Genomic DNA, 115,343 nt, shown 5'->3' with positions numbered 1-115,343 from the left:
ACGTCCTGCTCCAGCTCGGCTGGATCGGTCTGCTCCTGTTCACGGCGATGGCCGGTGTCGCGCTCGTGCGGTCGTGGCTGGACGCGAGCGAGCGTCGGTCGGTCATCTATGCGTGGACGCCGCTCGTGCTCGTGACGCTCCTGGTCGACTCCATGTTCGAGAGCTTCACGCTCACCGGCTTCGGATGGATGCTGCTCGTGCTGTGCGCCGTGCGCGCCGGGCAGTCGCGGTCGTGGCGTGAGCGGATCGGAGTCGGCGAAGACGACCCGGTGCTGCCCCACGTCCAGGAAGGCCCGAGTGGCTCACGGTAGGATGCTCAGGCCATGCCGAACACAGCCGACAGCCCCCAAATGACGTCGACGACCTCCTTCGACCCCGCCTCCGCAACGATCGCGATCGTGACCTACAACCGGTCAGGACTGCTGACGCGGCTTCTGGAGAGCATCACGCGGATGGACCCGAAGCCCGGGCACGTCGTCGTGATCGACAACGCGTCGGTCGATGACACGACCGAGCTCGTGGCGTCGTTCCGCGAGCGCCTGGGCACCGAGCTGGTCTACCGCCGACTCGAGACCAACACCGGCGGCTCGGGTGGATTCAGCGAAGGCATGCGCGTCGCGTACGAGCTGGGGTCAACGTGGATGTGGCTCATGGATGACGACGTCGAAGTGCTCCCGGACGGACTCGCCCGGATGGGTGCGTGGGCGCCGCGGTTCAAGAGCATTCAGGGCCGGCGCTACGACTACGACGGCAGCGAGTTCTACTGGCAGTACCGGGTCGCCGAGCCCCTCGGCATCCCGATCCCGTTCGCACCCGCCGGCTTCGACGAGTCCGGCTTCAAGCCGATGAACTCGGGATGCTTCGAGGGCATGTTCATCCACCGCGACATCGTCGAGCAGATCGGCCTGCCCGACCCCCGCTTCTTCATCTACTGGGACGACCAGATGTACGGCTGGCTGGCATCCCGGATCACAACGTCGGTCATCGTGAACGAGTTCGTGCTCCGACGCACGCGCGAGATCAAGCAGTGGGACATGGGCATCCGCCACATGAACGCCTCGAGCAACGCATACCGGTACTACATCATGCGCAACCGGGGCCATATGAAGAACTACTACCGCTCGTTGGGCGTGTACAACCCCCTGCTGTTCGGGGTGGGGACGGCGCTGACGTTCGTCAAGGAGCTCGTGCGGCTGCTGGCGGTCGAGCACACCGTGCGCGGCACGTCGAATCTGTTCCGAGGCGTGCGGGACGGCCGGAAGATCGCGCGCGATCGCGCCTGGAAGCCGATGCCCCCGCTGGTGGCCACGGCTCCGGGAGATCAGCCCGCGTTGTAGTCCGCGTTGTAGCGGTCGAGCACGGCTGCGATCGGCGCATCCATCGCGAGCGCGCCCTTGTCGAGGTAGAGGCCTCGCGTGCAGAAGCGGCGCAGATCCTTCTCGTTGTGGCTGACGAAGAACAGCGTGCGTCCGTCGGCCAGCAGTTCATCGATGCGGGTGTAGCACTTCTCGCGGAAGGCCTTGTCCCCCACCGCGAGCACTTCGTCCACCAGGAGGATGGGCTCCTCGAGCTGCGAGACCACGGAGAACGCGAGCCGTACCTTCATGCCGTTGGAGAGGTGCTTGTAGGGCGTGTCCACCGAGTCCTGGAGTTCGGCGAAGTCGATGATGCCGTCGAAGCGTCGGGAGACCTCGGCGCGGGACATGCCGTGCAGGCCCGCAGTGAGGCGGACGTTCTCGCGCACCGTCAGATCCCCCACGAAGCCGCCGGTGATCTCGATGAGCGGCGCGACCCCGCCCTGCACCGTCACCCTGCCCTCATCGGGGAGGAGCACGCCCGCGACGAGCTTGAGCAGCGTCGACTTGCCCTGTCCGTTGCGGCCGACCACACCGATCGACTCGCCGGGCTGAACATCGAACGAGACGTCTCGGAGCGCCCAGAACTCGCCCGGCTTGGACCGCCGTGACGAGTCCGAGAACAGGTCCTTGAAGCTGCGCCGCCCGCGCCGGTTGCGGCGGAAGCGGACGCCGAGGTCGCGAACCTCGATCGCGGGACCGGCCATCACAGTTCCTTCAGCACGGGTCGCTCGAGACGGCGGAAGACCAGGATGCCGAGACCCAGGAAGAGGAGGCTCATCACGGCGCCGACCACGACGCTCAGGGTGTCCCACTGATCCGGGAAGAACCCCACTCGGAAGAGTGTGAAGATCCCCGCGAGCGGATTGAACGCCGCGATCTCGTCGAACGGCGCCGGAAGATCGGAGACACCGTAGATGATCGGCGACGCGTAGAAGAGCGCGCGCAGGATGAGCTTCGTGGTCCGTTCGAGGTCCGAGTACAGCACGCACAGCGGAGCGACGAGCAGGCCCAACCCCACAAGGAGCGCCGTCTGCAGAAGCACCGCCACGGGAAACCACAGGATGCCCCATCCGACCGTTGCGCCGGAGAACACGGCGAACAGCACGAGCACCGGGATCGAGCAGAGGAATTCGACGCCTTTGCTCAGAACGATGCGGTTGACCCAGATCGAGCGCGGAATGCTCGTGGAGCGCACCAACCGCGCGTCCTTGTTGAATGCCCTCGTGAAATCCGACACGGCGGCGTTGAACCAGACCCAGGGCAGCAGTGCCGTGATGAGGAAGACGATGTACGGCTCTTCGCCGACCCCGCGGCCGAAGACCTGCGTGAAGACGAACCAGTAGATCAGGCTCATCACGAGGGGATCGAGGACCGACCACAGGTAGCCGAGCGCGCTGGTGGCGTAACGAACCCGCAGGTCACGTGCGGAGAGGAGCCACAGCGAGTGCAGGTAGCGCCGGGGCGATCCGGGGGCGCCGACGGCGGTCGTCACGCTGATGAGCCTATGCGCGCGGCGCGCGGCCGCTGGCGAGGTAGTGCTCGATGACGTATTCGGCGATCGCGATAGAGGAAGTCGCCGCCGGCGACGGGGCATTGCGGAGCAGCGTGACGGGTCCGACCTGGTCGACGGCGAAGTCGTCGAGGAGTTCGCCGCCCTTGCCCCAAGCCTGCGCGCGAACACCGGCAGCGCTCTTGTATTCCAGATCCGACATGCTCAGCTCGGGAACGAACCGGCGGGCCTTCTGAAAGTAGAGCGGTTTGATCAGCGACCCACTGATCTCATCAACCCCCATCCGCCAGTGCTGCTTCGCGAGCGGCCACGCACCCGGCCACCGCAACGACTCCCACGTGTCCTTCAGCGAGATCTGAAGCCAGGTGTACCCCTCGCGGGAAAGGGCGGGGACCGCATTAGGACCGACGTGAACGTTGTCGTACACGCCGCGCGTGAAATGCACACCCAGGAACGGGAAGCGCGGATCCGGCACTGGGTAGATCATCCCTTTCACCAGACCGGTGCGCTCGGCCTTGAGCTCCCAGTACTCGCCGCGGAACGGAAGGATCTTCGGCGACGGGTCGGCCCCGATGAGCTTCGCCACGCCATCGGACTGCAGCCCGGCGCACGCGATCACCTTGTCGAACAGGTGCTCACCCAGGGGCGTGATAACCCGGACCTTCCCGTTTTCGAGCCGCATCCCGGTCACTTCGCTGTGCAGCAGTATCCGGCCTCCCGCGGCACGCACGTCCTGCGCCATGGCATCGGTGATCGCGGCATAATCGACAGCCGCGGTGTGCGGCGAATGAACCGCAGCGACTCCCGCGACGTGCGGTTCGATCTCACGAAGCCGCGCGACATCGTCGATTCGCGCCAGATCCGGGACGCCGTTCTCGATCGAACGGCGCTCGATCTCGGCGAGGGCACCGAGCTCGGTCTCATCGACGGCGACGACCAGCTTCCCGACCTCGCGATACGGCAGACACTTCTCCTCGCAGAACTCGCGGATCGAGATCCGGCCCGCAGCGCACAGCGTCGCCTTCAGTGAGCCCGGCTTGTAATACAGGCCGGCGTGAACGACACCGGAGTTGTTCCCGGTCTGGTGCTGCGCGAGCCGCGCCTCCTTCTCCAGGACCGTCACCTCACCCGCGCCGGACCGCGCGAGGGATCGCGCCAAGGCGATTCCCACGATCCCGCCGCCGATGATTCCGATCCGCACGGTCGACGCCGCCATGGTCATGCCCTCCCTGTCATGCGAGCCGGCTGTTCCACTACTAGGTCGCGCGGCCGGAAAGACCCCGCCGCTTTCACTGAGGGACCGGCGCGAATGCTCGCGCTACAGCCTCAGGGAGCGTCCAGCGTCCAGCGTGGAAGGGTTCACCGCTCACGTACGAACTGTCACATGCCTCGACAGCGGAATCGGGGACACCGGCGCGCTGCAATCCGACGCGGTTGGCTCCACGAACCCGCGCCGGCGAGCCGAAGACGAGCGAGAACGGTGGGATGTCATGAGTCACGACCGAACTCATTCCGACCATCGCGCCTGCCCCCACCGTTCTGAATTGGTGCACCGTCGCGCCCATGCCGAGGTTCGCGCCGTCCCCCACGGTCACGTGGCCTGCGAGAAGGACGCTCGATGCGAGGGTCACTCGGTCGCCGAGTCTGCCATCGTGCGCCACGTAGACCTGGTTCATGATGAAGCCGTCGTCACCGAGGGTGGTCGTCGCGATGTGGCCCTGATGGATCTGTGCATATTCGCGGATGACATTCCTCGACCCGATCGCTACGCCTGCCGGAGCATCGGCGACGCTCGCGGATCGCGGATGCGCGAACGACCGGATCTCCGGTGGTGCGCCGATCACGACCCCCGCGCCGATCCAGTTGCCGTCGCCGATGGATGTCGGACCGGTGATGACGGCGAACGGTCCGATGTAGTTCCCATCACCGAGGAGGACATCGCCTGCGATGACAGCAGTGGGATGAATCTCATTCACCGTCGGTCCTCTGGTAGTCGTTGGCCACATTGGCCGGCAGTTCTGAGTCCTCAGGAAGCGCTTCCACGTTCACGGAACCCTCGGAAGCGAGGCGCTTTCGCATGATGATGACCGCCAGCACTGCTGCCCCCGCCGCCAAGATGTCGGCGAGGGTGAACATCATGCGCGACACGACGCTCATCGCAGCCGCCTGCGGGATCGTGAGAAGCATGCCCATGGCGCCGATGAGCACGGCTTCGCGAGCACCGAGGCCTGACGGCAGCAGGAACGCAACGAGTCCGACGGTGAATCCGATCGACATCGCGCCGGTCAGAAGAATAAGGGTCCCGATGTCGGGGTCGACGAGTGAGTTCACGAGAACGAAGAGATGGATGCCATAGCAGATGTAGGAAGCCAGCGCGGCGCCCAACGAGCGAAGCACGACCGAGAACGAGACCTCATGATCCAGCGGAGGACGTCGGAAGAGCTTCAGCGTCAACGATGCGAGCCAGGTCATCACCTTCGGATGCAGGCAGATCAGTCCGACCGGCAGCAGGGCGAAGAGCCACAGCAGCTGCGGGTAGTCGTCGATCAGCACGGGTAACGCCAGGGAGCCCAGGATCAGCGAGGCGACAACGCCCACTCCAGCGGCGTAGAGAGCGGTGATGAGAATCCGAGGGCGGGCGACTCCATACTGCCGACCGAGTTCCATCTGCATCACGTAGGACCAGACCGACCCGGGGACGTACTTTCCCAGCTGCCCGACGAGAAGGATCTGCGCTGACCTGAGGATCGGAATCCGATGTCCCAGCCCGTTGAGGATGGCGATCCAGCTGACGGTGCCGAAGCCGAGTCCAAGAGCCACGAAGAAGAAGGACACGATGATCGAAGCCGGAGCGATGAGCTTGATCGCCTGCGAAACCTCATTCCACTGGGAGATCAGATAGTAAGCCGCGAACCCCAGAACCACCGCGAGAAGGACGTAGCGAAGCGTCAGCAATGCCCAGTTTCGCGCGCTTCGAGTAGCAGTGATGACGGGCGCCTTTCAGGGGTGCGGAACGTGGATGAACTCAGACGGGCTGTGGCGGCGTCGCCAGTATGATTGTGAGGTTCACCTTCGGAAGTCAGGTTTGAGTAGGTTTCATGATACCCATCACGGTTGTGGAGTTCGGAAGCGAAGAAGAGGACCTGGTCCTGGAGGTGCTCCGGTCGGGGCGAATCGCTCAGGGGCCGCTCGTCGCTCGTTTCGAGGAACTCTTCGCCGAGCTGACCGGCGTGTCGCACGCGATCGCAGTGAACAACGGCACCACCTCGCTGGTCGCATGTCTGCAGGTGTTGGACCTCAAGCCTGGTGACGAGGTCATCACCACCCCGTTCACCTTCGCTGCGACGCTGAACGCGATCCTCGAAGCGGGCGCGGTCGCGCGCTTCGCCGACGTCTCCGAGGACGACTTCAACATCGACCCCGACTCCATCCGCGACCGGATCACGGACCGAACCCGTGTGCTGATGCCGGTGCACCTGTTCGGGCAGATCGCCGACATGGACCAGATCGCCTCCATCGCCGACGAGCATCATCTGCACCTGGTCGAAGACTCCGCGCAGGCTCATGGGAGCAGGCAAGGTGATAACGCGGCCGGAAGCTTCGGGCTCGGTTCGTTCTCGTTCTACGCGACGAAGAACATCACGACTGGTGAGGGCGGTATCATCACGACGAACGATGACGCGACCGCCGATCGCCTGCGCATCCTTCGCAATCAAGGCATGCGTGCGCGGTACGAGTACGTCATGCAGGGGCACAACTACCGTCTCACCGACCTGCAGGCGGCGCTGGCCATCCCGCAGATCCAGCGGTACCCCGCGACGATAACGCAGCGCGGGATCCATGCGGCGAAGCTCAACGACGGCCTCGCGGGCATTACCGGCCTGATCACCCCGACGGAGATGACCGGACGCACCCACGTCTGGCACCAGTACACGATCCGGATAACCGAGTCAGCACCGGTCACCCGCGAGGAGTTCGTGGAGAAGATGACCGCCGCCGGTGTCGGTGCGGGCGTCTATTACCCTCATCTGGTCTTCGACTACGACGCCTACCGCGATCGGGAGGATGTGATCATCGAGCCGACGCCCGTCGCCGAACGGATGGCCGCGCAGGTGGTCTCCCTTCCGGTGCACACCCATCTGACGGAGGCGGACATCGACCACATCGTGTCCTCCGCACGAACGATCCTCGGAGCGTCCACGTGATTCAGGTGGCGCTGGTGGGCGCCGGGACGATGGGGTCGTACCACGCGCGGGTCGTGGCGTCGTCCGGACGGGCCTCCCTCGCCCGGGTCATCGATGGCTATGAGCCGGTCGGTCGGGGGGTGGCCGAACGTTACGGGTCCGCCTGGCAGCCCTCGCTCGGCGACCTCGACGGCATCGACGCGGTCATCGTCGCAGCCTCTACGGAGGCCCACTACGACCTCGCGAAGCAGGTTCTGGAGGCGGGCGTTCCCCTGCTGGTGGAGAAGCCCGTCGTCAATGATTTCGAGAAGACGAACGAGATCATCGCACTGTCCGCTTCCGCCGGGGTTCCGGTGCTGTGCGGCCTGCTCGAGCGCTTCAACCCTGCGGTGATCATGGCGCGTCAGCTCGTCGCCGACCCCATTCACATCACGGCGACACGCCACTCGCCCTACGCGCCCCGCATCAAGACGGGCGTCGCCTGGGATCTGCTGATCCACGACGTCGACCTCGCGATCGGCCTCTTCGGCGCAGAGCCCTGCTCGACGAGCGGAGCGCTCGGACACTTCCACCCGCAGTCGGCTGCCGGTGCAGAGGATGTCGCATCGGCGACGATGACGTTCGCAGGCGGTCAAGTCGCCCAGCTCTCCGCCAGTCGCATCGGTCAGAAGAAGGAGCGAACGATGACCGTGCATGAGCTCGATCGGCTCATCGAGATCGATCTTCTCCGGCGCGACGTCACACTGTATCGTCACGTCTTCGCCGACGCCGTCGAAATCGACGGGCGCGGCTACCGTCAGCAGACCACGATCGAGATCCCTGAGATCACGAACGCCCGCGAGCCGCTCGCCGCCCAGTTCGACCACTTCGTGGACCTGGTCGAGGGCTCGGCGGACGCCGATGCGGAACGCCGTTCCATTCTGCCCCCGCACGCGGCCATTGCCACTCTGATCGACCCCGCGCACTGATCCGTCGGGATCGCCGGCGGCCCGATCCGCCCCGTCGAGCGTCGACGCCGATCCACCCGGTCGCCGGTCAGGAGAACCGTGGTGCCCTCGGATCCGTGAGATCCACTTCCCCGATGCGACGCGCCGGGACGCCACCGACGATGGTCCTGGGCAGCACGTCACGTGTGACGACCGCTCCCGCACCCACGATGGATTCGTCACCGATCGTCACTCCCATGTTGATGACCGCGTTGGCCCCGATGAAGACCCGATCCCCGATCTTCACCGGCTGGCGCTCGACCTCTGTGAACCGCCGTCCCGAAACGCAACGACGAGCACTCGAGTGTGTGTAGATGTGCACGCCGGAGGAGATGTCGCAGCCTGACCCGATCTCCAGACCCCCAGACCCGTCGATGAGCGTGAACGCGCCGATCCAGGTGCCCTCGCCGATCACGGGCTCGCCGATGATCCACGCGTTCGGGTTGTAGGGGTTCTCCGGAAGGCTGGTCATCGCACGCGAGCGCCCCGTCTCAGGAGTTCAGGACCAAGCGCGTCATGCCGTCGTTGACATCGACCAGGGCCTCGAATCCGAGCACTTCCTTCGCACGAGTGATGTCCGCGGCGCGGCGCGATACAAGAACATCGCGAGGATTGAACTCCGGCTCGACATCCGCGCCGACGGCGGCGATGAGGATGCGGGCGAGTTCCTCCACCGTGGTGTCGATCCCGGTGCCGACGTTGATGGGCACATTGCCCTCTTCGGCCGTCAGAGCGAGGACGACAGCGCGGGCGATGTCGGTCACATGGATGAAGTCCATCGACTGCTTCCCCTCGCCGTCGATGACGGGCGGTTCGCCGTTCTTGAGTCGGTTGACGAAGTGGTTGATCACCGACGTGTAGTACGCCGTGGTCTTCTGACCTTCGCCGTACACGTTGAAGAATCGAAGGGCGATCCAGGAGAGTCCGGCGCGGCGCTCGTAATAGGCCAGGATGTCTTCGCCAGTGCGCTTGCCGATGCAGTACGGGGTGAGCGGGTTGAGCCGGTCGTCCTCATGCATGGGCAGCTTCTCAGGGTCGCCGTACACGGACGCGCTCGACGCGTAGACGATCCGCGTGACGCCCAGTGCGGCCGCGGCGGCAACGACGTTGTGAGTTCCCACCACGTTGATGTCGAACGACGAGAAGGGGTCTGCGACGCTCTTGTTGATCGAGTCCGCGGCCAGGTTGATGACGTAGTCGTAACCACGCATGGCGCTCATGACAGCCGCGCCGTTGCGGATGTCCTGATCCACCACGTCGACTCTGCCCGTGGCCACGAGCGCGTTTGCGCGGTCGCGGTCGCCCCGCACCATGTTGTCGAAGATGCGAACCGTCCACCCCTCGTCCAGGAGGCGATCCACCACGTGCAGGCCGATGAAGCCCGCTCCACCGATCACAAAGGCTTTCTTTTCAGACATCTTGATGGTCTCTCCTTGGTTCGTGAATGTCGGTTCGCGAGTCGCTCAGCGAGCGCTCGCCACAGCATCCGTCAGCACATCGACAACTCGGTCGACGTCGTGCTCCGACAGATTGGCATGCATGGGGATCGCCAGATGCCGCCAGAAAAGGTCCGCCGACACGGGCAGAGACCCCGAGAAGTTGTATACCGGCTGCAGGTGCGACGCGTATGTCCCGAAATTGCACTGGATTCCATTGGCGCGCAGGTGGTGCGCCACCTTGCCGCGGTCCACTGAGGCGTCGAGCGTCACAACGTACGACTGCCAGGGGTGCACCCGATCATCGAGGGCAATCGGAGCGGCGACGCCGTCGATGTCCAGCAGCCGCTCCTGATACAGCCCCGCGAGCTCCCCGCGCCGCCCGACCAGCCCAGGCAGGCGATCCAGCTGGGCGAGCATGATGCCGGCGGCGACGTCCGAAAGCCGGTAGTTGTATCCGGCTTCGTCGAACGACGGTACCGGCAGGTCGGTGCTGTCCTCACGGCTCAGCGCGGGTGCGATGCCGTACGTGTGCAGCTTTCGAGCGTGGTCGGCGAGCGCGCCGTTGTTCGTCGTGAGCGCTCCGCCCTCGCCGGCGGTGATGCCTTTCCGTCCGTGGAAGCTGAACGTCGCGATGTCGGCGAGGCTACCCGCGGCACGGCCCTTGTACGAGGCGCCCGCGGAGCACGCAGCATCCTCGATGATCCACAGACCGTGGCGGTCCGCGATCGCGCGAAGCTCGTCGTAGTCGGCCGGCTGTCCGAAGACGTCGACGGCCAGGATGCCGACCGTCCGGGGCGTGATCGCCGCCTCGACCGCCCGCGGATCTACGGTCCAGATGTCGGGACGGATATCGGCGAACACCGGTGTCCCTCCAGCCCAGACGACGGAGTGGCCGGTCGCCGGGAACGTGTAATCCCCGACGATGACTTCGTCGCCGGGCTCCACACCGAGAACCTCGAGGGCGAGGTGGAGCGCGGAACCGCAGTTGCTCGTCGCGAGCGCGTGCTCCGTTCCGGCGGTGACTGCGAACCTGGATTCGAACTCTCGGCAGGTGGGGCCGGCGCCCGAAAGCCATCCGGACTCGAAAACGCGGCTTACAGCGGCGAGTTCCGCTTCACCGACCGTCGGCTCGCCCAGCGCGACCGTATGCGCCATCGAACGCCTTTCATCAGAGGGGAGTGTCGACCCGCAAACACTGCCGGTGCGACCTGGATATTGTATCCGACCGTCTTCGCTACCCACCGCGATGAGTGATTCGCGCCCGGTCTGAGGAACCCGGACGGGTCGACGGGTCGTCAGTTCGCTGTTGTCACCTCGTAGATCCGCATCGTCGTGGGGCCTTGGGGGACTGTCGAGACGAGCGTGACGCATGACTGATCGACGGGTACTTCGGACAGGATCCACTGGACGTTCTCCTGAGCGAATTCATTGCACGAGTCGAACGTCATCTGGATCTGATCCGGTGCGGGATTGCGCGGCGCGGGGTCGCCGCTTCCGATCACCCAGGACACATTCGCGAGGCGGTTCCAGTTCGACTCGAACTTCGACTGGGGGTCGATCTCACCCCACATGTCCTCGGACGGCGCGCTCTGAAAGCCGTTGAAGGAGGAGACTCCGGATTCCACCAGCATCATGGTGGGCAGGACACTGGTGTTGATTCCGACCCACTCCCCGGGCCGCTCGTCGTTGAGCCGCTCGATCTCGGCCACGGTCTGGGTCATCCGCAGGTCCAGGACACCGCGGTAGAGCGGATTCACGCCGACGGATGAGACGACGGAGACGACGAGGAGCACCGCCGCCCCCCACGCGATGCTTCCCCGGCCGAACAGCCAGACGCTGAGCACGAAGAGAACCACGAGAAGGGCACCGGCGGCGATCGCGATCGCGGGCACGTGAGCGACGATGACCGCCGGGTCGTAATCGCGGGCGACCACCCAGACGATCCTCGCCACCATGAGCGCCGCGAGCACCGTCCCCACGAGCGGTACCCACGATGGAATGCGGTCCAGGCCCGCCTCGGAGCGCTCTTTCACCCGCACCGCGACCAGAAGGATCATCACGATGCTCAGCAGACCGAAGCCCAGCCGCATTCGTCCGTAGGTCGTCCGGTCCAACAGCAACAGGTGGGCGATCGCGTCCCATCCCGGTATGAACAGGAATGCGAGCATGAGCGCGCCCGACGCCAGGACGGTGATCGACAGCCAGTCGATGCCGCGCCTCGTTCGGAATCGGTCGACGATGAGCCAGATCAACACCACGAACATGAACAATCCGGGCAGGAGGAACGTGGAGGCTTCGGAGCTGTTGGGCCCGAACGGGCGTCCTCCGGTCCGCTCCAGACCGACCGAGAAGATGCCGCTGAACAGAGCATTCACCTCGGCGAGCCCAGCGGAGCCCACCGGCTGCAGTCGCTCCCCCGGGTAGACCGTGCTGGTGAAGCCGACGATCGTCTGCCATCGTGTGACAGCCCAGATGCCGAGCACCAGCGCGCCGGCGGCGCCCGCGATGAAGATGGGCGCGACGCGGCGCAGCCGCTGTCCAACCGAACCGTCGTCCCCGGTTCGAGTCAGCACCGCGCCGACACTGAAGCCCAGCGCGACCACGACGGCGGGGACGATGAAAGGCACGTAGATGCCGGTCCCGAGTGCCACCGTCAGGTAGGCCAGGAGGCCGGCGAGCAACCATTGCCCCACGCGGCCCCTGGTCTTCAGACACCACACGACGGCCGCCATTACCAGGAAGGCCCATGCCGGCGGGTAGAACGTGATCGAGAGGAACCACCACTGCAGGAACGGTGAGAAGAAAAAGCCTGCGGCGATCAGCAATCCGGAGATCGGCCGCCGAGGCAGAAGTGTGACAGTGAGAAGGAAGAGCGACGCCATCATCGCGAACGCCGGAAGCCACCACTTGACGGCCATGGCTTGATCAAGCGGCAGGAAGAGGAATCCGATCAGGTGCGGGCGCAGCGCGGTGGACCAGTCCGTGGTGGGGAGGTCGTGCTGGACGGTGGCGTCCATGCCGCCCGGAAAGGTCTCGTTGCGCAGGGGCAGGCCCTGCTCGACCTGCGAGATGGTCCAGCTCGTCTGCACGAACCATTCGTCGCTTCGAATCGCTTGAGGGTCTCCGGCGATGAGGTCGGCGTCTTCCCCCGTACTGATCAACGAATGCACGAAACCGGTCGACGTGCCGGTGATGCCCAGCGCGACGAGGCCGACGAAGAGCATCGCGAGCAGAAGCAGCGGAAGAGCGAGGACGCGGCGATTCGGAAGCCCGTCTTCTCGCGGCTCGACGAACGTCCCCCAGCGACTGCGAACTCGTGCTGCGCGCGACGGGCCGGCCGTCGTCGAGTCAGCCGGGGCGGTCATGGTCACGATGCGACCGAGGCGACGTGAGCGTGCATCTCCTCCAGCACCGCCAGGTGCTTGTCGCCAACCGCCTCGATCGTGAAGTGATCGTCGATCAGCGCCATGGCATTCGCCGAGACGTGCTCCCTCGCCGCTGCCGGGTCATCCAATACCCGGCAGATCGTCGCCGCGAGCCCCGCGATGTCTGCCCGTTCGTCAGCGGGTCCCCGAGGCGGAACCAGGAACAGCTCGACGCCGTCTGTCAGCGCCACCTCGATGAAGTTGTCGGACCGCACACCCGCGACGACCGGAACCCCCGCCCCGAGCGCTTCCAGACTCGCGGTGCCGAACCCCTGACCTTCCAGCTCGTGGACCTCGAGGGCCGCCGCGGCTAGGGTGTCGGGGATCTCGCTTTGCGGGCGCGCGCCGATCGCGAGAATCGAGTCGCGGACTCCGAGCTCGTCGGCAAGCTTGAGGAATTCGTCGTGATAGACGCCCCCCACCACGACCACGAGCGCCCGAGGGTGCTTTTCCAGCACGGCCGGCAACGCCTGAACGAGAGCGATGCGATTCCGTTGCGGGATGACGTGGCCGAGCGAGACGATGATCGGACGGTCCCCGGTCTCCAGCCACGCCGGCAGCACGCGCGGATCGCCGCCGCGCATGCGCTCCGGATCGATCCCGACCGGGATGACGACCTTGCCGGAGATGGCGCGACGGTAGCGTCGGTCGATGTATCGGTCCATCAGGCGATCCATGACGACGAGGCGGGGGCGGTGTAGGCGCATGAGAGGTGTCACCAAGATGGTGTCGGCAACGGCATAGACGAACGAATTGAACCGACTGAGGGGGCTCTCCAGCCGGGTGTGGATGCTCAGCAAAGTCGGCTTGCGTCGGCTGCGTGCCCACCAGCCGGAGAGCCAGGTCAGGTCGAAAAACTGTCCGTGCTGATGCACCGCATCAGGTGCGAAGGCATCGAGGGCGTCGAAGACACGACGCTTCGCGCGAGGTGAGATCGTGAAAGCGATGTCGAAGTTCGCCGCGAACCTGGTCTTCGGCAGCGTCCACGCGGGGATCCGGACGATGTCGAACCCATCGCGCGACTCGCGACCAGGTGCATCGCCGTAGCTCGCTGTGACGACCAGCACCTCGTGGCCTCGCGCAGCGTAGTGCTTGGCGAGGTGATCCGCGAGATGCGACGAACCGCCGGGGCGAGGGGGGAAGAAGTTGTTGACGACGGCGATTCTCATAGCTCAACAGACGGTGAAGGGGCAGAAGGCGTCGGCCGGGGGCCGCCTCATGATATCCAAGGCGACCTGAGCCGAACCTGTACCACGCGCGGGCGCGCCGGATCGATGTCCGCGCCGTGGCATGGTTGCCCACGAGGCGGCGCCCGTGCGTCTCATCGCAGGTCGCCGCACCGATCGATGCGATACAGGCGCGTATCGCCGTCCGTCTCGACGAGGGTGAGCAGCCCGGCCTCGACCGCTGCGTGCGGTCCGGGGAAATGGTTTCCCGCCGGGTCTCCCCCCCCGAAAGCGTGCGGACTGAAGGTCACGTATCGCACCCGAAGCCGATCGAGCGCCGCGCACACTTCGGGATCGGTCTCGATTTCTGCGAGGTGCCAGGCCAGAGTCACACGATCAGCGTCCCACTGCCCGTTCACGTGAGGAAAGACGGGCTCGCGATCGCCGAAGACAAGGGTCCACGCGGATCCGTCCCAAGGATCACCCAGGACCAGCTGACCGGCCGGAACGGTGTCGCCGAGACGCGCGAAGAAGTCGATCTGACTCAGCGAGACGACTTCGCTCTCAGCCGCCGTGTCCGGCATGCGAAAGACCGAAGCGACCGCTCCGCTCATGCCGCTGAGGACGAGCGTCGTTGCCGCACCGGCGACGACCAGCCAGGTCGAGAGAACCGCGAGCAGGCGACGCGGTCGGGCGCGAACGCGAACGCTCGCCCACTCGGACGCGGCGACGATGCCGAGTGTCGCCAACGGGATGCCGAGGATCGGGAGCGCGGAACTCAGCCGGTACTTGTCCTTATACCACAGGGCGGTCAGGAGCTTCGTGACGACGTCGTCCGTTCCTGCCGCAAGCGCGAAGAGCACTGCGATCAGCACGTAAGAAGCGACGACCCAGCGCAGTCGGCGTCGACGCCACGCGACCATCGCGCCGAGCAACACGGCGGCGGCCAGGAGAAGAGAGGGCCAGGTCGACGCCGTCCCGACGCCTGTCAGCCAGGACTGGATGCAAACCTGCACCAGGCCGAGCCAGACCGGCTGGATCGCCTGCGCCTGGGGCCCTCCCAGCCGATCCTCCAGTGGTCGCTCGAACAGCCCGAGGCGGAACACCACATACCACAGCCCGACGGCGCTGACCAGGAGCAGAGCCACCGCCCCCAGGACGAGTGCCGCGCCGACGCGCCGACGCGCCCTGCCGCCGGCCGCCCATCCCCGGCGTAGCGCGGCGATCACGACTCCGACGACCGGCACGGCCAGGATCAGCGCCCAGGTTGCGAGCACGCGCGGCTGCGCCGCCGCGACGGCGGCCGTCGTCAGCACCGTTCCCGCGAGAGCGGTTCCCACCACCCTTGCGCGCACCGTCGGTCGCGCGGCCCGCCAGCCTCGCCACGCCAGCACGGGAACGGCGACGGCCGCAGGCAGAACCGCGGTGGCAAGGAAGGTGGGGTAGAGCGTGCCCCAGGAAAGGAGCGCGTACGGCATCGCCCCGAAGGACGCAGCGAGGGGGAGCGAGACGAGAAGGACGGTCGTCGGGACGATGCGAGGCAGGCATACCTGCGCGAGCCACGCCGCGCCCGGAAGCCAGACGACGCCGCTCGCAGCGAGCCACGCCGCGTTCACCGCCACAGGGATCGCCGCACCGCTCACCTGCACGACGAGCACGACCAGCGAATGCCAGCCGGACGGGTAGAACGCGAAGGTGCGGTCCGGCTCGATCAGAGTGCGAAGGCTCAGCGACGACGCATCGCCGTGTTCGAGGATCGAGGCGATCGCCGACATGTGAAAAACGTTGTCATACGTCTGGCTGACCAGCTCCGGAGACACGGAGATGAACGCGATCAGGCCGATCACGAGAGCGGATGCGAGCCAGGTGAGGACCGTCGGCCACAGCGCCACGGCGACCGCCGGAGGCGCTGCCAGCCGGCGCCTCATCAGCAGCACGAGAAGGGCGCCCGCCAGCGACAGGACCACCGGCTGCCAGACGGCGAAGGCCAGTCCCAACGGCGCGAACACTATTCCCGCGGCTCCGATCACAACAATCGAGAACGGCCCGGCGAGCGCCATGCGCGCGATGATCCCCATTCGCATGGGGGCGAGGACAACGAGCCCAGGTCCCAGGAGCAGCACGAGCGCGACCAGGATCGCGGGTGCGGCCGAGCTCCATCCGACCACGGCCACGGCTAGGCGAGCTGGTTCTTCCACATGGTCAGCGCGGAGCCGATCGCCATGTGCATGTCGAGGTACTGGTACGTGCCGAGGCGGCCGCCGAATAACACGCCCTGCTCGCCTTTCGCCAAGTCGCGGTACGCGAGGAGACGGGCACGATCCTCAGCCGTGTTGACGGGATAGTACGGCTCGTCGTCCCGCTCGGCGAAGCGCGAGAACTCTCGCATGATGACGGTCTTATCGGTCGCATACCGGTCGGCGCGCTCCGGGTGGAAGTGCCTGAACTCGTGGATGCGCGTATAGGCGACTTCGGCATCCGCGTAGTTCATGACAGGGGTGCCCTGGAAGTCACCGACGTTCAGGACCTCCTTTTCGAAGTCCAGGGTCCGCCAGGACAGAGCGCCTTCCGCATCGTCGAAGTAGCGATCGATCGGTCCGGTATAGACGATCGGAACCTGGCCCACCGTGGCCGACTTGTTCAGCGGCTGCGACATGTCGAAGAAATCGACATTCAGATTCACGTCGATGTTCGGGTGGTCTGCCATTCGCTCGATCCACGCGGTGTACCCCTCGGAGGGGAGCCCCTCCCACGTGTCGTTGAAATACCGGTTGTCATACGTGTACCGCACCGGGAGCCGATTGATGACCTCGGCGGGCAGGTTCGTCGGATCGGTCTGCCACTGCTTGGCCGTGTAGTCCCGGATGAACGCCTCGTAGAGCGGCCGCCCGATCAGGGCGATGGCCTTCTCCTCGAGGTTTGCGGCATTCTTCACGTCGAACTCGCCCGCCTGCGCGTGGATGAGCGCCTTCGCTTCGTCGGGCGTGTACGCGGCGCTGAAGAACTGGTTGATCGTGCCGAGGTTGATCGGCATCGGAAAGACGACGCCCTGGTGGTTCGTGTACACCCGATGCACGTAGGGCGTGAACGTCGTGAAGCGGTTGACGTACTCCCACACGGGCTTATTCGACGTGTGGAACAGGTGTGCGCCGTACCGGTGCACCTCAATGCCCGTCTCCGGCTCGTCCTCGCTGTACGCATTCCCACCGATGTGGTGACGCCGGTCGATGACCGTGACCCTGCGACCGGCTGCCGCAGCCCGCTCGGCGATCGTGAGGCCGAAGAAGCCGGAGCCGACGACGAGCAGATCCATGGAGTTCCGTGCCTTTCCTGACATCGCGTCTCTGAAGTCCTCGGGTGCTCCGCCGGCGGACTGGGCGGGCTAGCCAGTGGGGAGGACACGTGATCCTTCACGCGGTCGACGCACGATCCTACCTGCTGGAATCCGCGCATCACGTATCCGCTCCGCCCCGACCCTGCGGGTGAACAGACGATGCTTCGGCGGTCACGGTGCGGCGGCGCCTAGGACGGCGGCGCCTCGCTGGACGAGAATCGCCTGCCCCACGCGGACACCGAGGCCACCTCCCGGACCGAACGTCGGTACTCTTCGGCGAGACGCGGCCAGGCGAGCCACATCCGACACCGCAGGCCGATCGCGGACGCTGTGAGGCTGAGAGCCTGCCGACGGTCGCGCCGGACGACGAAGGCACCGGCCCCTGACGCACTGTCGACCATCGCGGTATCCAGCACCCCCAAGCGCCACCACTTGCCGTCGGAGCGTGGCAGCCGAGCCTGCACTGAGGACGGCGTCCAGCGGGGGGAACGCATCTGGTGCGCAAGAACTCGCGCTGCTCGCATCAGCGTGGAGGCCAGTCCCAGCGGTCGCTCGAGCGGGCGATCGGCGTGGGCCTGCACACTCGGGAGGTCCTCCCGCGGAACGACCACCTGCGCGTAACGTCGGAGCACTTCCGCTGCGCGTCCAGGTCCAGCGCGAAGCACGGGCTCGAAGTGCGCGGGGCCGGCGAGGATGTCGCGGAAGGCCACGATGCGCAGTGCCACCGAGCCATACTGACCGCAGAGGATGTGATTCACATCCTGCGCCAGGGTCGACAGCAGGACCCGGAACCCGCGGCGCAGCCTCCCGTGCGCGAGAGCCGTGACCATGCGTCCACGCAGTTGGAAATACGCCTGCCAGTCGAGCCCGTCATCCTTCGCCGTCCACGGCATGTGCCACAGCGCAGCGCCCGGAAGCGTCACCGTGCGCACGCCGTGACCACCGGCGCGCAGACCGTACTCGGCGTCGTCCCATTTGATGAAGAGAGGCAGCGACGCCCCCTCACGGCGAATGAAATCGGTGGGGATCGCGCAGAGCCACCAGCCGTTGAAGTCGACCCGGTGCGTCCGGTGCAACGCCGGCGTGTCTGCGAGCGGATGCTGCGCAAGGTCCACCGGTGCGAGGCTGTCGTCGACGGGTGTCCACCAGAATCCCCGGCGATCGATGCGCTCTCCGACCGTGTGGAGCAGAGACCGGTCGACGATGCTGAGCATCTGACCGCCCACGATCACATCGCCGCGCGCGCGCTCTGCGAAAGACAGCATCCGCAGAATGCTGTCGGTCTCGATGTCGACGTCGTCATCGAGAAGTATCGCGTGGGTGGCGACGTCGAGAACCTCGAGCATGCCGCGGCTGAAGCCGCCCGACCCGCCGAGATTGGGCTGCACGATGACCCGCAGTCTGTCTCCGAGCCGGTCCGCCACGGTCGAGAATCCGTCGGCATCGCGGAGCCGTCGCCGCCCCTGATCGACCACGACGATCGAACTGAGTCGATTCAGCAGCTCCGCATCGCCGGAGAGCTTGCGCAGGACTCCGATGCAGTCGGCTTCGCGGTCGAGGGTGGTGACGCAGATCCCGCCGGTCGCAGGCAGGTCGGGCGCCGGGGCGAGCCAGCGCGCGTCCGTGAGAACGCACTCGCCGACGTCCGTGCGCAGCTCGAACCATGCCCATCCCGCGTCAGCGGGGGCGACGACATCGATGGACGCCGTTCCAGCCATGAGCGGCACTCTGGCGGTCTCCCGGGAGATTCCCGAACTGTCGGAGACGTACACCAGCACCGTTGCATCGCCCGTGGCCAGCACCGCCAGCCGGAATGTGCGCTCGCCGGTCTGCGCGACCCAGGTCCCAAGCGGCAGCGCGCCGAAATACGAGGCGAAGGACGCCCTCCCGCCGGGATCGATCACCAGCGTCCGTCCGGAGGGGACTGCACCCGCGCTGCGGGTGAGATCGAGGTAGAGCGACAGCATCGAGGTGTCGCCCGCGTCCGGCCACCGAACGCGCTGCACGGTCGCCCACGGCCTCGGCGATGCTGCGATCATGCTGTGCGACGGCTCCGGCGCCAGTCGCGCACTCTAGTCGTCACCCGCTGCCCGATCGTGCGGCGTTCGTCGAGCTGGCGAGACAGCTCCTCCTGGATGAATCGCGTGAGGTAGAGAGCCAGGCCCGGCCCGTTCTCCGCGACATAAGCTCGCAGTGCCTCGTCGCGCACCAGACTGTCGTAGTGGTCGTGCTCTGCGGCCAGCGCAAACATGCTATTGCCGAGTTCACCCTCCACCCCGTGTCGCTGCATCCAGAAGGCGAGCGGGGAACCCCCGATGAAGCCGATGTGGTGGCGCGCGGCCGCGCGGAGATTGAACTCCCAGTCCTCCACCGCATGCAGGTCCTCGCGGTAGAAGCCGACGCTGTCGTGAAGTGAGCGGCGATACAGATAGGAGATCGGCACGGCTCGATTGACTTGAAGTAGATCCGCGTAAGTGATCTCGGTCAGCCCCGGCCAAAACGGGGTGCGGCCGGTCTCCACGAACCCGTCGCCTTCCTGGCGCTCGTAGATGATCTCCGTCACGGTCATCACACCGATATCTGCTGCATTCGCGTCGAGATGAGCCACCGTGCGGGACAGGAACGCAGCATGCCAGAGGTCATCGTCGTCGTGAAGCACGACGAACTCGGTTTCCAAGGCCCGGACGCCTTGATTGGCGGCCGCGGAACGACCGGTCGCCTGCGCATTGTGTCGAACCGTGATCCGCGCACGCACGTCGGCCGGCAATGCCGCGACCCGCGAATCCACCGCAACGGGATCGCCCCCGTCGTTGACGACACAGACGACCCAATCGCCGAAGTCCTGCGCGATGACATCCTGCAACGCGCGGCTGAGGAACCACGGGCGACTCTTCGTCCGGATGACGACACCTACGCGTGCCGGCTGTGTCTCGTCGGACACGCGTTCACCTCCGTCCGTCATCACCGCCCGACACTACCATCGGGTCGCAGGACAGCTCCGCTCGTATACTCAGGAGGATGGTCGGTCGAGCTCGGGCACTGTGGCGCGCAGCCCGAGGCCTCCCGCTCCTGAGATTCCTTTTCGAAGCCATCGATCGAGCGTGGTGGGCCCACATCATCCGCAGGGCTGATGTCGTGGACCGGGAAATCGTCGGCTGGCAAGTCGGTCGGCCGATCTCCTCGCGCACGGCGATTCGGCGCTATGTGCGGGGCGGATTCCGCCGAGGATTCGTCCTCAATCTGCTCTTCATGGAGGGCACGGTCTCCCGCCAGCTATCCGATTCCGACCGCGTGCCGGCCCTGTACGCCTACCTCGTCAACGACCGCTCGCGGATTCGCACGAGTCCGAGCTGGGACGCGGCGGCTCTCGCCGCGGCCGAGCCTGCCGCGCTCGCGGACCGGGCGGGCCCGCTCGGATTCGCCTGGCGCCGCGCGCAGAGAAACGGGTGGGTGGAGCTCGGGCCCGAAGAGGCGATCCGCACGCCCTGGAGGACCGTCGTCGAATCGGTCACCCGCCCGCTCGCGGGTGAGCCGCTGCCAGCCGACGGCACGGTCTTCGTCTGCGTTCTCGGTCCGGCTGAGCCGCAGCCCGATGAGGCGTTGATGCTCGCGGCGCGGGCAGCATCCGAGCTGGAAGCCGACGTCGACGTCGTGCTCACCGGATCAGCGTTCGATGAGATGGCTCAAGCCGCCGTCATCTCCCTGTTGTCGCCGCGGCTGCGGGTTCGCCGCGCACCCCGGGACTCGGAGAGCGAGCCTCCGACGACCACCCGTTCCGGGCTGACGGTCTACCGTGGTCCCGGCGCGGGGCTCTCGTTCGACGCGCTGCGTGCTCTCGTCCACGCCGCTTCGGACGGGCCGACGGCAGCCCTATGGCTCGGCCTCGACGGGACGGTCGCCTCAGCCGGGACGGTGTTCCACTCCGGTCGGGCCGTCGCGCTGCTCGCGGGGCATCCCCCGGAGGATGCCCGACGTGTCGGGGAGTTCATCGACGTTCCGCAGCTTGCCGGTCCTGCCCGGGCGTGGCCCGCCGGCGCGGAGCCCTCCGGCGCAGGCCGCACCATCACCTCCGCGGAAGTGTGGGCACCGGCGCCGAACAGCGTCGTGCGGATGACGGGCGAGCGGCCGGACACGGACATGGATGCCGTCCTCGCACCCGCGGGCCTGGCGGTCACACGATGGCAGGGATCTATTCCGGTTCTGCGGCGCGCTGCCTCCGAGCGGCCCAGCGGGCTCCGCTGGTCGATCAAGACCGCCGCTCCGGCCGGTGCCGCAGGCGCCACCTGGGGCGATACCCACTTCGCCCGGGGGATCGCAGACGCCCTCTCGAGGGTCGGTCAGGAAGTGACCGTCGACGCGTTCGACGCGCGCGCGCGCCCGACGGCCTATCTCGACGACGTGTCGCTGGTGCTGCGCGGTCCGCAACGCATCGACCCTCCCCCCACGGGGCGACGGATCCTGTGGATCATCAGCCACCCCGACGAGATCACCGCGGACGAGCTCGACGGTTTCGACGCGATCTTCGCCGCATCGATTCCGTGGGCGAACGAGGCCAGCATCCGCTTTGGGCGTCCCATCGAGCCTCTCCTGCAGTGCACGGATGCCACGCGGTTCCGGCCGAGCGGGCAGGCACGCACCCCCGAGATCGTCTTCGTCGGAACGGCACGGGGCATCGCGCGTCCCGCGGTCGTGGGTCCCATCGCCGCCGGGATCCCCGTCGACGTGTATGGACCCGACTGGCGAGGCTACATTCCCGGGTCGCGGATCGCCGGCACCGGCCTCCCGAACGAAAGACTCCCCGCTCTGTACGAGCGGGCATCCGTCGTCCTCAACGATCACTGGCCGGCGATGCAGACCGCGGGCTTCATCTCCAACCGGCCGTATGATGTCGTCGCTGCGGGCGGTCGGATGCTGAGCGACCGCGTGGCCGGGATCGACGACTATTTCGCTGGAGCCGTCCGCACCTACACCGAGGTCGACGAACTCGTCGGCATGCTGCAGGGCGACCTCGACGCGCTCTTCCCCTCGGACGAACGGCTCCTCGAGATCAGTGCGCGCGTCCGGCGCGACGACTCGTTCGATTCGCGCGCCCGCCGGCTGCTCGAAGATGCAGTGGATGCGCCGCCGAGTTCGGCTGCCCGCGAGCCGGGGCTCGGCGACTAATGGTCGCCCGCGGCATTACTCAGGCTCACCGTGGCCGCGACCGGGCCGATGGTGCCCTCGCCGCCTTCGACGAAGAACGCAGCGCCGTGCGTCAGCGAGTGCGATGATGGGACGGTCCTGCCGACCGCATTGGCGTTGACGAAGTACTCGCCCGGTCCGAGGCCGACATCGGCCAGCATGAACTCGACGACGGTGTCGTCGCTGATGGGCGCCAGCGTAGTCCCGACGACGTCCGAATTGGACGCGAGGGCCAGCTGGCCATGCGGCGTGTTGATGCTGAATCCGACGGCCCACCGCTCGACCGGAGAGATCGCCCGAACGTGGATCCGCAGCGCGATCGTCTCCCCGACTGCAAACCGGTTCGCGGCCGTTCCGTCCCGGCGGCAAAGCTCGACGCGCGCAATCTCCAGACTGTGCGTAGCTGCGTGGGATTGATCGCCTCGGGTGCCCTCACCGCTGCTCAGCAGCTCGCGGAATCGGTCGATCGCGGCTTTCGGAGCGCCATCCAGTGCGACCTGTCCGCGGTTGAGGAGGATGACGCGATCGCACATCGCCTCGATCTGGTCCAGGGCGTGGCTGACGATGATGATCGTGCGCCCCTCTTCCTGGAATTCGCGGATCTTGTCGAGGCACTTCTTCTGGAACTGCTCGTCACCGACGGCGAGCACCTCGTCGACGAGGAGGATGTCCGGATCGGTGTGAACGGCGACCGCGAAGGCAAGGCGGACGTACATTCCCGAGGAGTAGAACTTCACTTGAGTGTCGATGAAGTCGCCGACGCCGGAGAAGTCCAGGATCGCGTCGAACCGCTCCTCGGTCTCGGCTCGGCTGAGTCCGAGCACCGCTGCGTTCAGGAACACGTTCTCCCGCCCGGTCAGGTCCGGGTGGAAACCAGCGCCGAGTTCGAGCAGCGCCGCCACCCGACCGCGGTGCCGCACCGCGCCCGTCGTGGGGAGGATGATGCCGCCGACGACCTTCAACAGGGTGCTCTTGCCCGATCCGTTGTGCCCGATGAGGCCGATCGTCGTGCCAGCGTGGACTTGCATACTGACGTCGCTGAGCGCCCAGTAGTCCTGACGATGACGGCGGCCGGCGCGGCCGAGTGTGACGATCCGTTCCTTGAGCGACGTGTCCTTGCGAACCGAGAAGCGCTTGGAGACCGCGGCGGCGTCGATCACGACGGGGGCGGACACAGGGGCGGCTGTATCGGTCATGAGGCTCTCAGAGCTCCTGTGCGAAGTTGCCCTGCAGTCGCAGGAAGACGCGGTGACTGCCCAGTAGGAGCACGAGGCCGACGAGGAGGGCGATCACCATTCGCAACAGGAGATCGTCGGGCTGCGCCATGTCGGCGCCTGCCACCCAGAACGCTTCCTGGAAGCCGAGGACCGCCAGGGTCAGGGGGTTGTTCGTGTACAACTCCAGGACGACGGGGTTCTGAACGAGATCACTCACCATCTGCCACGAGTAGACGACCGGAGATGCCCAGAACAGCAGCGTGGTGAACACCTCGACCAAGTACTGCATGTCGCGCAGATAGACGTTCAGCGCTCCGAAGAAAAGGGCGAAGGCCAGCCCGTATACGACGATCAGCGCCAACGACGGGATCGCATACAGGATCTGAGGGTGCAGAGGCGGATGCCCCGCCGCGAACGTCGCGACGATCAGGACCCCCAGCTGGACGACGAAATTGAAGAGCGCAGATCCCAGGCTCGCAAGCGGGAACACCTCTCGCGGAACGTAGACCTTCTTCACCAGACCGGCGTTGGCCAGAATCGAGCCGGTGCCACCCACGGCGATCTCGGTGAACAGCCCCATCGCCGTCAGCCCGGTGAAGATGTAGATTCCGAAGTCGGGTATGCCCCGCGCTGCTCCGAGGAACTGGCCCAGCACGATGAAGTAGATCGCCAGCTGCACGAGCGGCCGAGCCAGGGACCAGAGGAACCCGAGTGCAGAGTCCTTGTACTTCGATTTGAGGTCGCGTTTGACCAGCAATCCCAGCATCTCACGCTGATCAGTGACATCCTTGATCGACTGAGCGATGCCTGTGAACGTGAACCGGTAGGAGCCTCCGACCGCTTCCAGGGGAAGCGAGGCGAGTCGCCGGAATCGCGCCTCGACGGCCGACTCGTTGTGCGCAGACATATGCACGATCCTATCGTGGCGTTCACCCACGCTTGGACGGCGTTCGGCGGCCGATGCGCACCCAGGAACGCGGATGGCGAAGACGCCAGAGGACGCCCCGCACCGTCTGAGTCCGCTCGAACCACTCATTGACGGCGTCGTAGTCGTCCGGGCGGTGCCGGCGCACGTACATGCGTGCGAAGTCGCGGAGCGTGCCCTTGTCCATATAGCCGAGCGTGCGCAGCAGGCCGATCTGGTCCATGGTCGCGCCGGGGATCGTCTCCGACATCTGGTCGAGGTTGTAATCCAGCGCGGTGTAGCTCATCGCCATGTAATTCGCGTTGGCGATCGTCCGAGTGTGAAAGCCGAGCTCACCGGCGGCGTACGAAGGCATGCGCTCCAGAATGTGCGCAAGGCCACCGTCCTGGTACGCCTCCGCGCCTCCGAAGTCCTCGTAGGTCCAGTCATGGCCGACGAGCAGCCGCAGCGCCTCTGGACGGGCGAAGTACATCGACCCGAACGGGGCGAGAGGGGAGACCTCGTCGAGGGGCACGGCGATGCCGAGTTTCCGGCACAGTCTTTTGAAACCCGGCTTGTTCGACCACCACCCTCGGCCGACGGTGGGGTGTCCGAGGTGGATCATGGGCGGGTAGGCCAGACCGAGTCCCTTTTCGCGCTGGAAGAGCGCGACGACGTTCGCGGTGTATCCGGGGCTGTTGAGCAGGTTGGTGAACTGCTGGCCGCGGAAATGCCTCCCCACGTGGAAGAGGTCCTGGGGTGTCTTCTTGGAGTGCAGCTTGACGACGAGGTCATACCCCCCGTCGAGCAGCACGTCGCGGCAGTCGATCAGGAATGCCCCCTGGTCTCGCCCGTTGTTGGACGCGACCACTCGCACCTCGCTGCTGCCTCGCCGGGGACGCGCATCGACGATCGTGCGGATCGCTTCGGCTTTCTCCGCGTCTGACGTCGTAACCACGAGGTCGTATTCCCCGGGAAGCGTATCGGCCCGTTCCAGCATCTCTTCGGCCATGTCCGCGTAGAAGATGTGCGCGAGCACAACGGTTCGCAGGGGGCGTGACGGATCGTAGCTCACGTCCTGCTCGGGCAGCACCGACAGCATGGCCGCGTCCGCATTCAGCACGCGCGGCGGGACGTTGCGGGCGAGATCCTCGTAGATGAGGTCGAGGGGATAGCCCGACTCCTCTGCGACCTCCAGTGTCCACCTCCCGATGACGGCCAGTCGATCGAGGTGAGCGGGCCACTGGAAGAACGGCCGTCGCTTCAGCGTAGGGCAGCCGGCATCGAGAAGCTGCCGCGCGTACAGGACCGGATAGTTCTCCGCCTCCTCGGTGATGATCGGGAAGGCGACTTCGCCGATGAACCCCTCCTGCGTGAAATGCTCGGTGAAGACCCCCTCGTGCTTGACGACGGCATCCTCGTACGAGCTCATCTCGGGAAGATCGCGCCAATAGTCCTGCCATGTCGCGCTGGAGAACATGTCGCGGCGCACCGAGACCCAGTAGGACTGAAGGTGGTACGGGAGATAGCCGGTCCGCGTGAACGGGTGCGGTTCAACTCGTGCGTGATCGGTCATGCCCCAGAAGTGCAGCGCCTGCCGATCCAACCGCTCGAAGACCGGACCGAAAGGACGTATCGGGCCGTACCAGGTGTCGTTGGCGAGGATCACCTCGTCGTAGGCGGAGATGGAGTCCCCAACGGAGTCCAGCCCGTCCTTATAGCCCCAGATGTCGAATCCGCGATTCTCTCGCACCAGAATCTCGTCAGAGCACGTCTCGAGCGCTCGGCGTCCCTCAGCCGTCAGGTCACCGTTGACGACGACCAGGATGTGGCTGACGTGTTCGCGCAAGGCGCGCAGGGCGTACGGGATATAGGTCTCGACTTCGCCCCGCACGTCGTAGACCACGTAGATCAGCAGACGTCTGCCGTCTGCGGGAAAGGCCGTGGCCGCTCGGGACGGGTAGACGACGAGGTCGCTGGTCTTGCTCACAGTTCCGGCCCTTCGTCGCCGCGAACAGCGCGGCGCAGTCCCCGTCGAATCCGCTGCGCGATCGTGAACGCACGGAAGAGCGCGCGATACACGGGCTGCATCGCGCGCGAGATCGCCGGATAGTTCAGACGCAGGTACATGCGCGCCAGCGCCACCACCCCGCCGTGCCCGGTGAAGCCGAGAGTGTGCATGAAGCGGATCTGCTCCACCGGGTAGCCGCGAGTGGTCGAGAACATCTGGTCGGCTTTGTACTCGAGTGCCGTGTGGCTGATGGACGCGTGTTCGCCGTTGAGGACCGTCCGGCAGTGGTAGCCCAGTTCACCGGCCACGAGCGGGATGAGTCTCTCCTGCACCCGCCCCAGTTCGATATAGCGTCGACGCCCGGATTTTCCATAGTCGTTGTCGCTCCACCGCTCGCGGGCGAGCGGGCGAAGGGCCTCCGGGCGACCGAACCACATTCCCCCGAAGGGCGCCAAGGGGGTGACACGGTCGAGAGGAACCCGCACGCCGAGTCGCTTGCAGAGGGACACTGCGACATCCCGATACGGTCCCCACCCGCGTCCCATGATCGCGTTGCCGATGTGGATCATCGGCGGAAAGACCAGGCCCAATCCCGATTCACGCTGGAACAGCCCCAGCACGTTCTCCACATAGCCGGGGCTGCTGAGGAGGTTGTCGAGCTGGTAGCGCCGCGAATAGTCACGCATGTTGTCGGTCTTGCGCAAGGACACACGTCCGTGGACGGCCAGCAGCAGATCGTATTCGTCGCCGAGGATGATGTCTCGGCAGGCGATCAGGAGCGCCGCCTTGTCGACGCCGCGGCGAATCCACGACACTCGCGTCTCGAAGTGCGCGAACGGCGGATCCGGATGCTTTGCGACTCGGGTCTCGATCGCTCGAGCTCGACCGCCGTCTCCCGTGGTGACGACGAGGTCGAAGCCGCGCGGCAGGCTGGACAGCCGCGTCAGCAGTTCATCGACGAAGCCCACGTCCGGCACATAGGCGACGACCGCGATCCGAAACGGTCGATCAGGGTCGTAGGCGACGCGCGATTCCGGCAGGACCTCGAGCATCCCCGCGATCGAGTACAGGGCCTTCGACGGCACCGTGCGCGCGAGATCGCGCCAGACCTCGTCGAGCGCGAACCCCTCCTCGGCGACGACGCCCAGCAGTTCGCGGCCGAACACCCCATGCCTGTCGAGGAACGGCGGATACTGGGCGAAGATCGCTCGGCTCAGGAACGGATACCCGTCATCGATCAGGAGGTCCGGCGCGAACAAGGCGGGGTCGCCGCGCGGATAGTCCGTCGCAGGGAACGCCGACCCCGTCGTGAAACCGGCCGCAGCAAGAGCAGTTGCGAACTCCTGCTCCCGGCGCGCGGCGCCCGACCACAGACGGGACCACTCCGGTGAGAAGAAGACCTGCCGGCGCACCGCGAGCCAATGCCACACGAGGTCACGGCTCGGAAAGCCCTCCTCGGCGAACGACTCGGGCGGGCCGTCGATGTTGCCCGTCATCTGCCACGCGTGAAGCTCCCTCGTTGCCATCTTCTCGAAGATCGGCTGCAGTGAGCGCACCGGCCCGTACCAACTGTTCCCGGTGAAGACGATCTCGTCCGCATCGATGACCCGCGACCGCAGGGCACGCAACGCGACGGCATATGCCGTCGAGTCGGAGGTCGGTCCGTCGGTCACGAAGATCTCGTCGACATACGCCGCGAGCTGATCGCTGTCGGCCTCTTCCATTCCGCTGCGGACGATCGCCACGAGGAGATCGCCCCACGGCCGCAGTGCACGCAAAGCCGTCAGCGCATAGTCGCCGACCTGGCCTCGCGTGTCGTCGATCAGGTACAGGATGACGCGTCGTCCACCCTCCGGAAACGTCGCAGGCGGGAGCGGAGCGATCGCAGGCTGGGTCTTCATGCGTGCTGCGTGAGAAGCTTCAGCAGATACGCGCCGTATCCGCTCTTGACGAGCGGCTCGGCGCGCTCGCGCAGCTCATCGTCGCTGAGGAATCCCAGGCGCCAAGCGATCTCCTCCGGGCATCCGATGGAGAGGCCCTGACGCTTTTCGACCGTGCGGATGAACTCCGTCGCCTCGCTGAGCGAGTCGAATGTGCCGGTGTCGAGCCACGCCGTGCCGCGTGGGAGAAGCTCGACCTTGAGGCTGCCGCGCTGCAGGTACTCCTTGTTGACGTCGGTGATCTCCAGCTCGCCGCGGGGCGACGGCGCCAGTGCTTTTGCGATATCGACCACCTCGTTGTCATAGAAGTAAAGGCCGGGCACCGCGTAGTGGCTTCTCGGGACGGGAGGCTTCTCCTCGAGCGAGACGACGCGTCCGGAATCGTCGAACTCGACGACGCCATACGCGGAGGGATCGTCCACCCAGTAGCCGAACACGACGCCACCGCTGAGGTTGCGGTACTGACGCAGGCGCGTGCCCATCCCCTGACCGTAGAAGATGTTGTCACCCAGCACGAGGGCCACGGAGTCGTCGCCGATGTGCTGCTCGCCCAGGATGAACGCCTGTGCGAGGCCGTCGGGCGACGGCTGCGTCTTGTAGGTGAGCGAGATACCGAAGCGGCTGCCGTCGCCGAGCAGCCGCTGGAACTGATCTGCATCCTGTGGAGTCGTGATGATCAGAATGTCTCGGATTCCCGCGAGCATGAGTGTGGAAAGCGGGTAGTAGATCATCGGCTTGTCGTACACCGGGACCAACTGCTTCGAAATGCCGAGGGTGATCGGGTGAAGCCGCGAGCCGGTACCGCCGGCCAGGATGATGCCACGCATGCCTCTAGTCTCCGGCATCGGGGGAGGAGCGACAAACGTGGCGGGCGCGGGCCGACGGTATTCTGGAGGGATGCAGAGAATCCTCGTGACCGGTGGTGCCGGGTTCATCGGTTCGAATTTCGTGCACCATGTGGTGGAGCACACGGATCATCACGTCACTGTTCTGGACGCGTTGACGTATGCGGGGCACCGGGAGTCGTTGGCGGGTCTGCCGGAGGATCGGGTGCAGCTGGTGGTGGGGAACATCACCGACGCGCCGCTGGTCGATGAGTTGTTCGGTGGGGTGGATGCGGTGGTGCACTACGCGGCGGAGTCGCACAACGACAACTCGCTGCATGACCCGCGGCCGTTCCTGGACACCAATATCGTCGGCACCTACACGCTGCTGGAAGCGGCCCGCAAACATGACCGGCGGTTGCATCACATCTCCACCGACGAGGTGTACGGGGATCTGGAGCTGGACGACCCGTCCCGGTTCACCGAGAACACCCCATACAACCCGTCCAGCCCGTACAGCTCGACCAAGGCGGGGTCGGATCTGCTGGTGCGGGCGTGGGTGCGGTCCTTCGGGGTGCGGGCGACGATCAGCAACTGCTCGAACAACTACGGCCCATACCAGCATGTGGAGAAGTTCATTCCGCGGCAGATCACGAACGTGATCCGTGGCATCCGGCCGAAGCTGTACGGTGCCGGGGAGAACGTGAGGGACTGGATCCACGCCGATGACCACTCCTCCGCGGTGCTGACCATCCTGCAGACGGGTGTGATCGGCGAGACCTACCTGATCGGCGCCGACGGGGAACGCAACAACAAGGACGTCATCGAACTCATCCTCGACCGGATGGGTCAGCCCCGCGACGCCTACGACCATGTCGCCGACCGGGCCGGGCACGACCTGCGCTACGCGATCGACTCGACCAAGCTGCGCAGGGACCTCGGCTGGACGCCGTCCTACGGTGACTTCGAGTCCGGCCTCGCGGCCACGATCGACTGGTACCGGGACAACGAATCTTGGTGGGCCGACTCCAAGGACGGCGTCGAAGCGTTCTACGCCACGAAAGGCCAGTGACCGGTGACCGACTTCGGTAAGTCTTTGGCGCGCACCGGAACACCGATCCCGGGCCTGGTGGTGTTCGATCTGCCGGTGCACGGCGACAACCGCGGCTGGTTCAAAGAGAACTGGCAGCGGGAGAAGATGCTCGCGCTCGGGCTGGAGGATTTCGGCCCGGTGCAGAACAACATCTCCTTCAACGACGCCGCGGGCACGACCCGCGGTATCCACGCCGAACCCTGGGACAAGTGGGTTTCGGTCGCCACCGGCCGGATCTTCGGCGCCTGGGTGGACCTGCGCGAGGGCCCCACCTTCGGTGCGGTGTTCACCACCGAATTGGATCCGTCGCGGGCGATCTTCGTTCCGCGTGGCGTCGGCAACTCCTATCAGACCCTCGAGCCGGACACCGCGTACACCTACCTGGTTAACGATCACTGGTCCGCGGACGCGGAGTACTCGTTCCTGAACCTCGCCGACGAGACCGCCGCCATCCAATGGCCGATCCCCCTGGCCGAGGTGGAGATCTCGCCGAAAGACCTCGCTCACCCTCGCCTGGCCGAGGTCACCGCGATCCCCCCGCGAACGACTCTTATCCTCGGTGCGAACGGCCAGCTGGGCCTAGCGCTGCGCGCCGAGTACGGGGACACCGCCAACGTCGAATACGCGACCCGGGCCGACCTCGACATCACCGCCGGGAACCTGGACACCGCCCGCCATTGGCGCAATTTCGACACCATCATCAACGCGTCCGCATACACCTCCGTCGACGCCGCAGAAACCCCCGTCGGCCGCGGCGACGCGTGGGCCGCGAACGTCACCGGCGTCGCCGCCCTGGCCCGCGTCGCCACCGCCAACGGCATCACCCTCGTGCACGTCTCCAGCGACTACGTCTACGACGGATCACTCCAGCGTCCCTACCGCGAAGATGACCCGGTCTCCCCACTCGGCGTGTACGGGCAGACCAAAGCCGCCGGCGACGCCCTCGCCGCCACCGTGCCCCGCCACTACATCGTCCGCACCTCCTGGGTGATCGGCGAGGGGCACAACTTCGTCCGCACCATGGCCTCACTGGCCGAACGCGGCATCGATCCGAAAGTGGTCGACGATCAAGTCGGACGCCTCACCTTCACCAGCGACATTGCCGCCGGCATCCGCCACCTGCTCGATGCGCGACCTGCATACGGCACCTACAACCTCACCGGCGCAGGCGAACCCCTGTCCTGGGCGGACGCCGCGCGCGCCGTGTTCGCCCAGACCGGCCACGATCCGTCGCGCGTGAGCGGCGTCACCACCGACGAGTACTTCGCATCGGCGAAGGGCCCGGTCGCACCGCGGCCACGCAACAGTGCCCTCGACCTCACCAAGCTCGAGGCGGCCGGGTTCGCCCCCGCCGACCAGCGCGCCTCACTGGCTGCGTACCTCGACCGACCCCTGCCGACGGCGTGACTCGGTAGTGAGTCACCCCGCCGCGGAGATCGGACCGCCTTCGAACTGCTGGGTGCACACCCCCGCCGCACACGACTCATCCGACGTCGGCCAGCCGAACGTGCCGGCCGCCCCGCCCGCGCCGAAGTAGACATCGCGGACGGCGCCGAGCACCGCATGGGCGCCCGCCGCCGGCTTGTAGAAGATCGGACCGTTGGCGAACACCTCGGCGAAACCGCCCCCGTTGAACGAGTAGTAGACCAACCCGCCGGCCCGCGCGCCGAGAGCGCCGCCCGGCCCGCCCAGCGCCGCATATGTGGCATCGATCGCCGGAGCGCCCACCCGGGCACCATCCGCGCTCGTCCACAGAATCCAGCCGAACTGGAACTCCTGCTGACATGCGGTCGCACTCGCGCACTGCTGCGCTCCCACCGGAAAGCCCAGCTCCCCGGCCGCGCCCCCGAGCGCGAAGTAGTGGGCGCGGATCGCACCGGACACGAACCACGCCGAACCGCCCGCACGATAGTAGGCCGACCCGTTCGCGAACGCCTGCCCGAACCCGCCGCCGTGATACGACAGCGACATCAGCGCCGACACCGGCACCCCCCACGCCCCAGACACGCCACCCGCAGCATCGAACCCCGCACGCACCGGATCAAACAACGCGAACGCACCACTGGCCGACGACACCACACGCCCGCCTTCGAACTGCTGGGTGCACACCCCCGCCGCACACGACTCATCCGACGTCGGCCAGCCGAACGTGCCGGCCGCCCCGCCCGCGCCGAAGTAGACATCGCGGACGGCGCCGAGCACCGCATGGGCGCCCGCCGCCGGCTTGTAGAAGATCGGACCGTTGGCGAACACCTCGGCGAAACCGCCCCCGTTGAACGAGTAGTAGACCAACCCGCCGGCCCGCGCGCCGAGAGCGCCGCCCGGCCCGCCCAGCGCCGCATATGTGGCATCGATCGCCGGAGCGCCCACCCGGGCACCATCCGCGCTCGTCCACAGAATCCAGCCGAACTGGAACTCCTGCTGACATGCGGTCGCACTCGCGCACTGCTGCGCTCCCACCGGAAAGCCCAGCTCCCCGGCCGCGCCCCCGAGCGCGAAGTAGTGGGCGCGGATCGCACCGGACACGAACCACGCCGAACCGCCCGCACGATAGTAGGCCGACCCGTTCGCGAACGCCTGCCCGAACCCGCCGCCGTGATACGACAGCGACATCAGCGCCGACACCGGCACCCCCCACGCCCCAGACACGCCACCCGCAGCATCGAACCCCGCACGCACCGGATCAAACAACGCGAACGCACCACTGGCCGACGACACCACACGCCCGCCTTCGAACTGCTGGGTGCACACCCCCGCCGCACACGACTCATCCGACATCGGCCAGCCGAGTTGTCCCAGCGCGCCGTTGTGAGCGAAATACCCGGCGCGCAGCGGCTCCCGGACGATGAATGTCCCCGGCGGGCCCGCGTAGAGGGATCCACCCGTGAACAGCTGCGCGGCACCGGCACCCGTCGGTGCGCTCACCACCTGCTGATTCAGAGCCGGCCACCCCATGTCGCCCGCCGCACCATTGCGGCTGAAGTAGTAGTCGCGAAGCGGTCCGACCCGTACGGTCTTGGCCCCCGTCGCTGCCGACCAGTAGATCGACCCTCCCTCAAAGGCACGCGCGAAACCGCCCGCGTTCTGGGCGATACTCAGCACGCCGGACTGAGGCACTCCCAGCCCCGCCACGCCACCTTGAGCCTGGTACTCCCACTCGATGTCCGCGGCGGGATCCCGCTGGGTCGTGAGCCCGAACCAGTCCGTGAAGTACTGGTAGAAGTTGCGATTGCCGTAGGCGGAGCATCCGTCGCCCTCGCCATAGCCGGCGCGGATTGCCGCCGCGTTCGGCTGATAGGGCGTGTAGTAGTACAGGTTCGCGGTCGCCTGGTTCTGAATGTAGACAGGCGCGCTTCCGCACCCCTCGTTGGGGTGCCAGCGCACGTTCCAGGTCTTGCCCGGCGCAAACCAGGTGAAATAGGCGCTTGTTCCCGCGGGATTCGCGTACCGCTTCAACTGCCAGGCAGCGCCGTACATCTGGTTGAAGAAGCCGTAATATCGGCTGTCGCAGGCGGCGGTGTCGGGGCAGCCTTGACCCATCGCGGCCCGGTAGCGGAAGTCGCTGGGCCACGTGTGCGTCACCAGGCCCTGCTCCTTCTGCAGCATCACGATCAAGACCTGAGGATTGATCCCGCAAGCCTGGGCGACCTTGTAGATGATCGCCGATGCCCGCTCGCGTACGCCACCGGAGTATGCACCGCACATGGCGTCAGCGGAGGTCGTGCGCGAGGTGTCGTACCAGTCCTTCAAACAGGTGTATCCCGACTGGCAGGTCGGCACTTTTGACTGGAGAAACGACTGGATCTGCGCCTCGCTCATGGTGCCCGCGTTGAAGAACGCAGCGTCACTGATGATGTTGCCGGCCTGGAACCTGGACAGATCTGCGCTCTTCACGGCGGAACGCTCCACCGCCTGCGATGCCACCGGCTGACCGGCCGCCGCGACCGTCGTGCCTGCTGCGCTGGCCGCCGGGGCCGTTGCCGCCATCCCGCCGATGAGGATCGCCGCGCTCATCGTCCATGCAACGAAGCGCCGCAGCGCGCGAGCGCGAGGCGGACCAAGCTCAATCATGTGAACAGTGTGGCGGAAGTTACTGGTTAATACCAACGTATTCTCGGGGACGCCGATTCGACACGCGGATCGGCGCAGAATCTCGGATTGCGAACGGGGAGCTACAGCTCGGCGTGCAGCTGCCACACCCGGTCGGCCGACTCGCGCCACGAGAAGGCGCGACCTCGGTCGGCGGCCAGTACTGCCAGGCGCTGCGCCGCAGTGGTCGAGCCCAACGCCTCAGCCAGCCCGGCCGCAAGGCCCTCCGCCGACCCATCGACCAGCATCCCGCCGTCCACGATCACCTCATCGTGCACCGGTGAGGATGCAGCGACCACCGGCACCCCCAGCGCCAAGGCCTCGAGAACCCGCCACGGGAGCGCGGAACGCTCAGACGCCGCCAGGAACGCCACTGCCCCGCCGAACACCGCCGCGCGGTCCTCGGGCGCCAGGGAGCCGCGCACGTGCAGGCTGCGCTCCGGGATGCCGGCAGCGGCGGCGACATCCGCGATCGCGGGCTCCTCGCCCTCCCCGGCACCGATGACGACCACCGGAACATCGATGCCCGACGCACCGATCGCGGCGAAACCGCGGGACAGCGCGTCGGCGGAGGCCGCGCGCCCCGCGAGCAGGATGAAGCCCTCGGGCAGATCCATCGCGCGACGGCGGCCGATCTCGTCACGCGGCACCGAGAAGCCGGACGGCGCCGCACCCGCGATGACCCTGATCCGCTCGCCGAGCCTGGCGTGCTCCGCGAGCCGCTCTGCCACCGAGTGAGTGGGCACCACCACCGCGTCGGCGTACTTGACCGCGCGCTTGAGCATGGCCCGGTGCCAGCCGAGCGCCGACTTCGGCAGCTCGCCCGGCGACTCCCACGGACCGAGGTCCCACACGGTGACGACGGTCTGCTCGTGGGCGTGGACGCGATCGTGCTTGACCAGCGGCGCGAACAGAGTGGGCGAATGGATCATGCCGCCGCCGATGCCCGTGGACAGGCCCAGCTGCACCGCCGCCGCGAGTTCGCGGCGGGCGAGGGGGGCACGTCGGACACCGGCGAGACCCGGGATGTCGACGGTTCTGCCGGCAGGACCCGGCGCGACACCTTCGACCTCGCAGCCCTCGGGGGTCCCGGCGATGAGCCCGCGCGTGAGTTCCGACGACGCCATCTGCAGGTCCGGGTCGGTGGGCGCAATGAGCTGATCGAGCATCACACGCAGTGTGGCCGTCATCGACTCAGCCCTCGGGAGTAGGCGTCGGCGTCGGCGGGTGCAGGGTCTGCTGGACGAGCTGCTGAATGTACGCGAAGTCGGGGTCGTACTCGTCGATGCCGCCCTCAGGAGTGAGCTCGATCGTCGCCACGGGCAGTTCTTTCGCCTTCAGCGCGAGCTCGGCGAGGAAGGGGAGCAGCGACTGCGGTAGGTCGGTCTGGATCAGGTCCTGTCCTGCGGCAGCGACGTCCTGGAAGCGCGTCAGGACGACCTGAGGTGTGAACTGGGCGAGGATCGCCGCCTGCAGCTGACGCTGTCGCTTCATCCGATCGAAATCCGAGGTGGTGTATCGCGAGCGGGCGTACCACTGCGCCGTGTCGCCGTCCATGTGCTGGGGTCCGACCTCGATCCAGCCGGTCGCCCATTCTTCGGCGGACTGACCTTCGTAGGCCGGGCCACCGCCTTCCGGGATGCGCTCCGCGACCGTGATGTCGACGCCCCCGAGTGCGTCCACCAGCGACGCGAACCCGTGCATGTCCACGAAGACGTAGTACGGGATCTCGATCCCGAGCACGCCCTCGGCGGCATCCTTCGTCGCCTCGATGCCCGGCTCCGATCCGTTCGCGAGCGCGTCCGGGTACAGCGCGTTGCCGTCCTGGCAGACCTCGACCTCGGTGCGCAGCTGGTTGATGCCGCTCCCCCAGCCGCAGCTGGCGTTCGCGTACCCCTCGTGCCCATCCGGGTATTCGTCCTGCATCGGTCCCGCCGAGAACGGCACCTTGGGCATGTCGCGCGGGATGCCGGTGATCGTGGTCGCGCCGGTGGTGGCGTTGACCGAGACGACCGAGATGCTGTCGAAGCGCATGGAGTCGCGCCCCTCGCCGCTGTCGGCTCCCAGCAGCAGGATGTTGTAGTACCCGTCGCTCGGAGGCACCGACGGTCCGCTGGCGCCGAAGATCGCGCCCAGCGCGTCCCGTGCCGCGCCGACGGACTGCGCGGCGTACGCCGCTCCGCCGGTGGAGGCGATCAGCAGCGCGATGGCCACACCCAGGATGCCGAACCGAGCGGCCGTCCCCGTCTTCACGAGCCGCACGAGGCGCAGCGTGTCGATCGTGAGCACGAGCCACAGCACGGCATAGGCGATGAGCAGCCCTTGGATCAGCAGCAGGGCGAACCAGTTGGTGACGATCGTGAGGAACACCTGCTGCCACAGCAGCGCGCTGAGCGCGCCGAGGATCAGCAGCACCCACATGGCCAGCGTCGAGGCGAGGCCGATCTTGGCGAGCCGGCGATTGCCGGCTGCCGCCTGGGCGGAGCCGGGAAGCAGGAAGTTCAGCAGCACCAGCCACCAGCCGCGTCGGGTCATGACCTCGCGAGAGGATGCGTCGGGGTAGCGCAGCGGACGATCCTGCACGACCTTCGCCGACGGGAGGCGCGCCTGGGTCGGTCGCGGCGGACTGGCGACGCTCACAGGGACTCCTTGAGCCGCCGGTTCTTGTCCTGCACCTGAGCCTCCAGCTCACGGGCGTAGGCCTCGACCCTGTCGCCCAGACCCGCATCGGTCGCGCCGAGGATGCGGATGGCGAGAAGGCCGGCGTTCTTCGCTCCGCCGATCGACACGGCCGCGACCGGAATCCCCGCGGGCATCTGGACGATGCTCAGCAGCGAATCCATGCCGTCGAGGGTTGCGAGCGGGACGGGCACGCCGATCACGGGCAGAGAGGTGACGGAGGCGAGCATGCCGGGCAGATGGGCGGCGCCGCCGGCCCCCGCGATGATGGCACGAAGGCCGCGACGGCGGGCGTCTCTCCCATAGCTCATCAGCTTGTCGGGCGTCCGGTGCGCCGAGACGACCTCGACTTCGTGCGCAATGCCGAAGTCGGTCAGGATCTGCGACGCGTCGCTCATGACGCGCCAATCGGAGTCCGAACCCATCACGACGCCGACCAGCGGGGCGGCGGAGGAATGCAACCGCAGGCTGTCCACGGGCTCGGCGGGCGCGTTGGACTCAGTCACCCGACCAGGCTAGGGGGCATGCCTGGAAGAACCCCGCAACGGCGCGGTCAGTCCAGGAAGACGGCCGCGGCGGCCCGGGCCTCGTAGACGACGTCATCGAGGTCCGCCCCGACGACGTTGACGTGCCCGACCTTGCGACCCGGCCGCGGGCTCTTGCCGTACGTGTGGACCTTGGCCGCGGGATGAGCGTCCATCGCGGCGGCGAAGCGTTCGTCGAGCGAACCCTGCGCCGGGCCGCCGAGGATGTTGATCATGACGGACCACGCAGCGAGCGGCTCGGCCACGCCGAGCGGCAGATCCAGCACGGCGCGCAGGTGCTGCTCGAATTGGCTCGTGACGGCCCCGTCCTGGGTCCAGTGGCCGCTGTTGTGGGGTCGCATCGCCAATTCGTTGACGAGGAGCCGCTGGTCTCTGGTCTCGAACAGCTCCACGGCGAGCATCCCCGTCACCTCGAGGCCTTCGGCGATCGCGACGCCGATCTGCGCGGCGACCTCGGTCAGCCGGGCGACGGTGTGCGGGGCCGGAGCGATCACCTCGGCGCAGACGCCGCCTCGCTGCACCGTCTCCACGACCGGGTACGCACGCATCTGCCCCGACGGGCGGCGGGCGACCTGCTGCGCCAGTTCCCGCGTGAAGTCGACGAGCTCCTCCGCGAGGAGCTCTCCCCCGCGTCCGTCTTCGGCCAGGGCGGCGAACCAGTCATCCGCCTCGGTGGCGGCGGAGACGACGCGAACACCCTTGCCGTCGTAACCGCCTCGCGGGGTCTTGACGACGGCACGGCCGCCGTGAGCGTCGAGGAAGTGCTGCAGGTCGTCTCGTCCGGCCACGGCGGCCCAGTCGGGCTGCGGCATCCCCAGTTCCTGCAGCCGCGCGCGCATGACCAGCTTGTCCTGCGCGATTCCCAGTGCGCGCGGTCCCGGGTGCACCGCGACGCCGGCCTCGACGAGCGCCGCGAGCACATCCTGCGGCACATGCTCGTGGTCGAACGTGATCACGTCGACGTCGCGGGCGAAATCGAGCACGGTCGCCGCGTCTCGGTAGTCGCCCACCGCCGTGGCGGCGAGGGATGCCGACATGCCGGGATCTTCGGCGAGGACCCGCAGCTCGACACCGAGCTCGACCGCCGGGGCGATCATCATCCGCGCCAGCTGCCCTCCACCGATCACTCCGACCCGCATCGCCATGAGCATCCTCCCCGTCCGTCCTGCGCCTCCATCATCGCGCAGACGGGCGACCCGATCACGCCGCGCAGCGGCGGGCCACCGTCAGCCGGCGGAAGGGGCCGGCGGCATCGGAGGGAACGACTGCGCATCGCGGTGGGCGAGGATCTGGTTGACCTCGACCTGATCGACGAGGGCCTCGTGCACGAGGGCGATGCTCGGAACGTTCGAGAGGCGCATCGGCTCGTCGACGCCGTTGGAGAGGACGAGTGTGCCGACGCCCCACATGCGCTGCAGCAGGCCGCGGCGCTCCTGCACGGAGTAGCCGCGCACGTGACTCAACTCGCGCCGGTGCACGCCGAAGATGCCCCACCGCTCCATCACACGCCGGGTGGTGATCGTATAGACGTGCGACCACCAGGCGAGGAAGGGCAGCAGCGCGAGGAACAGCACCACGACGGCCGCTGCGGTCAGCAGCATCCAGTTCTCGAAAGGCGCCGGAAGATTGCCGTAGAAGTAGCCGGTGGCTGCGGCGACCGCGATGAGCACGAGCGCCGACCACGTCAGCCTGCGCGCGTGCCCCCGGAACCGGGCCACGCGCAGCTCGGGCGTCGGAGCGCCGGGGACCACCATCGGCGGTCGACCGCCGTACGTGGTCGGCTGGGTCATGCTCCCATTGTGACCCTCGGCGAGGACACCGCGGGCTGCCACGCCCACGCTCAGCGCACGTGCACCACGTCTCCGGCCGAGACGGCCGTCTCGACATCGCCGTCGGCCACGACGAGCCGGCCCTCGGAGTCGATGCGCTGGGCGCGTCCGCTGAGCTTGGTGCCATCCGGCAGCGACACGACCACTTCCGAGCCGATCGTCGTGCAGAGCGCCTCGAGCTCACCCAGGATGCCGGCGGCCGCGGCATCCCCGTGAGCGAAGGCGAGCGCGCCCAGCTGCTCGTCCAGCGCCCGCAGGTACTCCGCGAGCAGCCGGTCGTCGTCGACCTCGAGACCGGCGGCGGCGAAGGAGGTCGCCGTCTCGATCGGCAGATCGGCGCGCGACATGCGGGTGTTCACTCCGGCGCCGATCACGACCGCCGTCGGATCGCCGGGGACGACCTCGGCCAGGATGCCGCTCACCTTGCCGCCGTCCAGCAGCACGTCGTTGGGCCACTTGAGTCCGGCCGTGTGTCCCGTGCCGCGCAGCTGGTCCATGACGGCACGTGTCATGGCCGCCCCCGCCACGAGCGGAATCCAGCCGCGAGCGGGAGCCGGCACGTCGGGCACGCGCACGAGCACCGAGACGGCGAGCGCCGTTCCCGGCGGAGTCGTCCAGGTGCGGTCCAGGCGTCCGCGGCCGGCGCGCTGGTCCGTGGTCAGCAGCACCGACAGGTGCGGCCACTCCTCGCCGTCGGCTGCGGCCGCCGCGACCAGATCGGCGTTGGTCGAACCGGTCGTCTCGACGACCTGCAGGCGGGGCGAGACGGCGGCGGCGAGAGGGTAGCCCTCGAGCGGAAACGGCATGATCATCACCCTACGCGCGGGCGGCATGGCCGGGACGGACAGCGGATGCGGCACGCCCTTGTGGGCACTCTCCAACCGGCGGGAGGACCCCGCCGATAGTCTGGAACGCGTGACCGAACCCAGCGACCTCTCGACCACCGCCGGCAAGATCGCCGACCTCCGCTCCCGCTTCCAGGAGGCCGTGGTGGACGCGGAGAAGACCGCTCAGGCGAAGCAGCATGCCAAAGGCAAGCTCACCGCCCGGCAGCGGATCGAGATGCTCGTCGATGTCGGCAGCTTCGTGGAGTTCGACGAGTACGTGCGCCACCGCACGACGGCGTTCGGAATGGACAAGTCCCGCCCGTACGGCGATTCCGTGGTCACCGGCGTCGGCACGATCCACGGCCGCACCGTGGCGGTGTACGCCCAGGACTTCTCGACCTTCGGAGGATCGCTCGGCGAGGTCGCCGGCGAGAAGATCATCAAGATCATGGAGTTCGCCCTGCGTGGCGGGATGCCGATCATCGGCATCCTGGACTCGGGAGGCGCCCGCATCCAGGAGGGCGTCGTGGCACTCGGGAAGTACGGCGAGATCTTCCGCCTCAACACCCGCGCCTCGGGAGTGATCCCGCAGATCTCGCTCATCATGGGTCCGGCCGCCGGTGGCGCCGTGTACTCCCCGGCCCTCACGGACTTCGTGATCATGGTCGACAAGACCAGTCAGATGTTCGTGACCGGTCCCGATGTCATCAAGACCGTGACCGGCGAGGACGTCGGCATGGAGGAACTCGGCGGCGCCTACACGCACAACACCCGCTCGGGTGTCGCGCATTACCTCGCCGAAGACGAGGAGGATGCGATCGACTACGCGCGCACGCTTCTCGGCTTCCTGCCCGACAACAACATGTCGGAGCTGCCTGTGTACGAGAGCGCGTTCGAGTTCGAGACGACGGATGCCGACCGCTCGCTGAACACGATCGTTCCGGATTCCGCGAATCAGCCGTACGACATCCATCAGGTCATCGCGCACATCGTCGATGCGGGCGACTTCCTCGAGGTGCAGCCGCTCTTCGCGCCGAACATCGTGATCGGCTTCGGACGGGTCGAGGGTCGCACCGTCGGGATCATCGCGAATCAGCCGTCGCAGATGGCGGGAACCTTGAACATCCAGGCGGGCGAGAAGGCCAGCCGCTTCGTCAGATTCTGCGACGCGTTCTCGGTGCCGATCCTCACGCTGGTCGACGTGCCGGGCTACCTTCCGGGCACCGACCAGGAGTGGGAGGGCGTCATCCGCCGCGGGGCGAAGCTCCTCTACGCCTACGCCGAGGCCACCGTGCCGCTCGTGACCGTCATCCTTCGCAAGGCCTACGGCGGCGCGTACATCGTCATGGGGTCCAAGCAGCTCGGCGCCGACATCAATCTCGCCTGGCCGACGGCCGAGATCGCGGTGATGGGCGGCCAGGGCGCCGTGAACATCCTCTACCGCCCCGAGATCAAGCGGGCGGAGGAGGCCGGCGAGGACGTCGCCGCTGTGCGGACGCGGCTGGCGAACGAGTACACGTACGATGTGGCCTCCCCGTTCCTGGCCGCCGAGCGCGGTGAGCTGGACGGCATCATCGAACCGGCGCAGACCCGGGTCGCGGTCGCGAAGGCATTGCGCTCGCTTCGCGGCAAGCGCGCGAGCCTGCCGCCCAAGAAGCACGGGAACATCCCGCTGTGACCACTCCCGCGGAAGTCCCGGACTCCATGCGCGTGGACCTCCTGCGTGGCGAGGCGGACGCCGACGAGCTCGCGGCTCTGATGGCCGTCGTCACGGAGGCCTACGCGGAGGAGTCCGCCGCCGCGACCGTGGACGACGAAACCGTTCCTTCCGCGTGGTCGCTGTCGCAGCGCTCGCTGCGCGCGCCGCTGCGGCGGGACCTCGGCTGGGCCCGATCCGGCTGAGTCCGGCATCCGCATTCCGTTGCATGCGTGTCCCCCGAAATACCTACAGACGGCGGGGTTGACCCCGACCCATACTTGAGGAGCTGGAACGCATTTTGCGTTCGGCCGACCTGCTTTCCTCTGGGAAGCTCAGGTTCGGCCACGCGGACGGTTTTCGGGTAACTGTCCGCCAGGTGAGGGGCGGGCGGCTTCGCCGCCCCTCACCTCCTTCTCCTTCGCTCCCCGCCCCGGCTCCCCTCCCCCGCCGGGACGGGGAGCGATAACCTCTCAGGCTGCGCCGGGGTGGCCGATCTCGCGCCACAGGTCCACGGCATCCTCGTCGGAGAGCCCCTGACCTGCGGCCGAGCGGCCCACGACGGTCACGGCGACCTTCTCATCCGGCGAGGTGCGGATGTAGAGCCGGTCCGAGCGCGCGGAACGCAGCGTCTCGGCCAGTTCGCCGCGGATGATCGCCAGGGTCGGCTCGTCCAGCCCGTCCAGGCCGCCCTCGTCCAGGACTGTCACGTTCGTGCCGCGCCGACGCGCGCGCTCGAGTTCGGCGTGCACCGCGTCATCGAGAAGCCGCGGCCCGCGCATCTCGTCGCGCAGGCGCCCCTCCGCCAGCCGCGCCTGGGTCCGCTCGTCCTCGCTGAGGGAGCCCCCCGAAGCCACCGCCTGGGTGAGCACGGGGCCTGCGACCGCGAGGGCGCGCTGCACCTGGATGCGCCGCTCCCGCTGCCGCCCGCTCTGGGACGCCTGCCATGCCGAAGCGGCGCGCTGCAGCTGGGCCAGCTGAGCGGTGTCCCGTGCGGCGCGATCGATGGACATCAGCATGAGCTGGGTGGCCGCCACCCACACGATCGATCCGACCAGGCCCAGGCTCAGCGCCGGGAACAAGCCCATCCAGCCGATGGAGGCCACGGCCAGGGCCGCGGTCCCGATCCATGCCACCCAGGGCCGGCGGCGCACCATCACGATGGTCATGAGGGCGCCGATCCCGCCGAGGTACCACGTCGCGAACGGCTCGGTTCGGTTCTCGGGCCCGACGGCCACGGCGATCGCGCTCGGCACGATGAACGCCGAGGCCAGCGCCATCACCCCTGCCCAGCGCGGAAGCGATGTCCGCGACCTTCCGATGAGCGGAGTCGCCGCCGCATCCGGCTGCTTCGGAGCGAGCGCGGTCCGCGGCTCCCAGAAGATGCAGAGCCACGTGGTGGCCAGATACAGACTCAGGGACGCGACGATCACCAGCGGCTGCAGCACCGGAGCCGTCCACCAGAGGCCCCGCAGCGCGAGGTATGCCGTGAAGGCCAGGCCGATGCCGACGATGATGCGGCGGACGCTGATCACGCGGGCACCTCCCCCCACTCCAGGCGGACTGTCGTTCCGCGTCGGTCGGAATGGATCTCGCTCGTACCTCCGACGGCGGCGACGCGGGCGAAGATCGAGGCGCGGATGCCGAGCCGGTCGTGCGGCACGCGGTCCAGGTCGAAGCCCTCACCGGTGTCGCGCACCGCGATGCAGGTTCGTGCAGGGTCCACGCTGCCCTCGACGGTGACGGCGAGACCAGATCCACCTGCATGCTGGGCGGCGTTCGCGATGGCCTGGGCCGTCGCGAGCACGAGCGCCCGGGCGACGCGTCCGGGCATCGGCGGGGTCGCGGCGTCGATGTCGCGTGCGACGCTCAGCCGCACACCCAGCTCGAGCGCGGCTCGTTCGATGTCGTCGGCGATGCTGGAGGCATCGCGCGGCTCGTCGCTGCCTTCTTCCGCGCCCTGCTCGGTGTTGGCCAGTCGTGTGAGCGCTTCGCGCGCCATCGCGACGGCGAGCGTCCGCTCACGGGGAGTGTGCGCGCGCTCCGCGGCGATGAGAGCCGCCAGGACGCTGTCGTGCATGAGCGCGGCGACCGCCACCCGCTCCTGCTCGGCGGCATCGGCCGACGCTGCAGCGGCGTAGGACTCGACGGCGCGCGCTCGGGTCTCATCGACATTGGCCGCGACCGAGCGGAACACCCAGCCCAGGGTGGTCAGCATCCCTCCGAGGATGAGGGCGAAGGAGACGTCGAGAGTGACCGAGTACCAGTACTCGCGCGCGAAGTCGGCCTGCATCAGGCGCACCACGCCGAACAGGAGGGGGATGAGCGCCGTCCAGACGACCTGCAGCACCAGCGGAAACGCCAGCACGCTGGCGACCGTGGCGACGTTGACGAGGAACCAGATCCACGGTTCCCTCGCCGGGTCCGCCTCGCCGCCGACGCTCGCTGCGGGCCACAGCAGCAGCGCCACCGGATAGATCACCGCGAAGATTCCGGCGAACAGGCGGACTCCGCGACCCAGGGCGCAGGCGATGACCATCGCACCGAGGGGCACGAAGGTCATCACCATGAGCGGCACGTGCCACGCCGGGTTCTCCTGTACGGGCTCGGTCACCGCGGCCAGGAGCGCCTGGGCGCCCAGCGCGAGGCTGCCGAGCCCCACGACGACGGCGATGATCCGCTCGATGCGCAGCCGAGTGAACGAGCCGAGACCTGCGGTGGTCTCGCGCGTCTGGGGGATGTGTCCCCAGGCGTCGTCGAGGATGGCGCGGGTGCTCTCAGACTCCGAGTCCACCGGCACCCTCACGGTCGCTGGGCTCGGCGAGGATGCCGTCCTCCATCGCGCGTCGCAGCAGGTCGACCTTCGTCGGGGCCGGGCGTCCGACTTCGACGTACTTGACCCGAACGCGGGTGATGTTCTCCTTGGCCGTGGAGTAGGCGACGCCCAGCCGGTCGGCCACCACTTTGAGGGGAAGCCCCGCGGCGTAGAGGCGGAGCACGTCTCGCTCCCGCGCCGACAGCTGCGCGTCGGCGAATGCGCGGTCCCCCTCCACGGCGCTGGCCCACTCGACGTTGTTCAGGGGCTCGCCGCTGGCCACGGTGGTGATCGCCGCGATGACATCGCCGATGGGCGAGGCTTTGCTCACCACGCCCGCAGCGCCGGCGGCCAGCGCTTCGCGCACCGCCGCCGGGCGGTCGGCGACGCTGTGGATGATGATGCTCGAGCCGTCCACGACCAGTCGGCGGACGTTCTCGGTGACAGTCGTGCCATCGCCCAGAGTGAGATCGAGCACCACGACATCGGCCGGCGCCGCTGCGCTGAAGGCCCGCCAGTCGAGGTAGCCCGTGACGCTGCTGCCGGAGAACACCACGACGTTCTGCGCCCGGGCACACGCGGCTTCGAGCCCGAGCCGCACGGACTCGTGATCATCGATCAGCGCGACACGGGTCATGAGTTCAGCCTACCGACGCCGGGCGGGCCGACGCGGGAGTGTCCGCGCGCGCCTCAGCGGACGAACGTGGCGATCGCCTCGATGTGGTGCGAGTGCGGGAACAGGTCGTATGCCGACACGGCGGACAGTTCGTAGCCGGCGGCACGGAAGGTCGCGACGTCGCGCGCCAGGGCGACGGGGTCGCACGCGACGTAGACGACGGCCGCCGGCCCGAGTGCGGCGACGCCCTCGACGACCTGCCGACCGGCGCCGGAGCGGGGCGGGTCGAGGACGATCACACCCCGGGACAGACGCGCCCGTTCCCGCTCGGTGGCGTCGGCCACGAGCCGGTTGAGGTAGCGGTCGACACGGGCGGTCTCGGCACGGGCGCCCACCCACTGCGCCAGGTTCTCCCCGGCATGCTCGGTGGCCCTCGGGTCCGACTCGACCGAGGTGACGCGCGCGCCGCCCAGGTCGGCGACGGCCACGGCGAAGAGCCCGACGCCGCCGTAGAGGTCCAGGTGCCATGCATCGGGGTCCAAGGGCGCTGCGCCGGGCGAGAGGTCCGTGATCGCCCGGCGGACCGCATCGTCGAGCGTGGCGGCCGCGAGCCGGTGCACCTGCCAGAACCCGCCGGCATCCACGCGGAACTCGCGCTGCCCGACGCGCTCGATGACGACCTCGCGCGCCTCGCGCGGACCGGACTTCGCCGCATCCGGTCGCGGGATGACCCGCACGCGCCCGTCCGCGGGCTGCACGAGATCGATCCGGCCCGGACGGCCCTGCGCGATCCCGAGCGCCGCCTCAGCCACCTCGGCGGTCGCGAGCGGGTACTCCTCCACCGCGATCACGGAGTGACTGCGGGCGGCGAAGGGGCCGACATAGCCGTCGGCATCCACGTGCAGGCTGACCCGGGTGCGCCATCCCCCGCCGTCCGCGCTCTCCCCGCCTTCGCCGTGAGCCTGTCTCGGACCGGCGGGACGGATGTCGAGGCCCGGTATCTCCACGCCTCCGAAGCGCCGCAGCGCATCGGTCAGCACCTCGAGCTTGAGAGCACGCTGATGCGACAGCTCGATGTGCCCGAAGTCCGCCCCGCCCGGGCGCAGGTGGGGCGGGACCGACACGTCAGCCTGGCGCCAGATGTGCGGTCGGCGATGACCCGACGGCTCGAGCACCTCCAGCACGTCGCCGCGCCAGAAGGACTGCTTGCCGACATCGGTGAGGCGGATGCGCACCCGCTCACCGGGGATCGCGTCCGGCACGAACACGACGCGCCCTCCGCGGCCGGATTCGGCTCGGGGGTCGGGGATGCGCCCGACGAACACGCCGCCGTGCGCGACGCTGGTCACATCGAGGTCGAGTTCGTCTCCGGCATCCACCCGACGAGCATTCCACAGGCCGGACACCGCACGGCTACCGTGAACGCATGCAGGTCTGCCTCGCTTCGACATCGCCCGCCCGGCTCATGCTGCTGCGGCAGGCGGGCATCGAGCCGGTCACCATGGCTCCCGACGTCGACGAGGAGGCGGTGATCGCGCGCACGCAGGCAGCGCAGGGCCGTCGCCTCGACGCGGACGAGCACGTGCTGCTGCTGGCGCGCCTCAAGGCCGCCGATGTCGCTGCGCGCGTCACTGGGGACGGCTTCGAGGGGATCGTGATCGGCGGAGACTCGATGTTCGAGATCGACGGCGAGATCCTCGGCAAGCCCTACACGGCCCAGGCTGCCACGCAGCGCTGGCGGCGGATGCGGGGACGAACGGGGATGCTGCACTCCGGGCACAGCGTGATCAGGGTGAGCGGCGGTTCGTCGGCCGAAGCGCACGCCGTCGCCGCGGCATCCGTCGGCTTCGCCGCGGACGTGACGGACGCCGAGATCGATGCGTATGTCGCCTCCGGCGAGCCGCTGCACGTCGCGGGCGCGTTCACGATCGACAGCCTGGGTGGAGCGTTCATCGACAGGGTCGAGGGCGACCCGTCCACGGTGGTGGGGATGTCGCTGTCGACCGTGCGCCGCCTGACCGCCGAGCTCGGTGTCACGTGGACCGATCTGTGGAATCGCTTCTGACCGCTCGGAACCGCCGGCAATCGTTCGGTACCCCTCGTAGACTCCCCCACACGTTCCCGCGTCTTTCTTGTACAGGGGACTCAAAAGGGCGCCCCGGCGCGTGGGTAGGCTGGCATCCATGCCTCAGATCGCCAAGGTTCTCGTCGCCAACCGCGGCGAGATCGCCGTCCGCGTCATCCGCGCCGCACGGGACGCCGGAAAATCATCGGTCGCGGTCTACGCCGATCAGGATCGCGATGCGCTGCACGCGCGACTCGCCGACGAGTCGTACGCCCTCGACGGGGCGACGAGCGCCGACACCTACCTCTCGATCGAGAAGATCCTCTCGGTCGCGCGCCGCTCCGGCGCGGACGCCGTGCACCCGGGCTACGGGTTCCTCGCCGAGAACGCCGGCTTCGCCCGGGCGGTGATGGATGTCGGGCTGATCTGGATCGGCCCGTCGCCCGAGGCGATCGAGGCCCTCGGTGACAAGGTCACGGCTCGCCACGTCGCCGAGAAGGTGGGAGCACCGCTCGCACCGGGCACGCCGGGGCCCGTCGCAGGCGCCGAGGAGGTCATCGCCTTCGCCGAGGAGTTCGGTCTGCCGATCGCGATCAAGGCGGCGTACGGCGGCGGCGGCCGGGGTCTCAAGGTCGCCCGCGAGTACGACGAGATCGCCGAGATGTTCGAGTCGGCCACGCGCGAGGCGATCACGGCGTTCGGACGCGGCGAGTGCTTCGTGGAGAAGTACCTCGACAAGCCCAGGCACGTCGAGACGCAGTGCCTGGCGGATGCCGCCGGCAACGTCGTGGTGATCTCCACGCGCGACTGCTCGCTGCAGCGCCGGCACCAGAAGCTCGTGGAGGAGGCGCCCGCGCCGTTCCTCAGCGACGAGCAGAACCGCACGCTCTACGAGTCCTCCAAGGCGATCCTGCGCGAAGTGGGCTACGTCGGCGCCGGCACGTGCGAGTTCCTGATCGGCGCGGACGGCACGATCTCGTTCCTCGAGGTGAACACGCGCCTGCAGGTCGAGCACCCCGTTTCGGAAGAGGTCACCGGCATCGACCTGGTGCGCGAGCAGTTCCGCATCGCCGAGGGCGGCACGATCGACTACGTCGACCCCGTGCCGGTCGGGCACTCGATCGAATTCCGGGTCAACGGCGAGGACCCCGGCCGCGGGTTCCTCCCCCAGCCGGGTCCGATCCACGTGTTCAAGACGTTCGGAGGTCCCGGCATCCGTCTGGATTCCGGAGTGACTGCGGGCGACTCGGTCAGCGGGGCGTTCGACTCGCTGCTGGGCAAGATCGTCGTCACCGGTCGCGATCGCGCGGAAGCCCTCGAGCGCGCCCGCCGCGCGCTGGACGAGTTCGAGGTCGCCGGACTGCCGACCGTGCTCCCCTTCCACCGCAAGGTCGTCCGCGATCCCGCCTTCACCGCGGAGGACGGCGTGTTCGGCGTGTTCACGCGCTGGATCGAGACCGAGTTCGTGAACGACATCCCGCCGTGGGACGGCGAGCTCGAGGCGCCCAAGCCGGCCGAGGCCCGGCACACCGTCGTGGTGGAGGTCGCCGGAAAGCGGCTCGAAGTGAGCCTGCCGGACCGCATCGTCGCCGCTCCGGGAGCGTCAGCCCGGCCGGCGGCCGTGCCGCCCTCCCGGCGTTCCCACGCGCCGAGCGTCGTCGCCGGCGCTTCCGGGGACGCGGTCAAGTCCCCGATGCAGGCGACGATCGTCAAGGTCGCGGTCGAAGACGGACAGCAGGTCGTCAAGGGCGACCTCGTGGTCGTGCTCGAGGCGATGAAGATGGAGCAGCCGATCCAGGCGCATAAGGACGGCGTCATCGGCGGGATCAACGCGACCGCCGGCACGACGGTGTCGGCCGGTCACCAGCTGCTGACGATCTCCTAGCCCTCCCCCGTCCAGGGGGTGCGTTCAGCCGTCTTCGTTCGCCAGATCCACGATGTGCATGGCGCGCGCCGCGTCCGTGATGCTCGTGGTCAGCGAGGGGTACACCGCGAAGACCCGCGAGAGCTGGTCGACCGTGAGCCGGCGTTCGAACGCGATCGCGATCGGGTAGATCAGCTCCGACGCTCGCGGTGCGACGATGACTCCGCCGATCACGGTGCCGCTCCCCTGCCGGGCCAGGATCTTCACGAATCCGTCCTTGATGCCCATCATCTTCGCGCGCGGGTTGGCCGAGAGCGGCAGCTTGTGCACGACCCCGTCGACCAGTCCGTCGGCGATGTCCTGCTCGGACCAGCCGACCGTGGCGATCTCGGGAGCGGTGAAGATGTTCGATGTGATGCGCCGGTGCTCCAGGGGGATGACGACGTCGCCGAGGGCGTGGAAGACGGCCATGCGCCCCTGCATGGACGCGACCGAGGCCAGCGGGACGAACGTCGTGCAGTCGCCCGCCGCGTAGATGTTCGGCACCGACGTGCGCGCAACGCGATTGACCTGGATGTGCCCGGAGTCGGTCATCTGCACGCCTGCTTCCTCCAGGCCCAGGCCCGCGGTGTTCGGCGTCGACCCGACGGCCATCAGGCAGTGGCTCCCCTCGACGGTCCGCCCGTCGGCCAGCGCCACCACGACGCCGTCGCCCTCGCGCGTGACCGACTGCGCACGGGACTTGGACAGGACGGTCATCCCGCCCCGCTTGAACACCTTCTCGAGAACGGATGCCGCGTCCCTGTCCTCCCCGGGAAGCACCTGGTCGCGGCTGGAGATCAGCGTCACCTTCGCCCCGAGGTTCATGTAGGCGGAGGCGAACTCGGCCCCCGTCACGCCCGAGCCGACGACGATCAGGTGCTCGGGCAGGGCGGGCATGTCGTAGAGCTGGGTCCAGGTGAGGATGCGCTCCCCGTCGGGGACGGCGGAGGGCAGGATGCGGGGCGACGAGCCCGTCGAGACGACGAGCGTGTCGGCCTCGATGCGGTCGAAGTCGGTGCCCTTCGGACCCGTCGAGACCACCACGGCGTTGTCGCTGTCGAGGCGCCCGAACCCGGAGATGATCCGCACGCCCGCTTCGACGAGGGAGGCGCGCATGTCGTCGGACTGCTGGCGCGCGAGCGAGAGCAGGCGCTTGTTGACCGCACCGAGGTTGATGGCGATCTCGGGCTTGAGCGGCTTGCCTTCCTTGCCCCGCGCGAACAGCTGCACGCCGAGGTCGCCCGCCTGCTCGATCGCGACGGCGGCATCCGCCGTGGCGATGAGCGTCTTGGAGGGCACCACGTCGGTGATGACCGCCGAACCGCCGATGCCGGCGCGCTCGACCACGGTGACCTCCGCACCCAGCTGCGCCGCGGCGATCGCCGCCTCGTAGCCGCCGGGTCCGCCACCGATGATCGCGACACTCTGCGTGCGCTCGAAGCTCAAAGACATGCCTCCATCCTCCCAGGAAGGGACACGGCGACGACACCGGTCGCAGGCCGATGTGGCTCACCGGCTCCCGCGTTCCTAGAGTGGAGGGCATGTCACACACTCTCGCCAACCCGCTCGACGACCTCGCGGCCGATCCGTTCGAGATCGCGGCCGAGGCCGCGGACGACATCGCGCGACTGACCGGCGTCCCGCGGCACGACATCGCGCTCACTCTCGGCAGCGGCTGGGGCGGCGCGGCGGAGCTCATCGGCGAGACCGTCGCGACGATTCCGGCCACCGAGGTCACCGGCTTCAGCAGACCCGCCCTCGAGGGCCACGTCGGAACGCTGCGCAGCGTGGTCACCCCGCGCGGGAGGCACGTGCTGATCATCGGCGCCCGCACCCACTACTACGAGTCCCGCAGCCCGCGGCGCGTCGTGCACAGCGTCCGTGCGGCCGCCGCCGCGGGGGCGCGCACCATGGTGCTCACCAACGGCGCCGGCGGGATCAGGCACACGTGGAAGCCCGGTACGCCCGTGCTGATCAGCGATCACATCAACCTCACCGCCGCCACTCCGCTCGAGGGCGCGACCTTCATCGACCTGACCGACTTGTACTCGATGCGGCTGCGCGACCTCGCGCGCTCGATCGACCCGTCCCTCGACGAGGGCGTGTACTGCCAGTTCACCGGGCCGCAGTACGAGACTCCCGCAGAAGTGCAGTGGGCCAAGGCGATCGGCGGCCACATCGTGGGCATGTCGACCGCCCTCGAGGCGATCGCCGCCCGCCAGGCGGGCATGGAGATCCTGGGCTTCTCGCTCATCACGAACATGGCCGCCGGCATCCAGACGACGCCGCTCAGCCACCAGGAGGTGATGGAGGCCGGGCACGCGGCGGGGCCGGTCATCTCGTCGCTGCTGGCTCGCGTGATCGGCGCGATGTGAGTGCCGGCGCCCTCGAGGCCACCGCCCGCGCGTGGCTCGCACAGGACCCCGACCCCGAGACGCGTGCTCAGCTGAGCGACCTTCTCGACCGCTCGGACGAGGGGGATGCCGCCGCCGTCGCCGAGCTCGGCGACCGGTTCGCGGGCCGGCTCGCTTTCGGCACCGCGGGCCTGCGCGGTGAGCTCGGTGCGGGAAGCAACCGCATGAACCGGGTGCTGGTGGCCCAGGCCGCCGCCGGACTGGCCTCGTTCCTGCGCGAGAGGGCGGGCGCAGACGCCACGCCGACTGTCGTGGTGGGCTACGACGGGCGGCGCAACTCTGAGGTGTTCGCGCGCGATTCCGCCGAGCTGTTCGCGGGTGCGGGCGTGCGGGCCATCCTGCTGCCGCGCCTCCTTCCGACACCGGTCCTCGCCTTCGCCGTGCGTCACCTGGGGGCGGATGCCGGTGTCATGGTGACCGCGAGCCACAACCCGCCGAACGACAACGGGTACAAGGTGTACTTGGGCGGCGCCGACGAGGGCGCCCAGATCGTCTCGCCCTCCGACGCCGAGATCGCGACGCACATCGAGCGCATCGCAGCCGCCGGCGACGTGGCGGCGCTGCCGCGATCGGTCGGATACGAGCGCGCCCCCGAATCGGTCGTCGAGGCCTACGTGGCCGCCACGGCGGCTGTGGCCCCCGCACCGGAGGGCGCTGCGGGACTGAACTGGGTGTACACCGCGATGCACGGCGTCGGATGGGAGACGCTCTCGCGCATCCTCGAGGTCGCCGGCTACCCCGCACCCGTGCCGGTGGATGCGCAGCTGCACCCGGACGGGGCTTTCCCGACCGTCTCCTTCCCCAACCCGGAGGAGCCGGGCGCGATGGATCTGGCGTTCGAAACGGCGCGGAGCGTGAATGCCGACCTCATCATCGCGAACGACCCGGACGCCGACCGGCTCGCCGTCGCCGTGCCCGATCCGCACGCCGTGGGCGGGTGGCGTCGCCTGACCGGCAATCAGATCGGCCTGCTCCTGGGCTGGCGCGCCGCGCGGCTCGCCCGCGAGAACGGCGCCGCACCGGGTGCTTCTCTGGCCTGCTCGCTCGTGTCCTCCCCCGGGCTGGAGGCGGTCGCCGATCATTACGGACTCGAGTTCCACACCACCTTGACCGGCTTCAAGTGGATCTCGCGGGCCCCCGGCCTGGTGTTCGGGTTCGAAGAGGCGCTCGGCTACCTGGTCAACCCGGGCACGGTTCGCGACAAGGACGGCATCTCGGCGGCGATCGCCATGCTCGGCTTGGTGACCGAGGCGCGCGAGCGGGGTGAGAGCCTCGCGCGGGTGCTCGCCGAGTTCGATGCGACCTTCGGCTTCTTCGCGAGCGACCAGGTGTCGGTCCGGGTGGAGGACCTCTCGCGGATCGAGCGGATCATGTCGCAGCTGCGCGCGCAGCATCCCTCGGCCATCGGCGGTGTCGAGGTGGACCGGGTCGAGGATCTGCTCGACGGCGTCGACGACCTGCCGCCCGGCGATGTCCTGCGGCTGTGGATGGCGGACGGCTCGCGCCTGATCGTGCGGCCGAGCGGCACCGAGCCGAAGCTCAAGGCGTACCTCGACGTGCGCGGCAATTCGGCCGACGACGCCCGGGCGCGCCTGGGCGCGCTCACCGACGGAGTGCGCGCGCTGCTGCACGAAGCGCAGTGACGGGCATGAGCGAAGACGGGGATGCGACGGTGGATGCCGCGAGCCCGGCACCCGACGCAGTCGACGCCACGCCCGATCCGCCGCACTGGCTGCGGAAGGTCATCCTCTTCCTGAGCGGGCAGACGATCAGCCTGCTCGGCTCGATGCTCGTGCAGTACGCCGTCTTCTGGTACCTGACGATCGAATACCGCTCGGGCGTCATCATGATGCTGGCGGCGGTCTTCGGATTCCTTCCGCAGGCGGTCATCTCGATCTTCGGCGGCGTGTGGGCCGATCGTCACAACCGCAAGTACCTGATCATGGCCGCCGACGCGGGGATCGCGGCATCCACTCTCGTTCTCGCTCTGGTGATGCTGAGCGGTTACGACGCGGTGTGGCTGATCTTCCTCACGATGGCGGTGCGCTCGGCCGGAGCCGGTATCCAGATGCCGGCCGTCTCCGCGCTCATCCCGCAGATCACGCCGGCCCGCAACCTCATGCGGGTCAACGGCATCAACGGCTCGATCCAGTCCGCGATGGCGCTGCTCGCCCCCGCGGCGGCCGGGGCGATCTACGCGTGGTCCTCGTCCCGCAACGACGGGTCGGCGGCATCCCTCGTGCCGATCTTCTTCATCGACGTGGTCACGGCGGCCATCGGAATCGGCCTGCTCGCTCTGATCCCGGTCGGCGCCGTCCGGCGCGCGAGCGACGTGCCGAGCGGGTACTTCGCCGATCTGGTCGACGGGGTGCGCTACGTCGCCCATCACGCCTTCGTGCGCTGGCTCCTCGTGCTGTTCGCGATCATCTTCGTGCTGATCGTGGCTCCGTCCAACCTCACGCCGCTCATGCTCGTGCGCACGTTCGACGCCGGCGAGCAGCAGAACGTCATCAACCTCGCGGTGCTCGAGGTCTCGTTCAGCATCGGGATGGTGCTGGGCGGCATCGTCGTCGCGTCGTTCTTCGCCAAGCGGAGCCGCATCGGCATGATCATCGTCTCGTCGCTCGTGTTCGGCATCCTCTCGATCGGACTCGGGTTGTCGCCGAGCATCTGGCTGTTCTTCGGCTTCATGTTCCTCGTGGGCCTGGGAGTGCCGTTCTTCTCCACCCCGTCGATGACGCTGCTGCAGGAGACGGTGGAACCCGAGCGCCAGGGACGGGTGTTCGGGTTCGTCGGGATCGTCATGGCGCTGGCCATGCCGATCGGCATGGTGATCTTCGGGCCGCTGGCCGACCTCGTTCCGATCGAATGGCTGCTCGTCGGGGCCGGCGTGCTGACCTTCCTCGTCGTGGGCGGCGCGGTGTGGCTGCCGGCCGGCCGCCGGGCGGTGACGGCGGCGCGCGAAGCGTCGCACGGCGGCGATCCGGCGAGCGCAGGTCCGACCGCCGACGCGGCGATGCGCGCGGACTCCAGCTCATAGGCTCGACCCATGCTGCTGCGCGATGCGATCACCCTCGAGAACGCCTTCGTGCGGCTCGAACCGCTCACGACCGATCATGCGGACGAACTGACCGCGGCGACGGTCGGGCTCGGGCACGCCTGGTACACGTCGGTCCCGACGCCCGACGCGGTCGGCGGCGACATCGCGCAGCGCCTCGCATGGCACGAGCAGGGCTCGATGAACCCGTGGGCGATCCGCCGGCTCGATTCCGGCGTCGCGGTCGGCATGACGACCTTCTGCAACATCGACCAGGCCAACCGGCACGTCGAGATCGGCCACACCTGGCTCGGCGTCGACGCACAGCGCACGGCGGTCAACACCGCTGCGAAGCTTCTTCTGCTCGGGCACGCGTTCGAGCGGTGCGATGCGATCGCGGTCGAATTCCGCACGCACTGGCACAATCTGCAGTCGCGCGCGGCGATCGCCCGTCTCGGGGCCAAGCAGGACGGCGTGCTGCGCAACCACCGGGTCGGCCCCGAGGGCACGCTGCGCGACACCGTGGTCTTCTCGATCCTTCCGCACGAGTGGCCGGCCGTGCGGCTCGGACTGGAGTCCCGGCTCGCGCGCTGAGCGGTTCGGGATGCTGCGGCTCAGCCGTCGATGACGGCGACGAGTTCGTCGAGGAAGCCGGTGAAGTCCGTCGCCCGCCGCACGATCCGATGCACGCTGTCGCGCTCGGAGAAGACTTCGACGAACTGCTCGAACACCGTCTGGAACGCCTCGCGGTCCGTCTCGGAGAACGCGACGACCGCGACGACCTGCACCCGCCCCTCGCCCCACGAGATCGACGGCTCGGCGATGCCGACGGCGATCGCCGTGCGGGTTGCGGTCATCCCCAGCGCGTGCGGAACGGCGAGCGCGTCGGTGAACGCCGTGGACGAGAGCCGCTCGCGCTGGATCGTGCGTTCCACGTAGTCCTGGTCGATCACGCCCTCGGCCACCAGCAGCGAGCCGAGGTGACGGATGACGCCCTCCTCGCCGCCGTCGGCCTCCAGGCCGCGCACGAAGGCCGAGCGCACGAAGTAGCGCTCCAGCTCCTTGCGCAGCCGGGCGAGGCGCCTGCTGCGGCGGATGCGCGCGGCCGCGGCCTGCACGCGTTCGACGTCGGCATCGGTGAGGAAAGGCTGAATCCGCACGAAACGGTCGCCGGGCACGGAAGGCTCGATCGTCGTGAGCACCAGATCGGTGTCGATCGAGGCCCAATCCGGGTCGACCCGCGTCTCGACCCCCACGACCTCGATCGCCTGGCCGAGCGAGCGGTCGACCGACGAGCGCAGCAGCTCGTGCAGCTCGTAGTAGCCGGGGCAGACGATCGTCGCGGTCAGCAGCTGGTCGGCGCGCCGGCTGCGCTCGAGCCGCCCTCCCACGTGCATCGCGATGTAGGCGATCTCGTCGTCCAGGAGCGGGATGCCGAGCCGCTGCTGCAGGCCGCTGGCGATGAAGACGGCGACCTCGAAGATCATCGGGTACGTGGATTTGAGCGACCGGGTGAGCGGATTGCGCGACCACGCCTGCTCGCGGGCGCGGTGCTGCAGGTTCTGCACATGCAGAGCCAGGCGCAGGATGAAGTCCTCGTGGGCGATGTCGACGAGGAACTCCGCGGCGGCGGTCTGCACGACCTGCCGCACGGCCGCCTCCACGTCGGGGTCCAGGCGCGAACGCGCGTGCTCCGACGGCGCGGAAGCGCCGGGTGCGACCACGCGGGTGAGGACGAGCGTGGACAGGTGCTGCAGGTCGCCCGTGCCGAGCGTGACGCCGAGGTGCCGCTCGACCAGGCGCTCCAGGATCGCGGCGACCTCCTGCTGGGCGGGGCGCACCTCGCCCGCGCCGCCGAGGCCGCGGTGGCTCGCCACGCGGTCTGCGGCGATCGCGATGTGCATCACGACATCCGAGATGCCGAATTCGTTCACGAAGTACCCCAGGGCGCCGAGCTCCGCGACCAGCTCGGTCTTGAAGGGGCCGAAGGCGTGAGCCCCGACCGAACCTTCGCCGAGCGTGCGCCGCAGCGCCTCCAGATCGAACGATCCGGCATCCATCTCGTCGTGGGCGAGCCTGCTCAGCAGCCGCCGCTGCGCCATCTCGGTGCCGCGCAGACGCGCACGCGAGGCGGAGCGCTCAAGAGTCAGCTCGGTGCCGCCCAGCAGCCCGCGCACCCGGGCGAGGTCGGCGTCCAGAGTGGCGGTGCTCACGTGCAGCTGCTCGGCCGTCTCGAAGACGTCGATGCCCTCGTCGGAGTCCAGCAGGGCGCGCACGAGCGTGTGCAGGCGGTCGCGGGGGGTTCCGGCATCCGCCCCCGCCGTCATCCGCAGGGCGACGGGAGCATCGGCGCCGGCACGATAGCCCTGCGGTCCGGACTCGACCGCCGCACCCGCCGGCACGCGGGCGTTGATCGCGGTGACGTAGGACCGGATGCTGCGCGGAGTCACCCCGAGACCGTCGGCGAGTGTGGCCGCGGTCATCCATTCGCCGTCGCGCACGAGCAGACCCAGGAGGCGGTCCTGCCTGACTCTGGTCACGGTGTCCTCTGCGCGTCGGTGCGGGGTGCTCTTGCCAGTCAATCACGCGCCGGAGAGCCGCGGCGGGCCGGCGCCGGTGCCGCGGTACCGTGAGCACGCCACAGAGCTGTGGCATACCTCGCATAAGGAGAAGGACATGGCCGGAGAACGCCCCGTAGGGGTCACCATCGTCGCGGTGATCGCATGGATCATCGGCGCCATTCAGATCGTCGGAGGGATCCTCGCGATCATCGCCGGCGGCGGATTCCCCGCCTGGATCGTGCTGATCGTCGGCATCATCACGATCGCCGTCAGCCTCGGACTGTTCCGCGGCAACAACACCGCGCGCATCATCATGGCCGTCGTGTTCGTCATCAACCTGCTGCTGGCGATCTGGGCCATCATCATGGGAGTCGACTTCTGGGACCAGGTCGTGGCGGGTCTGCTCGCCGTCGTGGGCCTCGTGTTCCTCTACTCGCGCAAGGCGAGCGCGTTCTTCTCCTAGACCGCCCGCACTTCCGCGCAGACCCCCGGCTCCCTGCGGAGCGGGGGTCTGCGTGCTTTCCGCCCCTCCGGAAACAGGACTGGTTGTTCACTCTCAGGGTTTTCACAAGAATGGGCGGAGGAAGGGCGGGTCGATGAGGATCCTGGTTGTCTGCGGTGCAGGTGCGTCGAGCACGTTCGTTGCTCAGCGCGTGCGCCATGCGGCCAACGACCGGGGCCTGGCCTACGCCGCCTTCGCCGGCACGGAGCTGTCGTTGCCGATCGATCTCGACAGCGCCGACGTCGTGCTCGTCGGTCCCCACCTCGCACATGCCGTGGAGCGGATCCAACGGGATGCCGCGCTCCGCGGCACCGCGGTGGTGCTGCTGCCGCCGGACATCTTCTCCGACCTGGACGGCACGCGGACGCTCGCCCTGGTGCAGGAAGCGGTCGCTCCCGTCTCAGATCGCGCCCTGCAAGCCGCCCCCGACGTTCGACAGGAACAGGACTGACATGCCCCCCACCACCCGGACCGTCCGCATCGGATCCGCGCACGGCCTGCACGCGCGGCCGGCGAAGCTGTTCGCGCAGGCGGCGAAGGACTCCGGCATCCCGGTCACGATCTCGAAGGACGCCGGTGCACCCGTGAACGCGGCCAGCATCCTCGGCGTCATCGCCCTGGGCATCGAGCAGGGCGACTACGTCACCCTCACCACCGAGGGCGAGGGCGCGGAGAACACCCTCGACCTGTTGAGCGATCTGCTCTCGACCGACCACGATGCGGAGGCATGATGACTGAACTTCGAGGTGTGGGGATCGGGCTCGGCGTGGCCCAGGGCCCGGTGGCACGCATGGCGGAGCCGCTGCCGGCACCGACCGACAGCCCGAGCGAGCGCAGCGCGGCCGACGAGACCGCTCGCGTCCGCGAGGCGGTCGCCGCCGTCGCACGCGAGCTCGAGCAGCGCGGTGCACAGGCCGGCGGCGCCGCGAGGGATGTGCTGGAGGCCCAGGCGATGATGGCCGAGGACCCCAGCCTGGAATCCGAGATCGATGCCCGCATCGGCGCGGGAAAGACCGCCGAGTTCGCCGTCCACGACGCGTTCGCGTCGTTCCGCGACATGCTCACCGCCATGGGGGGCTACCTCGGGGAGCGCGCCGCGGACCTCGACGACGTCGCGCAGCGCGTGATCGCCCGCCTGCGGGGAGTTCCGGCTCCGGGTGTGCCCGACCCCGGTCACCCGTTCGTGCTCGTGGCCAAAGACCTCGCACCCGCGGACACCGCGCTCCTCGACCTCGACAAGGTGCTCGCCCTGATCACGACCGAGGGCGGACCGACCTCGCACACCGCGATCCTGGCCCGCGAGAAGTCGATCGTCGCGGTCGTCGGCGCCGTCGCGGCGAAGGACCTGGTCGAGGGCGAGATGGTCATCGTGGATGCCGCCGCCGGCGTGGTGACCACCCAGCCCAGCCCGGAGGAGCTCGAGCGGGCCGGCAACCGCGCCGCGGACCGCGCGTCCGCCGCGAGCGCGCCGATCACCCCCGGCGCGCTGGCCGACGGCACCCCGGTGCCGCTGCTGGCCAACCTCGGCAAGCCGGAGGGCGCCGTGGAAGCCGTCGCCCTGGGCGCGGAGGGCGTGGGTCTGTTCCGCACCGAGTTCCTGTTCCTGAGCGCCAACCAGGCGCCCACCGTCGCCCAGCAGCGGGAGTCGTATACCGCGCTGCTCGCGGCGTTCCCGGGCAAGAAGGTCGTCGTCCGGGTGCTGGATGCCGGTGCCGACAAGCCGCTGGCGTTCCTCAACGACGCGCACGAGGAGAACCCCGCGCTGGGGCTGCGAGGCATTCGCGCGCTCCGGGCGAGCGAGGACATCCTTCGAGAGCAGCTGACCGCGCTGGCCGAGGCGGATGCCGCGACCGACGCGGATCTGTGGGTCATGGCCCCCATGGTGGCCACCGTCGAGGAGACGGAATACTTCGTCGCCGTCGCTCGCGACTACGGCATCAGGACCGCCGGTGTGATGGTCGAGGTGCCCTCCTCGGCGCTGCTGGCCGACCGGATCCTCGTGGACGCGGACTTCGCCTCGATCGGCACGAACGACCTGACGCAGTACACGCTGGCCGCCGACCGGCTGCTGGGCTCGGTCGCGGCCTTCCAGGACCCGTGGCACCCGGCGGTGCTGCGCCTGATCCGTGAAGTCGGCGATGCCGGCCGCATCCACGGCAAGCCGGTCGGCATCTGCGGCGAGGCGGCGGCCGACCCGCTGCTGGCCGTCGTGCTCGTCGGGCTCGGGGCGACCAGCCTGTCGATGGCCCCCACGGCGCTCGCCGATGTGCGCGCGTCGCTGCTCCAGTACTCCCTCGATGATGCCCGGGTCATCGCCGAGGCAGCCCTGGCCGCGAACGGCGCGGCCAGCGCGAGAGAGGCCGCGCGTGCGGCCGCCAGCACCAGAGAGGCCGCTTCCGCGGCCGCACAATCCTGAAACACCAGCAGTCCCGAGAACAGAAGGAGACAACCAGTCATGACAACGGTGTCTACACCCACCTCCGGTGGGAGCAAGGTACGGGTCGGAGTCCAGCGCTTCGGCACGTTCCTGTCCGGCATGATCATGCCGAACATCCCCGCGCTCATCGCGTGGGGCATCTTCACGGCGTTCTTCATCGAGGTCGGGTGGACCCCCAACGCCGATCTGGCGACGATCGTGGGACCGTTCATCCACTACCTGCTGCCGATCATCATCGCCTACACGGGCGGCAACATCATCTACGGCATCCGCGGCGGCGTGGTCGCCTCGATCGCCGTGATGGGTGCGATCGCCGGATCCGACTTCCTGGTGGCGCAGTTCAACGCCACCCTCGCCGAGGGTGAGTCGCAGCTCGGACAGGTGCACATGTTCATCGGCGCGATGATCATGGCGCCGATCGCGGCCTACTCGATGCGGTGGCTCGACAGCCTCTGGGAGGGCAAGATCAAGGCGGGCTTCGAGATGCTCGTCAACATGTTCTCCGCCGGCATCTGGGGCTTCGTCATGGCCGTGGTGGGCTTCTACCCCATCGCATTCCTGGTCAACGGCCTGATGCAGATCCTCAGCAACGCGGTCAACTGGCTCGTGGAGATGAACCTCCTGCCCCTCACGAGCATCATCATCGAGCCGGCGAAGGTGCTGTTCCTGAACAACGCCATCAACCACGGCGTGCTCACGCCGCTCGGCATCCAGCAGGCCTCCGAGGACGGATCCTCGATCCTGTTCCTCCTCGAGGCCAACCCCGGCCCCGGTGTCGGACTGCTGCTCGCGTTCACGTTCTTCGGCATCGGCGCGGCTCGCGCGTCGGCTCCGGGTGCGGCGATCATCCAGTTCTTCGGCGGCATCCACGAGGTGTACTTCCCGTACGCGCTCATGAAGCCGGTCGTGATCCTCGCCCTGATCGCCGGTGGCGCCACGGGTGTCACCACGAACATGCTCCTCGGCGGCGCTCTGCGCGCCCCTGCGGCTCCCGGCAGCATCATCGCCGTGCTCGCGCAGACGGCGAGCGGGGCGTACTTCGCGGTCATCCTGTCGGTGATCCTCTCGGCCGCCGTCACCTTCGTCCTCACGGCGATCATGCTCCGGGCCTCGCGCAAGCGGGACCTCGAGGCGATGGCCGCCACCGACGACGCGTTCGGTGCGGCGATCACCCAGACCGAGGCGGCCAAGGGCAAGTCCTCCGACGCACTGGGAGGCCTGCGCGGCGGCGCGGCGACCGCGGCGGGCGGCGGCATCGAGCCGGCCGTCATGACCGAGCGCCAGGTGAAGAACATCGTGTTCGCGTGCGACGCCGGCATGGGCTCCTCGGCGATGGGCGCGAGCGTCCTGCGCAACAAGATCAAGAAGGCGGGCATCGAGGACGTCACGGTCGTCAACAAGGCGATCGCGGCCCTGGACGGCTCGGCCGACCTGGTCATCACGCAGAACCAGCTCACCGACCGGGCGCGAGCCCAGTCCCCGGGCTCGGTGCACGTGTCAGTGGACAACTTCATGAACTCGCCGCGGTACGACGAGGTTGTGGAACTGGTCCGCGACCAGCACCAGAATGGGGCCTAGGGACTGAGACCGCTGTGGAGTCGGGCGGCGCGATGCCCCCGGCTCCACAGCCTTTTCCGGCGACGGGATCCGCACACCACGGTCATCCAGCGCCGCAGCAGCAGCATCCGATCGACAACGAAAGGCAAAATCATGGCACGTGAGGTCCTCAGCCTCGGACAGGTCCGGATCCACTCCGGGAGCGCGACGCGAGAAGAGGCGATGAAGGAGGCCGCCGACATCCTCGAGGCAGCCGGCGCCGTGACCAGCGCCTACTTCGACGCGATGCAGCAACGGGAGGAGACCGTCTCGACCTACATGGGCAACGAGCTGGCGATCCCCCACGGCACGAACGAGACGAAGGCTGCGATCCTGGATTCCGCGCTGTCGGTCGTCCGATACGACGGGGGCGTGGACTGGGGCGGCGAGCCCGTCACGTTCGTCGTCGGCATCGCCGGCAAGGGCGATGAGCACCTCGAGATCCTCTCCCAGATCGCGATCCTGTTCTCCGACGAGGACGAGGTGGAGAACCTCAAGCGCGCGCAGTCGTCGGAGGAGCTGTACACCCTGGTGTCCGCGGCAGGCGTCTGATGAAGGCCGTCCACTTCGGCGCCGGCAACATCGGCCGGGGCTTCGTCGGACTGCTGCTGCACGAGGGGGGCTACGAGCTCGTCTTCTCCGACGTCGCCGCTCCGCTGGTCGACGCGATCAACGCCGTGCAGGAGTACACGGTGCACGAGGTCGGCGAGGGCGGGCATGACGTCGTCGTCACCGGCTTCCGCGCGATCAACAGCGCCACGCATCCCGACGAGGTGATCGAGCAGATCGCCGGCGCCAACGTCGTGACGACCGCCGTCGGGCCGACGATCCTGCGGTTCGTCGCTCCGCACATCGTCGCGGGCCTCGCACTGCGCGACCCCTCCTCCCCCCCGCTGCAGATCATGGCGTGCGAGAACGCGATCAATGCGACCGATCTGCTCCGCGACGAGGTGATGACGCTGGCCGGCGACTCGTGGGATGCCCTGGCGGGCCGCGCTGTCTTCGCGAACACCGCCGTCGACCGGATCGTGCCCGGACAGCCCGAGGGCGGGGGCGTCGATGTCACCGTCGAGCCCTTCTACGAGTGGGCGATCGAACGGCCGCCGTTCGGCGATGACCCGCCGAACATCCCCGGCGCCCACTTCGTCGACGACCTCGAGCCGTACATCGAGCGCAAGCTCTTCACCGTGAACACCGGTCACGCGGCCACCGCCTACTTCGGCGCGGCCGCCGGCGTCGAGACGATCTCCGGCGCCCTGTCGGATGAGGTCATCTCCGGTCGCGTGGCGGCCGCGCTCGAGGAGACCTCGGCGCTGCTGGTGGCCAAGCACGGACTGGATGCCGCCGATATGGCGGACTATCGCGCGACGATCCTGCGCCGCTTCCGCAACCCGGCGCTGCCCGATACCGTCTGGCGGGTGGGCCGTCAGCCCCTGCGCAAGCTCTCGCGCAACGAGCGCTTCGTCGGCCCGGCCGCCGAAGCCGCGGACCGCGGGCTGTCGGTGGACGCACTCGTGGCTGCGATGGGGGCGGCGCTCGCCTTCGACGACCCCGAGGACGCTCAATCGGTCGACCTGCAGAGGATGCTGCGCGAACAGGATGCGGCATCCCTGACCGCGTCGGTGACCGGCCTCGAACCCGGCCATCCGCTGTTCTCCCGGGTCGAGGCGATCGTGGCAGCCCGTCAGTCCGAGCTCGCGTAGCCTGGCGGGGTGACGGACCCGACGACCGACCGACCGCCCCTCCCCGATCCGAGGAAACGGCGTGGCCGCCGGATCCTCGCGTGGGTGCTGGGGTCGATCGGCGCTCTTGTGCTGCTCGCCGTCGCGGCGTTCCTGATCTGGGCCAACGTCGGCGTGATGCCGGCCGAGCCGGCGGCGCTCGCGGCGGTCCGGGACGATCCCGCGGTGACGCTCACCGACGAGGGCGGCGCGTGGGTGCTCGCGCCGGCAGCGGGCGAGTCCGACACCGGGCTCGTGTTCATCCCAGGAGCCAAGGTCGAACCGGTCGCCTACGCGGCGACCCTCGTCGGCGTCGTGGAGGAAGGCGTGACGGTCGTGATCACCAAGCCGACTCTGAACCTGGCGTTCTTCGACTTCCGCCCGCTGTCGGACTTCACCGCCCTCGCCCCGGATGTCCACGACTGGTTCGTCGGCGGTCACTCCCTGGGCGGCGTGCGCGCGTGCCAGCTGGCCGAGGGCACCGAGGGTCTCGTGCTGTTCGGCAGCTATTGCGCGAACGATCTGTCCGACACCGATCTGGCGGCACTGAGCATCTCGGGCAGCGAAGACGGCCTCTCCACGCCCGAGAAGATCGATGAGAACGCCCATCTGCTGCCGCCCGACACGGTCTTCGTCGTGATAGAAGGGGGCAACCACGCGGGTTTCGGCGCGTACGGCGCTCAGCCGGGCGACGGCGAGGCGACGATCCCGGACGCCGACATCCGCGCACAGATCACCGACGCGCTCGGTCCGTTCCTGCTCGCCGAGTAGCCGCGCGGTCGGAATGGCCGCAACTCCTCAATGTGGGGATGTTTGCGCGCCCCGACGATCCTCACCGGAGCCGAGTGGTCGTTTTCTGCGGAGTTGCGCACAAGTCGTCGGCTCCTCCCCTGAGGATCTTGCAGGGTGCTTCTCCCCCGCACGCCGTCGTCCCCTCCGCGCATGTTCGGAACTGCTTCACGATAGGCCGATGCTGGCCGCCGGGGAACACCTCAGGGACGTACCGCGAACGTTCCTGAGTGCTCGCACATTGACCGCGCGCGGGCTGAGTCGACGACAGATCGCGCAGTGCATCCGTGACGGACGACTGTTGCGTGTGCGGCGAGGCCGCTACGTGCCTGCAAGCACCCCCCGAGAGGTCATCCGCGCGGCCGGCTTGGGAGGTCGCCTGGACTGCGTCTCCCTGCTCGCACTGCTCGGCGTCTTCGTCCTGGACAATCGCGACCTTCACATTCAAGTCACCGTCGGCGCCAGCCGGCTTCCACCGCGGCCACCCGGGGTGGTGTCCCATTGGCGTGAGACCAGCGCAGGCAGTGATGACCTGCACGCGAACTTGATCGAAGCCCTGGCGCAATCCTGCCGGTGCCAGAACCCACGTGCGGCCGTCGCGACACTCGACAGCGCGTGGCATCTCGGGTTGGTCACCGAGGAGGACATCGCGGCGATCTTCGCGCGGCTCCCGGCACGATTCCGCAGCATTCGGGCGCTGTTGGACCCGCGGAGCGAGTCCGGTCCGGAAAGCATCATGAGACTGATGCTGCGAATGCTGGGGTGCGCGATCGAGATCCAGCCGCGGATACCCGGAGTCGGACGGGTCGACTTCATCGTCGACGGGTGGCTCATCATCGAGTGCGACAGCGAAGCCCATCACTCCGGCTGGGACGCGCAGAAGCGCGACCGACGCCGTGATCTCGCCGCCGCTGAGCTCGGCTACACCACCATCCGCCCGATCGCGGAGGACATCCTCTATCGTGGCGACAGCGTCTTCGCGTCGATCAAGGCCGTCATCGCTGCTCGCCCAGAAAGACCGAGCGAGCACAACTCCTCAGGTCTGCGGCCGCGGCGGCCGAATCACTCGGTGGGATCGTTCGCACACCCGTAGCTGAGGAGTTGCGCACGAGCCTACCGCTCGAAGCCCTCCGCGATCAGCTCGATGAGCTCTTCACGCTCCTCGATGGGCAGGAAAGCGCCGGCGGCCGCGTTCAGCTGGAAGGTCTCGAGGTCATCGAGGTCGTACTCGAAGGTCTCCACGAGCCGGGACAGCTCGCGCGTGAGCGACGTGCGGCTCATCGTGCGGTTGTCCACGTTCACCGTGACCGAGAACCCGAGCTGGTAGAGCAGATCGAACGGGTGATCGGCGAGCTCTTCGCCCCAGGCCGCGATCGCGCCCGTCTGCAGGTTCGACGAGGGCGACAGCTCCAGGGTGATCTCGCGGTCGCGCACCCAGCGCGCAAGGTCGCCGAACTGCACCAGCACCTCTTCGCCGGCGCGCGAGACGATCTCGAGGTCCTCGGCGATGCGCACGCCGTGCCCGAGCCGGATCGCACGGCCGTCGATGATCGCCGAGCGGATCGAGTCCAGGCCCGCCGCTTCCCCGGCATGCACCGTCGCGGGGAAGAACTCCGAGGCGAGGTAGTCGAAGGCGGCCCGGTGACGCGACGGCAGGAAGCCGTCCTCGGGGCCGGCGATGTCGAAGCCGACGGCGCCGCGACCGCGCCACGCCACCGCGAGCTCCGCGATCTCGAGGGAGCGGTCGGTGTGCCGCATCGCCGTGATCAGCTGACCGACCCGGATGTCCCGGCCGGACTGCTCGACCGCCTCCTCACCCTCCTCGATGCCGTTCTGCACGGCCTCGACGACCTCATCGAGCGAGAGCCCGCGGCCGAGGTGCTGCTCAGGCGCCCAGCGCAGCTCCCCGTAGATCACCCCGTCCGCCGCGAGGTCTTCGACGAACTCTCGCGCGACGCGCGTGAGTCCCTCCGCGGTCTGCATGACCGCGGTCGTCAGGTCGAAGGTCTTCAGGTACTCCACGAGCGAGCCCGAGTCGCTCTTCTCGGCGAACCATTCACCCAGTGCGTCACCGTCGCTCTCGGGCAGGTCGAGACCGATCTGCTCGCCCAGCTCGATGATCGTCTGCGGACGCACGCCGCCGTCGAGATGGTCGTGGAGCGAGACCTTGGGCAGGCTCCGGATCGAGAGGCCCTGCAGGATGGTGTCGCCGTGCTGTTCGATCGGCATGTCGTTCTCCTCGGCGGGGACGAGCCCACGCGGTTCGGTCTTCAGTTCGGTCGGCGGGTGGATGCCGCGGCCTACGCGGTGATCCGTTCGAGTACGAGCGGGCGGGCGGAGGGGGCTTCCGCCCCGATCTCCCAGGAGCCCTCGAGCGCGTCGAGCGCACGCGCGAAGCGCGACCCGTCATCGGCGAGGAGGGTGAACAGCGGCTGACCGGCGGAGATCGCATCGCCGGTCTTGACGTGCAGGTCGATGCCGGCGGCGTGGATCACCGGGTCCTGCGCGCGGGCGCGCCCGGCGCCCAGGCGCCAGGCCGCGACGCCGAAAGGCAGCGCATCCATGCGGGTCACGACGCCCGACTCCGACGCGGTGACGGTGTGGGTCTCGCGGGCCACCGGAAGGGCGGCATCCGGATCCCCGTCCTGCGCGCGGATCATCGCACGCCACGAGTCCATCGCCCGGCCGTCGGCCAGCGCCGCCTCGACGTCCGCGTCGGGCTGTCCCGCGAGGCTCAGCATCTCCCGCGCGAGGGCGACGGTGAGCTCGACGATGTCGGCGGGCCCCCCTCCGGCCAGCACTTCGACGGACTCTCGCACCTCGTTCGCGTTGCCGATGGCCAGCCCCAAGGGGGTGTTCATGTCGGTCAGCAGCGCCGTGGTGGAAACGCCCGAGTCCGTGCCGAGCGCCACCATCGTGCGCGCGAGCTCGCGCGCCCGGTCGACGTCGCGCATGAAGGCGCCGGAGCCGAACTTCACGTCGAGCACGAGCGAGTCGGTGCCTTCGGCGATCTTCTTGGACATGATGCTCGAGGCGATCAGGGGGATCGCCTCGACGGTTCCGGTGACATCGCGCAGGGCGTAGAGCTTCTTGTCGGCGGGAGCGAGCCCCGAGCCGGCCGCGCAGATCACTGCTCCGACCTCGCGCAGCTGCGCGAACATCTCGTCGTTCGAGAGCGCAGCCCGCCAGCCGGGAATCGCTTCGAGCTTGTCGAGCGTTCCGCCGGTGTGCCCGAGACCGCGGCCGGAGAGCTGCGGCACGGCCACGCCGAACGCGGCGACGAGCGGTGCGAGCGGCAGCGTGATCTTGTCTCCCACCCCGCCCGTGGAGTGCTTGTCGACCGTCGGCTTGCCGAGGCCGGCGAAGCTCATCCGCTCGCCCGAGGCGATCATCGCGTCGGTCATGACCCGGATCTCGGAGCGCTCCATGCCGTTCAGCAGCACCGCCATCGCGAAGGCCGCCATCTGCGAATCGGCGACGTAGCCGCGCGTGTACGCGTCGATCATCCAGCGCAGGGCGTCTTCGGGCACCGTGCCGTGGTCACGCTTGGCGCGGATGACATCGACCGCGTCGAACGGCTCAGGAGGGGTCACCGCGACGCCTCTTCGAGCTCCCTCGGTCCGAACGCGTCGGGCAGCACCTCGTCGATCGTGCGGATCCCCGAGATCGTCTCGAGCAGCATCCCCGGGATCGCGTGTTCGTACAGAAGCTGACGGCAGCGGCCGCACGGCATCAGCGTGCGGCCCTGGCCGTCCACGCACACGAACGCGACGAGCTTGCCGCCGCCGGACATGAACAGGTCGCTGACCAGCGAGCACTCCGCGCACAGCGTCACGCCGTACGAGGCGTTCTCGATGTTGCACCCCGAGACGATCCGTCCGTCCGAGACCAGTGCCGCCGCCCCGACCTTGAACCGCGAGTAGGGCACGTAGGCGAGCTCCTTGGCCGCGGTCGCCGCGGCGCGGAGTTCATCCCAGTCGATGTCGGTCACAGCGCGTCCTCCAGTGGGTTCGGGGCAGTTCGGGAATGGATGCCGCGCCGGTCGCCCGGCGGGGCGACGACGGTCGTCATCCCTTGATGTACGGCAGACCGTCGGCGGCGGGTGCGCGCGACCGGCCGACGACTCCGGCGACGACGAAGATCGTCACGAGGTACGGCAGCATGAGCATGAACTCGCTCGGCACCGGCGAGCCGATCACGCTGAGCGTGTTCTGCAGGCTCGAGGCGAACCCGAACAGGAGCGCGGCGAGCGTCGCCTTGAACGGGTCCCACTGACCGAAGATCACGGCGGCGAGCGCGATGAAGCCCGCTCCCGCGGTCATCTCCTTGTTGAAGGCGATGCCGTTGCCGATCGTGAACACCGTCCCGCCGAGCCCCGCGATCGCACCGGCGAGCAGCACGTTCCAGAACCGGGTCGCGTTGACCTTGATGCCCACCGTGTCGGCGGCCTGCGGGTGCTCCCCGACGGCGCGCAGGCGCAGACCCCAGCGCGTGCGGAACATGCCGAACCACACCAGGGCCACCGCGATGTACATGAGGTACACGATGATCGTCTGCCGGAACAGCACCGGACCGATCACCGGGATCTCGCTGAGGATCGGGATGGGGATGCGATCGAAGCGCGGCGGGGAGTTCAGCAGCGCCTGATTGGGCTGCAGCACCTGGGAGTAGAAGAAGCTGGTCAGGCCGATCACCAGCACGTTCAGCACGACGCCGACGATCACCTGGTCGACGAGGTACCTGATCGCGAATGCCGCCAGCACGAACGCCACCAGCACCCCGGCGAACATCGCGGCGACCAGTCCGAGGAGGGGCTGACCGGTCAGGCTGGAGACCACTGCGGCGCTGAACGCGCCCGCCAGCAGCTGGCCCTCGATCGCGATGTTGACCACACCCGCTCGCTCGCCGATCACACCGGCGAGCGCCCCGTAGATGAGCGGGATCGCCAGCGCCACCGCGCCGGCGAGCAGCCCCGCCACCGGGATGGTCGCGCCTGCTGCCGCCCAGGTCAGGAACCCGACGATCGCGATGATGATGTACGCCGCGATGAGCCAGAGGGGCGTCTTGCGGAAGCCGCGCACCAGGATCGCGGAGAAGACCGTCAGCAGTACGAGCAGGCCGAACACGACCCAGGTCGTCACCGCGACCGGCAGCACGATCTCCGGCAGCTGCAGCACGTCCGACTGCGTCGAGATGCGGAACGTCGTCACTCCCGTGCGGGGCACGGCGAGAATCAGCAGCGCGTACAGCACCGTGAAGACAGCCAGCGCGATCGGCGCCTTCCAGCTGCGCACATCGGCCTTCGCCGGAGCGTCGGCGATCGCCCCGCCGGCCGGACTCGAGGACTGGACCAGGGTCACTTCGCCACCGCCCCTGCTTCTGCCTTGAGCTGCTTCTGACGGGCCTTCTCGCGACGACGCTGGTCGCGCTCGGGCGAGGGCAGGAAGAAGATCGTGCGCACGAGCGGTGGCGCGGCGATGAACAGCACGATGAGCGCCTGCACGACGGTGATGATCTCGATCGGCACGCCCTCGGCCGCCTGCATCGAGAACCCGCCCGCTTTGAAGGCGCCGAACAGGATGCCGGCCGCGAACGTCCCCCACGGGGTCGAGCGTCCGAGCAGGGCGACCGTGATCGCGTCGAAGCCGATCCCCGCGTCGATGTCCGCCGAGAATCCGGTGGTGATCGTCCCCAGCACCTGGTTCACGCCCGCCAGGCCGACCAGGGCACCGGCGATCAGCATCCCGACGATGTACATGCTCTGCACGTTGATGCCCGCCACGCGCGCTGCGTGCGGGTTCTCGCCGACGGCCCGGAACTTGAAGCCCAGGCTGGAGCGGCTGAGGATCCACCACACGACGATCGTGGCGATGAGCACGAGGATGAATCCGAAGTGCAGGTTGTACTGCGGTCCGAACAGTTCCGGGAACACCGCGGTGTCCTTCATGGGAGGTGTCTTGGGGTTGCTCGAGCCCGGTGCCTGCAGCAGACCCGGAGTGCGCAGCATCCACGAGACGAGGTAGAACGCGATGAAGTTCAGCATGATCGTCACGATCACCTCGTGCGCCCCGGTCCACGCCTTGAGCGCACCGGCGATGCCGGCCCAGATGGCCCCCGCTGCGAGTCCTGCGATCAGCGCGACGATCATGTGGATGCCCCACGGCAGATCGAGCGAGAACGCCACCCAGCCGGCTGCGGCCGAGGCCATCAGCATCTGGCCGCGACCGCCGATGTTGAACATTCCGATGCGGAACGCGAGCGCGACGCCCAGGCCGGCGGCGATCAGCGGCGTGGCGAAGGTCAGCGTCTCGGTGAGGGGGCGGATGCCGCGCGCGAACGTCGGCGCCCCGAAGTTGTAGATCGAGCCCTGGAACAGCGCGATGTACGCGCCCGAGACCGACTGCCAGACCGCGACGATCGTGTCCTGCGGGCGGGCGAAGAAGTACTTCGACGCCGTCTGCACGCCTTCATCGGTGAAGGCGATCATGATGCCGCCGACGATCAGCGCGAGCAGCACCGCCAGCACCGAGATGATGGCGTTGCCCTGCGTGATCCGCAGGAACGTGTCGTGCCACTTCGAGGGCATCGGCGGCGGCGTCTGCTCGAGGGGGCCTGCTCCGGGGGCGGTGATGTTCGTGCCGCCGGTCAGTTGCTCGCTCACGCGGCGACCCCCCTGTCGTCGGTCGGCGCCTCGGTCGGGACTTCGCCCGCCATCATGAGGCCGAGCACCCCGCGGGGCGTGTTGCCGGGCACGATCCCGATGATCCGGCCGCGGTACATCACGATGATCCGGTCGGCCAGGGCGGTCACCTCGTCCAGTTCGGTCGAGACGACGATGACCGGGATGCCGGCATCCCGCGTTTCGACGATGCGCTTGTGGATGAACTCGATCGAGCCCACATCGACGCCGCGGGTGGGCTGCGCGGCGACCAGGAGCGACAGCTCCCTGCTGAGCTCGCGCGCCAGGACCACCTTCTGCTGGTTGCCGCCGGAGAGCGTGCCGACCGGAGCCTCGATGCCGGGACCGCGGACGTCGAACTCCTTGAACTTCTGCTCGGCGAACTCGGAGATGTAGCCGAGGCGGAGGCTGCCCGCACGCACGAACGGCGGACCGTTCGTTCGGTCGAGCACGAGGTTCTCGGCGATCGTCATCTTGCCGACCAGTCCGTGCTCCTGGCGGTCCTCGGGGACGAAGCCGACGCCCTCGTCGAGGATGCGGCGCACGCTCGCCCCGACCAGCTGCTCGCCGCCGAGGAGGACGGACCCCTGCACGCGGTGCTCAAGGCCCACCAGAGCCTCGGTGAGCTCGGTCTGGCCGTTGCCCTGCACGCCGGCGATCGCGACGATCTCCCCCGCGTGCACGTCGAAGCTCACGTCGTTGACGACGATCTGATCCTTCGCGTCGATCACGGTGAGTCCCTCGACCACGAGCGCCTTCTCACCGAGCTGCGGTGCGCCCTTGTGGACGGTCAGCTCGACCGCGCGTCCGACCATGAGCTCGGCGAGCTCGGCGTTGGTGGCGCCGGGCGAGGCCTCGCCCACGACCTTGCCGAGCCGGATGACGGTGATGCGGTCGGCCACCTCGCGCACTTCGCGCAGCTTGTGGGTGATGAACACGATCGAGGTGCCCGACTCCTTGAGCTGGCGCATGATGCCCATCAGCTCGTCGGTCTCCTGGGGGGTCAGCACCGCGGTGGGCTCGTCGAAGACGAGGACCCGCGCATCGCGGGAGAGCGCCTTGATGATCTCGACGCGCTGCTGGACGCCGACCGGCAGGTCCTCGACGAGGGCATCGGGATCGACGTCGAACCCGAAGCGCGCCGAGATCTCGCGGACGCGCTCGCGCGCGGTCGCGAGGTCCAGGATGCCGCCGGCCTTGGTGGCCTCGTGCCCGAGCATCACGTTCTCGGCGACCGTGAAGACGGGGATCAGCATGAAGTGCTGGTGCACCATGCCGATGCCGGCGCGCATCGCATCGCCGGGTCCTTGGAAGTTCTGGACGACATCGTCCAGCAGGATCACCCCGTCGTCCGCGCGATAGAGGCCGTAGAGGACGTTCATCAGGGTCGACTTGCCGGCGCCGTTCTCACCGAGGAGACAGTGGATCTCTCCGGGCTGCACGACCAGGTCGATGTGGTCGTTCGCGACGAGGGTGCCGAACCGCTTGGTGATCCCGCGGAGTTCGAGCTTCATGCTCCAGATCCTAGTAAGTGGGCGCGCCCGGGCGCGCGGGGAGACGCGAACGGGGAGGCTGGTCGCCCAGCCTCCCCGTCGCGAAGCGGGATCAGCCCGCGAGGTAGGACTCGACGGGGATCGATCCGTCGATGATGCCGGCCTGGATCGTGTCCAGCTCGGCCTGCAGGTCGGGCGAGACCTTCGACTCGAAGTCGTGGAACGGGGCCAGCGCCACGCCCTCGTTCTCGAGCGTGCCGATGAACGGCGTGTTGTCGAAGTCACCCGTGCCGGCGGAGAGGACCGCCTCCTGGACACCCACGTCGATCGCCTTGCGGATCGAGGTCAGCAGCAGGTCGGCGACCGACGGGTCGGTCTCGTACACGTCGGCGTCCACACCGAGCAGTGCGATCTCACGGCCGGAGTCGCGGATCACCGATGCGGCGCTCTGGTAGATCGGGCCGCCGACGGGCAGCAGCACGTCCACGCCCTGGTCGACGAGACCCTGCGCCGCGTTGATCGCGTCCTGGTTGGCGGCGAAGCCACCGGTGAAGACGCCATCCTGCGCAGCGCGGTCCCAGCCGAGAACCTGGACCGTGTCGCCCTTCTCGGAGTTCCAGTAGTCCACCCCCTGCGCGAAGCCGTCCATGAAGATCGAGACGGTCGGGAAGTTCATTCCGCCGAACGTGCCGACCTTCTTGGCCTGCGAGTACGACGCCGAGGCGTAGCCGGCGAGGAACGCCGCCTGCGAGGTGTCGAAGATGATGGGCTTGATGTTCTCGGCATCCGTCGTGCCGTCGAAGTCGTTGTCCACCACGTCGTCGATCGAGACGAACTCGATGTCGGGGTTGGCGGTGGCGGCTTCACCCGCGGCGGAGGCCAGCGCGAAGCCGACCGTGATGATCAGCGTGCAGTTCTGGTCGACCAGGCTGGTGATGTTCGGCGCGAAGTCGGCCTCCGAATCGGACTGGACGGCGACGTACTCGACGCCCAGCTCTTCGGCGGCGGCCTCGAGGCCTTCGAATCCCAGCTGGTTGAACGACTTGTCGTCGAATCCGCCGGCGTCGGAGACCATGCACGGCTTGAAGCCGTCGATGGCGCCGCCCGCTGCTGCGGATTCGCTGGTGGTCGGCTCGGGTGCCGACCCGCAGCCGGCAAGGGCTACGAGCAGTCCGGCGGCGGCAACGACACCGACGAACTTCTTAGTGGTGGAGATTGTCAACTCACGCCTCCATAAAAGGTGCCCCGCGGACTTCGCGGGCGACTTTACGAAGTTACCCAGTGTGACGGCGCGCTTGCATACCGGAACGGCCGCTGGGCGGGAATGGTTACAAAGACGCAACACGGCCGATACCGGATGCCGCTGCCCGTGCGACCGGGACCCACCCGCGTCGCGCGCGAAGGGATCAGAGGACGTCGCCGCGGCCGGTGAGCTTGAGGGCGTCCACGACGCCCTTCACCCGCTGCGCGTGCTCGCTCGTTGTCACCAGCAGCGCATCCTCGGTGTCGACGACGACGATGTCCTTGACGCCGATCAGGCTGATCACACGACGCGTCTGACTCACGACGATACCGCTGGAGGCGTCGGAGAGCACGCGTGCGTTCTCGCCGAGGATGGCGAGGTCATTGCCCCGCCCATGAGAGTTGAGCTTGGCCAGACTCGCGAAGTCGCCCACGTCATCCCAGTCGAAGTGGCCGGGGACGACGGCCAGGCGGCCCTTGTCGGCGGCCGGCTCGGCGACGGCGTAGTCGATGGCGATCTTCGTCAATCCCGGCCAGACGCGGTCGACGACCGGCCCGCGGGCCTCGCGATCGTCCCAGACCTCGGCGAGTTCGACCAGACCGGCGTGAAGCTCCGGCTGGTTCTCGGCGATCTCTGCGAGCAGCACGTCGGCGCGCGAGATGAACATGCCCGCGTTCCAGAGGTACGAACGGTCCATGACGTATTCGCGCGCGGTGTCCAGGTCCGGCTTCTCCACGAAGCGCTCGACGAATGCAGCCTCGGGCGCTCCGTCGACGACGATCTCGCCCGCCTTCTTGATGTATCCGAATCCGACCGCCGGCTCCGAGGGCTGGATCCCGATCGTGCAGATGTAGCCTTCGCGGGCGATCGCCACCGCCTGCTGCACGGCCCAGTCGAACTGGCGCACCTGGCGGATGACGTGATCGGCGGCGAAGGAGCCGATGATCACATCCGGCTCGCGCCTGACCAGGATCGCGGCGGCCAGTCCGATCGCTGCCGCAGAGTCACGGGGCTCGGATTCGAGGATGACGTTGTGGTCGGCGATGCCGGGCAGCTCCCGCTCGACGGCCGCGCGGTGTGCGCGCCCCGTGACGACCGCGATGCGGTCCGGTCCGGACAGCGATTCCAGGCGATCCCAGGTGTCGCGCAGCAGGGAGTGGCCGGAGCCGGTGAGATCGTGCAGGAACTTGGGCGCGTCGGCGCGGGACAGCGGCCAGAGCCGGCTGCCGATGCCGCCGGCGGGGATGACCGCATAGAAGTCCGTGATGGGCTCAGGCATGCCGCCAGCGTAGCCGGGGCGGTCGTCACGCAGGTTTCGCCGATGTGTCGGGCGCGTGCCGCGAACTCTCTCGACATCGAGACAGTTCGGCCCGGGCGCCCGTCGCCCGCAGCGGCGGAGCGGTCATAGGATGGGAAAGCGTCAGCGCAAGGTCCGCGCCGGCCCCAGACGACCTCGCACCGAGCAGGGAGGACGACCGTGTCCATAGGCACACGCCCCATACCTTCGGTATCCGAGACCACCTCCAAGGTTCCGCGCGGAACGCTGTACCGCGGGCGCGAGGGCATGTGGTCCTGGGTGCTGCACCGCATCACCGGTGTCGCGATCTTCTTCTTCCTGCTGGTGCACGTGCTCGACACCGCGCTGATCCGGGTCTCGCCCGAGGCGTACAACGCGGTCATCGGCACGTACAAGAACCCGCTCATGGCGCTGGGCGAAGTGGTCCTGGTGGCCGCGATCGCCTATCACGCCTACAACGGCCTGCGCATCATCGCGGTCGACATGTGGCCGTGGGCCACGCGTCACCAGCGCCAGCTGTGGTGGGGCGTTCTGGGCATCTGGGCCGTCACGATGGCCGGCTTCGCGCCCCGGCACCTCATGCTCGCGTTCGGAGGCGAATGATGACCGCCATCGCCGATCCCCGCACCCCTCAGACCGCCGTCCGCCGATCGGGTCCGAACCTCGAGAAGTGGGGCTGGATCTACATGCGGGTCTCGGGCGTGTTCCTGGTGATCCTGATCTTCGGCCACCTGTTCGTGAACCTGATGGTCGGCGAGGGCATCTCGGGCATCGACTTCGCCTTCGTCGCAGGCAAGTACGCCTCTCCGTTCTGGCAGTGGTGGGACGTGCTGATGCTGTGGCTGGCTCTCATCCACGGCGCCAACGGCATGCGCACGATCACGAACGACTACGTCACGCACGCGAAGGTGCGTCGCGTCCTCGTCTGGGCGATCGCGCTGTCCGCCGGTCTGCTGATCCTGCTCGGCACCCTCGTCGTCTTCACCTTCGACCCCTGCATCGGCTTCGACGCCGACACGGCCTCTTCCCTGATCACCGAGCTGTGCTCGTAGCACTCCCGAGATCTGACTCCAGGACGGAAACCACCTCGCAGTGAGCACCCAGACCGAAGGCTCCGTCGTCCGCGACGGCGTCCACTACCACCAGTTCGACATCGTGATCGTCGGCGCCGGCGGCGCCGGGATGCGCGCGGCGATCGAAGCGGGTCCGGGCGCGAAGACCGCCGTCATCTCCAAGCTGTACCCCACCCGCTCGCACACCGGCGCGGCGCAGGGCGGCATGGCGGCGGCCCTGGCGAACGTCGAAGAGGACTCGTGGGAGTGGCACACCTTCGACACCGTCAAGGGCGGCGATTACCTCGTCGATCAGGATGCCGCCGAGATCCTCGCGAAGGAGGCGATCGACGCGGTCATCGACCTCGAGAACATGGGCCTGCCGTTCAACCGCACCCCCGAGGGCAAGATCGACCAGCGCCGCTTCGGCGGCCACACGGCCGATCACGGCAAGACCCCCGTCCGTCGCGCGTGCTACGCCGCCGACCGCACGGGTCACATGATCCTGCAGACGCTGTTCCAGAACTGCGTCAAGCTCGGGATCAACTTCTTCAATGAGTTCTACGTGCTCGACCTCATCACGGTGAAGGCCGAGGACGGCAGCACGCAGGTCGCGGGCGTGGTCGCATACGAGCTGGCCACGGGCGACCTGCACGTCTTCCAGTCCAAGGCCGTGATCTTCGCGACCGGCGGATTCGGGAAGATCTACAAGACGACCTCCAACGCCCACACGCTCACCGGCGACGGCGTGGGCATCGTCTGGCGCAAGGGGCTGCCGCTGGAGGACATGGAGTTCTTCCAGTTCCACCCGACCGGACTGGCCGGTCTCGGCATCCTGCTCACCGAAGGCGCCCGCGGCGAGGGGGCGATCCTGCGCAACGTGTCGGGTGAGCGCTTCATGGAGCGCTACGCCCCCACGATCAAGGACCTCGCTCCGCGCGACATCATCTCGCGCTGCATGCAGCAGGAGGTCGCTGAGGGCCGAGGCGCGGGGCCCGCGCGCGACTACGTGCTGCTGGACTGCACGCACCTCGGAGCCGAGGTGCTCGAGACCAAGCTGCCCGACATCACCGAGTTCGCGCGCACCTACCTCGGGGTCGACCCCGTCGTCGAGCCCGTGCCCGTCATGCCCACCGCGCACTACGCGATGGGCGGCATCCCCACCAACAACGACGCGCAGGTGCTCTCGAACAACACCACCGTCGTTCCGGGCCTCTACGCCGCCGGCGAATGCGCGTGCGTCTCGGTGCACGGCTCCAACCGCCTCGGCACGAACTCGCTGCTGGATATCAACGTCTTCGGCAAGCGCTCGGGCAAGCACGCCGTGCAGTACGTGCAGACCGCCGAGTTCGTGCCGCTCCCCGAGGACCCGGCCGCAGAGGTGCGGGGGCTCATCGAGGGCCTGCGGGCAGGCAACGGCACCGAGCGGATCGCGGTGCTGCGCAAGAAGCTGCAGGACGAGATGGACAAGTACGCCCAGGTGTTCCGCACCGACGAGTCCCTCGGCCGCGTGCTGGAGGTCATCGAAGAACTGCGCGAGCGCTTCAAGAACATCCACGTCGACGACAAGGGCAAGCGCTACAACACCGACCTGCTGGAGGCCGTCGAGCTCGGCTTCCTGCTCGACATCGCCGAGGTCGTCGTGGTGAGCGCGCGCAACCGCAAGGAGAGCCGCGGCGGGCACATGCGCGACGATTACCCCACGCGGGACGACGAGAAGTACATGAAGCACACGATGGCCTACCTGTCGGGGGATGCCGGTTCGTCCCACTCCGACGACCACATCCGCCTCGACTGGAAGCCCGTCGTCTTCACGAAGGACGAGGCCGGGCAGTTGCGCTACCCGCCGTTGGAGAGGAAGTACTAGAGATGATGTCCACTCTGGTGGAGACGACCGAGGTCGTCACCGATGCTCCGGACCAGATCGAGCAGGCGCCGGCCGAGACCGGCATCCAGTCCTTCCTGGTCACCTTCATCATCCGAAGGTTCGATCCCGAGGTGGATGAGGAACCCCGCTGGGTCGACTACGACGTCGAGCTGTATTCGACAGACCGCGTGCTGGATGCCCTCCACAAGATCAAGTGGGAGGTCGACGGCTCGCTGACCTTCCGCCGGTCGTGCGCGCACGGCATCTGCGGGTCCGACGCGATGCGCATCAACGGCCGGAACCGGCTCGCGTGCAAGACCCTCATCAAGGACCTCGACATCTCGCAGCCGATCTACGTCGAGGCCATCAAGGGTCTGCCGCTGGAGAAGGATCTGGTCGTGGACATGGAGCCGTTCTTCGCCTCCTACCGCGAGGTGCAGCCCTTCCTGATCGCCAATTCGACGCCCGAGAAGGGCAAGGAGCGCATCCAGTCGATCGTCGACCGTGAGATCTTCGACGACACGACCAAGTGCATCCTCTGCGCGGCATGCACCTCGTCGTGCCCCGTGTTCTGGACGGACGGGCAGTACTTCGGCCCGGCGGCGATCGTGAACGCGCACCGCTTCATCTTCGACTCGCGCGACGACGCGGGCGATGTGCGCCTGGACATCCTCAATGACAAGGAGGGGGTGTGGCGCTGCCGCACCACCTTCAACTGCACCGAGGCCTGCCCTCGCGGCATCGAGGTCACGAAGGCCATCGCCGAGGTGAAGCAGGCGGTCCTGCGCGGGCGGTAGCCGCGAGTATGCTCCGATCGTGAGCATCCCTGTACCCGTCATCCGCTCTCGGATCGCCGTCACGGCCGCCTATGCGGCGCAGGGTCTGGGCTACGCGGTCGTGGTCACGTCGTTGCCGGTGTTCAAGGATCGGCAGGGCATCGATGATGTCGGCGTCTCGCTGATCGTGCTGCTGGTGTGCGTGACCGCTGCGCTGGGATCGGTCAAGGCCGACATCCTGGCGAAGTGGCGGGGCAGCCGGGTGGCCCTGGTCGTGGGGCTGGGTCTCGAGGTGATGGCCCTTCTGCTGATCGTGGTGTCCGTCCTGGTTCCGGGGATGCCCCTGTGGGTGTTCATCGCGGCTTTCGGCCTGTACGGACTGGGGCTGGGCGGAGTGGATGCCGGTGGTGCGATGCAGGGCGTCCTGGTGCAGCGCCGCTACGGCCGAGACATCATGGGCGGCTACTTCGCGGCATACACGGCCGCTGCGATCGCGGGCGCCCTGGCGGTGGCAGGGTCGTCGGCCGCCGGAGTCGCCGTGCTCCTGCCGCTGTCACTCGCGGCGGCGGTCGCGCTGATCGTCGCCGTGTTCGGCCTGGGCGCGTTCGACCCGGCGCGGGCGGCCATTCCGGTCGGCGGGCGGGCGCGGTCTCCGCTCCCCCGGCGCGGGATCTGGCTGTTCGGTTTCGTGATCCTCGCCGCCTTCACGGTCGATTCCGCGGTGAGCACCTGGAGCACCGTGTACCTGCAGGACGACCTGCTCGCCGTCGCCGCCCTCGCGCCGCTCGGGTACGCCGCCTACCAGGCGGCCATCCTGATCACCCGGCTGGCGACCGACCGCGCATCGGGACGCTTCGGACGCGCGCGGGTCGTTCTGGCGGCGACGGCGACCTCGATCATCGGCTGCGTCGTGGTCGCACTGCTTCCCTTCCCCGCGGCGGCGATCGTGGGCTTCGCGCTCGCCGGCGTGGCCGTCGGGGCCGTGGTGCCGCTCGCCTTCACCTCCGCCGGGGGTCTCGCTCCTGCACGCAGCGACGAGATCATCGCCCGGGTCAATCTGTTCAACTACGCCGGCGCGGTCCTGGGCGCGGTGCTGCTGGGCCTGCTCGCCGACGCACCCGGCCTGGGCATCGCCTTCCTGCTTCCGGCCGTGCTGCTGGTCCCGGTCCTGTTCATCGCCCGCCGCTTCCGCCCGCCGGTCGCCGCGGACGCGGCGCTGTCGTCCGAGTCCCGTTCACCCCACGAGGCTGACGCCGCGGCATCCGCCGATCGTTAGCCTGTGACAGTGAGTCCGAAGAGCGCGCGCAGCGACAGCCACCTCAGCGCCGCTGCCGCAGCGGCGGACGCCGTGCGCGAGGAGGAGACCCTCCGCGAGCGCTGGGAGGCGACGCAGGAGTCGTTCCGGGAGCGCTTCGACGAGCCCATCCAGCGGGCGACGAAGCTCACGAAGACCACGATGGGCTGGTTTCCGATCCGGGTCTGGCGGCACTTCCTGATCAACAACGGATTCCTGCTGGGTGCGGGAATCAGCTATCAGGCGCTGTTCGCCATCTTCGCGGCCATCTACGTCGCGTTCGCGATCACGGGGCTCTGGCTCGGCGGCAACGTCGATGCCGTGAACGCGATGATCGCCCTGATCAACAGCTACATCCCGGGTCTGATCAGCGACACGGGCGGCGTCGTCACGCCGGCCCAGGTGCAGGAGATCGCCTCGAGCACGACCGGAGTGCTGGGCGTGACGGGCATCATCGCGCTGGGCACCGTCATCTGGACGGCCATCGGGTGGGTCACCTACTCCCGACGCGGGGTGCGCGACATCTTCGACATCCCCCCCGACCGGCGCAGCTATGTCCTGCTGAAGGCGCGCGACCTGATCGCCGCGATCATCTTCGGCCTGGCGCTGATCGTCGGTGCGATCCTCACCTCGATCAGCTCCTGGGCACTGACCTGGCTCCTGTCCCTCTTCGGGATCGACCTCGCTCCGGGAATGGTCGACGTGAGCATCCGGATCGGGTCGGTCGTCGTGTCGTTCGCGCTGAACTCCGCGGCGCTGGCGGCGCTGTTCCGTTTCCTGACCGGCACCCAGCTGCGCTGGCGGGTGATCTGGCCGGGGGCACTGCTGGGCGGAGCCGCCCTCACGGTGCTGCAGTTCGGTGCGGGCCTGCTGCTGAGCTACACCCCGTCCAATCCCCTGCTGGCGACGTTCGCGATCTTCGTCGGACTGCTGCTGTGGTTCAAGATCAGCGGGATCGTCATGCTCGTGGCGGCCGCCTGGATCGCCGTCGCCACGAAGGACAAGGACATCCCGATCCTCGCGCCGACCGAGGCCGAACGCATCGCCGCCGAGCACCAGGCGCTGCTCGTGGCGGCCAACGTGCGACTGCGCACGGCGCGCGAGGCGCGCGCGGCCGCGCCGTGGTATCGCGCATGGAGAGCCGACTTCGCGGTGCGCGAGGCCGAGCAGGAGCTGGAGGCGGTCGAGCAGTCCGCCCCGGCTCTTCCGTCGCCCGAGAAGCTCGCCGCCCGCCATGCCAAGCGCGTCGCGAAGGGCGAAGCGGCGGCTCCCGCTGCCGAGGCCGACGTCGGAGACCATCGCTAGTCTGGAACGCGTGCCCCACCGCATCCGCCTCGCCTCGATCAACGTCAACGGCATCCGGGCGGCGGTGCGCAACGGGATGGGCGCCTGGCTCGAGGACGCCGACGTCGACATCATCACCCTGCAGGAGGTGCGGGCGACTGCGTCCGATCTGGCACTGGCGCTGCCGGGGTGGCACCTCGTGAACGACGAGGCTGCCGCGAAGGGCCGGGCCGGCGTCGCGGTCGCCAGTCGCATCGAGCCGGCCGCGGTGCGGGCAGGGCTCGGTGACGGCACGGTGGACCTGACCGGGCGATGGATCGAAGCGGACTTCGAGCTCGGCGGCGAGCAGCTCACGGTCGTGAGCGCGTACGTGCCGACGGGCGAGGCCAACACCCCCCGGCAGGACGTCAAGTGGCTGTTCCTCGACGAGATGGCGGTGCGGATGGCTCAGCTCGGCGCCACCACCCCGTTCGCGGTCGTGACGGGCGACCTGAACGTCGGGCACCGCGAGCTGGACATCCGCAATTGGAAGGGCAACGTCAAGAGCGCCGGCTTCCTCCCCCGCGAGCGCGCGTACTTCGACCGGTTCCTCGGCGAAGCCGGCAGCCGCGTCGCCGCCGTCGACGGCTCGGTCGGTCTCGGGCTGGGCTGGGTGGATGTCGGCCGCCGCTTCCACGGCGACGTCGACGGGCCGTACACGTGGTGGTCCAGCCGCGGCAAGGCCTTCGACAACGACACCGGCTGGCGGATCGACTATCAGCTGATCACCCGCGCCCTGTCCGAGCGGGTGACCGACTACCGCGTCGTACGCGCGCCCTCCTGGGACACCCGGTGGAGCGATCACGCGCCGGTCATCGTGGACTACCAGCTCGGGTCCTGACCGCTTCCGGCCGCACAGGGAGCGGCATCCATCGCCGATAAGATCGTCTGATGAGCAAACCCCGCCTGTACTCCGGCATGCAGCCGTCGGCCGATTCGCTCCAGATCGGCAACTACATCGGGGCTCTCATGCAGTGGCGCGACCTGCAGGAGGCGTACGACGCGTTCTTCTCGGTCGTCGACCTGCACGCGCTGACCCAGCCCAACGACCCGGCGGAGCTGCGCGAGAAGACCCGGCGCACCGCCGCACAGTACATCGCGGCCGGCATCGAGCCGTCCAAATCGACGCTGTACGTCCAGTCGCACGTGCCCGCGCATCCCGAGCTCGCGTGGATCCTGTCGACGATCACGGGCTTCGGCGAGGCCGGGCGCATGACGCAGTTCAAGGACAAGTCGCAGCGCTACGGCGCCGATGCCACGTCGGTGGGGCTCTTCACGTATCCGGTGCTGATGGCAGCGGACATCCTGCTCTACCAGACCGACATCGTGCCCGTGGGCGATGACCAGAAGCAGCACGTCGAGCTCACACGCGACCTCGCGGAGCGCTTCAATGCGCGGTACGGCGAGACCTTCCGCGTGCCGATGCCGGTGATCCAGCAGGAGACCGCGCGCATCTACGATCTGCAGAACCCCGTCGCGAAGATGTCGAAGTCCGCCGAGTCCGACGCCGGGGTGCTCTGGCTGCTGGATGACCCGTCGGTGAGCGCGAAGAAGATCATGCGCGCGGTGACCGACAGCGAGGGATCGGTGCGGTACGACCGCGAGCACAAGCCGGGGGTCTCGAACCTGCTCGTGATCTACGCGGCACTGACCGGCCGCCAGATCCCCGCGATCGAGGACGAGTATGCCGGTCGCGGCTACGGCGACTTCAAGAAGGGTCTCGCCGAGGTCGTGGTGGGCGAATTCGGGCCCGTGCGCTCCCGTGCGCTCGAGCTGCTGGACGACAAGGCGGAGCTGGACCGCGTGCTCGCGGCGAATGCCGACCGGGCGGCCGCCGTCGCCGACCGCACCCTGCACGATGTGTACGACCGGGTGGGGCTGCTCCGCCGGGTGTAGCTCGGCGCGGCTGCGCTGGGTGGCTGCGTCTCGCCGCCCGGCCGAATTCAGGCTGCGCCGGGGCGATCACGGCGGGATCGGCGCCGTTGCACGGGTCGCCGGCCGGAGATGCGCGCACAGCCTGAGTACGGCATCCCGACCTGACTACGGCATCCCGACGTGGCCGGGTCCCGAGCGTCAGCGGCCGGCGAGGAGACCGCGGACCGCTTGCAGCACCTCGTCCTGGCGGTACATGATCTGCGCGGCAGTGACGCGGAGAGTCACGAAGCCCAGGGCGGCGAGTGCGAGATCGCGATCGCGATCGCGCATCTGCTGCTCCCAGTCGTGATGGAACTCCCTGCTGTCGCACTCGATCACCAGCCATCCGTCGACGACGAGGTCGACGCGGCCGACGCCGTCGAACTCCACCTGAAGCTCGGTCCGACATCCGAGTCCGCGCAGCAGGAGGCGCATCAGCGTCTCAGGACCCGACTCGGCGCGGGCGTCGAGGAGAGGCTGAAGCGCGCGGTACTTGGCCGGCAGCACGCGGAACACCTCAGCGATCTCCACGCTCGTGACGCATCCGAGGTGCAGGGCGCTGTCGAGGGTCGCGATCGCCGCCCGAGGCGCCTGGCAGAGCACCGCGTGAGCCAGCGCGTCGATGACCGACACACACGTCGAGTCGCGGCCGACCTCGTCGATCAGTGGCATCCAGTGCAGGCGCACGCCGCGCCGCGAGCGGGATTCCAGCCGAGTTGTGCGGCTGTGCGGTGATCGCATGCGGCTGGCGTTGCGCGCCATGTGCACGTGCAGCCTGTCCGTGTGCAGGACGAAGACCCCGATGAGCACGAGGAGGGAGAGACACGTCAGCCTCCCACCGACGCGGCCCGCGCGAACGATGGCGTCCGGAGTCGAGGGTGCGACGTAGAACCCTCGGCGAGTGCGGATGAGCAGGCCCGCTCGGACGGCGGCGCTGATGCGGCCTCGCGTCAGGCCGTCCGCCCTGAGTTCGGCGGTCGTGAAGGAGCGGTGAGCTGTCTGCATCCAGCCACGATCGGCGCGGAGCCGCTGGGGCGCCGCCCGATCTGGTCGACCGGTGGAGATCGTCCGCTCGGCGTCGGCTTGGGGAGGACTAGATGCCGAATTCAGGCTGGTTGCCCTGCGCCGGCTTCTCGGCCCCCGGAACCAGGCGGCTGCGGCGATCGTCCTGCGCGCTCAGCCTGAATTCGGCAAGGGAGCTCCGACGACACGCCAGCCCGTGCGCGCGAACCCGCGCCCCGCCGCGCTGGGTAGCCTGGCCGGATGCGACCCGTCGTGCTGCGCAGCGAGCGCCTGACGCTCTCGGTGCCCACCGAAGCCGACGTCGACGCGATCTTCCAGGCCTGCCAGGACCCCGACATCCAGCGGTTTACCACCGTGCCGTCGCCGTACGAGCGCACGCACGCCGAGGGCTTCATCCCCTTCGCGCAGGACCGATGGACGACCAGCGTCGAAGCCACCTGGGCGATCCGGGACGGCGACACGCTCGCCGGCATGATCGGCGTGCACGGCATCACCCTCGGCGGCGCCGGCGAGATCGGCTATTGGATGGACGCGGCCTCCCGCGGCCGCGGCCTGCTCACCGAAGCCGCACGCGCGGTGATCGACTGGAGCTTCAGCACGTCCGGCCCTGCGCTGCAGCGCATCCAGTGGCGCGCGGTCGTGGGCAACGTGGCGTCGGCCCGTGTCGCCCGCGCGCTCGGGTTCCGCTACGAGGGCACATCCCGAAAGGTGCTGGCGAACGCGTTCGGGCGCGACGACGCCTGGATCGCGGGCCTGCTCCACACCGACGACCGGATGCCGCAGCCCTGGCCCGTGCTCGAGGACTGACGCTCCCGCGCTCAGCCCGACCCCGCGTGCGAGGATGGAAGCATGCCGGAGATGCCCGAAGTGCAGGGCCTCGTCGACTTCCTCCGGGGGCGTGCGACGGGCCTGACCGTCACGCGCGTCACCGTGTCGGCGTTCGCCGCGCTCAAGACGTACGATCCACCCGTCGATGCTCTGGTGGGCGCCGAGATCACGTCGGCCTCACGGCACGGCAAGTTCATCGACCTCGCCACGACCACGCCGGCCCGCGACTCCGAACCTCACCTGATCTTCCATCTCGCCAAGGCGGGATGGCTGCGCTGGTACGACCAGCTGCCCTCGACCCTCATCCGTCCGGGCAAGACGCCCATCGCCCTGCGCGTCGCGCTCTCGGACGGGTCGGGGTTCGATCTCACCGAGGCCGGCACGAAGAAGTCGCTCGCCGTGTACGTCGTGAACGACCCGCAGGACGTTCCCGGGATCGCACGCCTCGGCCCGGATCCGCTCGAACCCACCTTCACCCGGAACACGCTGGCGGGTCTGATCGAGGGGCGCCGCACGCAGATCAAGGGCGTGCTGCGCGATCAGTCGATCCTCGCCGGGGTCGGGAACGCGTACTCCGACGAGATCCTGCACGACGCGCGCATGTCGCCGTACGCCTTGGCCGCCAGCCTCACACCCGAGGACATCGACCGGCTCTACGCGGCGATGACCGAGACCCTCGCCGAGGCGGTGGCTGCGGCATCCGGCAAGCCCCCTGCCGAGCTGAAGGACGCCAAGCGCCGCGGAATGCAGGTGCACGGTCGGCGTGGGGAGACGTGTCCGGTGTGCGGCGACGTGGTGCGCAGCGTCTTCTTCGCCGACAACTCGCTGGAGTACTGTGCGACCTGCCAGACCGGCGGCAAGGTGCTCGCCGATCGGCGCCTGTCGCGACTGCTCAAATAGCGATCAGGTCACAGAGCGATCACGACAGTGCGGTGACGTCCTCGTCGACCCAGTCCAGCGACTTGGACACGGCCTTGCGCCAGAGCCGGACCCGCCGGTCCGCCTCATCCGGAGGCATCTGCGGCTCCCAGCGCCTGCCCTCGCGCCACTGCGCGCGCAGCGCGTCGCGGTCGGGCCAGACGCCGGTGGCGAGGCCGGCCGCGTACGCGGCGCCGAGGGCCGTGGTCTCGATGATCGCCGGGCGAACGACCGGGATCCCGAGGATGTCGGCCTGGAACTGCATCATCAGGTCATCGCGCGAGCCTCCGCCGTCCACGCGCAGCTCGGTGAGCTCGCGTCCGGTGTCGGCGACGATCGCGTCGATGACGTCGCGCGACTGGAAGCCGGCCGCTTCGATCGCCGCCCGGGCGATGTGCGCCTTGTTGACGTAGCGGGTCAGCCCGACCAGCGCGCCGCGCGCATCGGGGCGCCAGTACGGGGCGAACAGTCCCGAGAACGCGGGCACGAAATAGGCGCCGCCGCTGTCGTCGACCGTCAGCGCCAGCCGCGAGACCTCGGACGCGGAGTTGATGATCCCGAGGTTGTCGCGCAGCCACTGCACGAGCGACCCGGTCACGGCGATCGATCCCTCCAGGGCGTAGTGCGCGCGCTCCTGGCCGCAGCGATAGGCCACCGTCGTCACGAGGCCGTGCTGCGAGCGCACGATCTCGGACCCGGTGTTGACGAGCAGGAAGTTGCCCGTTCCGTAGGTGTTCTTGGACTGCCCGGTGTCGAAGGCCGCCTGCCCGAAGGTCGCCGCCTGCTGATCGCCGAGGATGCCGGCGATCGGGATGCCGCGCGCCGCGGGCGGCTCGTGCACCGCCCCGACCACCCCGGACGAGGAGACGATCTCGGGCAGCATCGACCGCGGGATGCCGAACACCTCCAGCAGGTCGTCGGACCACGTGAGCGTCTCGAGGTCCATCAGGAGCGTCCGGCTGGCGTTCGTGACGTCGGTGACGTGGATGCCGCCGCGGGTGTCGCCGGTCAGATTCCAGATCAGCCACGTGTCGGGCGTGCCGAACAGCAGATGCCCCGCTTCCGCGTCGGCGCGGGCGCCCGGCACGTTATCGAGGATCCAGGCGATCTTGGATGCCGAGAAGTACGTCGCGAGCGGCAGGCCGGTCATCTGCGCGAAGCGGTCGACGCCGCCGTCCGCGCTCAGCCGGTCGATCAGCGGCTGCGTGCGGGTGTCCTGCCAGACCAGCGCGTTGCTCACCGGGCGCCCCGTCCGGCGGTCCCAGACGATCGCGGTCTCGCGCTGATTCGTGATGCCGACGCCGGCGAAGTCCTCGGGGGACAGGCCCGCGTCGTCGAGGGCGGCGGCGATCACCCACTGGGTGTTCGTCCAGATCTCGATGGGGTCGTGTTCGACCCAGCCGGCACGCGGGAAGATCTGCTTGTGCTCGCGCTGTGCGACCGCGACGATGCCGCCGCTCGCATCGAAGACGATCGCGCGAGTGGACGTGGTTCCCTGGTCGATCGCCAGAACGTGGTCGGACACGGGGATCTCCCTCGATTCGGCGTGCGGCGGACTCGACGGCGGTCGCCTGCGGTCAGATTAGCGCGACGCGGAATGTGCGACCGGCGTCGCGGAACGCTCGACCGGCGCGGTGCCCGTCCACCTGGGGTCCGCCGCGTGCACCGCGGCCAGCCCCCGTTCGGTCTCGGCACCGACGTGCACCTCGTCCCATCCCATGACCGGCGCGATCGCCTCGGCGACCTCGCGAGCCGATTCGGCCGTGACGGCGCCGATGAAAGCGAGACTCGTGCGCCGCAGCAGCACGTCTTCGAGGTGCGCGACCGATTCGGTGCGCGCCAGGCGGCGCAGCTCCGCCGTGCTGTAGGACGGGACGGTCCGCAGCAGGGCGTCGTCGGCGTCGGCCACGATGGCCTCGATCACCTCGGCCGCGACGGTGCCGTAGCGGTCGAGCAGCATCGCCGCCCGCGCCGGGTCGAGCCCGTGCGCGTGGCCGTCGATCCACTGACGGCGCGCCCGCTCGGTGGTGGGGTAGCCTCGGCCGCCGCCGATCGGAACTCCCCGCGTCGAGGTGCGACGCGGAACGGCCAGCAGCTCCAGGGCGTGATCGGCGAGGTTCTCGGCCGACGCCCGGAACGTCGTCCACTTGCCGCCGACGAGGCTGAGCACCGTCGTGTCCGAGTCCGCAAGCGGCGCTGATTCGATCCGGTAGTCGCGCGAGACGAAGCCGGCCGGGAGGTCGCCGTGGCCGGGCAGCGGGCGGACCCCGGAGAAGCGGTACACGATCTGTGCGCGGTCCACCTCGATGCGAGGAAGCACCTGGCCGATCAGGTCGATGAAGTAGTCGACCTCCGCCTCCGTGCAGACGGTCGGCTCGCCCATGCGGTGCTCGAGGTCGGTCGTTCCCACGAGCACCCGGCCTTTGAGCGGGTAGATGAGCACGATACGGCCGTCGGCGTTCTCGAAGAAGAGCTCCCGGCCACCGGTGGCGGCGAGCAGCTCGGGGTTGTCCAGGACGATGTGGGATCCCTTGGTGCCGCCCATCAGGCGGGTGGGGTGCTCGAGCGCGCTGTTGGTGAGATCGGTCCACGGCCCGGACGCGTTGATGACGACGGATGCGGCGAAACCGACTTCCTGCCCGGTCTCCTGGTCGCGGAGCACCACTCGCCCCCCTTCGGCACCCACGGCGGCGGTGTAGTTCGCCGCGCGCGCCCGGTCGCCTCCGGCGGCTCGCGCGTCCTGCAGCACGTCGATCGCAAGCCGCTCGGGGTCGTGCAGGGACGCGTCCCAGTAGGTGGCGGTGTACGTGATGCCGGGATTGAGTTCGGGCAGATCCTCCAGCGAGCGCTTGCGCCCGCGGAACGTGTGGCGAGGAACGCGGTCCTGGCTCGAGAAGACCCCGCCACGGGAGAACGAGTCGTAGATCACCAGACCGATTTTGATGAGCGCCGCTCCGCGCTCGGTGTGAGCGCCGCCGCCGTGCCGGAGGAAGCGCAGCGGTGCGCTGAGCACCCCGGAGAACGTGGAGAAGATCGGGATCGTCGTCTGCAGCGGGCGGACGAAGTGCGGGGCGATGCGCAGGAGCGCGTTGCGCTCGGTGACCGCTTCGTGGACGAGGCGGAACTCCCCGTTCTCGAGATAGCGGATGCCGCCGTGGATCATGTGCGAGGAGGCCGCCGATGCTCCGCTGACGAAGTCGGCACGCTCGACCAGGGCGACGTCGATTCCCTGCAGCGCCAGGTCCCGGAAGGTGGCGAGCCCATTGATCCCACCGCCCACGATCAGCACGTCGGCGTACGGCCGTGCCGCCAGGGCGGCGAAGGCGTCTCGAACGGCGTCGGTCATCGCGATCCCCCATCATCGTCGTTCCTTCGGTGAATCCATCCTGACACTCGTGGACGTTGTTGCAGGCCGATTGCACATATGTGCAAGGCTGGCTCGATGGACGACCTCCTCGATGACCGCACTCTGCAGCGGGCGCTGACTGCTGCTCACCTCTACTACGTGCAGGAGCGGACGATGGAGGCGATCGCGGACGAACTGCGCACATCGCGTTCGACCGTCTCGCGGCTTCTGAGCCACGCGCGGGCGACCGGCATCGTCGACATCCGCATCACTTCTCCGTTCGCGGCCCCGCAGCTGCTCGAGGAGCGCCTCGCCGACCGGTTCGGGATCACCGCGCATGTCGTGCCGGTTCCCGACGACACCCATGAGGTCGAACGGCAGGAGCGGGTCGCGGTGGCCGCCGCGCACCTGCTGGGAGACCTGGTGGGCCCCGAGATGACCGTCGGCGTGGCGTGGGGATCGACAACCGAGGCGGTGAGCAGGCGTCTGGTGCCCAAGCCTGTCCACGGCACGACGTTCGTGCAGCTGAACGGGTCGGGCAACACGCACACGACGGGTCTGCTCTACGCCAGCGAGATCCTCAGCCGGTATTCGGCGGCCTACGGCGGCAGCGCCCAGCAGTTCCCCGTGCCCGCATTCTTCGACGACCCCCGCACGAAGCGTGCGATGTGGCGCGAGCGCAGTACGCGGCGCATCCTGGCGATGCACGCCGCGATGGACCTGGTCGTGTTCAGCACCGGGTCCGCCGGCTCCCGTGTGCCGAGCCACGTGTACGCCGGCGGATACCTGGAGCCTCACGAGCTCGCGGCCCTGGAGCGGGAGGGCGTGGTCGGCGATGTCGCGACCGTCTTCTTCCGCGCGGACGGATCCAGCGACGGCATCCCCCTGAACGACCGGGCCACCGGCCCGCGCTTCGACGTCCTGCGCGCCGTGCCCCGGCGCCTGTGCATCGTCTCGGGCGCCTCGAAGGTCGTGAGCGTGCGCGGCGCGCTGGCGGCAGGTCTGGTCACCGACCTCGTCGTGGACGAGGCGGCCGCCCGCGCGCTCACCGAGTGAGCGCGCCCTTCATTCAGCGACATGGAATGAATCGCGCCGGAACGCGTTGACTACACTCAAGTGCATTACGTGCTCCGGGGTCGGTGTGAATCCGAACCGGCGGTGATAGTCCGCGAGCTGAGGAACCGGCATCCCGATGGGGTGCCGCCGAGGCTGATCCGGTGGAAATCCGGAACCGACGGTGATGCAGCAGGCGACTGCTGCGAGTCCGGATGGGAGGCAGCACGAGCGGCGCGAGCGTGCCGCCGTTCGCCGTTTCCCGGAGCCTGAAAGAAGGATTCGGATGTCGGTGAACGCTGTGGAGCGAGACGCCATGCGGCGCGCGCTTCTGCTCGCCCGGCGCGGTCCTCGCGGAGTCAATCCGCAGGTCGGAGCAGTCATCCTCTCGCCCGCCGGTGAGGTCCTCGCTCAGGGATGGCATCGCGGCGCCGGCACGGTCCACGCCGAGGTCGACGCGCTCTCCCAGCTCCCCGCCGGCGCGGGCCGGGGCGCCACGGCGATCGTCACCCTGGAGCCGTGCAACCACACCGGCCGCACCGGCCCCTGTTCCGAGGCGCTCATCTCCGCCGGAGTCGCCCGCGTCATCTACGCCGTAGCCGACCCGAACCCTGAGTCCACCGGCGGCGCCGCGCGCCTTCGGGAGGCAGGGGTCGAGGTGGAGGCCGGCCTCCTCGAGGTCGCGGCCACGGAGCTGCTCGATTCGTGGCTGACCGTGCAGCGGTTGGGCCGCCCGCACGTCACCGTGAAGTGGGCGCAGAGCCTGGATGGGCGCGCGGCGGCAGCCGACGGCACGAGCCGGTGGATCACCGGTCCGGAGGCGCGCGCCGACGTGCACCGCCGCCGCGCGCAGGCCGACGCGATCGTCGTCGGCACCGGCACCGTGCTCGCAGATGATCCGGCACTGACGGCTCGGCGCCCGGACGGCACGCTGTTCGAGAGCCAGCCCGCGCCCGTCGTGCTCGGCGATCGTCCAATTCCCGGCGACGCCGCGCTGCACGACCACCCCGTAGCCCTCACCCAGCGCCCCGGTCACGACCTTCCCGCGGTGCTCACCGAGCTTCGCGAGCGCGGAGTGCAGCGCGTCTTCGTCGAGGGCGGACCCACCGTCGCGAGCGCGTTCCTGCGTGACGGGCTGGCCGACGAGATCCTGACCTACCTCGCACCCACTCTCGTCGGCGCGGGCGCCGACGGGTCCGACCGGACCGCCCTGCGCGGTCTGGGCGTGGAGACGATCGCCCAGCAGCGCCGGCTGCGGATCCAGTCCGTGCAGACCCTGGGCGATGACCTGCTCATCCTGGCCCATCCCCTCCCGACGGAAGGAAGCTGATGTTCACCGGAATCGTGGAAGAGATCGGCGCGGTCACCGCGGTCGCACCCTCGGGCGACGGCGTGCGGCTGACCGTCCGAGCCCCCAAGGCGGTGTCGGATGCCGGGCACGGCGACTCGATCGCCGTGAGCGGCGTCTGCCTCACCGTGGTCGATCGCGGCGAGGACTGGTTCACGGCTGATGTCATGCGGCAGACGCTGGACATGTCCACCCTCGCGGGCGTCGATGCCGGACGCGTCGTGAACCTCGAGCGGGCGACCGCAGCCCACGGCCGCCTCGGCGGACACATCGTGCAGGGACACATCGACGGCACGGGCGAGCTGCTCGAGGTCCGCCCCGGCGAGCAGTGGCGCGTGCTGCGCGTCGCACTGCCCGCCCTGCTCGCTCCGCTCGTGGTCGACAAGGGCTCGATCGCGGTCGACGGCGTCTCACTCACGGTGAGCTCGGTCAGCACGCCCGATTCCCCCGAGCAGTGGTTCGAGGTCTCGCTGATCCCCGAGACGCTCGCGGCGACCACCCTGGGCGCTCGGGTCGCCGGCGACCGCGTGAACCTCGAGACCGACATCCTCGCGCGCCACGTGCAGCGACTCCTCGCCTTCACCCCCGACCGAACCTCGACGACTGACGCAACCCTCACAGAAGGAGGCTCCCGATGAGCCTTTCGTCCATCTCCACCGCCCTCGACGCCCTGCGCGCCGGAAAGCCCGTCATCGTCGCAGACGACGAGAACCGTGAGAACGAAGGAGACGTGGTGCTCTCCGCCGAACTGGCCACTCCGGAGTGGATCGCCTGGACGGTGCGCTGGTCGAGCGGCTTCATCTGCGCGCCGATGCCCGCAGAATGGGCCGACCGCCTCGACCTGCCGCCGATGGTCGAAGTGAATGAGGATGCCCGCGGCACCGCGTACACCGTCAGTGTGGATGCAGCCGACCGGGTCTCGACCGGCATCAGCGCCTCCGACCGCGCGCACACGCTGAACGTCCTGGCCGACCCGTCCTCGACACCCACCAGCGTGATCCGACCCGGTCACATCCTGCCGCTGCGCGCCGTCGACGGCGGCGTGCGCGAGCGCGGCGGTCACACCGAGGCCGCCGTCGAGCTCATGCGGCTGGCGGGCCTGAAGCCGGTCGGCGCCATCGCCGAGGTCGTCGCCGAGGACGGATCGATGATGCGCCTGCCCGGGCTGGTCGAGCTCGGCGAGCGCGACGGTGTGCCGGTGATCACGATCGAGCAGCTGATCGCCCACCTCGATGAGCACGAGCCCGTCGATGCGGCCGGCCAGGTGGCTCACCGACGCCGGGTGAGCCTGCGCGCAGAGGCCAAGGTGCCGACCTCGCACGGCGAGTTCCGGTTCCTGGCGTACAAGGACCGCATCACGGGCACCGACCACCTGGCGGTGGTCTCCGGCGAACTCGGATCCGATGCTCCGCTCGTCCGCGTGCATTCCGAGTGCCTGACCGGCGAGGCGTTCGGCTCGCTCAAGTGCGAGTGCGGGCCGCAACTGGAAGCGGCGCTGGATGCGATCGAGCAGGACGGCGGCGTCGTGATCTACATGCGCGGTCACGAAGGTCGCGGCATCGGACTGATCAACAAGCTCCGTGCGTACAGCCTGCAGGAGCGCGGCCTCGACACGGTCGACGCCAACCTCGCCCTGGGTCTTCCGGCCGACGCCCGCGATTACGCGGCCGCCGCAGGCATCCTGGCAGACCTCGGCGTCGAGAAGGTGCGCCTGCTGACCAACAACACCGACAAGGTGTCCCAGCTTCGCCAGCTGGGGCTGGAGATCGTCGAGCAGGTGCCGCTGCTGGTGGGCGTCGGGCCCAACAATCATCAGTACCTGTCGACCAAGCGCGACCGCATGGGGCACCTCATCGCCGAAGAGGACCTCACCGACGCCCTGGCCCACATGCACGAGGGGGCGGGCGCGTGAGCGGCAAGGGAGCGCCCATCACGGGCGGGACGGACGGCTCGGGCCTGGAGGTCGTCATCGTCGCCGGCACCTGGCACGAAGTGATCACCGACGGGCTGATCGCCGGGGCGCAGCGCGCGCTGGACGAAGCCGGAGCGACATGGCAGCTCGTGCGCGTGCCCGGGTCCTTCGAGCTGGCGGTGGCAGCCCAGGCGGCCTTCACGGCCGGCGCCGACGCTGTCGTGGCCCTCGGCGTGATCATCCGCGGCGGAACCCCGCACTTCGAGTACGTGTCGGCGGCGACCACCGACGGCCTCACCCGCGTCGCTCTGGATGCCGGCCGTCCCGTCGGCTTCGGCGTGCTGACGCTCGACGACGAACAGCAGGGCATCGACCGCGCGGGCCTGCCCGGCTCGCACGAGGACAAGGGCGCCGAGGCGGCGGACGCGGCAGTGCGCACGGCGCTGGTGCTGCGCGAACTGCGCGGCTGAGGCCGCATCGTCGCAGTGAGGCGCGCCTTGCTGGCGCAGAATCCACCCTCCCAATAGCGTGAGGGCATGGAACCGGTCGAAGTCCTCCGTCACGTCGTCGTCCTCGTCCACCTCAGCGGCTTCGCCGTCCTGTTCGGGGCGTGGGCCGTCGAGGTGTACAACCACCGCGTGCAGGTCACGCCGCTGATGAACATCGGCCTGGCGATCGCGGCGGTGGCCGGCCTCATCCTGGCCGCGCCCTGGGGGATCGACCACGACCTGAACTACGCCAAGATCGGCGTCAAGCTCGTCATCCTCCTCATCATCGGCGCGCTGCTGGGCATCGGCATGTCGCGCCAGCGCAAGGGCGGCAAGGTCGCCCCCGCGCTGTTCTGGTCCATCGGCATCCTGACCCTGCTCAACGCCGCCATCGCCGTCATCTGGCGCTGATCCCCGAGAGAAGGACATGACTCAGACGATCGCCGCTCCCCCCGCTCCTGCCAACCCTCGCTCGCGCGTCATCACCGCGAGCCTGATCGGCACCACGATCGAGTTCTACGACTTCTACGCGTACGCGACCGCGGCGGTGCTCGTCTTCCCGATCCTGTTCTTCCCCACCGGCAACGACACCACCTCGCTGCTGGCGTCCTTCGCGGTGTTCGGCGCCGCGATGATCGCCCGCCCGATCGGCGCCGTGGTGTTCGGCCACTTCGGCGACCGCTTCGGGCGCAAGGCGACCCTGGTCGCGTCGCTGTTGACCATGGGGGTGGCCACCTTCCTGATCGGCTGTCTGCCCACCTATCAGCTGATCGGCTGGTGGGCGGCGCTGCTGCTGCTCGTCCTGCGCCTCGCGCAGGGCTTCGCGCTGGGCGGCGAGTGGTCGGGTGCGGCGCTGGTTGCGACGGAGAACGCGCCGGCGGGCAAGCGCGCCTGGTACGGCACGTTCCCGCAGGTGGGCGCACCCCTGGGCTTCATCATCGCGAACGGCGTGTTCCTGGCGATCAACTTCCTGCTGCCCCACCCGGACGGCACCGGGCAGCGCTCGCAGGCGTTCCTCGAGTGGGGATGGCGCGTGCCGTTCCTGTTCTCGGCCGTCATGGTGATCATCGGCCTGTGGGTGCGGTTGCGGCTGGTCGAATCCGACACGTTCGTCAAGGCGGAGAAGAAGGGCGCGATCACGCGGTTCCCGCTGGGCACCGTGATCCGGCTGCACTGGTGGCACCTGATCCTCGGTACGTTCATCATGCTGGCGACGTACGTGCTGTTCTACCTGATGACGAACTTCACGCTGTCCTACGGCACGAAGGCGGGCGATCTGGCGACCGCATCGGCCGCCGCCCAGGCGGCCGCGGAGGCGAACGGCACGACGTTCGACGCGACGGCGTTCGCCGCGCAGTTCTACCCCGGACTGGGATTCGGCTACACCGACTTCGTGATCATGCAGATCATCGGCGTGGTCTTCTTCGGGATCTTCACCCTGCTCTCCGGCCCGCTCGCCGACCGCGTCGGACGCCGCACGCTGCTGCTGTGGGTGACCGGCGCAATCATCGTGTTCGGGCTGACCTTCAGCCTCTTCCTGCTGCCGCAGGCGGACCCCAAGTTCACCGGGGCCCTGACGCAGGCGTTCCTGGTGATCGGATTCGTGCTGATGGGCTCGAGCTTCGGCCCCATGGGAGCGGTGCTTCCCGAGCTGTTCCCGACGAACGTGCGCTACTCGGGGTCGGCGATCTCGTACAACGTGTCCTCGATCCTCGGCGCCGCCCTGGCGCCCCTGGTCGCGGTGTGGCTCTGGCAGCTCGGCGACGGCAACCCGTGGCTGGTCGGCCTCTACCTGTCGGCGATGTCGGTGCTCACCTTCATCGCCCTGCTGCTGGCCCCCGAGACGAAGAACGTCGACTACGACGACAATCTGGGCGTCGGCGAGACCGGGTCGCTCTGAGGCGGCATCCCCTCAGTCGAGGAAGAGCGCGCGCAGTCGCTTGGTCGTGAAGATCAGTCCGACGACGATCATCACGACGTAGTACAGGACGTGCCACAGCATGCCCCAGGAGAGCGCGCCGGTCGTCAGTCCCCGCACCAGCTCGACTCCGTGCCAGAGCGGGAAGATCTTCACCAGCACCTGGATGAACTCGGGGTAGACGGTGATGGGGTACAGCGTCGCCGAGAAGAGGAACATCGGCAGCAGTACGAAGTTGATCCAGTCCATGTGCTGGAAGGCCTTCATGTAGCTGGTCACCGCCATCCCGAGGCTGGCGAAGCCGAAGGCGATCAGCAGCACCGCCGGAATCGCCAGGATCGCCGTCCAGGCGAGATTGAGCCCCGCGATCTGCATGATGATCATGAAGCCTGTCGCGTACAGCAGCCCGCGCAGCAGCGCGTAGAGGATCTCACCGAGCGCGACATCGAGCGGCCCGAGCGAGGTGGACAGCATCCCCTCGTAGAGCTTGCCGTAGTTCAGCTTGAAGAAGACGTTCCAGGTCGAGTCGTAGATCGCTCCGTTCATCGCCGAGACCGCCAGCAGCGCCGGCGCGATGAAGGCCGCGTACGAGACTTCGAGTCCGGTGGTCGTCTCGACCGTGCCGATGAGCGCGCCGAGTCCGAGCCCCATCGAGAGCAGGTAGAACACCGGCTCGAAGAAGCCGGAGAGCACGACGATCCAGCTCGACGAGCGGGCGGCGAGCAGGCCGCGCTGCACGACGGCGCCGGGATTGCCCGCCCACAGGGCTCGCACGCCCCCCGCGCGGCGGGTCGGCGGTGCGGTCGTCACAGCGGTCATTGCCCGAGCCTCCGCTCGAACAGGCGCCGGCCCAGCACGTAGCCCACGACGATCAGCGCGAGGAGGTAGCCGAAGTGGACGGCGAGCATCGCGGGCGGGATGGGCCTGCCGTAGGTGAGCCACCGGCCGATCTCGGTCGCGTGCCACAGGGGCGAGATCCAGCCGATCCACTGCAGCCACAGCGGCAGTGTCGCCAGAGGGTAGAACGTGCCCGAGAACAGGAACATCGGCATGAAGACGAAGCGCTGCACGAGGGCGAACTGGCCCTTGTCGTCCTGGATCGACGCCGCGTAGGCCATGATCGGGATGCCGAAGGCCAGACCGGCCAGGATGGCGACGAAGATCGACAGCCAGCCGGTGGCGACGTCGGGGATCGCGCCGAACAGGTAGAGGAAGCCGGTGTACGCCACGGCGACCACGATCATGCGCGCGGCGGCGCCGAAGACGACGCCGGTCGCGATCTGGCCCGGTGAGATCGCGGAGGCGCTGAAACCGTAGAAGTAGCGCCGCCACTTGAAGCCCGACATGACCGGGTAGGTGAACTCCTCGCTCGCCACCGCGATCGTCGAGGTCATCAGAAGGGCGGGCGCGACGAACACCAGGTAGGACACCTCCACCCCGCCTTCGCTGATCGGAGCGTCGATGAGCGCTGCGAGCCCGACCGCCAGACCGAGCAGATACAGGATCGGCTGGCCGAGCGCGCCGACGACGATCGTCCAGCCGTACGCGCGCATCGCGCGGACCATGTGCTCGGTGACGTACCAGGACCCGAAAGCGCGCGGCTTCCGCCCCCACTCCATCGCCTCGGCGCGCAGTTCGTCCAGCGACGGCTGCGCGAGCAGGCCCGCGTCGCCCTGCCCGGCGCCGGGGATCTCGGCGGCGCTCATTCGATCAGCGACCTTCCGGTCAGGCGCAGGAACACATCCTCGAGGCTCGAGCGGCGCACGAGCGACGTGAGCGGCTCGAGCCCGCGCGCCGTCACCTGCTCGAGCGCGTGCTCGCCGTTCTCGGTGTAGATCAGCACGCGGTCGGGCAGCACCTCGACCCGGTCTCCGATCCCCTGCAGCTGCGGCTCGATCTGCTGGTTGCGGTCCGAGCCGAAGCGCACTTCGAGCACCTCGCGGCTCGAGTGCTCGCGGATGAGCGAAGCGGGAGTGCCCTCGGCCATGATCCGGCCCTTGTCGACCACGACGAGCCGGTCGCACAGCTGCTCGGCCTCGTCCATGTAGTGGGTCGTGAGCAGCAGGGTCGTGCCGCGCTCCTTGAGGCGGAACAGGCGGTCCCACAGCACGTGGCGCGCCTGAGGGTCCAGACCCGTGGTCGGCTCGTCCAGCAGCAGGATGCGCGGATCGTTGATGAGCCCGCGAGCGATCGTGAGCCGGCGCTTCATACCGCCGGAGAGCTGATCGACCTTGCTCTTGGCCTTGTCCTCCAGCGCGGCGAACGCGAGCAGCTCGTCGGCCTTCTGCGCGCAGACGGCACCGGGCAGGCCGAAGTAGCGCCCGTAGATGTAGAGGTTCTCGCGTGCGTTCAGCTCGCCGTCGAGGTTGTCCTGCTGCGGCACCACGCCCAGCCGCGACCGGATCTCGGGCCCGTACTGATCGGGATCCAGACCCAGGATCGTCAGGTCGCCGCTCGTCCGCGTCGAGACCGCGCCGATCATCTTCATCGTCGTCGACTTGCCCGCGCCGTTGGGTCCGAGCAGGCCGAACGATTCGCCCGGCGCGACCTCGAACGAGAGGCCGTCGACCGCCAGGAAGTCGGGCTTCCCCTTGGACGTGTAGGCCTTCACGAGGTTCGCGGCGGAGATCACGGGAGCGGGCACCGGATAACCCTACCCGCGGCTGCGGACACCGGAACGGGTCAATCTGTCAACCGAAGTTGACGACACCGCGAGTGTCAACTATGGTTGACACGGATGCCGGCCGCCCCGGCATCCGTGCATCGAAAGGACCCGTCCATGAGCGGCGATGACATCCGCACCCTCATCGGATCCGCGCCCGAGGGCGCACCGATCGCCGAGCTGCACCGCCTCGCCGGCGTCCGCCGCGAACTCGCCCGGGCCGAGGAGATCCAGGTGCGCCGGGCGCGCAACCTGGGGCACTCCTGGCAGGCGATCGCCTCGGCCCTCGGCGTGAGCCGGCAGGCCGTCCACAAGAAGTACGGTCGACAGTGACCCCTGAGAACACCGAGGTGACATCCGTGTCCGCACCCCCCGCCCTCTCCGACTCCCCCGGCGATCAGCTCGAGGCACCCCCGCCGGCGCGCGGGCGCGGCCGGCGCGGGCGCAGGAGTCCCGAAGGCCCCCGCGCGACCTTCCGGCAGCTGCTGCCGTTCATCTTCGAGCACAAGCCGGTGCTGGTGGTCATCGCGGTCCTCAGCGTGCTGGGCGCGCTGGCGACGCTCGCCCAGCCGCTGCTGGTGGGCGGGGTCATCGAACGGGTGCAGGCCGGCGAGACCCTCGGGCCCCTCGTCGGTCTGCTGATCGCGCTCGTCGTCGTGGCCTCGGTCATCTCCGGGTACCAGCACTACCTGCTCCAGCGCACCGGCACCGCCGTGGTGTATTCGAGTCGCCGGAAGCTGATCGCCCGCATCCTGCATCTGCCGATCAGCGAGTTCGACGCGCGGCGCACCGGCGATCTGGTCTCGCGCGTGGGCACCGACACGACGCTGCTGTACGCCGTTCTCACCCAGGGGCTGGCCGATGCGATCGGCAACTCGCTCATCTTCGTCGGCGCGCTCGTCGCGATGGCGGTGATCGATCCGGTCCTGCTCGTGATGATCGTCGTGGTGATCGGCATCTCGGTCGTCGTCGTCGTGCTGCTGAGCGGCCGCATCCGCACGGCGTCCACCGAGCAGCAGGTCAAGGTCGGAGAGCTGGCGTCGGGCGTCGAGCGCGCCGTGGGCTCGATCCGCACCGTCCGCGCCGCGGGGGCGACCGAGCGGGAAGTGACGTCGGTGTCGGCACTCGCGACGGACGTGTACGCCGTCGGCGTGCGCATCGCGAAGGTCTCGGCGCTCGTGGTGCCCGTCGCCGGCATCGCGCTGCAGGTGTCGCTGCTGGTCGTGCTCGGCGTGGGCGGCTTTCGGGTGGCCTCGGGCGCGATCACGATCGCGTCGCTCGTCACGTTCATCCTCTTCCTGTTCCTGCTGATCGCGCCGCTGGGCTCGACGTTCGGCGCGATCACCTCGGTGAACCAGGCGCTGGGCGCCCTGGGGCGCATCCAGGAGGTGCTCGACCTCCCCACCGAAGCGCAGGAGGACGCGAAGATCGCCGCGGCCGTCGGGCAGGCTCAGGGGCCAGACGGTGCGAACGCTGCGGCTGCGGCATCCGCCCCCGCGATCGCGTTCCGCGATGTGCGCTTCCGCTACCCGGAGAACGTGGTCGCCGCTCGCGAGGCGGCCGCCAAGGAGGCCCGCGCTGTGCTGGAGCAGGTTCATCTGGAGCGACCGGGCGTCGACCCGGCACTCGAGGTCGACCGCGACGTGCTGCGCGGCGTGTCCTTCGAGGTCCCGCGCGGATCCCGCGTGGCGCTGGTCGGCCCGAGCGGCGCGGGCAAGAGCACGGTGCTCTCGCTCGTCGAGCGATTCTATGACCCGACCGGCGGAGCCATCGAGCTGGACGGACGCGATATCCGCGCACTGCCGCGCGAGCAGCTGCGTGCCCAGTTCGGCTACGTCGAGCAGGACGCCCCCACGCTCGCCGGCACGATCGCCGACAACCTGCGCCTGGGATCGCCCGAGGCGACCGATGCCGACTGCGAGCGCGTGCTGCACGCCGTGAACCTGAGCGAGGTGCTCGAGCGCGACCCGCTCGGCATCCAGGCGCCGGTCGGCGAGGACGGCGTCATGCTGTCAGGCGGAGAGCGTCAGCGCCTGGCGATCGCGCGGGCGCTGCTGGCCGCCCCGCCGATCCTGCTGCTGGACGAGTCGACGTCGTCGCTGGACGGCGTGAACGAGCAGCGGATGCGCGAGGCGATCGACGCCGTGGCCGAGGACCGCACGCTGATCGTGATCGCGCACCGGCTCTCGACCGTCGTGGACAGCGACCGGATCATCGTGCTCGACCACGGGCAGGTCGTCGGCCAGGGCACTCACTCCGAGCTCGTGCTCTCGACGCCGCTGTACCGCGACCTCGCGAAGCACCAGCTGCTGGTCTGACCGGTCCGCGCTCTCGCATACCGTGAGACGACGACTGCACGTCGAGACTGCGGGGTTCACCCGCGGTCTCGACGTGCAGTTGTCGTCTCAGCGTCCGGACCCCGCGGGTCAGGAGCGCTGCAGGCGGTACCGCAGTGCGGACAGCTCGGCTTGCAGCGGAGCGGGGATGCGGCCGCCGAACGTGCCGTAGAACTCCTCGGTGAGGTCCGTTTCGCGCAGCCACGAGTCCCGATCGATCGCGAACAGCTCGGCGAGGTCCTGCTCGGGGACGTCGATGCCGTCGAGGTTCAGGTCCGAGGTCTGCGGCAGCCGGCCGATCGGGCTGTCGACCGCCGGCACCGAGCCTTCGATGCGGCGGATGATCCAGTCGATCACGCGGGCGTTGTCGCCGAAACCGGGCCAGAGGAACCGGCCGTCGGCGCCCTTGCGGAACCAGTTGACCTGGAAGATGCGGGGCGCGCGGTCGAACCGCAGCTGCTGGCCGACCTTGAGCCAGTGGCCGAAGTAGTCCGCCATGTTGTAGCCGCAGAACGGCAGCATCGCGAACGGGTCACGGCGCAGCTCCCCGACGGTGCCCTCGGCCGCGGCGGTGCGCTCGGACGAGATGTTCGAGCCCATGAAGACGCCGTGCGTCCAGTCGGTGGCCTCGACCACGAGCGGGACGTTCGTCGCGCGGCGTCCGCCGAACAGGATCGCATCCAGCGGGACACCCTCGGGGGACTCCCAGTCCCCGGCGATCTGCGGGCACTGCCCGGCGCTGACGGTGAAGCGGGAGTTCGGGTGCGCGGCCGGACGACCCGCGTCAGGTGTCCAGGGGTTGCCCTCCCAGTCGGTCAGGTGCGCGGGAGCCTCATCGGTCAGGCCCTCCCACCAGACATCGCCGTCAGGGCGGAGCGCGACGTTCGTGAAGATCGTGTTGCCCCAGAGGGTCTCGACCGCTGTGACGTTGGTCGACTCGCCGGTGCCGGGAGCGACGCCGAAGAATCCGGCCTCGGGGTTGATCGCCCAGAGGCGTCCGTCATCTCCCGGACGCAGCCACGCGATGTCATCGCCCAGAGTCTCGACGCGCCAGCCGGGGATCGACGGACGCAGCATCGCCAGGTTCGTCTTGCCGCACGCGGACGGGAACGCCGCCGCGACGTGGAAGGCCTTGCCCGCGGGGTTGATCACGCGGATCAGCAGCATGTGCTCGGCGAGCCACCCCTCGTCGCGGCCGATGACCGACGCGATGCGCAGCGCGAAGCACTTCTTCGCCAGGATGGCGTTGCCGCCGTACCCCGAGCCGAAGGACCACACCTCGAGCGTGTCCGGGAAGTGCACGATGTACTTCTCGTCGTTGCACGGCCACGCGACGTCCTTCTCGCCCGGCGCGAGCGGCGCGCCGACCGAGTGCACCGTCTTGACCCAGGGGGCGCCGGCCGCGATCTCTCGCAGCACCTCGGTGCCCACGCGGGTCATGATGCCGATCGAGGTCACCGCGTAGGCGCTGTCGGTGATCTGCACGCCGATGTGCGACAGCGGCCCACCCACCGGACCCATGGAGAACGGGACCACGTACATCGTCCGACCGCGCATGCTGCCCTCGAACAGCGGGGTGATCGTGGCGCGGATCTCCGCCGGGGCGACCCAGTTGTTCGTCGGGCCCGCGTCCTCTTCGAGCTCGGAGGCGATGAACGTGCGCCCCTCGGTGCGAGCGACATCGCTGGGGTGCGAGCGCGCCAGGTACGAGCCGGGCCGCCACTCGGGGTTCAGCTTGATGATCTTGCCCTCATCCACCATCTCCCGCAGCAGCGCGTCGTTCTCGGCTCGGGATCCGTCGACCCAGTGGATGCTGTCGGGCTGCGTGAGCGCGGCGATCTGGTCGACCCAGGCGGTCAGTGCGGTCATCGCATCGCCCTCGACCTCCGGCCGCCGGCCGAAGCCGCTCGGGGCAGGCGTGCGCCCGCGCGCCGCCCGGGGTGCGGGCCGGGTGAAGATGTCGGCAAGTGCCATGGTCGCTCCTCTTCGATCGGATGAGATCGGTGTTCTTCCTCCACTATGCGAGGTATTCCGAAGAGTTTCCGGACAGAACTGGATCAAGAATTACGATTCTTTCGCTAACATCAAAGAATGGCCCCCACCTCCTTAGAACTGTCCACGCTCGGTCACCGCATCCGGCACCAGCGGGTCTCCCACGGGCTGACGCTGGACGAGCTGGGGGAACGGGTCGGCGTCGCGGGCAGTCAGCTGAGCCTCATCGAGAACGGCAAGCGCGAACCCAAGCTCTCGCTGCTGCAGGCGATCGCGACGGCGACCGGAGTCGAGGTGACCGACCTGCTCTCCGCCGAGCCCCCCAACCGCCGCGCGGCACTGGAGATCGAGCTCGAGCGTGCGCAGTCCGGTTCGGTGTTCCGCCAGCTGGGCATTCCGCCGGTGCGCGTGACCAAAGGCATCCCCGACGAGACGATCGAGTCCGTCCTGGGCCTGCACCGCGAGCTGCAGCGTCGCGAGCGCGAGGCGATCGCGACGCCCGAAGAGGCCCGGCGCGCGAACACCGAGCTGCGCCTGCGCATGCGCGAGCACGACAACTACCGGGGGGACATCGAGCAGCTCGCCGAGAAGCAGCTCAAGGCGGCGGGGCACGTCTCCGGCGCGCTCACCCACCGGACCGTCAGCATCATGGCCGAGCAGCTGGGCTTCGAGCTGCTCTACGTCAACGACCTGCCGCACTCGGCGCGCTCGGTGACCGACCTGGAGAACGGCCGCATCTACCTGCCGCCCGCATCGATCCCCGGCGGCCACGGTCTGCGGTCGATGGCGCTGCAGGCGATGGCCCACCGCCTGCTCGGGCACCAGCGTCCCAACGATTACGCCGATTTCCTCGAGCAGCGGCTCGAGATCAACTACTTCGCGGCCTGCGCGCTCATGCCCGAGGCCGCTTCGGTCGCCTTCCTCACGCAGGCCAAGCGCGATCGCAACCTCGCCGTCGAGGACTTCCGCGACGCGTTCGGCGTGACGCACGAAGCGGCCGGGATGCGCATGACGAACCTGCTGACCCGGCATCTCGGCATCCGTCTGCACTTCCTGCGCGTCGACGGGTCGGGCGCCATCTCACGCGTGTACGAGAACGACGACCTGCCGGTCCCGAACGATGTCACCGGATCGGTCGAGGGACAGATCGTCTGCCGGCGCTTCCTCGCCCGGTCCGCTTTCGAGGAGCACAACCGCACGACCGAGCACTACCAGTACACCGATACCCCGGCCGGAACCTTCTGGTGCTCCACGCAGACCGGCACCACCTCGGACGGCGAGTTCTCCATCACGGTCGGCGTGCCCTTCGACGACGCCAAGTGGTTCCGCGGTCGCGAGACGCAGAAGCGCGCGACCTCGACGTGCCCGGACGAGTCGTGCTGCCGCCGCCCGCCGACCGAGGTCACCGAGCGCTGGCAGGGCAAGGCGTGGCCGAGCGCCCGCGTGCACATGCAGATGTTCTCTCCGCTCCCCCGCGGCGCGTTCCCCGGGGTCGACGACAACGAGGTCTACGAGTTCCTGGACCGGCACGCCCAGGGCTGACCGCTCAGTCGGCGGAACCTCCGTCGCTCCCGTCCGCAGCGGAGTCCGCAGCGGATGCCGCTGCACCGGCAGCGACCACGGCGATCGATCCGTCCGCGGCGCCCCGCTCGCCGCGGGTGCCCCATCGCAGCCAGGCGAGGACGTAGATCACGAGCCCCAGCACGAGACCGGCGACGACCCACAGCACGACGAGGTAGTCCACCCACGACCCGATCGGCGGTGAACCGGGAAGGAAGGTCCGCAGCGGAATCGTCGCGAACAGCATCGCGGCCATCCAGCTCATGAGGGTCGCCTCGACTTTGCGGATGCCGCGATACGCGACGATCGCGACCGTCAGGCCGAGGACCGGCAGCACGGCCATGAGGCACAGGATGACGACGCCGAACGCGACAGCCGCGATCGAGCGGGTGGCGGTGATCCGAACCTGGGTGACCTGCTCGCCATCGACCACGACCTCGTCGGTGCCCGGGATCTCCTGAGACGAGAACGTCCAGCCCGGAACATGCGCCGATCCGCACAGGAGGGTCGGCACCGCCCTCATCCGGTCGCCTTCGCCCTGCAGGGAGACGATCGCGACATCGACGCTGTGCGCGTCGAAGGGCCAGCGCTCGACGTAACCGTCGGTGATGAAGTTGACCGATTGAGGCGACGGGATCTCGTCCTGCGCGATCGTGAACGTGCGGGGACCGTCGGTGTCGCTGACCAGGATGGTCAGGGGCTCGCTGAGCAGGCTCGTTCCCTGCGCGGCGATCGGACCGAACGACACGACACTGAGGTTCGCAAGCAGGCGGTCCGTCGCCGCATTGACCGACTCGGGGGTGAGCGAAAGCAGGACGGCGTCGGACGGTGGCTCGTCCGTGCAGCCTTCGATGTTCACGGCACGCTCGTTCAGGGCGTAGAGCGCGACCACCGTCACGTACACGAGCACGATCACCGCAATCAGTGCGATCGCCAGCGCGCGCCCGCGGTGCGGGCGGGCCGCCGCTGGTTCGGTCATCACGCGTCACAGTGTGACACGCGTGTGCTCACGCCGTGATGAAGGCGCGGTAGCGGTCCAGGGCGGCCCCGATCTCGGCATCCGTCGCGGCACCCGATGAAAGAAGTTCGGGAACCGGCGCATCGGCGTGCCGCCCGACCGCGACCGAGTGCGTCCAGACTCCCACCACCTGGCCGCGAGCGACGAGGATGGGCCGCACGATGCCGTTCATGCCGGGGCCGACGCGGGCGAGGAACTCGGGTGCGCACGGCACCGTGCGGTCGGCATACGAGAGGTAGTACTCCTCGAACGGCGGCAGGGCGAGCACTGCGGGCGCGGTGCGGCTGCGCCGCGGCGCCGGGGCGGCGATCACGTAGACCGGCTCGGGATTTTCGGCGATCACGGTGAGCTCGTGGGATGCCGCCTCGGCGGCACTGCGCGCGACACCGAGCGGCAGTCCCGACCACCACGCGAAGTCCCGCGCGCCGGCGGGACCGTGGGAGGCGATGAAGCGCGCGAAGAACTCCGCGAGCGGGTCGGCCGGCGCGGCGGCATCCCGCAGCCATTCGTCGCTGCGGACGAAGTACTGCTCGCGTGTCGGCCCGCCCACGCGGGGCACGACCGGACCCTGGCACACCGTCCCCCGCAGCGACAGCGCGACGAGCAGGTGGTATCCGCGCTGCTGCGCCGTCGACACGCCGCCGGCCTCGAGGACGGCGAACAGCTCCGCGCGACTCAGCCGGTTGCCGCCGCCGAGAGCGCCGACGGCGATCCGCTCGGCCTTGGCGAGTTCGTCCGCGTCGATGCCCTCGCGGCGGTGCACCGCCGCCGCAGAGCGCAACTGGCGCTGCGCGGTCAGAGACAGCACCCAGGCCAGATCTCGCGCGGTGATCAGGTGGATCGTGCCTCGCATCGTCCACGACCGGACGATCTCGCCCCTCTCGAAGGCCGCGTCGACGTCGCGCACCGTGGGGGCGCCTGCGGTGCGCGCGGCGATCGCCCACCGCCCACCCCAGAACTCCTGCGCCTGCGTGGCCAGCATGTGCCCGGCGGCCGCCGCGATGCTCGGTGCCGGCGCGGACAGGCGGTGCGAGCGCAACCGCCGCTCGATCATCCCTGCCACGCGCATGCCCATATTGTGTCGCACCCCCAGTCACGGGTCGCGCGCGCACAGTCAACAGATTGCGGTCCGCCTCGCGCAGACTGGTCCAGAGCATGGAGGAGTCTGCGATGTCGCACCAGGAGCACGTTCACGAGCACGGCCATGACCACGCCCTGAGCAACCCCGACCTGATCCCCGTTCGCGTGGTGGAGCGCCAAGCGGCGCGGCACCCGCTCGATCCGCTCACCGGAGCCGAGATCGAAGCCGCACGCGCGATCCTCGTCGAGGCGGGGCTGCTGGGCGAGACCACGCGGGTGCCGATGCTGCTGCCGCATGAGCCGGAGAAGGCGGAACTGGCGGCGTGGTCACCGGGAGCATCCTTCGAGCGTCGCGTCGAAGTGACGCTGCTGGATGTCGCCACCGGCGCCGCCGCCGAGGCCGTGGTCTCCCTCACGACGGCGGCGGTGCTCGAACACCGCCACCTCGACCCCTCTTCGCCGCCCTACGGACAGCCGCAGTACCTGTTCGAGGAGTACGACCGGGCAGCGGACTTGGCCAAGGCATCCGTGGAGTGGCGCGATGCGATGATCCGCCGTGGGCTGGAAGCCCGTATGGATCTGGCCTTCTGCTCCCCCCTCGCCCCGGGATTCACCGGGCGGGCAGACGAAGTGGGGCGACGGGTGATCCGCTCGCTGACCTTCCTGCGCGACACCGAGGACGACAACCCGTGGGCGCACCCGGTCGAGGGTCTGATCGTCCACATCGATCTCACCGAGAACCGCGTCATCCGCGTCGAGGACGAAGGCGACATCCCGGTACCGGCCGCGAGCGGCAGATACACGCCGGATGCCGTGGGCCCGGCCCGCGAGAGCCTCAAGCCGATCGAGATCACCCAACCCGACGGTCCGAGCTTCTCGGTCGACGGCTCCCTCGTCGAATGGGAGAAGTGGTCGATGCGCGTCGGGTTCAACGCCCGCGAGGGCCTCGTGCTCAGCGCGGTGTCCTTCGACGGTCGCTCCGTCCTTTCTCGAGGCAGCATCCCCGAGATGGTCGTGCCCTACGGCGACACCTCCGCCACGCGCTTCTGGATCAGCTATTTCGACGCGGGCGAGTACCAGCTCGGCAAGAACGCGAACCACCTCGAGCTGGGCTGCGATTGCCTGGGCGTGATCCGATACTTCGACGGCTACGTCGCCGACGATCACGGTCATGCCGTGAAGATCCCGAACGTGGTCTGCATGCACGAGGAGGACTACGGCATCCTCTGGAAGCACACCGAGCCGGGGATCGGCGCGGAGGTCCGGCGGTCACGGCGGCTCGTCGTGTCGTACTTCTCCACGATCGGGAACTATGACTACGGCTTCTACTGGTACTTCTACCTCGACGGGTCCATTCAGGTAGAAGCGAAGGCCACCGGCATCGTCTTCGTCGGAGCGGGACTGCGCGGATCGGTCAACCGCCATGCGCCCGAGATCGCTCCGGGCATCTTCGCCCCCGTGCACCAGCACCTGTTCTCGGCACGGCTGGACGTCGCGATCGACGGCGAGGACAACCGCCTCGTCGAGATCGACGCAGCGCGCATCCCGATGGGCCCCGGCAACGAATTCGGCAGCGCGTTCACGTGGACCGAGACGCCGCTGCGCACCGAGCATGAGGCCCAGCGCGTGGCCGATGCCTCCGTCGCGCGCGTGTGGGAGGTGCAGAGCGCGTCGAAGACGAACCACGTCGGCAAGCCCACCGCGTACCACCTGCAGCCGCAGCCCACGGCGCTGCTCATGGCCGACCCCGCCTCCACGGTCGCCGCGCGCGCAGCCTTCGCGACCAAGCACCTGTGGGCGACGGCCTACGACCGGGAGGAGCGGTGGCCGAGTGGCCGCTACCCGAACGCTCATCAGGGCGGGGCCGGACTGCCGGCCTACACCGCGCAGAACCGTTCGATCGACGGCGAAGACCTCGTGCTGTGGCACACCTTCGGTCTGACGCACATTCCGCGCCCGGAGGACTGGCCGATCATGCCGGTGGACTACGCCGGCTTCTGGTTCAAGCCGTACGGCTTCCTCGACGCCAACCCCGCCATGGACGTGCCCGCTTCCCGTCAGGCGCACATCACCGCCGAGACGTGCGACGGCGGCCCGGGCTGCACCTGCGAGCACTGAACCGGCGCGCCGGCCGACCACGTGAGAAGGGACGGATGCCGCGGCATCCGTCCCTTCTCACATCCGCTACGCGTACGGGTCGGCCGTCAGGGTGTACTTGGTCTGCAGGTACTCGTGGATGCCCTCGGCGCCGCCCTCGCGACCGAGCCCCGACATCTTCCAGCCGCCGAACGGCGCGGCGGCATTGGAGACCACACCCGCGTTCAGGCCCATCATGCCGGTCTCGAGCTTGTCGATCATGCGCTGGCCGCGTGAGAGCGACTCGGTGAAGACGTAGGAGACGAGTCCATACTCGGTGTCGTTCGCGATCGCGACCGCCTCATCCTCGGTGTCGAACGGGACGATCGCGAGCACGGGTCCGAAGATCTCCTCGCGCAGGATGTCGCTGCCGGCCTTGACGTCGGTGAGCACCGTGGCCTCGTAGAACGTGCCGTCCCCGAGTCCCTCGACCCTGCCCCGCTGACCGCCCGTGAGCAGCTGCGCACCGCGGTCGACGGCGTCGCCCACCAGCTCCTCCGCCTTCACCACGGCGCGGTCGTCGATGAGCGGGCCGATGACCACGCCGTCCTCGGTGCCGCGCCCCATCGTGAAGCCCTGCACCCGCTCGGTCACGCGGCGCGCGAACTCGTCGGCGACGGCGCGATGCACGATGAAGCGATTGGCCGCAGTGCAGGCCTGGCCGATGTTGCGGAACTTCGCGAGGATCGCGCCGTCGACCGCCTTGTCGAGGTCGGCGTCGTCGAACACGACGAACGGGGCGTTGCCGCCGAGTTCCATCGACGTTCGCAGCACTCCCTGCGAGGCCTGCTCGAGCAGGCGCTGGCCGACGGAGGTCGAGCCGGTGAAGGAGAGCTTCCGCAGCCGCGGGTCGCGGATGATCGGCTCGGAAACGGCACCGGAGGTCGAGGTGGTGAAGACGTTCACCACGCCCTTGGGCAGTCCCGCGTCTTCGAGCAGCTTGGCGAAGTACAGCGTGGTGAGGGGCGTGAGCTCGGCCGGCTTGATGACGACGGTGCACCCCGCGGCGAGCGCGGGTGCGATCTTGCGCGTCGCCATCGCCAGCGGGAAGTTCCACGGGGTGATCAGGAAGCAGGGCCCGACGGGGTGCTGCGAGACGATCATCCGGCCCGTGCCCTCGGGGTTCGCGCCGTAGCGCCCCTGGATGCGCGCCGTCTCCTCGCTGAACCAGCGCAGGAACTCGCCTCCGTACCCGACCTCGCCCCGCGCCTCGGCCAGCGGCTTGCCCATCTCGATCGTCATGAGGAGGGCGAACTCCTCCTTGCGCTCCTGAAGCAGGTCGAACGCGCGGCGCAGCAGCTCGGCGCGTTCCCGCGCCGGAGTCTTCGCCCAGGCCGGAAACGCCTCGGCGGCGGCATCCATCGCGGCCTTGCCGTCGGCCGGCGACGCATCGGAGATCGTCTTGACCACTCGACCGGTCGCGGGGTCGAAGACGCGCAGCTGCTTGTCGTCGGCGGCCGCTCGCCATTCGCCGCCGATGAAGAGCTTGTCGGGGACACGGGCCAGCAGCTCGGTCTCGCGGTCGACGGTCAGGGTGTTCTCTGCCACGGGTACTCCTCGGTCGGACGGGCTTGGTGTCATTCTGGTCGGGCGGGCGCGGCCACGCGATGTACGACGTGTACACCCGCGACCGAGCGATTGTTCATCGCGGCGTCTCCGCCGGCACGCGCTGCGGAAGCAGCGCACCCGCGAAGAAGGCGGCGAGCTCGTCGGTCGCCGTGAGCGGCAGCACGGCGGCGACGTACTGATCGGGGCGGACGACGACGACCACGCCGTCGGAGGTGAGCTCGCGCTCGGCGAAGATGTCGGCGCTGGTCCAGGCGCTCGGCCCGGAGGCGTAGACCTTCTCCCAGTCCGTCAGCTCGAGCGGACCCGTGCGCGGCGTGAAGAGGGGCGGGACGCGGGTGATGTCGATCTCCTCGAAAGACTGCGGATAGATCGCCTTCACGTCGAACACCGCATCGACGTCGGCGCCGGGCGGCGTGTGCCGGGCGATCGGCGCGTCGGCCGAGCTCATCCAAGCGGACCAGTCCTGCAGGGCCGAGCCGTCCGCGTCCGCGAAGGCGTAGACACGCCACCGCCCGTCTGCCTTGGCGTGGTGCCCCAGATGGACGACGTTGCCGTCGCCCACCCGGACCACCTCCACGCTCTTGAACCGCTTGCCGATCGGGAAGCCCGGCGCGAGCGACTGGTGCTGCGCGCCGGCGGTCACCATCGACGAGCCGTACTGCGTCATGAATCCGGACGGGAACTCTGCGGTGCCGAGGTAGAAGGTCGCCAGCTCCGTCGGGTCGGAGATCTCCTCGGGCTTGCGGGCCATGAGCGAGGACCACTCGCGGTCGAAGTCGATGAGCTGCTGCGCGACCGGCTGGCGCTCCGCGGAGTAGGTCGACAGCAGTTCCGCCGGGCTCAGACCGGTGAGCACGTGACCGAGCTTCCATCCCAGGTTGAATCCGTCCTGCATCGACACGTTCATGCCCTGCCCCGCTTTCGCGCTGTGGGTGTGGCACGCGTCACCGGTCAGGAACACGCGAGGGTCGTGCGTCTCGCCCACGTCGACGTCGTCGAACTTGTCGGTGACGCGGTGGCCGACTTCGTACACGCTGCTCCAGGCCACCTGCTTCACGTCGATCGAGTACGGGTGCAGGATGGCGTTCGCCTTGCGGATCACCTCGTCGATCGGGGTCTGGCGCACCCGATGATCATCGTCTTCGGCGACCTCGCCGAGGTCGATGTACATGCGGCTGAGGTAGCCGCCCTCGCGCGGGATGTGCAGGATGTTCCCGGCCTCGGCGTTGATCGCGCACTTGGTGCGCCAGTCCGGGAAGTCGGTGTTGACCAGGACGTCCATCACCCCCCACGCGTGGGCGGCGAACGCGCCGACGTGCTTGCGCCCGATCGCCTCGCGCACACCGCTGCGGGCGCCGTCGGATCCCACCACGTACTTCGCCCTGATCGTGCGCTCCTGACCCGCACGCGGCCCGGTGGTGTGGCGGAGCCGCACCTCGACGGGGTGCTCGCCGTCCCGATGGACGGTGAGACCGAGGAACTCGACGCCGTAGTCCGGCGTGATCCGCCCCGGACCGTACGCGGCGGCCTCGGCGAAGTAGTCCAGTACACGCGCCTGATTGACGATGAGGTGGGGGAACTCGCTGATCTTGAACGCGTAGTCCTCCGTGCGGGCGGTGCGGATGATGTTCTGCGGCTTCCCGGGGTCGGGGCCCCAGAAGTTCATGTAGGCGATGTTGTACGCCTCGGCCACGATGCGCTCGGCGAAGCCGAAGGCCTGGAACGTCTCGACGCTGCGCGGCTGGATGCCGTCCGCCTGACCGAGGACGAGCCGGCCTTCACGACGCTCGATCAGCCGCGTGCTGACCTGCGGGAACTGAGACATCTGGGCGGCCAGCAGCATGCCGGCAGGTCCCGACCCCACGATCAGCACGTCCATCTCATCGGGCAGCTCGCTCGGGCGGTCGATGCCCGTGCCGCTCGCCTCGTGCACGCGGGGCTCGCCCGAGACGTATCCGTGGTGGTGGAACTGCATGGGTGTCCTCCTCGGACGTCGGTGTCGAGGTCACTCCGGGGAGCGATTGCGCGGACGGCATCGCTGTTCTATATTCGAACGAGCCGTTCTACTACTGAACAGATCGTATATCTTCGACCATCGACGGCACAAGAGGAGCGCCATGACGGATGCCGCAGCGAACGGTTCCGCCACGCCCTCGCAGACACTGAGCCGCGGCATCCGGATCCTGGAGATCCTCGCCGACGCCCGGGAGCCCCTCTCCATCGACGACGTCGCCCGACGGCTCTCCGTGCACCGCTCGGTCGCCTACCGTCTGCTGCGCACGCTCGAGGACCACGGCCTGATCGCCCGTGACGGGGCCGGACGCTTCCGGCTGGGGGCGCGCATGGCCGCTCTGGCGGCGGGGGTCGCCTCCGACCTTCAGGCCGAAGCCCTCCCCGAGCTCACCGCCGTCGCGAATGACCTCGGCGCGACGTGCTTCGTGGTCGTGCTCGACCACGACGAGTGCGTCACGCTCGTGAGCGTCGAACCCCGCCACGCCGTCGCCTCGGTCGCGCAGCGGCCCGGGACGCGGCATCCCGTCGTCGTCGGCGCTCCGGGCAAAGCGATCCTCTCCGCGCTGCCGCCGTCGTCATGGCCGACGGACATGTCGGCCGCGCTGAGCAAGGAGGTGACCGATGCCGCGGCCCGGGGGTTCGCCACGAGCCACGACGAGGTGATCCCCAGCGTGCAGTCCGTCTCCGTGCCCCTGGTCGTCCGCGGACGCACGCCGTGCGCGATCGCCGTCGTCTACGTCGCGAGCGGGCACGAGCCCGCGCAGATCGCCGCGAGGCTGCGGCGCTCGGCCGACGTGATCCGGGAGGCGCTCGGCGGCTGATCGCGGCGACTAGGCGATCTCGTCGACGAAGCGGACGTTGTACTCGGCAACCCGCTGCGGAACGCCGTCGAACGCCTCGGCCCGCGCGTCGGAGGCCATGTAGACCTCTTCGCGCGCCAGGAACGCGGCACGGTCGCCCTCAGCGCTGACCGCCCAGACGAACTCGCTGGACTCGGGCAGCCCGTACGCGAATTCGATCGCGAACCCCGCGGCCGGCCGCACGCGCGGCATCCACTCACGCCACCAGGCCAGGAAGGCGTCGTATTCGCCCTCGACGATCTCGTAGCGGCGCAGCTGGATGGTCTTCTTCATCGACCCAGCCTGTCAGATGCGCGATCACAACACATCGGCGCACCGTCGTCAACCCTTTCGACGCCGTGACCGCGCGCGCGCATCGTGGGGCTCCTCCAACGAAGGGAACGACACCATGACCGCACGCAACACGCTCGTCCGGAGCCTCCATGACCTCAGCCTCGCGACCTGGTTCGGAGGCAACCTGATGGGTGCCGTCGGATTGAACGGCGCGTCGGCGGAGGCGAAGGATCCGACCGAGCGCCTGCGCATCTCCTCGATCGGCTGGGGCCGCTGGGCCCCCGTGCAGCTGGCTGCGCTCGCTGCGCACGCGGTGGGCGGCGTCGGTCTGATCGTCGGCAACAAGGAGCGCCTCGCGACCCAGCCGGAGAGCCGGGTCAACACGACGGTCAAACTCGCACTGACCATCCTCGCCGCCGGCACCACCCTCTGGTCGGCTGTCGCCGGGATGCAGATGGCCAAGCACTCCGACGAGCCCACCGAGGGGGTCACGGAGCCCGGCGCGGGCAGCTCGCCTCAGCTGTCGGCCGCGCAGAAGCAGCAGCGGGTTCTCCAATGGGTCACTCCCGTCCTCACCGGGGTCCTCATCGTCCTGGGCGCCCAGCAGGGCGAGCAGCAGCGACCGGTCGCGGGGCGCCTGGCGAGCATGTTCCGCCGCTGAGAGCGGAGTAGACTGGGCTCGTCCGGCCACAACACGCCGGTGCTCGGAAAATGGGCACGCAGCCGCCCGGCAGGGTGTGCGAGACACATACGGATCCCGTCTCTCCGTCCCTGTCTCTGGAGCCTTCATGCCCACCGTCTCCGCGCACGTCGCCGCGACCCTCGCCCGCCACATCGATCACGTCTTCGGGGTCATGGGCAACGGCAACGCCTACTTCCTCGATGCACTCGAACGCTCGACCGACGTCGGCTACACCGCCGTCCGCCACGAAGCCGGCGGCGTGGTGGCCGCGGATGCCTACAATCGGGCCGGCGGGGGTCTCGCGGCGGCGACGGCCACCTACGGCGCGGGCTTCACCAACACGCTGACCGCGCTGGCCGAGGCGGTGCAGGCGCACGTGCCGCTGGTGCTCGTGGTCGGCGATGAGCCGACGTCGGGCCGTCGCCCGTGGGGTGTCGACCAGATCGCGCTCGCCTCGGCGGTCGGCGCTCGCACGTACACCGTCGGACGGACGGATGCCGCGGCCACGACGGTCATCGCCATCGAGCACGCGCTGACCTATCGCGTGCCCACAGTGCTCGCGATCCCCTATGACGTCGCGGCGCTCGAGGCAGGACCGGTGCCCGAGGCGCCGCGACCACGGCTGCCCGAGCCGCTCGCGCCGCGCGGCCCGTTCGCCGCGCAGGCGATCCGCGATACCGCGGCCGCGCTGGCC

Annotated in this window: 99 protein-coding genes and 1 pseudogene (1 of these 100 running past the window's edge); 48 read left to right on the top strand and 52 right to left on the bottom strand. The window is 68.7% G+C overall.

Annotated features, from left to right (window positions below; translation table 11 throughout):
- Together RWQ91_RS12550 and RWQ91_RS12545 are read left to right on the top strand one after the other, a co-directional pair.
- Positions 1–311, top strand: partial view of an O-antigen ligase family protein gene (locus RWQ91_RS12550; protein ID WP_314506520.1) — the final stretch only. Its footprint begins 1,024 nt before the window's first position; the window shows 311 of its 1,335 coding nt (coding positions 1,025–1,335); its start codon lies off the left edge, out of view; it ends in the stop codon at positions 309–311.
- A 39-nt stretch (positions 312–350) separates the two neighbouring features.
- Complete coding sequence (locus RWQ91_RS12545) at positions 351–1,337, top strand: glycosyltransferase family 2 protein (protein WP_314506516.1); 987 nt, start codon at positions 351–353, stop codon at positions 1,335–1,337.
- Here the strand turns inward: RWQ91_RS12545 and RWQ91_RS12540 are convergent.
- The 5 genes from RWQ91_RS12540 to RWQ91_RS12520 all read right to left on the bottom strand — a co-directional run bounded on the left by RWQ91_RS12540 (position 1,322) and on the right by RWQ91_RS12520 (position 5,823).
- On the bottom strand, positions 1,322–2,062 hold the full coding sequence (locus RWQ91_RS12540; RefSeq protein ID WP_314506513.1) for an ABC transporter ATP-binding protein: 741 nt from the start codon (positions 2,060–2,062) through the stop codon (positions 1,322–1,324). The genes RWQ91_RS12545 and RWQ91_RS12540 overlap by 16 nt on opposite strands.
- A complete protein-coding gene (locus tag RWQ91_RS12535) occupies positions 2,062–2,850 on the bottom strand; it encodes an ABC transporter permease (protein ID WP_314506511.1) in 789 nt (262 codons plus the stop codon). Before RWQ91_RS12535 ends, RWQ91_RS12540 begins: the two co-directional genes overlap by 1 nt.
- A 10-nt stretch (positions 2,851–2,860) precedes the next feature.
- Entirely contained in the window at positions 2,861–4,084 is a 1,224-nt protein-coding gene (gene lhgO, locus RWQ91_RS12530; RefSeq protein WP_314506509.1) for an L-2-hydroxyglutarate oxidase, read from the bottom strand.
- Positions 4,085–4,157: 73 nt separating this feature from the next.
- Positions 4,158–4,844 carry a UDP-N-acetylglucosamine acyltransferase gene (locus tag RWQ91_RS12525; RefSeq protein WP_314506506.1) on the bottom strand — a complete coding sequence of 229 codons (687 nt, stop codon included), beginning with the start codon at positions 4,842–4,844 and terminating at the stop codon, positions 4,158–4,160.
- Positions 4,837–5,823: a lysylphosphatidylglycerol synthase domain-containing protein gene (locus tag RWQ91_RS12520; RefSeq protein ID WP_314506503.1), complete on the bottom strand. Its 987-nt coding sequence runs from the start codon at positions 5,821–5,823 to the stop codon at positions 4,837–4,839. The genes RWQ91_RS12525 and RWQ91_RS12520 overlap by 8 nt, the downstream gene beginning before the upstream one ends.
- 143 nt (positions 5,824–5,966) lie before the next feature.
- Here RWQ91_RS12520 and RWQ91_RS12515 point away from each other — a divergent pair, with 143 nt between their 5' ends.
- Together RWQ91_RS12515 and RWQ91_RS12510 are read left to right on the top strand one after the other, a co-directional pair.
- Positions 5,967–7,073 carry a DegT/DnrJ/EryC1/StrS family aminotransferase gene (locus RWQ91_RS12515; RefSeq protein WP_314506500.1) on the top strand — a complete coding sequence of 369 codons (1,107 nt, stop codon included), beginning with the start codon at positions 5,967–5,969 and terminating at the stop codon, positions 7,071–7,073.
- Positions 7,070–8,020, top strand: coding sequence for a Gfo/Idh/MocA family oxidoreductase (locus RWQ91_RS12510; RefSeq protein ID WP_314506498.1), 951 nt, complete (start codon positions 7,070–7,072; stop codon positions 8,018–8,020). Before RWQ91_RS12515 ends, RWQ91_RS12510 begins: the two co-directional genes overlap by 4 nt.
- A gap of 109 nt (positions 8,021–8,129) precedes the next feature.
- Here RWQ91_RS12510 and RWQ91_RS12505 read toward each other — a convergent pair.
- The 9 genes and pseudogenes from RWQ91_RS12505 to RWQ91_RS12465 form a co-directional block, all read right to left on the bottom strand.
- Positions 8,130–8,510 (bottom strand): annotated as a pseudogene (locus tag RWQ91_RS12505) (acyltransferase); the annotation flags it as partial.
- Between the two features lie 19 nt (positions 8,511–8,529).
- Entirely contained in the window at positions 8,530–9,456 is a 927-nt protein-coding gene (locus tag RWQ91_RS12500) for an NAD-dependent epimerase/dehydratase family protein (protein WP_314506494.1), read from the bottom strand.
- Between the two features lie 45 nt (positions 9,457–9,501).
- Positions 9,502–10,632, bottom strand: coding sequence for a DegT/DnrJ/EryC1/StrS family aminotransferase (locus RWQ91_RS12495; RefSeq protein WP_314506491.1), 1,131 nt, complete (start codon positions 10,630–10,632; stop codon positions 9,502–9,504).
- Positions 10,633–10,772: 140 nt separating this feature from the next.
- A complete protein-coding gene (locus tag RWQ91_RS12490) occupies positions 10,773–12,842 on the bottom strand; it encodes a hypothetical protein (protein WP_314506489.1) in 2,070 nt (689 codons plus the stop codon).
- A gap of 2 nt (positions 12,843–12,844) precedes the next feature.
- Positions 12,845–14,071, bottom strand: a complete 1,227-nt coding sequence (locus RWQ91_RS12485; protein ID WP_314506486.1) for a glycosyltransferase family 4 protein — start codon at positions 14,069–14,071, stop codon at positions 12,845–12,847.
- 152 nt (positions 14,072–14,223) lie between these two features.
- Positions 14,224–16,236, bottom strand: coding sequence for a DUF6541 family protein (locus tag RWQ91_RS12480; RefSeq protein WP_314506484.1), 2,013 nt, complete (start codon positions 16,234–16,236; stop codon positions 14,224–14,226).
- 8 nt (positions 16,237–16,244) lie between these two features.
- Positions 16,245–17,381, bottom strand: a complete 1,137-nt coding sequence (glf, locus tag RWQ91_RS12475) for a UDP-galactopyranose mutase (RefSeq protein WP_314506479.1) — start codon at positions 17,379–17,381, stop codon at positions 16,245–16,247.
- A gap of 209 nt (positions 17,382–17,590) precedes the next feature.
- Positions 17,591–19,441, bottom strand: a complete 1,851-nt coding sequence (locus RWQ91_RS12470; RefSeq protein ID WP_314506478.1) for a glycosyltransferase — start codon at positions 19,439–19,441, stop codon at positions 17,591–17,593.
- Complete coding sequence (locus tag RWQ91_RS12465) at positions 19,438–20,343, bottom strand: glycosyltransferase family A protein (RefSeq protein ID WP_314506477.1); 906 nt, start codon at positions 20,341–20,343, stop codon at positions 19,438–19,440. Before RWQ91_RS12465 ends, RWQ91_RS12470 begins: the two co-directional genes overlap by 4 nt.
- 194 nt (positions 20,344–20,537) lie before the next feature.
- On the opposite strand from RWQ91_RS12465, the gene RWQ91_RS12460 reads away from it, so the two are divergent.
- On the top strand, positions 20,538–22,565 hold the full coding sequence (locus RWQ91_RS12460) for a glycosyltransferase (RefSeq protein ID WP_314506475.1): 2,028 nt from the start codon (positions 20,538–20,540) through the stop codon (positions 22,563–22,565).
- On the opposite strand, the gene RWQ91_RS12455 is transcribed toward RWQ91_RS12460, so the two are convergent.
- From RWQ91_RS12455 to rfbA, 5 genes are read right to left on the bottom strand one after another with little or no spacing between them, the layout of a single operon-like run.
- Positions 22,562–23,779 (bottom strand): ABC transporter ATP-binding protein, encoded by a 1,218-nt coding sequence (locus tag RWQ91_RS12455; protein WP_314506471.1) that lies wholly within the window; start codon positions 23,777–23,779, stop codon positions 22,562–22,564. The genes RWQ91_RS12460 and RWQ91_RS12455 overlap by 4 nt on opposite strands.
- Positions 23,780–23,786: 7 nt before the next feature.
- Positions 23,787–24,707, bottom strand: coding sequence for an ABC transporter permease (locus tag RWQ91_RS12450; protein WP_314506469.1), 921 nt, complete (start codon positions 24,705–24,707; stop codon positions 23,787–23,789).
- Positions 24,708–24,729: 22 nt separating this feature from the next.
- Positions 24,730–26,694, bottom strand: coding sequence for a rhamnan synthesis F family protein (locus RWQ91_RS12445; RefSeq protein ID WP_314506467.1), 1,965 nt, complete (start codon positions 26,692–26,694; stop codon positions 24,730–24,732).
- A complete protein-coding gene (locus RWQ91_RS12440) occupies positions 26,691–28,616 on the bottom strand; it encodes a rhamnan synthesis F family protein (protein WP_314506465.1) in 1,926 nt (641 codons plus the stop codon). The genes RWQ91_RS12445 and RWQ91_RS12440 overlap by 4 nt, the downstream gene beginning before the upstream one ends.
- Positions 28,613–29,482 (bottom strand): glucose-1-phosphate thymidylyltransferase RfbA, encoded by an 870-nt coding sequence (gene rfbA, locus RWQ91_RS12435; RefSeq protein WP_314506463.1) that lies wholly within the window; start codon positions 29,480–29,482, stop codon positions 28,613–28,615. Before rfbA ends, RWQ91_RS12440 begins: the two co-directional genes overlap by 4 nt.
- A 70-nt stretch (positions 29,483–29,552) precedes the next feature.
- Here rfbA and rfbB point away from each other — a divergent pair, with 70 nt between their 5' ends.
- Both rfbB and RWQ91_RS12425 read left to right on the top strand, forming a co-directional pair.
- The gene (rfbB, locus tag RWQ91_RS12430; protein WP_314506461.1) at positions 29,553–30,551 is read left to right on the top strand and encodes a dTDP-glucose 4,6-dehydratase; all 999 of its coding nucleotides are present in this window, start codon (positions 29,553–29,555) and stop codon (positions 30,549–30,551) included.
- Positions 30,552–30,554: 3 nt separating this feature from the next.
- Positions 30,555–31,979, top strand: a complete 1,425-nt coding sequence (locus tag RWQ91_RS12425; RefSeq protein WP_314506460.1) for a bifunctional dTDP-4-dehydrorhamnose 3,5-epimerase family protein/NAD(P)-dependent oxidoreductase — start codon at positions 30,555–30,557, stop codon at positions 31,977–31,979.
- A 12-nt stretch (positions 31,980–31,991) separates the two neighbouring features.
- On the opposite strand, the gene RWQ91_RS12420 is transcribed toward RWQ91_RS12425, so the two are convergent.
- From RWQ91_RS12420 to RWQ91_RS12390, 7 genes are all read right to left on the bottom strand, one after another.
- Positions 31,992–34,643 (bottom strand): hypothetical protein, encoded by a 2,652-nt coding sequence (locus tag RWQ91_RS12420; RefSeq protein ID WP_314506458.1) that lies wholly within the window; start codon positions 34,641–34,643, stop codon positions 31,992–31,994.
- A gap of 101 nt (positions 34,644–34,744) precedes the next feature.
- Entirely contained in the window at positions 34,745–35,851 is a 1,107-nt protein-coding gene (locus RWQ91_RS12415) for a glycosyltransferase (RefSeq protein WP_314506457.1), read from the bottom strand.
- 4 nt (positions 35,852–35,855) lie between these two features.
- Complete coding sequence (locus RWQ91_RS12410; protein WP_314506455.1) at positions 35,856–37,301, bottom strand: LCP family protein; 1,446 nt, start codon at positions 37,299–37,301, stop codon at positions 35,856–35,858.
- Positions 37,298–37,765, bottom strand: a complete 468-nt coding sequence (gene purE, locus RWQ91_RS12405; protein WP_314506612.1) for a 5-(carboxyamino)imidazole ribonucleotide mutase — start codon at positions 37,763–37,765, stop codon at positions 37,298–37,300. Before purE ends, RWQ91_RS12410 begins: the two co-directional genes overlap by 4 nt.
- 128 nt (positions 37,766–37,893) lie before the next feature.
- The gene (locus RWQ91_RS12400) at positions 37,894–39,030 is read right to left on the bottom strand and encodes a 5-(carboxyamino)imidazole ribonucleotide synthase (RefSeq protein ID WP_314506454.1); all 1,137 of its coding nucleotides are present in this window, start codon (positions 39,028–39,030) and stop codon (positions 37,894–37,896) included.
- Between the two features lie 81 nt (positions 39,031–39,111).
- Positions 39,112–39,675, bottom strand: coding sequence for a PH domain-containing protein (locus RWQ91_RS12395; protein ID WP_314506452.1), 564 nt, complete (start codon positions 39,673–39,675; stop codon positions 39,112–39,114).
- Positions 39,676–39,725: 50 nt separating this feature from the next.
- Entirely contained in the window at positions 39,726–40,520 is a 795-nt protein-coding gene (locus tag RWQ91_RS12390; protein ID WP_314506450.1) for a biotin--[acetyl-CoA-carboxylase] ligase, read from the bottom strand.
- Positions 40,521–40,629: 109 nt separating this feature from the next.
- On the opposite strand from RWQ91_RS12390, the gene RWQ91_RS12385 reads away from it, so the two are divergent.
- Positions 40,630–42,219, top strand: a complete 1,590-nt coding sequence (locus tag RWQ91_RS12385; protein ID WP_314506448.1) for an acyl-CoA carboxylase subunit beta — start codon at positions 40,630–40,632, stop codon at positions 42,217–42,219.
- Positions 42,216–42,443 carry an acyl-CoA carboxylase subunit epsilon gene (locus tag RWQ91_RS12380; protein WP_314506447.1) on the top strand — a complete coding sequence of 76 codons (228 nt, stop codon included), beginning with the start codon at positions 42,216–42,218 and terminating at the stop codon, positions 42,441–42,443. The genes RWQ91_RS12385 and RWQ91_RS12380 overlap by 4 nt, the downstream gene beginning before the upstream one ends.
- Positions 42,444–42,710: 267 nt before the next feature.
- Here the strand turns inward: RWQ91_RS12380 and RWQ91_RS12375 are convergent, their stop codons facing one another.
- The 4 genes from RWQ91_RS12375 to RWQ91_RS12360 are packed head-to-tail and all read right to left on the bottom strand — an operon-like array spanning position 42,711 to position 47,047.
- Positions 42,711–43,772 (bottom strand): hypothetical protein, encoded by a 1,062-nt coding sequence (locus RWQ91_RS12375; protein ID WP_314506445.1) that lies wholly within the window; start codon positions 43,770–43,772, stop codon positions 42,711–42,713.
- Positions 43,769–45,031: an ATP-binding protein gene (locus RWQ91_RS12370; protein WP_314506444.1), complete on the bottom strand. Its 1,263-nt coding sequence runs from the start codon at positions 45,029–45,031 to the stop codon at positions 43,769–43,771. Before RWQ91_RS12370 ends, RWQ91_RS12375 begins: the two co-directional genes overlap by 4 nt.
- Complete coding sequence (locus tag RWQ91_RS12365) at positions 45,015–45,689, bottom strand: response regulator (protein WP_314506442.1); 675 nt, start codon at positions 45,687–45,689, stop codon at positions 45,015–45,017. The genes RWQ91_RS12370 and RWQ91_RS12365 overlap by 17 nt, the downstream gene beginning before the upstream one ends.
- 53 nt (positions 45,690–45,742) lie before the next feature.
- The gene (locus tag RWQ91_RS12360; RefSeq protein WP_314506441.1) at positions 45,743–47,047 is read right to left on the bottom strand and encodes a TRAM domain-containing protein; all 1,305 of its coding nucleotides are present in this window, start codon (positions 47,045–47,047) and stop codon (positions 45,743–45,745) included.
- A gap of 47 nt (positions 47,048–47,094) precedes the next feature.
- Here RWQ91_RS12360 and RWQ91_RS12355 point away from each other — a divergent pair, with 47 nt between their 5' ends.
- Positions 47,095–47,733, top strand: a complete 639-nt coding sequence (locus RWQ91_RS12355; protein WP_314506439.1) for a Maf family protein — start codon at positions 47,095–47,097, stop codon at positions 47,731–47,733.
- Positions 47,734–47,851: 118 nt separating this feature from the next.
- Positions 47,852–49,618 carry a biotin carboxylase N-terminal domain-containing protein gene (locus tag RWQ91_RS12350; RefSeq protein ID WP_314506436.1) on the top strand — a complete coding sequence of 589 codons (1,767 nt, stop codon included), beginning with the start codon at positions 47,852–47,854 and terminating at the stop codon, positions 49,616–49,618.
- Positions 49,619–49,642: 24 nt separating this feature from the next.
- On the opposite strand, the gene RWQ91_RS12345 is transcribed toward RWQ91_RS12350, so the two are convergent.
- Positions 49,643–51,091, bottom strand: coding sequence for an NAD(P)H-quinone dehydrogenase (locus RWQ91_RS12345; protein WP_314506433.1), 1,449 nt, complete (start codon positions 51,089–51,091; stop codon positions 49,643–49,645).
- A gap of 89 nt (positions 51,092–51,180) precedes the next feature.
- Between RWQ91_RS12345 and RWQ91_RS12340 the strand changes: the two genes are divergently transcribed.
- From RWQ91_RS12340 to RWQ91_RS12325, 4 genes are read left to right on the top strand one after another with little or no spacing between them, the layout of a single operon-like run.
- On the top strand, positions 51,181–52,014 hold the full coding sequence (locus RWQ91_RS12340; protein WP_314506430.1) for a purine-nucleoside phosphorylase: 834 nt from the start codon (positions 51,181–51,183) through the stop codon (positions 52,012–52,014).
- Positions 52,011–53,696, top strand: a complete 1,686-nt coding sequence (locus tag RWQ91_RS12335; RefSeq protein ID WP_314506428.1) for a phospho-sugar mutase — start codon at positions 52,011–52,013, stop codon at positions 53,694–53,696. Before RWQ91_RS12340 ends, RWQ91_RS12335 begins: the two co-directional genes overlap by 4 nt.
- 5 nt (positions 53,697–53,701) lie before the next feature.
- On the top strand, positions 53,702–55,093 hold the full coding sequence (locus tag RWQ91_RS12330; RefSeq protein WP_314506427.1) for an MFS transporter: 1,392 nt from the start codon (positions 53,702–53,704) through the stop codon (positions 55,091–55,093).
- A gap of 9 nt (positions 55,094–55,102) precedes the next feature.
- Positions 55,103–55,684 (top strand): GNAT family protein, encoded by a 582-nt coding sequence (locus RWQ91_RS12325; protein WP_314506426.1) that lies wholly within the window; start codon positions 55,103–55,105, stop codon positions 55,682–55,684.
- A gap of 20 nt (positions 55,685–55,704) precedes the next feature.
- On the opposite strand, the gene RWQ91_RS12320 is transcribed toward RWQ91_RS12325, so the two are convergent.
- The gene (locus tag RWQ91_RS12320) at positions 55,705–57,630 is read right to left on the bottom strand and encodes a PTS sugar transporter subunit IIA (protein ID WP_314506423.1); all 1,926 of its coding nucleotides are present in this window, start codon (positions 57,628–57,630) and stop codon (positions 55,705–55,707) included.
- A 136-nt stretch (positions 57,631–57,766) separates the two neighbouring features.
- Between RWQ91_RS12320 and RWQ91_RS12315 the strand changes: the two genes are divergently transcribed.
- From RWQ91_RS12315 to RWQ91_RS12275, 9 genes are all read left to right on the top strand, one after another.
- Positions 57,767–58,114: a hypothetical protein gene (locus RWQ91_RS12315; protein ID WP_314506420.1), complete on the top strand. Its 348-nt coding sequence runs from the start codon at positions 57,767–57,769 to the stop codon at positions 58,112–58,114.
- Positions 58,115–58,247: 133 nt separating this feature from the next.
- Entirely contained in the window at positions 58,248–58,604 is a 357-nt protein-coding gene (locus tag RWQ91_RS12310; RefSeq protein WP_314506418.1) for a PTS sugar transporter, read from the top strand.
- Between the two features lies 1 nt (position 58,605).
- Entirely contained in the window at positions 58,606–58,884 is a 279-nt protein-coding gene (locus RWQ91_RS12305; protein WP_314506416.1) for an HPr family phosphocarrier protein, read from the top strand.
- Positions 58,884–60,569, top strand: a complete 1,686-nt coding sequence (gene ptsP / locus RWQ91_RS12300; protein ID WP_314506415.1) for a phosphoenolpyruvate--protein phosphotransferase — start codon at positions 58,884–58,886, stop codon at positions 60,567–60,569. The genes RWQ91_RS12305 and ptsP overlap by 1 nt, the downstream gene beginning before the upstream one ends.
- A gap of 39 nt (positions 60,570–60,608) precedes the next feature.
- On the top strand, positions 60,609–62,168 hold the full coding sequence (locus RWQ91_RS12295) for a PTS mannitol transporter subunit IICB (RefSeq protein WP_314506412.1): 1,560 nt from the start codon (positions 60,609–60,611) through the stop codon (positions 62,166–62,168).
- A gap of 132 nt (positions 62,169–62,300) precedes the next feature.
- Positions 62,301–62,738, top strand: coding sequence for a PTS sugar transporter subunit IIA (locus RWQ91_RS12290; protein ID WP_314506410.1), 438 nt, complete (start codon positions 62,301–62,303; stop codon positions 62,736–62,738).
- On the top strand, positions 62,738–63,889 hold the full coding sequence (locus RWQ91_RS12285) for a mannitol-1-phosphate 5-dehydrogenase (RefSeq protein WP_314506408.1): 1,152 nt from the start codon (positions 62,738–62,740) through the stop codon (positions 63,887–63,889). Before RWQ91_RS12290 ends, RWQ91_RS12285 begins: the two co-directional genes overlap by 1 nt.
- A gap of 9 nt (positions 63,890–63,898) precedes the next feature.
- Positions 63,899–64,678 (top strand): alpha/beta hydrolase, encoded by a 780-nt coding sequence (locus tag RWQ91_RS12280; RefSeq protein ID WP_314506407.1) that lies wholly within the window; start codon positions 63,899–63,901, stop codon positions 64,676–64,678.
- 343 nt (positions 64,679–65,021) lie between these two features.
- On the top strand, positions 65,022–65,789 hold the full coding sequence (locus RWQ91_RS12275; RefSeq protein ID WP_314506405.1) for a DUF559 domain-containing protein: 768 nt from the start codon (positions 65,022–65,024) through the stop codon (positions 65,787–65,789).
- Between the two features lie 20 nt (positions 65,790–65,809).
- On the opposite strand, the gene RWQ91_RS12270 is transcribed toward RWQ91_RS12275, so the two are convergent.
- The 8 genes from RWQ91_RS12270 to RWQ91_RS12235 form a co-directional block, all read right to left on the bottom strand.
- Entirely contained in the window at positions 65,810–66,925 is a 1,116-nt protein-coding gene (locus tag RWQ91_RS12270) for an adenosine deaminase (RefSeq protein ID WP_314506401.1), read from the bottom strand.
- A 71-nt stretch (positions 66,926–66,996) separates the two neighbouring features.
- Complete coding sequence (locus tag RWQ91_RS12265) at positions 66,997–68,289, bottom strand: thymidine phosphorylase (RefSeq protein WP_314506398.1); 1,293 nt, start codon at positions 68,287–68,289, stop codon at positions 66,997–66,999.
- Positions 68,286–68,687, bottom strand: coding sequence for a cytidine deaminase (locus tag RWQ91_RS12260; protein ID WP_314506396.1), 402 nt, complete (start codon positions 68,685–68,687; stop codon positions 68,286–68,288). The genes RWQ91_RS12265 and RWQ91_RS12260 overlap by 4 nt, the downstream gene beginning before the upstream one ends.
- A gap of 76 nt (positions 68,688–68,763) precedes the next feature.
- Entirely contained in the window at positions 68,764–70,056 is a 1,293-nt protein-coding gene (locus tag RWQ91_RS12255) for an ABC transporter permease (RefSeq protein WP_399546383.1), read from the bottom strand.
- The gene (locus tag RWQ91_RS12250; RefSeq protein WP_314506394.1) at positions 70,053–71,357 is read right to left on the bottom strand and encodes an ABC transporter permease; all 1,305 of its coding nucleotides are present in this window, start codon (positions 71,355–71,357) and stop codon (positions 70,053–70,055) included. Before RWQ91_RS12250 ends, RWQ91_RS12255 begins: the two co-directional genes overlap by 4 nt.
- Positions 71,354–72,889: an ABC transporter ATP-binding protein gene (locus RWQ91_RS12245; RefSeq protein ID WP_314506392.1), complete on the bottom strand. Its 1,536-nt coding sequence runs from the start codon at positions 72,887–72,889 to the stop codon at positions 71,354–71,356. Before RWQ91_RS12245 ends, RWQ91_RS12250 begins: the two co-directional genes overlap by 4 nt.
- A 91-nt stretch (positions 72,890–72,980) precedes the next feature.
- Positions 72,981–74,090, bottom strand: coding sequence for a BMP family ABC transporter substrate-binding protein (locus RWQ91_RS12240; protein ID WP_314506389.1), 1,110 nt, complete (start codon positions 74,088–74,090; stop codon positions 72,981–72,983).
- A 184-nt stretch (positions 74,091–74,274) separates the two neighbouring features.
- Complete coding sequence (locus RWQ91_RS12235) at positions 74,275–75,390, bottom strand: mannose-1-phosphate guanylyltransferase (protein ID WP_314506386.1); 1,116 nt, start codon at positions 75,388–75,390, stop codon at positions 74,275–74,277.
- Positions 75,391–75,588: 198 nt separating this feature from the next.
- On the opposite strand from RWQ91_RS12235, the gene sdhC reads away from it, so the two are divergent.
- The 8 genes from sdhC to trpS are packed head-to-tail and all read left to right on the top strand — an operon-like array spanning position 75,589 to position 83,616.
- Positions 75,589–76,011: a succinate dehydrogenase, cytochrome b556 subunit gene (gene sdhC / locus RWQ91_RS12230; RefSeq protein WP_314506384.1), complete on the top strand. Its 423-nt coding sequence runs from the start codon at positions 75,589–75,591 to the stop codon at positions 76,009–76,011.
- Positions 76,011–76,460 (top strand): succinate dehydrogenase hydrophobic membrane anchor subunit, encoded by a 450-nt coding sequence (locus RWQ91_RS12225; RefSeq protein ID WP_314506383.1) that lies wholly within the window; start codon positions 76,011–76,013, stop codon positions 76,458–76,460. The genes sdhC and RWQ91_RS12225 overlap by 1 nt, the downstream gene beginning before the upstream one ends.
- A 40-nt stretch (positions 76,461–76,500) precedes the next feature.
- Positions 76,501–78,327, top strand: coding sequence for a succinate dehydrogenase flavoprotein subunit (sdhA, locus tag RWQ91_RS12220; protein WP_314506380.1), 1,827 nt, complete (start codon positions 76,501–76,503; stop codon positions 78,325–78,327).
- 5 nt (positions 78,328–78,332) lie between these two features.
- The gene (locus RWQ91_RS12215) at positions 78,333–79,124 is read left to right on the top strand and encodes a succinate dehydrogenase iron-sulfur subunit (protein WP_314506607.1); all 792 of its coding nucleotides are present in this window, start codon (positions 78,333–78,335) and stop codon (positions 79,122–79,124) included.
- 19 nt (positions 79,125–79,143) lie between these two features.
- Positions 79,144–80,379, top strand: a complete 1,236-nt coding sequence (locus RWQ91_RS12210; RefSeq protein WP_314506378.1) for an MFS transporter — start codon at positions 79,144–79,146, stop codon at positions 80,377–80,379.
- Between the two features lie 9 nt (positions 80,380–80,388).
- Positions 80,389–81,702 (top strand): YihY/virulence factor BrkB family protein, encoded by a 1,314-nt coding sequence (locus RWQ91_RS12205; protein ID WP_314506376.1) that lies wholly within the window; start codon positions 80,389–80,391, stop codon positions 81,700–81,702.
- A gap of 10 nt (positions 81,703–81,712) precedes the next feature.
- Positions 81,713–82,561: an exodeoxyribonuclease III gene (locus tag RWQ91_RS12200; RefSeq protein WP_314506375.1), complete on the top strand. Its 849-nt coding sequence runs from the start codon at positions 81,713–81,715 to the stop codon at positions 82,559–82,561.
- 50 nt (positions 82,562–82,611) lie between these two features.
- A complete protein-coding gene (gene trpS, locus RWQ91_RS12195) occupies positions 82,612–83,616 on the top strand; it encodes a tryptophan--tRNA ligase (RefSeq protein WP_314506373.1) in 1,005 nt (334 codons plus the stop codon).
- 177 nt (positions 83,617–83,793) lie between these two features.
- Here the strand turns inward: trpS and RWQ91_RS12190 are convergent, their stop codons facing one another.
- Complete coding sequence (locus RWQ91_RS12190) at positions 83,794–84,639, bottom strand: type IV toxin-antitoxin system AbiEi family antitoxin domain-containing protein (RefSeq protein ID WP_314506370.1); 846 nt, start codon at positions 84,637–84,639, stop codon at positions 83,794–83,796.
- Positions 84,640–84,897: 258 nt separating this feature from the next.
- Between RWQ91_RS12190 and RWQ91_RS12185 the strand changes: the two genes are divergently transcribed.
- Positions 84,898–85,464 (top strand): GNAT family N-acetyltransferase, encoded by a 567-nt coding sequence (locus RWQ91_RS12185; RefSeq protein WP_314506367.1) that lies wholly within the window; start codon positions 84,898–84,900, stop codon positions 85,462–85,464.
- Between the two features lie 42 nt (positions 85,465–85,506).
- Positions 85,507–86,385, top strand: coding sequence for a DNA-formamidopyrimidine glycosylase family protein (locus RWQ91_RS12180; RefSeq protein WP_314506366.1), 879 nt, complete (start codon positions 85,507–85,509; stop codon positions 86,383–86,385).
- Positions 86,386–86,404: 19 nt separating this feature from the next.
- Here RWQ91_RS12180 and glpK read toward each other — a convergent pair whose 3' ends face one another.
- Positions 86,405–87,928, bottom strand: a complete 1,524-nt coding sequence (gene glpK / locus RWQ91_RS12175) for a glycerol kinase GlpK (RefSeq protein WP_314506363.1) — start codon at positions 87,926–87,928, stop codon at positions 86,405–86,407.
- Between the two features lie 57 nt (positions 87,929–87,985).
- On the bottom strand, positions 87,986–89,749 hold the full coding sequence (locus RWQ91_RS12170) for a glycerol-3-phosphate dehydrogenase/oxidase (protein ID WP_314506361.1): 1,764 nt from the start codon (positions 89,747–89,749) through the stop codon (positions 87,986–87,988).
- A gap of 96 nt (positions 89,750–89,845) precedes the next feature.
- Here RWQ91_RS12170 and RWQ91_RS12165 point away from each other — a divergent pair, with 96 nt between their 5' ends.
- From RWQ91_RS12165 to RWQ91_RS12135, 7 genes are all read left to right on the top strand, one after another.
- Positions 89,846–90,805, top strand: a complete 960-nt coding sequence (locus tag RWQ91_RS12165; RefSeq protein WP_314506359.1) for a sugar-binding domain-containing protein — start codon at positions 89,846–89,848, stop codon at positions 90,803–90,805.
- Between the two features lie 283 nt (positions 90,806–91,088).
- Positions 91,089–92,132, top strand: a complete 1,044-nt coding sequence (gene ribD, locus RWQ91_RS12160) for a bifunctional diaminohydroxyphosphoribosylaminopyrimidine deaminase/5-amino-6-(5-phosphoribosylamino)uracil reductase RibD (protein WP_314506356.1) — start codon at positions 91,089–91,091, stop codon at positions 92,130–92,132.
- Positions 92,132–92,788, top strand: coding sequence for a riboflavin synthase (locus RWQ91_RS12155; protein ID WP_314506355.1), 657 nt, complete (start codon positions 92,132–92,134; stop codon positions 92,786–92,788). Before ribD ends, RWQ91_RS12155 begins: the two co-directional genes overlap by 1 nt.
- Positions 92,785–94,062 (top strand): GTP cyclohydrolase II, encoded by a 1,278-nt coding sequence (ribA, locus tag RWQ91_RS12150; RefSeq protein WP_314506354.1) that lies wholly within the window; start codon positions 92,785–92,787, stop codon positions 94,060–94,062. Before RWQ91_RS12155 ends, ribA begins: the two co-directional genes overlap by 4 nt.
- Positions 94,059–94,532, top strand: coding sequence for a 6,7-dimethyl-8-ribityllumazine synthase (ribH, locus tag RWQ91_RS12145; RefSeq protein WP_314506352.1), 474 nt, complete (start codon positions 94,059–94,061; stop codon positions 94,530–94,532). Before ribA ends, ribH begins: the two co-directional genes overlap by 4 nt.
- Positions 94,533–94,598: 66 nt before the next feature.
- Positions 94,599–94,961, top strand: a complete 363-nt coding sequence (locus tag RWQ91_RS12140; RefSeq protein WP_314506350.1) for a Fe-S protein — start codon at positions 94,599–94,601, stop codon at positions 94,959–94,961.
- A gap of 16 nt (positions 94,962–94,977) precedes the next feature.
- The gene (locus RWQ91_RS12135) at positions 94,978–96,450 is read left to right on the top strand and encodes an MFS transporter (RefSeq protein ID WP_314506348.1); all 1,473 of its coding nucleotides are present in this window, start codon (positions 94,978–94,980) and stop codon (positions 96,448–96,450) included.
- A 12-nt stretch (positions 96,451–96,462) separates the two neighbouring features.
- Here the strand turns inward: RWQ91_RS12135 and RWQ91_RS12130 are convergent, their stop codons facing one another.
- From RWQ91_RS12130 to RWQ91_RS12120, 3 genes are read right to left on the bottom strand one after another with little or no spacing between them, the layout of a single operon-like run.
- A complete protein-coding gene (locus tag RWQ91_RS12130; RefSeq protein ID WP_314506346.1) occupies positions 96,463–97,287 on the bottom strand; it encodes an ABC transporter permease in 825 nt (274 codons plus the stop codon).
- Positions 97,284–98,174: an ABC transporter permease gene (locus tag RWQ91_RS12125; RefSeq protein WP_314506344.1), complete on the bottom strand. Its 891-nt coding sequence runs from the start codon at positions 98,172–98,174 to the stop codon at positions 97,284–97,286. Before RWQ91_RS12125 ends, RWQ91_RS12130 begins: the two co-directional genes overlap by 4 nt.
- Positions 98,171–99,112 (bottom strand): ABC transporter ATP-binding protein, encoded by a 942-nt coding sequence (locus RWQ91_RS12120; RefSeq protein WP_314506341.1) that lies wholly within the window; start codon positions 99,110–99,112, stop codon positions 98,171–98,173. Before RWQ91_RS12120 ends, RWQ91_RS12125 begins: the two co-directional genes overlap by 4 nt.
- A 135-nt stretch (positions 99,113–99,247) precedes the next feature.
- Between RWQ91_RS12120 and RWQ91_RS12115 the strand changes: the two genes are divergently transcribed.
- Together RWQ91_RS12115 and RWQ91_RS12110 are read left to right on the top strand one after the other, a co-directional pair.
- A complete protein-coding gene (locus tag RWQ91_RS12115; RefSeq protein WP_314506338.1) occupies positions 99,248–99,463 on the top strand; it encodes an AsnC family protein in 216 nt (71 codons plus the stop codon).
- 26 nt (positions 99,464–99,489) lie between these two features.
- The gene (locus RWQ91_RS12110) at positions 99,490–101,448 is read left to right on the top strand and encodes an ABC transporter ATP-binding protein (protein ID WP_314506335.1); all 1,959 of its coding nucleotides are present in this window, start codon (positions 99,490–99,492) and stop codon (positions 101,446–101,448) included.
- 108 nt (positions 101,449–101,556) lie between these two features.
- Here RWQ91_RS12110 and RWQ91_RS12105 read toward each other — a convergent pair whose 3' ends face one another.
- Positions 101,557–103,440 (bottom strand): phosphoenolpyruvate carboxykinase (GTP), encoded by a 1,884-nt coding sequence (locus RWQ91_RS12105; RefSeq protein WP_314506333.1) that lies wholly within the window; start codon positions 103,438–103,440, stop codon positions 101,557–101,559.
- A gap of 117 nt (positions 103,441–103,557) precedes the next feature.
- Here RWQ91_RS12105 and RWQ91_RS12100 point away from each other — a divergent pair, with 117 nt between their 5' ends.
- On the top strand, positions 103,558–105,000 hold the full coding sequence (locus RWQ91_RS12100; protein WP_314506331.1) for an XRE family transcriptional regulator: 1,443 nt from the start codon (positions 103,558–103,560) through the stop codon (positions 104,998–105,000).
- A 4-nt stretch (positions 105,001–105,004) separates the two neighbouring features.
- Here the strand turns inward: RWQ91_RS12100 and RWQ91_RS12095 are convergent, their stop codons facing one another.
- On the bottom strand, positions 105,005–105,997 hold the full coding sequence (locus tag RWQ91_RS12095; RefSeq protein WP_314506605.1) for a DUF4436 family protein: 993 nt from the start codon (positions 105,995–105,997) through the stop codon (positions 105,005–105,007).
- A 28-nt stretch (positions 105,998–106,025) separates the two neighbouring features.
- A complete protein-coding gene (locus RWQ91_RS12090; RefSeq protein WP_314506329.1) occupies positions 106,026–107,105 on the bottom strand; it encodes a winged helix DNA-binding domain-containing protein in 1,080 nt (359 codons plus the stop codon).
- 101 nt (positions 107,106–107,206) lie between these two features.
- On the opposite strand from RWQ91_RS12090, the gene RWQ91_RS12085 reads away from it, so the two are divergent.
- Complete coding sequence (locus RWQ91_RS12085) at positions 107,207–109,234, top strand: primary-amine oxidase (protein ID WP_314506326.1); 2,028 nt, start codon at positions 107,207–107,209, stop codon at positions 109,232–109,234.
- 66 nt (positions 109,235–109,300) lie between these two features.
- Here the strand turns inward: RWQ91_RS12085 and RWQ91_RS12080 are convergent, their stop codons facing one another.
- Together RWQ91_RS12080 and RWQ91_RS12075 are read right to left on the bottom strand one after the other, a co-directional pair.
- On the bottom strand, positions 109,301–110,833 hold the full coding sequence (locus RWQ91_RS12080; protein WP_314506324.1) for an NAD-dependent succinate-semialdehyde dehydrogenase: 1,533 nt from the start codon (positions 110,831–110,833) through the stop codon (positions 109,301–109,303).
- 61 nt (positions 110,834–110,894) lie between these two features.
- On the bottom strand, positions 110,895–112,796 hold the full coding sequence (locus RWQ91_RS12075; RefSeq protein WP_314506322.1) for an FAD-dependent monooxygenase: 1,902 nt from the start codon (positions 112,794–112,796) through the stop codon (positions 110,895–110,897).
- 142 nt (positions 112,797–112,938) lie between these two features.
- Between RWQ91_RS12075 and RWQ91_RS12070 the strand changes: the two genes are divergently transcribed.
- Positions 112,939–113,655: an IclR family transcriptional regulator gene (locus tag RWQ91_RS12070; protein ID WP_314506321.1), complete on the top strand. Its 717-nt coding sequence runs from the start codon at positions 112,939–112,941 to the stop codon at positions 113,653–113,655.
- A 9-nt stretch (positions 113,656–113,664) separates the two neighbouring features.
- Here RWQ91_RS12070 and RWQ91_RS12065 read toward each other — a convergent pair whose 3' ends face one another.
- On the bottom strand, positions 113,665–113,967 hold the full coding sequence (locus RWQ91_RS12065; RefSeq protein ID WP_314506319.1) for a hypothetical protein: 303 nt from the start codon (positions 113,965–113,967) through the stop codon (positions 113,665–113,667).
- Between the two features lie 115 nt (positions 113,968–114,082).
- On the opposite strand from RWQ91_RS12065, the gene RWQ91_RS12060 reads away from it, so the two are divergent.
- Together RWQ91_RS12060 and RWQ91_RS12055 are read left to right on the top strand one after the other, a co-directional pair.
- Positions 114,083–114,628 carry a hypothetical protein gene (locus tag RWQ91_RS12060; protein ID WP_314506318.1) on the top strand — a complete coding sequence of 182 codons (546 nt, stop codon included), beginning with the start codon at positions 114,083–114,085 and terminating at the stop codon, positions 114,626–114,628.
- A gap of 127 nt (positions 114,629–114,755) precedes the next feature.
- On the top strand, positions 114,756–115,343 hold a 588-nt coding region (locus tag RWQ91_RS12055), incomplete at its 3' end, for a thiamine pyrophosphate-binding protein (RefSeq protein ID WP_314506317.1).

Origin of the sequence: uncultured Microbacterium sp. (assembly GCF_963524805.1) — a bacterium.
In the GTDB taxonomy this organism is placed as follows: domain Bacteria; phylum Actinomycetota; class Actinomycetes; order Actinomycetales; family Microbacteriaceae; genus Microbacterium.
Note: the sequence above shows the minus strand (reverse complement) of the source record. Positions and strands in the feature narration are given on the sequence as shown.

What these genes read in the sequence shown, in the direction of transcription:
- RWQ91_RS12180 (WP_314506366.1), top strand. Translation starts at nt 85,507, where the DNA reads ATGCCGGAGATGCCCGAAGTGCAGGGCCTCGTCGACTTCCTCCGGGGG.
- RWQ91_RS12185 (WP_314506367.1), top strand. Translation starts at nt 84,898, where the DNA reads ATGCGACCCGTCGTGCTGCGCAGCGAGCGCCTGACGCTCTCGGTGCCC.
- RWQ91_RS12285 (WP_314506408.1), top strand. Translation starts at nt 62,738, where the DNA reads ATGAAGGCCGTCCACTTCGGCGCCGGCAACATCGGCCGGGGCTTCGTC.
- RWQ91_RS12540 (WP_314506513.1), bottom strand. Translation starts at nt 2,062, where the DNA reads ATGGCCGGTCCCGCGATCGAGGTTCGCGACCTCGGCGTCCGCTTCCGC.
- RWQ91_RS12295 (WP_314506412.1), top strand. Translation starts at nt 60,609, where the DNA reads ATGACAACGGTGTCTACACCCACCTCCGGTGGGAGCAAGGTACGGGTC.
- RWQ91_RS12315 (WP_314506420.1), top strand. Translation starts at nt 57,767, where the DNA reads ATGGCCGGAGAACGCCCCGTAGGGGTCACCATCGTCGCGGTGATCGCA.
- RWQ91_RS12390 (WP_314506450.1), bottom strand. Translation starts at nt 40,520, where the DNA reads ATGCCGTTTCCGCTCGAGGGCTACCCTCTCGCCGCCGCCGTCTCGCCC.
- RWQ91_RS12235 (WP_314506386.1), bottom strand. Translation starts at nt 75,390, where the DNA reads ATGCCTGAGCCCATCACGGACTTCTATGCGGTCATCCCCGCCGGCGGC.
- RWQ91_RS12105 (WP_314506333.1), bottom strand. Translation starts at nt 103,440, where the DNA reads ATGGCACTTGCCGACATCTTCACCCGGCCCGCACCCCGGGCGGCGCGC.
- RWQ91_RS12495 (WP_314506491.1), bottom strand. Translation starts at nt 10,632, where the DNA reads ATGGCGCATACGGTCGCGCTGGGCGAGCCGACGGTCGGTGAAGCGGAA.
- RWQ91_RS12290 (WP_314506410.1), top strand. Translation starts at nt 62,301, where the DNA reads ATGGCACGTGAGGTCCTCAGCCTCGGACAGGTCCGGATCCACTCCGGG.
- RWQ91_RS12420 (WP_314506458.1), bottom strand. Translation starts at nt 34,643, where the DNA reads ATGATTGAGCTTGGTCCGCCTCGCGCTCGCGCGCTGCGGCGCTTCGTT.
- RWQ91_RS12080 (WP_314506324.1), bottom strand. Translation starts at nt 110,833, where the DNA reads ATGACACCAAGCCCGTCCGACCGAGGAGTACCCGTGGCAGAGAACACC.
- RWQ91_RS12140 (WP_314506350.1), top strand. Translation starts at nt 94,599, where the DNA reads ATGGAACCGGTCGAAGTCCTCCGTCACGTCGTCGTCCTCGTCCACCTC.
- RWQ91_RS12165 (WP_314506359.1), top strand. Translation starts at nt 89,846, where the DNA reads ATGGACGACCTCCTCGATGACCGCACTCTGCAGCGGGCGCTGACTGCT.
- RWQ91_RS12215 (WP_314506607.1), top strand. Translation starts at nt 78,333, where the DNA reads ATGTCCACTCTGGTGGAGACGACCGAGGTCGTCACCGATGCTCCGGAC.
- RWQ91_RS12395 (WP_314506452.1), bottom strand. Translation starts at nt 39,675, where the DNA reads ATGACCCAGCCGACCACGTACGGCGGTCGACCGCCGATGGTGGTCCCC.
- RWQ91_RS12440 (WP_314506465.1), bottom strand. Translation starts at nt 28,616, where the DNA reads ATGAAGACCCAGCCTGCGATCGCTCCGCTCCCGCCTGCGACGTTTCCG.
- RWQ91_RS12090 (WP_314506329.1), bottom strand. Translation starts at nt 107,105, where the DNA reads ATGCGCGTGGCAGGGATGATCGAGCGGCGGTTGCGCTCGCACCGCCTG.
- RWQ91_RS12450 (WP_314506469.1), bottom strand. Translation starts at nt 24,707, where the DNA reads ATGTCTGCGCACAACGAGTCGGCCGTCGAGGCGCGATTCCGGCGACTC.
- RWQ91_RS12400 (WP_314506454.1), bottom strand. Translation starts at nt 39,030, where the DNA reads ATGGCGATGCGGGTCGGAGTGATCGGTGGAGGGCAGCTGGCGCGGATG.
- trpS (WP_314506373.1), top strand. Translation starts at nt 82,612, where the DNA reads ATGAGCAAACCCCGCCTGTACTCCGGCATGCAGCCGTCGGCCGATTCG.
- RWQ91_RS12340 (WP_314506430.1), top strand. Translation starts at nt 51,181, where the DNA reads ATGTCACACACTCTCGCCAACCCGCTCGACGACCTCGCGGCCGATCCG.
- ribD (WP_314506356.1), top strand. Translation starts at nt 91,089, where the DNA reads ATGTCGGTGAACGCTGTGGAGCGAGACGCCATGCGGCGCGCGCTTCTG.
- RWQ91_RS12455 (WP_314506471.1), bottom strand. Translation starts at nt 23,779, where the DNA reads ATGACCGATACAGCCGCCCCTGTGTCCGCCCCCGTCGTGATCGACGCC.
- RWQ91_RS12085 (WP_314506326.1), top strand. Translation starts at nt 107,207, where the DNA reads ATGTCGCACCAGGAGCACGTTCACGAGCACGGCCATGACCACGCCCTG.
- RWQ91_RS12545 (WP_314506516.1), top strand. Translation starts at nt 351, where the DNA reads ATGACGTCGACGACCTCCTTCGACCCCGCCTCCGCAACGATCGCGATC.
- RWQ91_RS12060 (WP_314506318.1), top strand. Translation starts at nt 114,083, where the DNA reads ATGACCGCACGCAACACGCTCGTCCGGAGCCTCCATGACCTCAGCCTC.
- RWQ91_RS12190 (WP_314506370.1), bottom strand. Translation starts at nt 84,639, where the DNA reads ATGCAGACAGCTCACCGCTCCTTCACGACCGCCGAACTCAGGGCGGAC.
- rfbA (WP_314506463.1), bottom strand. Translation starts at nt 29,482, where the DNA reads ATGCGTGGCATCATCCTGGCCGGCGGTACCGGCTCGCGGCTTCACCCG.
- RWQ91_RS12135 (WP_314506348.1), top strand. Translation starts at nt 94,978, where the DNA reads ATGACTCAGACGATCGCCGCTCCCCCCGCTCCTGCCAACCCTCGCTCG.
- ribA (WP_314506354.1), top strand. Translation starts at nt 92,785, where the DNA reads ATGAGCCTTTCGTCCATCTCCACCGCCCTCGACGCCCTGCGCGCCGGA.
- RWQ91_RS12225 (WP_314506383.1), top strand. Translation starts at nt 76,011, where the DNA reads ATGACCGCCATCGCCGATCCCCGCACCCCTCAGACCGCCGTCCGCCGA.
- purE (WP_314506612.1), bottom strand. Translation starts at nt 37,765, where the DNA reads ATGGGTTCGGACTCCGATTGGCGCGTCATGAGCGACGCGTCGCAGATC.
- RWQ91_RS12245 (WP_314506392.1), bottom strand. Translation starts at nt 72,889, where the DNA reads ATGAAGCTCGAACTCCGCGGGATCACCAAGCGGTTCGGCACCCTCGTC.
- ptsP (WP_314506415.1), top strand. Translation starts at nt 58,884, where the DNA reads ATGACTGAACTTCGAGGTGTGGGGATCGGGCTCGGCGTGGCCCAGGGC.
- RWQ91_RS12155 (WP_314506355.1), top strand. Translation starts at nt 92,132, where the DNA reads ATGTTCACCGGAATCGTGGAAGAGATCGGCGCGGTCACCGCGGTCGCA.
- rfbB (WP_314506461.1), top strand. Translation starts at nt 29,553, where the DNA reads ATGCAGAGAATCCTCGTGACCGGTGGTGCCGGGTTCATCGGTTCGAAT.
- glf (WP_314506479.1), bottom strand. Translation starts at nt 17,381, where the DNA reads ATGGATCTGCTCGTCGTCGGCTCCGGCTTCTTCGGCCTCACGATCGCC.
- RWQ91_RS12485 (WP_314506486.1), bottom strand. Translation starts at nt 14,071, where the DNA reads ATGAGAATCGCCGTCGTCAACAACTTCTTCCCCCCTCGCCCCGGCGGT.
- RWQ91_RS12500 (WP_314506494.1), bottom strand. Translation starts at nt 9,456, where the DNA reads ATGTCTGAAAAGAAAGCCTTTGTGATCGGTGGAGCGGGCTTCATCGGC.
- RWQ91_RS12070 (WP_314506321.1), top strand. Translation starts at nt 112,939, where the DNA reads ATGACGGATGCCGCAGCGAACGGTTCCGCCACGCCCTCGCAGACACTG.
- RWQ91_RS12470 (WP_314506478.1), bottom strand. Translation starts at nt 19,441, where the DNA reads ATGATCGCAGCATCGCCGAGGCCGTGGGCGACCGTGCAGCGCGTTCGG.
- RWQ91_RS12100 (WP_314506331.1), top strand. Translation starts at nt 103,558, where the DNA reads ATGGCCCCCACCTCCTTAGAACTGTCCACGCTCGGTCACCGCATCCGG.
- RWQ91_RS12065 (WP_314506319.1), bottom strand. Translation starts at nt 113,967, where the DNA reads ATGAAGAAGACCATCCAGCTGCGCCGCTACGAGATCGTCGAGGGCGAA.
- RWQ91_RS12325 (WP_314506426.1), top strand. Translation starts at nt 55,103, where the DNA reads ATGCTGCTGCGCGATGCGATCACCCTCGAGAACGCCTTCGTGCGGCTC.
- lhgO (WP_314506509.1), bottom strand. Translation starts at nt 4,084, where the DNA reads ATGGCGGCGTCGACCGTGCGGATCGGAATCATCGGCGGCGGGATCGTG.
- RWQ91_RS12490 (WP_314506489.1), bottom strand. Translation starts at nt 12,842, where the DNA reads ATGACCGCCCCGGCTGACTCGACGACGGCCGGCCCGTCGCGCGCAGCA.
- RWQ91_RS12365 (WP_314506442.1), bottom strand. Translation starts at nt 45,689, where the DNA reads ATGACCCGTGTCGCGCTGATCGATGATCACGAGTCCGTGCGGCTCGGG.
- RWQ91_RS12350 (WP_314506436.1), top strand. Translation starts at nt 47,852, where the DNA reads ATGCCTCAGATCGCCAAGGTTCTCGTCGCCAACCGCGGCGAGATCGCC.
- RWQ91_RS12330 (WP_314506427.1), top strand. Translation starts at nt 53,702, where the DNA reads ATGAGCGAAGACGGGGATGCGACGGTGGATGCCGCGAGCCCGGCACCC.
- RWQ91_RS12270 (WP_314506401.1), bottom strand. Translation starts at nt 66,925, where the DNA reads ATGCCGATCGAACAGCACGGCGACACCATCCTGCAGGGCCTCTCGATC.
- RWQ91_RS12170 (WP_314506361.1), bottom strand. Translation starts at nt 89,749, where the DNA reads ATGACCGACGCCGTTCGAGACGCCTTCGCCGCCCTGGCGGCACGGCCG.
- RWQ91_RS12355 (WP_314506439.1), top strand. Translation starts at nt 47,095, where the DNA reads ATGCAGGTCTGCCTCGCTTCGACATCGCCCGCCCGGCTCATGCTGCTG.
- RWQ91_RS12115 (WP_314506338.1), top strand. Translation starts at nt 99,248, where the DNA reads ATGAGCGGCGATGACATCCGCACCCTCATCGGATCCGCGCCCGAGGGC.
- RWQ91_RS12305 (WP_314506416.1), top strand. Translation starts at nt 58,606, where the DNA reads ATGCCCCCCACCACCCGGACCGTCCGCATCGGATCCGCGCACGGCCTG.
- RWQ91_RS12310 (WP_314506418.1), top strand. Translation starts at nt 58,248, where the DNA reads ATGAGGATCCTGGTTGTCTGCGGTGCAGGTGCGTCGAGCACGTTCGTT.
- RWQ91_RS12515 (WP_314506500.1), top strand. Translation starts at nt 5,967, where the DNA reads ATGATACCCATCACGGTTGTGGAGTTCGGAAGCGAAGAAGAGGACCTG.
- RWQ91_RS12130 (WP_314506346.1), bottom strand. Translation starts at nt 97,287, where the DNA reads ATGACCGCTGTGACGACCGCACCGCCGACCCGCCGCGCGGGGGGCGTG.
- RWQ91_RS12075 (WP_314506322.1), bottom strand. Translation starts at nt 112,796, where the DNA reads ATGCAGTTCCACCACCACGGATACGTCTCGGGCGAGCCCCGCGTGCAC.
- RWQ91_RS12095 (WP_314506605.1), bottom strand. Translation starts at nt 105,997, where the DNA reads ATGACCGAACCAGCGGCGGCCCGCCCGCACCGCGGGCGCGCGCTGGCG.
- RWQ91_RS12345 (WP_314506433.1), bottom strand. Translation starts at nt 51,091, where the DNA reads ATGTCTTTGAGCTTCGAGCGCACGCAGAGTGTCGCGATCATCGGTGGC.
- RWQ91_RS12415 (WP_314506457.1), bottom strand. Translation starts at nt 35,851, where the DNA reads ATGACGGCCACACTGCGTGTGATGCTCGATCAGCTCATTGCGCCCACC.
- RWQ91_RS12125 (WP_314506344.1), bottom strand. Translation starts at nt 98,174, where the DNA reads ATGAGCGCCGCCGAGATCCCCGGCGCCGGGCAGGGCGACGCGGGCCTG.